This window comes from Variovorax sp. 350MFTsu5.1 (genome assembly GCF_048302515.1).
Classification (GTDB): Bacteria; Pseudomonadota; Gammaproteobacteria; order Burkholderiales; family Burkholderiaceae_C; genus Variovorax; species Variovorax guangxiensis.
The window spans coordinates 57,672-170,986 of sequence record NZ_CP157621.1 but is presented as its reverse complement, the minus strand read 5'-3'; the positions used below and the strand labels follow the sequence as shown (position 1 = coordinate 170,986).

General features: G+C 65.9%; 103 protein-coding genes and 2 pseudogenes (2 of these 105 cut by a window edge). 50 read left to right on the top strand and 55 right to left on the bottom strand.

The features are described 5' to 3' along the window. Positions 1-137, bottom strand: the 5' portion of a protein-coding gene (locus tag ABL843_RS32200; RefSeq protein ID WP_369662554.1) for a hypothetical protein. The gene continues 130 nt to the left of window position 1, outside the view; 137 of the gene's 267 nt are visible here — the first part of the coding sequence; it begins with the start codon at positions 135-137; its stop codon lies beyond the left edge, outside the window. 184 nt (positions 138-321) lie between these two features. On the opposite strand from ABL843_RS32200, the gene ABL843_RS32195 reads away from it, so the two are divergent. Further along, positions 322-1,146, top strand: a complete 825-nt coding sequence (locus tag ABL843_RS32195) for a YihY family inner membrane protein (RefSeq protein WP_418120791.1) — start codon at positions 322-324, stop codon at positions 1,144-1,146. 75 nt (positions 1,147-1,221) lie between these two features. Here ABL843_RS32195 and ABL843_RS32190 read toward each other — a convergent pair whose 3' ends face one another. Further along, positions 1,222-1,962: a hypothetical protein gene (locus ABL843_RS32190; RefSeq protein ID WP_418120790.1), complete on the bottom strand. Its 741-nt coding sequence runs from the start codon at positions 1,960-1,962 to the stop codon at positions 1,222-1,224. A 218-nt stretch (positions 1,963-2,180) separates the two neighbouring features. On the opposite strand from ABL843_RS32190, the pseudogene ABL843_RS32185 reads away from it, so the two are divergent. The 6 genes and pseudogenes from ABL843_RS32185 to ABL843_RS32160 form a co-directional block, all read left to right on the top strand. Further along, positions 2,181-2,270 (top strand): annotated as a pseudogene (locus ABL843_RS32185) (NmrA/HSCARG family protein); the annotation flags it as partial. A gap of 87 nt (positions 2,271-2,357) precedes the next feature. After that, positions 2,358-3,887 carry a Fic family protein gene (locus tag ABL843_RS32180; protein WP_369662551.1) on the top strand — a complete coding sequence of 510 codons (1,530 nt, stop codon included), beginning with the start codon at positions 2,358-2,360 and terminating at the stop codon, positions 3,885-3,887. A 347-nt stretch (positions 3,888-4,234) separates the two neighbouring features. Next, positions 4,235-4,531: a hypothetical protein gene (locus ABL843_RS32175; RefSeq protein ID WP_369662550.1), complete on the top strand. Its 297-nt coding sequence runs from the start codon at positions 4,235-4,237 to the stop codon at positions 4,529-4,531. A 202-nt stretch (positions 4,532-4,733) separates the two neighbouring features. Next, positions 4,734-4,910 (top strand): hypothetical protein, encoded by a 177-nt coding sequence (locus tag ABL843_RS32170; RefSeq protein WP_369662549.1) that lies wholly within the window; start codon positions 4,734-4,736, stop codon positions 4,908-4,910. Positions 4,911-5,071: 161 nt separating this feature from the next. Then, positions 5,072-5,392: a hypothetical protein gene (locus ABL843_RS32165; protein WP_369662548.1), complete on the top strand. Its 321-nt coding sequence runs from the start codon at positions 5,072-5,074 to the stop codon at positions 5,390-5,392. A gap of 144 nt (positions 5,393-5,536) precedes the next feature. Then, entirely contained in the window at positions 5,537-7,228 is a 1,692-nt protein-coding gene (locus tag ABL843_RS32160; protein ID WP_418120863.1) for a cyclic peptide export ABC transporter, read from the top strand. Positions 7,229-7,410: 182 nt separating this feature from the next. Here the strand turns inward: ABL843_RS32160 and ABL843_RS32155 are convergent, their stop codons facing one another. Next, entirely contained in the window at positions 7,411-8,340 is a 930-nt protein-coding gene (locus ABL843_RS32155; RefSeq protein ID WP_369662546.1) for a LysR family transcriptional regulator, read from the bottom strand. 154 nt (positions 8,341-8,494) lie between these two features. Here ABL843_RS32155 and ABL843_RS32150 point away from each other — a divergent pair, with 154 nt between their 5' ends. From ABL843_RS32150 to ABL843_RS32115, 8 genes are read left to right on the top strand one after another with little or no spacing between them, the layout of a single operon-like run. Then, positions 8,495-9,346 (top strand): fumarylacetoacetate hydrolase family protein, encoded by an 852-nt coding sequence (locus ABL843_RS32150; RefSeq protein WP_369662545.1) that lies wholly within the window; start codon positions 8,495-8,497, stop codon positions 9,344-9,346. A 15-nt stretch (positions 9,347-9,361) separates the two neighbouring features. After that, entirely contained in the window at positions 9,362-11,464 is a 2,103-nt protein-coding gene (locus tag ABL843_RS32145; protein ID WP_418120789.1) for a hydantoinase/oxoprolinase family protein, read from the top strand. Continuing rightward, the gene (locus ABL843_RS32140; protein ID WP_369662543.1) at positions 11,461-13,248 is read left to right on the top strand and encodes a hydantoinase B/oxoprolinase family protein; all 1,788 of its coding nucleotides are present in this window, start codon (positions 11,461-11,463) and stop codon (positions 13,246-13,248) included. Before ABL843_RS32145 ends, ABL843_RS32140 begins: the two co-directional genes overlap by 4 nt. An 8-nt stretch (positions 13,249-13,256) precedes the next feature. Then, positions 13,257-13,625, top strand: coding sequence for a hypothetical protein (locus ABL843_RS32135; protein ID WP_418120788.1), 369 nt, complete (start codon positions 13,257-13,259; stop codon positions 13,623-13,625). A gap of 2 nt (positions 13,626-13,627) precedes the next feature. After that, positions 13,628-14,698: a CobW family GTP-binding protein gene (locus ABL843_RS32130; RefSeq protein ID WP_418120787.1), complete on the top strand. Its 1,071-nt coding sequence runs from the start codon at positions 13,628-13,630 to the stop codon at positions 14,696-14,698. Between the two features lie 43 nt (positions 14,699-14,741). After that, the gene (locus ABL843_RS32125) at positions 14,742-16,154 is read left to right on the top strand and encodes an MFS transporter (RefSeq protein WP_418120786.1); all 1,413 of its coding nucleotides are present in this window, start codon (positions 14,742-14,744) and stop codon (positions 16,152-16,154) included. A 32-nt stretch (positions 16,155-16,186) separates the two neighbouring features. Next, entirely contained in the window at positions 16,187-17,143 is a 957-nt protein-coding gene (locus ABL843_RS32120) for a Bug family tripartite tricarboxylate transporter substrate binding protein (RefSeq protein ID WP_418120785.1), read from the top strand. 43 nt (positions 17,144-17,186) lie between these two features. Further along, the gene (locus ABL843_RS32115) at positions 17,187-18,476 is read left to right on the top strand and encodes a porin (RefSeq protein WP_418120784.1); all 1,290 of its coding nucleotides are present in this window, start codon (positions 17,187-17,189) and stop codon (positions 18,474-18,476) included. 124 nt (positions 18,477-18,600) lie between these two features. Here ABL843_RS32115 and ABL843_RS32110 read toward each other — a convergent pair whose 3' ends face one another. The 3 genes from ABL843_RS32110 to ABL843_RS32100 form a co-directional block, all read right to left on the bottom strand. Then, a complete protein-coding gene (locus ABL843_RS32110; protein WP_369662537.1) occupies positions 18,601-20,052 on the bottom strand; it encodes an APC family permease in 1,452 nt (483 codons plus the stop codon). Between the two features lie 41 nt (positions 20,053-20,093). Further along, a complete protein-coding gene (locus ABL843_RS32105; protein WP_369662536.1) occupies positions 20,094-20,471 on the bottom strand; it encodes a nuclear transport factor 2 family protein in 378 nt (125 codons plus the stop codon). Positions 20,472-20,532: 61 nt separating this feature from the next. Next, entirely contained in the window at positions 20,533-21,933 is a 1,401-nt protein-coding gene (locus tag ABL843_RS32100) for a flavin monoamine oxidase family protein (protein ID WP_418120783.1), read from the bottom strand. A gap of 282 nt (positions 21,934-22,215) precedes the next feature. Between ABL843_RS32100 and ABL843_RS32095 the strand changes: the two genes are divergently transcribed. Beyond that, the gene (locus tag ABL843_RS32095) at positions 22,216-23,538 is read left to right on the top strand and encodes an aspartate aminotransferase family protein (protein WP_369662909.1); all 1,323 of its coding nucleotides are present in this window, start codon (positions 22,216-22,218) and stop codon (positions 23,536-23,538) included. A gap of 34 nt (positions 23,539-23,572) precedes the next feature. Here ABL843_RS32095 and ABL843_RS32090 read toward each other — a convergent pair whose 3' ends face one another. Beyond that, positions 23,573-24,313 (bottom strand): IclR family transcriptional regulator, encoded by a 741-nt coding sequence (locus ABL843_RS32090; RefSeq protein ID WP_176666459.1) that lies wholly within the window; start codon positions 24,311-24,313, stop codon positions 23,573-23,575. Positions 24,314-24,471: 158 nt separating this feature from the next. On the opposite strand from ABL843_RS32090, the gene ABL843_RS32085 reads away from it, so the two are divergent. Further along, on the top strand, positions 24,472-25,020 hold the full coding sequence (locus ABL843_RS32085) for a GNAT family N-acetyltransferase (RefSeq protein ID WP_418120782.1): 549 nt from the start codon (positions 24,472-24,474) through the stop codon (positions 25,018-25,020). An 18-nt stretch (positions 25,021-25,038) separates the two neighbouring features. On the opposite strand, the gene ABL843_RS32080 is transcribed toward ABL843_RS32085, so the two are convergent. Beyond that, a complete protein-coding gene (locus tag ABL843_RS32080) occupies positions 25,039-26,511 on the bottom strand; it encodes an APC family permease (protein ID WP_369662533.1) in 1,473 nt (490 codons plus the stop codon). A 154-nt stretch (positions 26,512-26,665) separates the two neighbouring features. Beyond that, complete coding sequence (locus ABL843_RS32075; protein ID WP_369662532.1) at positions 26,666-27,628, bottom strand: helix-turn-helix domain-containing protein; 963 nt, start codon at positions 27,626-27,628, stop codon at positions 26,666-26,668. A 293-nt stretch (positions 27,629-27,921) separates the two neighbouring features. Here ABL843_RS32075 and ABL843_RS32070 point away from each other — a divergent pair, with 293 nt between their 5' ends. From ABL843_RS32070 to ABL843_RS32045, 6 genes are all read left to right on the top strand, one after another. Further along, entirely contained in the window at positions 27,922-29,376 is a 1,455-nt protein-coding gene (locus ABL843_RS32070) for an aldehyde dehydrogenase family protein (protein ID WP_369662531.1), read from the top strand. A gap of 38 nt (positions 29,377-29,414) precedes the next feature. Further along, a complete protein-coding gene (locus ABL843_RS32065; RefSeq protein WP_369662530.1) occupies positions 29,415-30,044 on the top strand; it encodes a cytochrome b in 630 nt (209 codons plus the stop codon). Between the two features lie 271 nt (positions 30,045-30,315). Beyond that, positions 30,316-31,716, top strand: coding sequence for a DUF1329 domain-containing protein (locus ABL843_RS32060; protein WP_369662529.1), 1,401 nt, complete (start codon positions 30,316-30,318; stop codon positions 31,714-31,716). A gap of 46 nt (positions 31,717-31,762) precedes the next feature. Then, positions 31,763-33,427 (top strand): DUF1302 domain-containing protein, encoded by a 1,665-nt coding sequence (locus tag ABL843_RS32055; protein ID WP_184641825.1) that lies wholly within the window; start codon positions 31,763-31,765, stop codon positions 33,425-33,427. A 179-nt stretch (positions 33,428-33,606) separates the two neighbouring features. Continuing rightward, complete coding sequence (locus ABL843_RS32050; protein ID WP_418120862.1) at positions 33,607-35,877, top strand: efflux RND transporter permease subunit; 2,271 nt, start codon at positions 33,607-33,609, stop codon at positions 35,875-35,877. Between the two features lie 20 nt (positions 35,878-35,897). After that, positions 35,898-36,932 (top strand): WD40/YVTN/BNR-like repeat-containing protein, encoded by a 1,035-nt coding sequence (locus ABL843_RS32045; RefSeq protein WP_418120781.1) that lies wholly within the window; start codon positions 35,898-35,900, stop codon positions 36,930-36,932. Between the two features lie 27 nt (positions 36,933-36,959). On the opposite strand, the gene ABL843_RS32040 is transcribed toward ABL843_RS32045, so the two are convergent. From ABL843_RS32040 to ABL843_RS31985, 12 genes are all read right to left on the bottom strand, one after another. Continuing rightward, positions 36,960-37,550, bottom strand: coding sequence for a nitroreductase family protein (locus ABL843_RS32040; RefSeq protein WP_418120780.1), 591 nt, complete (start codon positions 37,548-37,550; stop codon positions 36,960-36,962). A 117-nt stretch (positions 37,551-37,667) separates the two neighbouring features. Then, positions 37,668-39,119 carry an NAD-dependent succinate-semialdehyde dehydrogenase gene (locus tag ABL843_RS32035; RefSeq protein ID WP_418120779.1) on the bottom strand — a complete coding sequence of 484 codons (1,452 nt, stop codon included), beginning with the start codon at positions 39,117-39,119 and terminating at the stop codon, positions 37,668-37,670. A gap of 11 nt (positions 39,120-39,130) precedes the next feature. Beyond that, entirely contained in the window at positions 39,131-40,582 is a 1,452-nt protein-coding gene (locus tag ABL843_RS32030; protein WP_418120778.1) for an NAD-dependent succinate-semialdehyde dehydrogenase, read from the bottom strand. A 63-nt stretch (positions 40,583-40,645) separates the two neighbouring features. Next, a complete protein-coding gene (locus tag ABL843_RS32025) occupies positions 40,646-42,328 on the bottom strand; it encodes a bifunctional 3-(3-hydroxy-phenyl)propionate/3-hydroxycinnamic acid hydroxylase (protein WP_418120777.1) in 1,683 nt (560 codons plus the stop codon). A 47-nt stretch (positions 42,329-42,375) separates the two neighbouring features. Beyond that, complete coding sequence (locus ABL843_RS32020; RefSeq protein ID WP_184641819.1) at positions 42,376-42,672, bottom strand: NIPSNAP family protein; 297 nt, start codon at positions 42,670-42,672, stop codon at positions 42,376-42,378. 27 nt (positions 42,673-42,699) lie between these two features. Further along, the gene (locus ABL843_RS32015; RefSeq protein ID WP_418120776.1) at positions 42,700-43,551 is read right to left on the bottom strand and encodes an alpha/beta fold hydrolase; all 852 of its coding nucleotides are present in this window, start codon (positions 43,549-43,551) and stop codon (positions 42,700-42,702) included. Between the two features lie 20 nt (positions 43,552-43,571). Further along, the gene (locus tag ABL843_RS32010; RefSeq protein ID WP_176666444.1) at positions 43,572-44,174 is read right to left on the bottom strand and encodes an amino acid synthesis family protein; all 603 of its coding nucleotides are present in this window, start codon (positions 44,172-44,174) and stop codon (positions 43,572-43,574) included. A gap of 55 nt (positions 44,175-44,229) precedes the next feature. Further along, positions 44,230-44,748 carry a VOC family protein gene (locus ABL843_RS32005; RefSeq protein WP_418120775.1) on the bottom strand — a complete coding sequence of 173 codons (519 nt, stop codon included), beginning with the start codon at positions 44,746-44,748 and terminating at the stop codon, positions 44,230-44,232. A gap of 16 nt (positions 44,749-44,764) precedes the next feature. Next, positions 44,765-45,802 (bottom strand): WD40/YVTN/BNR-like repeat-containing protein, encoded by a 1,038-nt coding sequence (locus ABL843_RS32000; RefSeq protein ID WP_418120774.1) that lies wholly within the window; start codon positions 45,800-45,802, stop codon positions 44,765-44,767. Positions 45,803-45,827: 25 nt separating this feature from the next. Beyond that, entirely contained in the window at positions 45,828-46,622 is a 795-nt protein-coding gene (locus ABL843_RS31995; protein WP_418120773.1) for an SDR family NAD(P)-dependent oxidoreductase, read from the bottom strand. A gap of 43 nt (positions 46,623-46,665) precedes the next feature. Next, a complete protein-coding gene (locus ABL843_RS31990; RefSeq protein WP_418120772.1) occupies positions 46,666-48,225 on the bottom strand; it encodes an acetolactate synthase large subunit in 1,560 nt (519 codons plus the stop codon). Positions 48,226-48,275: 50 nt separating this feature from the next. Then, complete coding sequence (locus ABL843_RS31985; protein ID WP_418120771.1) at positions 48,276-49,262, bottom strand: Bug family tripartite tricarboxylate transporter substrate binding protein; 987 nt, start codon at positions 49,260-49,262, stop codon at positions 48,276-48,278. Between the two features lie 582 nt (positions 49,263-49,844). On the opposite strand from ABL843_RS31985, the gene gstA (ABL843_RS31980) reads away from it, so the two are divergent. Genes gstA (ABL843_RS31980) through ABL843_RS31960 form a run of 5 tightly spaced genes read left to right on the top strand, consistent with a single transcriptional unit; the run spans position 49,845 to position 54,222 of the window. After that, complete coding sequence (gene gstA, locus ABL843_RS31980; protein WP_369662517.1) at positions 49,845-50,471, top strand: glutathione transferase GstA; 627 nt, start codon at positions 49,845-49,847, stop codon at positions 50,469-50,471. 31 nt (positions 50,472-50,502) lie between these two features. Next, positions 50,503-51,150: a glutathione transferase GstA gene (gene gstA / locus ABL843_RS31975; RefSeq protein WP_369662898.1), complete on the top strand. Its 648-nt coding sequence runs from the start codon at positions 50,503-50,505 to the stop codon at positions 51,148-51,150. A gap of 32 nt (positions 51,151-51,182) precedes the next feature. Beyond that, positions 51,183-52,160, top strand: a complete 978-nt coding sequence (locus ABL843_RS31970) for a Bug family tripartite tricarboxylate transporter substrate binding protein (protein ID WP_369662897.1) — start codon at positions 51,183-51,185, stop codon at positions 52,158-52,160. Positions 52,161-52,195: 35 nt separating this feature from the next. Continuing rightward, positions 52,196-53,179: a Bug family tripartite tricarboxylate transporter substrate binding protein gene (locus ABL843_RS31965; protein ID WP_369662896.1), complete on the top strand. Its 984-nt coding sequence runs from the start codon at positions 52,196-52,198 to the stop codon at positions 53,177-53,179. Positions 53,180-53,217: 38 nt separating this feature from the next. Then, the gene (locus tag ABL843_RS31960; protein WP_369662895.1) at positions 53,218-54,222 is read left to right on the top strand and encodes a Bug family tripartite tricarboxylate transporter substrate binding protein; all 1,005 of its coding nucleotides are present in this window, start codon (positions 53,218-53,220) and stop codon (positions 54,220-54,222) included. Between the two features lie 18 nt (positions 54,223-54,240). Here the strand turns inward: ABL843_RS31960 and ABL843_RS31955 are convergent, their stop codons facing one another. After that, entirely contained in the window at positions 54,241-55,059 is an 819-nt protein-coding gene (locus tag ABL843_RS31955; protein ID WP_369662894.1) for an IclR family transcriptional regulator, read from the bottom strand. A 436-nt stretch (positions 55,060-55,495) separates the two neighbouring features. Here ABL843_RS31955 and ABL843_RS31950 point away from each other — a divergent pair, with 436 nt between their 5' ends. After that, positions 55,496-56,515 (top strand): YihY/virulence factor BrkB family protein, encoded by a 1,020-nt coding sequence (locus ABL843_RS31950; RefSeq protein ID WP_369662893.1) that lies wholly within the window; start codon positions 55,496-55,498, stop codon positions 56,513-56,515. A gap of 240 nt (positions 56,516-56,755) precedes the next feature. Here the strand turns inward: ABL843_RS31950 and ABL843_RS31945 are convergent, their stop codons facing one another. Further along, positions 56,756-56,956, bottom strand: a complete 201-nt coding sequence (locus ABL843_RS31945) for a hypothetical protein (RefSeq protein WP_369662892.1) — start codon at positions 56,954-56,956, stop codon at positions 56,756-56,758. A 74-nt stretch (positions 56,957-57,030) separates the two neighbouring features. After that, entirely contained in the window at positions 57,031-57,270 is a 240-nt protein-coding gene (locus tag ABL843_RS31940; protein WP_369662907.1) for a hypothetical protein, read from the bottom strand. Positions 57,271-58,337: 1,067 nt separating this feature from the next. Between ABL843_RS31940 and ABL843_RS31935 the strand changes: the two genes are divergently transcribed. Beyond that, the gene (locus ABL843_RS31935) at positions 58,338-58,544 is read left to right on the top strand and encodes a hypothetical protein (RefSeq protein WP_369662891.1); all 207 of its coding nucleotides are present in this window, start codon (positions 58,338-58,340) and stop codon (positions 58,542-58,544) included. On the opposite strand, the gene ABL843_RS31930 is transcribed toward ABL843_RS31935, so the two are convergent. The 6 genes from ABL843_RS31930 to ABL843_RS31905 all read right to left on the bottom strand — a co-directional run bounded on the left by ABL843_RS31930 (position 58,545) and on the right by ABL843_RS31905 (position 64,694). After that, positions 58,545-59,720, bottom strand: a complete 1,176-nt coding sequence (locus tag ABL843_RS31930) for a branched-chain amino acid ABC transporter substrate-binding protein (protein WP_369662890.1) — start codon at positions 59,718-59,720, stop codon at positions 58,545-58,547. A gap of 163 nt (positions 59,721-59,883) precedes the next feature. Further along, entirely contained in the window at positions 59,884-61,317 is a 1,434-nt protein-coding gene (locus tag ABL843_RS31925) for an NAD-dependent succinate-semialdehyde dehydrogenase (RefSeq protein ID WP_369662889.1), read from the bottom strand. 82 nt (positions 61,318-61,399) lie between these two features. Further along, positions 61,400-61,945 carry a 3-hydroxyanthranilate 3,4-dioxygenase gene (locus ABL843_RS31920; RefSeq protein ID WP_369662888.1) on the bottom strand — a complete coding sequence of 182 codons (546 nt, stop codon included), beginning with the start codon at positions 61,943-61,945 and terminating at the stop codon, positions 61,400-61,402. Positions 61,946-61,971: 26 nt separating this feature from the next. Further along, positions 61,972-62,775 carry an aspartate dehydrogenase gene (locus tag ABL843_RS31915; RefSeq protein WP_369662887.1) on the bottom strand — a complete coding sequence of 268 codons (804 nt, stop codon included), beginning with the start codon at positions 62,773-62,775 and terminating at the stop codon, positions 61,972-61,974. A gap of 29 nt (positions 62,776-62,804) precedes the next feature. After that, on the bottom strand, positions 62,805-63,767 hold the full coding sequence (locus ABL843_RS31910; RefSeq protein ID WP_369662886.1) for a dihydrodipicolinate synthase family protein: 963 nt from the start codon (positions 63,765-63,767) through the stop codon (positions 62,805-62,807). Between the two features lie 456 nt (positions 63,768-64,223). After that, positions 64,224-64,694, bottom strand: a complete 471-nt coding sequence (locus ABL843_RS31905) for an Lrp/AsnC family transcriptional regulator (protein WP_369662885.1) — start codon at positions 64,692-64,694, stop codon at positions 64,224-64,226. Between the two features lie 109 nt (positions 64,695-64,803). Between ABL843_RS31905 and kynU the strand changes: the two genes are divergently transcribed. From kynU to ABL843_RS31875, 6 genes are read left to right on the top strand one after another with little or no spacing between them, the layout of a single operon-like run. Continuing rightward, positions 64,804-66,057: a kynureninase gene (gene kynU, locus ABL843_RS31900; RefSeq protein ID WP_369662884.1), complete on the top strand. Its 1,254-nt coding sequence runs from the start codon at positions 64,804-64,806 to the stop codon at positions 66,055-66,057. A gap of 51 nt (positions 66,058-66,108) precedes the next feature. After that, positions 66,109-67,506, top strand: a complete 1,398-nt coding sequence (locus ABL843_RS31895) for an FAD-binding oxidoreductase (protein WP_369662883.1) — start codon at positions 66,109-66,111, stop codon at positions 67,504-67,506. Positions 67,507-67,555: 49 nt separating this feature from the next. Further along, positions 67,556-68,545 (top strand): tripartite tricarboxylate transporter substrate-binding protein, encoded by a 990-nt coding sequence (locus ABL843_RS31890; RefSeq protein ID WP_369662882.1) that lies wholly within the window; start codon positions 67,556-67,558, stop codon positions 68,543-68,545. Further along, positions 68,542-69,429, top strand: a complete 888-nt coding sequence (locus tag ABL843_RS31885; RefSeq protein ID WP_369662881.1) for an alpha/beta hydrolase — start codon at positions 68,542-68,544, stop codon at positions 69,427-69,429. Before ABL843_RS31890 ends, ABL843_RS31885 begins: the two co-directional genes overlap by 4 nt. 17 nt (positions 69,430-69,446) lie before the next feature. Further along, positions 69,447-70,385, top strand: a complete 939-nt coding sequence (locus ABL843_RS31880; RefSeq protein ID WP_369662880.1) for a tryptophan 2,3-dioxygenase — start codon at positions 69,447-69,449, stop codon at positions 70,383-70,385. A gap of 33 nt (positions 70,386-70,418) precedes the next feature. Beyond that, on the top strand, positions 70,419-71,339 hold the full coding sequence (locus ABL843_RS31875) for a LysR family transcriptional regulator (protein ID WP_369662906.1): 921 nt from the start codon (positions 70,419-70,421) through the stop codon (positions 71,337-71,339). Positions 71,340-71,690: 351 nt separating this feature from the next. On the opposite strand, the gene ABL843_RS31870 is transcribed toward ABL843_RS31875, so the two are convergent. The 16 genes from ABL843_RS31870 to ABL843_RS31795 are packed head-to-tail and all read right to left on the bottom strand — an operon-like array spanning position 71,691 to position 88,645. Further along, the gene (locus tag ABL843_RS31870) at positions 71,691-72,746 is read right to left on the bottom strand and encodes an NAD-dependent epimerase/dehydratase family protein (protein ID WP_369662879.1); all 1,056 of its coding nucleotides are present in this window, start codon (positions 72,744-72,746) and stop codon (positions 71,691-71,693) included. After that, positions 72,743-73,945 carry a glycine C-acetyltransferase gene (kbl, locus tag ABL843_RS31865; RefSeq protein ID WP_418120770.1) on the bottom strand — a complete coding sequence of 401 codons (1,203 nt, stop codon included), beginning with the start codon at positions 73,943-73,945 and terminating at the stop codon, positions 72,743-72,745. Before kbl ends, ABL843_RS31870 begins: the two co-directional genes overlap by 4 nt. A 19-nt stretch (positions 73,946-73,964) precedes the next feature. Then, positions 73,965-74,918 carry a homoserine kinase gene (locus tag ABL843_RS31860; RefSeq protein WP_369662877.1) on the bottom strand — a complete coding sequence of 318 codons (954 nt, stop codon included), beginning with the start codon at positions 74,916-74,918 and terminating at the stop codon, positions 73,965-73,967. Between the two features lie 7 nt (positions 74,919-74,925). Next, positions 74,926-76,320 carry a threonine synthase gene (thrC, locus tag ABL843_RS31855; protein ID WP_369662905.1) on the bottom strand — a complete coding sequence of 465 codons (1,395 nt, stop codon included), beginning with the start codon at positions 76,318-76,320 and terminating at the stop codon, positions 74,926-74,928. Continuing rightward, complete coding sequence (locus ABL843_RS31850; RefSeq protein ID WP_369662876.1) at positions 76,320-77,495, bottom strand: M20 aminoacylase family protein; 1,176 nt, start codon at positions 77,493-77,495, stop codon at positions 76,320-76,322. The genes thrC and ABL843_RS31850 overlap by 1 nt, the downstream gene beginning before the upstream one ends. 3 nt (positions 77,496-77,498) lie before the next feature. Continuing rightward, complete coding sequence (locus ABL843_RS31845; protein WP_369662875.1) at positions 77,499-78,425, bottom strand: 2-hydroxyacid dehydrogenase; 927 nt, start codon at positions 78,423-78,425, stop codon at positions 77,499-77,501. Positions 78,426-78,427: 2 nt separating this feature from the next. Further along, a complete protein-coding gene (locus ABL843_RS31840; RefSeq protein ID WP_369662874.1) occupies positions 78,428-78,784 on the bottom strand; it encodes a cupin domain-containing protein in 357 nt (118 codons plus the stop codon). A 30-nt stretch (positions 78,785-78,814) separates the two neighbouring features. Next, the gene (locus ABL843_RS31835; protein ID WP_369662873.1) at positions 78,815-80,143 is read right to left on the bottom strand and encodes an NAD(P)/FAD-dependent oxidoreductase; all 1,329 of its coding nucleotides are present in this window, start codon (positions 80,141-80,143) and stop codon (positions 78,815-78,817) included. A gap of 9 nt (positions 80,144-80,152) precedes the next feature. Then, positions 80,153-81,142 (bottom strand): ABC transporter ATP-binding protein, encoded by a 990-nt coding sequence (locus ABL843_RS31830; RefSeq protein WP_369662872.1) that lies wholly within the window; start codon positions 81,140-81,142, stop codon positions 80,153-80,155. Then, the gene (locus ABL843_RS31825; RefSeq protein WP_369662871.1) at positions 81,142-82,203 is read right to left on the bottom strand and encodes an ABC transporter ATP-binding protein; all 1,062 of its coding nucleotides are present in this window, start codon (positions 82,201-82,203) and stop codon (positions 81,142-81,144) included. Before ABL843_RS31825 ends, ABL843_RS31830 begins: the two co-directional genes overlap by 1 nt. An 11-nt stretch (positions 82,204-82,214) precedes the next feature. Beyond that, entirely contained in the window at positions 82,215-83,102 is an 888-nt protein-coding gene (locus ABL843_RS31820) for an ABC transporter permease (RefSeq protein ID WP_369662870.1), read from the bottom strand. Continuing rightward, positions 83,099-84,055, bottom strand: coding sequence for an ABC transporter permease (locus ABL843_RS31815; RefSeq protein WP_369662869.1), 957 nt, complete (start codon positions 84,053-84,055; stop codon positions 83,099-83,101). The genes ABL843_RS31820 and ABL843_RS31815 overlap by 4 nt, the downstream gene beginning before the upstream one ends. A gap of 14 nt (positions 84,056-84,069) precedes the next feature. After that, positions 84,070-85,755, bottom strand: coding sequence for a peptide ABC transporter substrate-binding protein (locus ABL843_RS31810; RefSeq protein WP_369662868.1), 1,686 nt, complete (start codon positions 85,753-85,755; stop codon positions 84,070-84,072). Between the two features lie 30 nt (positions 85,756-85,785). Beyond that, the gene (locus tag ABL843_RS31805) at positions 85,786-86,955 is read right to left on the bottom strand and encodes an NAD(P)/FAD-dependent oxidoreductase (protein WP_369662867.1); all 1,170 of its coding nucleotides are present in this window, start codon (positions 86,953-86,955) and stop codon (positions 85,786-85,788) included. Beyond that, a complete protein-coding gene (locus ABL843_RS31800) occupies positions 86,952-88,337 on the bottom strand; it encodes an NAD(P)/FAD-dependent oxidoreductase (RefSeq protein ID WP_369662866.1) in 1,386 nt (461 codons plus the stop codon). Before ABL843_RS31800 ends, ABL843_RS31805 begins: the two co-directional genes overlap by 4 nt. Beyond that, the gene (locus ABL843_RS31795) at positions 88,319-88,645 is read right to left on the bottom strand and encodes a (2Fe-2S)-binding protein (RefSeq protein WP_369662865.1); all 327 of its coding nucleotides are present in this window, start codon (positions 88,643-88,645) and stop codon (positions 88,319-88,321) included. The genes ABL843_RS31800 and ABL843_RS31795 overlap by 19 nt, the downstream gene beginning before the upstream one ends. A 509-nt stretch (positions 88,646-89,154) precedes the next feature. Here ABL843_RS31795 and ABL843_RS31790 point away from each other — a divergent pair. Beyond that, on the top strand, positions 89,155-90,072 hold the full coding sequence (locus ABL843_RS31790) for a LysR substrate-binding domain-containing protein (RefSeq protein WP_369662864.1): 918 nt from the start codon (positions 89,155-89,157) through the stop codon (positions 90,070-90,072). Here ABL843_RS31790 and ABL843_RS31785 read toward each other — a convergent pair. Further along, complete coding sequence (locus ABL843_RS31785) at positions 90,053-90,904, bottom strand: GNAT family N-acetyltransferase (protein WP_369662863.1); 852 nt, start codon at positions 90,902-90,904, stop codon at positions 90,053-90,055. The genes ABL843_RS31790 and ABL843_RS31785 overlap by 20 nt on opposite strands. A 129-nt stretch (positions 90,905-91,033) precedes the next feature. Here ABL843_RS31785 and ABL843_RS31780 point away from each other — a divergent pair, with 129 nt between their 5' ends. From ABL843_RS31780 to ABL843_RS31755, 6 genes are read left to right on the top strand one after another with little or no spacing between them, the layout of a single operon-like run. Continuing rightward, positions 91,034-92,494, top strand: coding sequence for an aldehyde dehydrogenase family protein (locus ABL843_RS31780; RefSeq protein WP_369662862.1), 1,461 nt, complete (start codon positions 91,034-91,036; stop codon positions 92,492-92,494). A 29-nt stretch (positions 92,495-92,523) separates the two neighbouring features. Beyond that, positions 92,524-93,243, top strand: coding sequence for a cupin domain-containing protein (locus tag ABL843_RS31775; protein WP_369662861.1), 720 nt, complete (start codon positions 92,524-92,526; stop codon positions 93,241-93,243). A 19-nt stretch (positions 93,244-93,262) separates the two neighbouring features. Beyond that, the gene (locus ABL843_RS31770; protein WP_369662860.1) at positions 93,263-94,588 is read left to right on the top strand and encodes an NAD(P)/FAD-dependent oxidoreductase; all 1,326 of its coding nucleotides are present in this window, start codon (positions 93,263-93,265) and stop codon (positions 94,586-94,588) included. Between the two features lie 24 nt (positions 94,589-94,612). Then, positions 94,613-96,061 (top strand): NAD-dependent succinate-semialdehyde dehydrogenase, encoded by a 1,449-nt coding sequence (locus ABL843_RS31765; protein ID WP_369662859.1) that lies wholly within the window; start codon positions 94,613-94,615, stop codon positions 96,059-96,061. A gap of 15 nt (positions 96,062-96,076) precedes the next feature. Continuing rightward, the gene (locus tag ABL843_RS31760; protein WP_369662858.1) at positions 96,077-97,240 is read left to right on the top strand and encodes a DSD1 family PLP-dependent enzyme; all 1,164 of its coding nucleotides are present in this window, start codon (positions 96,077-96,079) and stop codon (positions 97,238-97,240) included. 15 nt (positions 97,241-97,255) lie between these two features. Next, positions 97,256-98,236 carry an ornithine cyclodeaminase family protein gene (locus tag ABL843_RS31755; RefSeq protein ID WP_369662857.1) on the top strand — a complete coding sequence of 327 codons (981 nt, stop codon included), beginning with the start codon at positions 97,256-97,258 and terminating at the stop codon, positions 98,234-98,236. 39 nt (positions 98,237-98,275) lie between these two features. On the opposite strand, the gene ABL843_RS31750 is transcribed toward ABL843_RS31755, so the two are convergent. The 4 genes from ABL843_RS31750 to ltaE are packed head-to-tail and all read right to left on the bottom strand — an operon-like array spanning position 98,276 to position 102,099. Next, positions 98,276-98,947, bottom strand: a complete 672-nt coding sequence (locus tag ABL843_RS31750; protein ID WP_369662856.1) for a 4-hydroxythreonine-4-phosphate dehydrogenase — start codon at positions 98,945-98,947, stop codon at positions 98,276-98,278. Positions 98,948-98,958: 11 nt separating this feature from the next. Further along, positions 98,959-99,957 (bottom strand): 4-hydroxythreonine-4-phosphate dehydrogenase PdxA, encoded by a 999-nt coding sequence (gene pdxA, locus ABL843_RS31745; RefSeq protein WP_369662855.1) that lies wholly within the window; start codon positions 99,955-99,957, stop codon positions 98,959-98,961. Beyond that, positions 99,957-101,060, bottom strand: coding sequence for a four-carbon acid sugar kinase family protein (locus tag ABL843_RS31740; RefSeq protein ID WP_369662854.1), 1,104 nt, complete (start codon positions 101,058-101,060; stop codon positions 99,957-99,959). Before ABL843_RS31740 ends, pdxA begins: the two co-directional genes overlap by 1 nt. Next, positions 101,053-102,099, bottom strand: coding sequence for a low-specificity L-threonine aldolase (gene ltaE, locus ABL843_RS31735; RefSeq protein ID WP_369662853.1), 1,047 nt, complete (start codon positions 102,097-102,099; stop codon positions 101,053-101,055). The genes ABL843_RS31740 and ltaE overlap by 8 nt, the downstream gene beginning before the upstream one ends. Positions 102,100-102,223: 124 nt before the next feature. Here ltaE and ABL843_RS31730 point away from each other — a divergent pair, with 124 nt between their 5' ends. Both ABL843_RS31730 and ABL843_RS31725 read left to right on the top strand, forming a co-directional pair. Continuing rightward, entirely contained in the window at positions 102,224-103,705 is a 1,482-nt protein-coding gene (locus ABL843_RS31730; protein WP_369662852.1) for a PLP-dependent aminotransferase family protein, read from the top strand. Between the two features lie 291 nt (positions 103,706-103,996). Continuing rightward, positions 103,997-104,562, top strand: a pseudogene (locus tag ABL843_RS31725) (efflux RND transporter permease subunit); the annotation flags it as partial. Positions 104,563-104,834: 272 nt separating this feature from the next. On the opposite strand, the gene ABL843_RS31720 reads toward ABL843_RS31725, so the two are convergent. The 4 genes from ABL843_RS31720 to ABL843_RS31705 all read right to left on the bottom strand — a co-directional run bounded on the left by ABL843_RS31720 (position 104,835) and on the right by ABL843_RS31705 (position 108,579). Next, positions 104,835-106,121: a sensor histidine kinase gene (locus ABL843_RS31720; RefSeq protein WP_369662851.1), complete on the bottom strand. Its 1,287-nt coding sequence runs from the start codon at positions 106,119-106,121 to the stop codon at positions 104,835-104,837. Continuing rightward, entirely contained in the window at positions 106,111-106,779 is a 669-nt protein-coding gene (locus tag ABL843_RS31715) for a response regulator transcription factor (protein ID WP_369662850.1), read from the bottom strand. The genes ABL843_RS31720 and ABL843_RS31715 overlap by 11 nt, the downstream gene beginning before the upstream one ends. Before the next feature lie 608 nt (positions 106,780-107,387). Continuing rightward, entirely contained in the window at positions 107,388-108,197 is an 810-nt protein-coding gene (locus tag ABL843_RS31710; protein WP_369662848.1) for a MipA/OmpV family protein, read from the bottom strand. A gap of 91 nt (positions 108,198-108,288) precedes the next feature. Then, on the bottom strand, positions 108,289-108,579 hold the full coding sequence (locus tag ABL843_RS31705) for a hypothetical protein (protein WP_369662847.1): 291 nt from the start codon (positions 108,577-108,579) through the stop codon (positions 108,289-108,291). 196 nt (positions 108,580-108,775) lie between these two features. Here ABL843_RS31705 and ABL843_RS31700 point away from each other — a divergent pair, with 196 nt between their 5' ends. The 5 genes from ABL843_RS31700 to ABL843_RS31680 form a co-directional block, all read left to right on the top strand. Next, positions 108,776-109,381, top strand: a complete 606-nt coding sequence (locus ABL843_RS31700) for a methyltransferase family protein (protein WP_369662846.1) — start codon at positions 108,776-108,778, stop codon at positions 109,379-109,381. Positions 109,382-109,598: 217 nt separating this feature from the next. Continuing rightward, the gene (locus ABL843_RS31695; RefSeq protein ID WP_369662845.1) at positions 109,599-110,066 is read left to right on the top strand and encodes a hypothetical protein; all 468 of its coding nucleotides are present in this window, start codon (positions 109,599-109,601) and stop codon (positions 110,064-110,066) included. Positions 110,067-110,204: 138 nt separating this feature from the next. Then, on the top strand, positions 110,205-110,789 hold the full coding sequence (locus tag ABL843_RS31690) for a phosphatase PAP2 family protein (RefSeq protein WP_369662844.1): 585 nt from the start codon (positions 110,205-110,207) through the stop codon (positions 110,787-110,789). Continuing rightward, entirely contained in the window at positions 110,786-111,853 is a 1,068-nt protein-coding gene (locus tag ABL843_RS31685) for a glycosyltransferase family 2 protein (RefSeq protein ID WP_369662843.1), read from the top strand. Before ABL843_RS31690 ends, ABL843_RS31685 begins: the two co-directional genes overlap by 4 nt. 23 nt (positions 111,854-111,876) lie before the next feature. Beyond that, a protein-coding gene (locus ABL843_RS31680) for an ArnT family glycosyltransferase (protein WP_369662842.1) crosses the window boundary here: on the top strand, positions 111,877-113,315 show its 5' portion. The gene runs 121 nt beyond the window's last position; 1,439 of the gene's 1,560 nt are visible here — the first part of the coding sequence; it begins with the start codon at positions 111,877-111,879; the stop codon falls past the right edge of the window.

Below are 113,315 nucleotides of genomic sequence, written 5' to 3'. Positions count from 1 at the left end.
CACCATGACCAGAAGGGATACAGGACGAGTGTGAGGACCGGGCCGGCCGGCACCACCCAGGCAAGGATGATCAGCAGCCGCAGCACGGGGTGGCGTTGCGCGGGTCGCGTCGGCGAAGGATCGGAAGGGCGCGGCATGGTCCATTCTGTTTGGCCTGCAGCATTTCCGGAAGGGTCGAAAGCCCTCGGATGGCCCGACAACAGCGCCGCCTGGAGCACCTGATGGCCGCTGTTATCGTCTGCCGGTCACAAGCGGCCCCAGCGATGGCCGCTCTTGCCGCCGCGACACCGGTCGACTCCTCCTCTCTTCTCCCAGCGATACATGTTTGCCCTGATCAGCCTGACCATCGACCGCGCCCGGAAGGAGCGCTTGCCCCAGGTCGCCGGAAGCCTTGCGTTCACCACCTTGCTGTCGATCGTGCCCCTGTTCGCGACGAGCTTTGCGCTCTTCACGCGATTCCCGGTCTTCTCGCGGTTCCAGGACGCGCTTCAGGAGTTCTTGCTGAGGAGGCTTCTTCCCACGGACATCGCGCGCACGGTGCTGAAGTACCTGAACCATTTCGCCGCGAATGCAAGCGGCATGACCTGGGTGGGCTCGCTCTTCCTGCTGGGCACCGCCATCGCGATGCTGCTGACGGTGGAGAACGCACTGAACCAGATGTGGAAGGTGCGCAGGAACCGGCCGTTCTTCAAAAGGGTCGGCCTGTACCTGCTGATGCTGGCGATCGGCCCGCCCGCCCTCGGCTTGAGCCTGTGGGCGACGTCGTACCTGCTGGGCATTTCCATGGGCCTGATCGGCGCGCTGCCGCCGTCGCTCGCGTTCGTGCTCGACCTCGGGCCGTTCCTGCTCGGCGTCGTGATGCTGACCAGCATGTTCTACCTCGTGCCGAACACCAAGGTCCGGCTGCGCGATGCCTTCGCGGGCGGCTTGATCGCCAGCATGGTTTTCGAACTCGGCAAGCGGGGCTTCACCGCCTACCTGGTCAAGATCCCGACATACAAGGCCCTGTATGGAGCCTTCGCGGTTCTTCCCATGTTCCTGCTGTGGGTGTACTTCTCGTGGCTGGTCACCCTGCTCGCGGCCATGGTGACGGCCAACCTGGCGCTCAACCGCCGGCAAGCGGCAGGCAAACCTGCCCGGGCGTGAACTCGGCCTCCGGTCGCCCCATCGGCGAGGAAGGCGTCTGCGCGCCGCACCGGCTCCAGTCGCGGCGCAAGGGCCTCAGCCTCCGCCAGGTTCGACAAGCTCCCGCAGATTGACCTTCAGCGGAAGCTCGTAGTCGCGACCGATGAGCTCCGCCCGGAAGGACTTGCGAGGATGGATCGTCAACACCTCGTCCACGATGGACAGCCGGTCGACCAGGCTGGGAGCATCGTCATGGAACCGGACCTGCGCGACCTGGACCTCCAGAGCGCGCGAAGTGGCGCGTTCCTCGATGCGTGCGAACACCCGGCTCGGCGCGGGATGGACCGGAATGTCCTGCTCCACGCGTATGCGGTATTTCTTCGTTTCCCTGGTCCGCAGCGTCACCCGCAGCGCGTTGCCTTTGCTGGCCATCTCTTGCTGCAGCAGGGGCAGCAACTCCACACCCCTTGTTGCCAGCGCCGCGATCGCCCCGAAGGTCGCGCTCTGAACCACTGACAACTGCTCGCCCGGCGGGCGATCGCTGTGGTCGCTGGCCAGTCCGACCATGACAAACCTGTGCCATCGCTCCAGGGCGTAGTCGGTGTGCAGCAGGCTGGCCTCAGGGATGCAGGGCGTGAGGCAGACATACAGGTGGTCGGCATCCCCGAGCGATATGCCGAGTTCCTCGCACTTTCTGCCGATGCGCTGCCCCAGGGCGATCGCGCCCTTCGGGAGCTTGAAGAGCTCGCCCGCGTAGCCCGGCATGGGACAACCGGGCCGCAGGTGCTCGGGACTCTCGAAGTAGCGAACGTCCCGCAGCGGCTTGGCGCGTTTCACAGACTTTTCCATGGTTGCAATGTATCGCGCGGCATCGCGGCGTCCCCGGGACTTCGCGCGAAGGCAGAAGCCACACGAATGCGTTTTTCGCCCATCGATTTCGATCTGAAACTGCAGCCCATGCCCCCTACCCTCGCCACACGCAAGCCGTCGATGAACTCACGGCCGCCGAACTGGAGACGTTCCCTGTCTGGGAGTTCGCCATGGATGAGGAGGGAGTCATCCACGCGGACAAGTTCGCCAACGTGCCGCACCTCACCGGCAAGCACTCTGTCGAGCGGATGATCGAGTCCCTGGACATTCCGGCGTGGCATTGGGCCAAGCGCCGGCGGAATGACAAAATTCTGAGGCCCAAGGCCTAAAATGCAAGAAATCCTGTAACACTTAGGAAAATAATGGCCTACGTGGGTTACGAGTATGTGCGGTCAAGCCTGGACCTGCCCATCTTCGAAGTGCGCCGTCCCGCTTTGGTCAAACCGGTCACGCGCATCATGTCATCGGCGGACGCACTTGGTGTGCCGGCCGCCATGGTGCCGGCCGCCGGCGATCTGGTAGCGCACCTGCTCTTTGCCCTCAAGCATGAGGGAGTGAACCTGCAGGTGCTTGCGGGCGCATCCAAGCACCTCGCCCGCGCCGACCTGGCCGCGGCGCTTGCGGCGACTCCCAATGGACAATACGTGCGAATGCTCTGCAGCACGTGGGAACACTTCACCGGCGACCAGGTGGTGGCCCAGCCGGTCATCACTGCGGGCTATGTTGATTTGTTCGACGAGGGTCGTTACTACACAGGCGGCACCGACCGCGACTCTCGATGGCGAGTCGATTTCAACGGTCTCGGAACCTGGGACTACTGCGTCACAGTGGAGCGCACGCCGGCGATCAAGAACGCGCTGGACTTTGATGTGCTGGGGGCCACTCGTGAATTCGTCGCCTCCCTCAACCGCGAACTCCTTGATCGCACGTTGACCTGGGCGTATCTGCACGAAACCCAAGACAGCTACGCGATAGAGAAAGAGGCGCCGTCGGAAGACAAGGCGCGCGCATTCATCCGCCTGCTGCATCAGGCGCACGAGCCGCGCTCCCTTGACGAGCAATATCTGGTGGAGTTGCAGGCCTCGATCGTCTCCAATCCTTACAACCAGGCGGTTCAGTACCGGACGGAGCAGAACTGGCTGAGCGACGGCGGCCGTGGTGCGCTGGGCGTGACCTTCGTGCCTCCACGGCCTGATGATCTGCCGAAGCTGATGGATGCGTGGTCACGTTTCGCTAACGACACAGCGAAGCATCTGGATCCACTGATGGCCGCCAGCATTGCCTCTTTCGGTTTTGTCTACTTGCACCCATTCATGGATGGCAACGGGCGCCTTTCCCGCTTTCTCTTTCACAAGGTCCTATGCCAGTCCGGTCAATTGCCCGACGGCATGCTCCTCCCAGTTTCCGTGGCCATGAAGCGTCATGAGTCACAGTATCTGAGCGTCCTACAAGACTTCTCGCGTCCGGCGCGCGCGCTGGTCAACGCCAAGGCGGCCGGCGAGGGCGACTTTGAATTCACCTTCAAGTGTGACGACACGATCTTTCGTTTCTGGGATGCCACGCGCTGTGTGGAATTCGGCCTGAGCATGGCGCGCGAAGCACTGGAGGTCGAGTTGCGCAACGAGACGAACTTCATCGTTCATTTCGACGCGGTGCGCAAGCACATTGACGACCAGTACGACCTGCGTGGTTCGACGCTGGCAACGCTTGTATCGATTGCGCTGAACAACGACGGTACGATCTCCAACAAAAAGCGAAAGCGCTACGCGGATGAGGTCGCGCCTGAGATCTTCGATGCAATCGAGGGCAAGGCCCGAGAAGTTCTCACTGAGGCCCTTGACGAATCTGATGGCGCGACAAACGACACCGACCGTGACGGGGTGCCCCGCTAAACGCGGGTCTAGCGGACTTCTTCAAGAGCATCGGCCGCCAGCGCCACGCCAAAGAGCCGACCTCTGTTCCCTTTGCACGGCCCGCCCGTCGAAGCGATCGAGGCAACAACTGCCTTTGCCTGTTGACGCGTATTCACGGATTTCATCGCCGAAGCATTTTCAAAGGTTCCAGCACTCGATATCCGCGATGGATCGCCTCAAGTGCAATGAACCGGACGTTTGGCGCCGCCGCGAACACGCATGTCCTGGCATGAGCTTCTCGGTCGTCTACGCAGCATTGCCTCCAGTCCAAGGCATTCTTCCTGAAGATAGCCACAATGCCTCATCACTCTCACCCGAGTCCAATCATGCAAGTCAGTGCCACCGATGCCAAGAACCGCTTCGGCTACGACCAGGGCCAGGCCGAGCGCGAGCCCGTGCAGGTCACGAAGAACGATCGCGTCGCGGTTGTGATGGTCCCGACTGCCCGTTGCGCCGAACTCGAGCGGACGATGACGCTCGGACAGCGCAACGTCGAGACGGGGCGATTCTCTCCCTGGGAACCTCTCGAACAGCCTTTCAACCGCAACGGTGAGAGTGCGGATCGGGCCGAAGCTGTTCAACGATCAACAGGTGGCCGTGCCCGCGTTGCTTCAGGGTGCTGAACTCGTCCACGAACTTGCGATAGCCGTCCAGCGCCGAGTTCGGGCCGCATTCTGACCCAAGCCGATGTCGCGGTGGGGCCTTGAGCGGAAGTCTAGTTCCATTAAAAAAACACCGCGGCTGCGGAGTGGATTGCCGCCCATAACGGACTCGTAGACCGGGTGCGTGTCTTCGGCGAGGACTGCCGTCCCTGGTGATTGCACGATGGCCCAGTTCGACGTCTATGTCGGCCCGTCCAAGATCCAGCGCGGCGAGAAGCAGATCAACTGGCGGATAAGCGTTCCTTCCCGGGAGGGAGGGAGTAAGCACCGTTCGAAGCGCCGTTCGCCTGCTCACGGCGCAACGTCGCGCTACAGAGCTTTCGAAAAGAAGGCCGCTTGACCAATCCTTGATGCTGCGCCCACCGAACTTCGATGAAGCATCGGCAGCATGGCGGCATGGATCAATTTCAGGGCCCCGGAAACCGCACGCCGTTGCTGCTTCCGCAAACGCAGGTCCGCCCCTCCTGTCACACCTCAAGGACTTCAATGCAAGGACTTTTCATGAAGAACCCGCAACGCAAAAGACTGTGCTCATCCGCAATGGCTGCGCTCTTGCTGCTGGCAGCGGGGTCGGCGACCGCTGGCGTGAGCTGGTCCATCGGCATCGGTTCGCCGAATGTGGTCGTGGCGCCCCGGCCGCCGGCCGTGGTCTATGAACCCGCGCCGACCTACGTGGTCCCGGCGCCGGTGTATCCGGTCGTGCCGCGGGTCGTCGTTGCTCCGCCGGTCATCTATCAGCCGCCGTCCGTCGCCCTGCGCGTCGACCATGACCCCGACCCTTACTACCACCACAGGCACGACGACGACTGCGATGACGACTGACGCTCGCCGGTGAGCTGCGCGGCGCGAGGCGCCGCGCAGCACGCACCTGCCCTGAAGTCATCGTCCAACCGCAGGGTCATCGCTCGCCTGCGCCGCTGCCCGACATGCCCGTTGCATGCGCGGCGGCAGAACTCCATTGCTCCGATGAATGCCTTGCCTGCGGGCCTTTCCCCTTTTGCCACCGACATGTGGCGTCTCCTGAAACCCTTCGCCGGTGTCGCTGCGGTCGCGACGCTCATCGGCAGCGTGGGTGGCCTGGCCACGGCCGCCCTGCTGGAGCAGATCAATTCAGCGCTGCACGGCAGTGCGGCCATTTCCGTTTCCGCCATCGCCGGGCTCGCGGTCCTGGCCGTGTTCGCCGTGGGCGGGCATACGGTGGCAGGCGTTCTCAACAGCGTCACCGGCCAGCGGGTGGTCGCGGCCCTGCGCAAGGACGTCTCCCTGCGGATCATGGGCGCGCCGATCGCTGCCGTCGAGCGCATGAAGAGCCACCGGCTGCAGGCGATCCTCAACGAGGACATCGACACCATCAGCGACTTCACGTCGGAGTTCGCCGGCCATGCTTCGGCCTTCGCGGTCACGGCGGGCTGCGCGATCTACCTGTTCAAGCTCTCGCCCGTTCTCTTCCTCGTCAGCGCGCTCGCGCTGGTCGTGGGCGTCTGGATCAATTTCGCCGCGGCAAGGGCCTGGAGCAGCAACTTCGAGAAGGCCCGGACCGGCGAGGACGAACTGCAGAAGCACTACCGCAGCGTCGTGGAGGGCGCCAAGGAGCTCCGGCTCAACCGGATGCGCCGGGCCCAGGTGCATGGCGTGCGCCTGTCGGGCGCGGCGGATCTCATCGCGCGGCTCAAGGCCCGGGCGCTCGGCCTGTTCTGGGCCGCCGAAGGTACGAATTCGGCCATCTTCTTCCTGGTCGTCGTGTGGATCCTGGCCGCGCGTCCGTCGCTGGGAATCGATGCCCAGGTCGTCAGCGGCTTCATCATCGTGCTGCTCTTCGTCAAGGGACCGATCGAGGAATTGGCCGCCCTGCTGCCTTTCCTGAGCCAGGCCCAGGTGGCTTTCCGCCGGATCGCGCGCCTGTCGGCGGAGTTCCGGAAGGAGCCGCACGCCGTCGATTCCGCACTGCCGGCATTTCTTGCGAGCCACATCGAGCTGCGGCAGGCTCGCTACCGTTTCGAAGCGCGGCAGGAAGGCGCCAAACCCTTCGAGGTGGGGCCGATCGACCTCAGGCTCCGGCGCGGCGAGACGCTGTTCATCGTCGGCGGCAACGGCAGCGGGAAGACGACGCTCGTCAAGCTGCTCCTGGGCCTCTACCAGCCGAGCGAAGGACAGCTTCTGCTCGACGCAGCGCCCGTGAACGACCGCAGCCGCGAAGCCTATCGCGGGCTCTTCTCCGCCATCTTCTCCGACTACCACCTGTTCGATGAACTGGTTGCGCAGGATGCCGAGCACATCCGGGCCGCCGGCGAACTGATGCGCCGCCTGGGAGTCGCGGACAAGGTCCAGCTCGTCGACGGCAAGTTTTCCACGACGGACGTCTCGACGGGCCAGCGCAAGCGCCTCGCGCTCGTGCATGCCTGGCTGGAAGACCGCCCGGTGGTCATGTTCGACGAATGGGCCGCGGACCAGGACCCGGAGTTCCGCAGCGTCTTCTATCGCGAGCTGCTGCCGGAACTCAAGCGCGAGGGCAAGACCCTGATCGTGGTTTCGCATGACGACCGCTACTTCGACGTCGCGGACCGTGTGATCCGAATGAGCGCGGGTCGGGTCGTCGAAGAGTTCGTCCCGCCTGGAAAGCCGAAGTCATCCAGGGCCTTCATGGCGGATGTCCGATAGGCCTGGTTGCGGCTGCATCACTGCAGTCGGAACAGCGATGGCAACTGCGCAAACCGACCGAGCCTCAGAGCCTTTGCTGGACGTGGCAAGGCGAATGCCGCCCCCGCAGACACCCCGACCATTTGTCGTCGAGGCTTGCTCGATGTTCATCCCGAAGGCAACCTGGGCAGGTAGCTGACTACCTATTTGCCTTCAGTCGCCGGTTCGGTAAGTTGGCCGCCCCAAGCTTCAACCAGCTGCTGAACCAACTCCGCGACAACGCGGCTCGCCGGCGAGAGCTTGCCTTGCTTCGGAAAAGCCAACGTCACATGTCGGACCAGGTCGGGCTTCACCAGTTTGCTGGCTTGCAGACGGCCACTCTGCAGCTCGGCGGTCATCGAGTACGGACCGAGCACCGAGTACAGACCCGGCGTCCGGGCCACCAGTTCCTTCTGCACCGTCAATGAGTCCGCTTCGGCGACGGATACGAGCTTGAATCCGAGGCTGCGTGCCGCCTCATCGAGTGCTTCGCGCCAATGACTGGGCCTGCGCGGAAGAACCAACTGCAGTCCGGACAGACGAGAGAAGTTCACGGTGGACTCGCGCGTGATCTCGTCGCCAGGGGCAGAGACCAGGTACGTATGCGCGACGCTCAACAGCTTCTCCTCTCGGCCGCTCGGTCGGTTGAAGCGAAAGAGAACCGCCATATCGACAGCACCGCTGTCCAGCAGCGTATCGAGTTCAGTGCCTTGAGACTCGGTAATGTTGAGACGGATGCCCGGGTGCTCCGAGCGCAGCCGCTCGAACAACCGGGTCACCAGTGGATGTGCGCCTGAAGGAATGATGCCCATCCGGACTTCACCGAGCAGCTTGCCTGACTCCGTGCGCAGTTCCTCTGTAAGGCGTTCCGTTTCCTGCAGCCATGAGCGCAGTCGCACCGCAGCCCTTGCGCCCAGTTCGGTCAGGGTCATACCACGGCCGGTGCGGCGAAAGAGCGGGCCGCCCAGTGCCGCTTCGAACTCGCTGATCTGGCGACTGACATGCGATTGCACCGTCTGGCGGCGTGCTGCCACCTTGCTGAGGCTACCGGCCTCGACCACGTCGAGGAAGAGCCTGACGCTTGCGATGTTCATAGGGATTTCCCTTAATAGCCATGCCTAAATTGGCAATTCTGAAACACCTGAATTCTATCTAGGCGGATGGCTCGCCGATTTCTACATTTGCTCCAGCGCTTCGCAAGAGCAAACGAAATTCCAAACCCGCAGAGATCCATCCCAAGGAGATACCTTGAAACTCGCCAGCTTCAAACACGACGGACGAGCCACCTATGGAGTGGCACAGGCAGACCGCTATCTGCAGCCCCCTGCCGACTTTCTGAACCGCTATCCGGACCTCGCCGCAGTGCTGCGCGCCAACGCACAACGCGAGCTCGAACAGGCCGCAATCAGCAGTGGTATTTCGATTCAGGTCGCTGCGACGCAGGCCCTGCCGGTCCTTCCCACCCCGCAGAAGTTCATCTGCGTCGGCCTGAACTACAAGACCCACGTCGCTGAGACCAAGCGCGACGACAGCGAATATCCCGCCCTGTTCGTGCGCTTCGCGGATTCACTGGCCGCGAACGGGGACGTCGTGCATCGCCCGTCTTTCTCGGAGCGCTTCGATTGGGAGGGCGAGCTCGCCGTCGTCATCGGCAAGGAGGGGCGTGCGATCTCTCAGGCACAAGCCTTCGACCATGTTGCCGGCTACGCGTGCTTCAACGACATCACCGTGCGCGACTGGCAGCGCCACACGCATCAGTGGACGCCGGGCAAGAACTTTCCCGGAACCGGTCCGCTGGGCCCCTGGCTCGTGACCGCCGACGAAGTCCCGGACGTCAACGCGTTGACCCTCGAGACGCGCCTCAACGGCGAAGTCATGCAGAAGGCTTCGCTTGCCGACCTGATCTTCACCATCCCGGTGCTGATCGAATACATCTCGCGCTTCACCCCCCTGTCCCCTGGTGACGTGATTGCCACCGGCACGCCCGGTGGCGTGGGCGACCGCCGCACGCCGCCTGTGTACATGAAGGACGGCGATGTGGTCGAGGTCGAAATCACCGGCCTCGGCATTCTCCAGAACCGCATCGGTACCGCGGCCTGACCGCACGAAATCACCATGGCAAACAAATCCCAGGCGGTGCCTCCCGTCAGCGCCAAGCTGCGCATAGCCGTCGACATCGGCGGCACGTTCACCGACATGGCGGCTTTCGATGAAGTCTCCGGCAAGCTCCTGTTCGGCAAGGCGCTGTCCACGCACGGGCAACTCGTGGACGGCATCCAGCACACGCTGGACAGCGCAGACATCGACGTGCACAACGGCAATCTTTTTCTGCACGGCTCGACCATCGCGATCAACACGCTGCTCGAGCGCAACGGCGCCAAGACAGCGCTGCTGATTACCGAAGGGTTCCGCGACATCTACGAGATCGGCCGCGTCAATCGCCCGGACGCGTACAACCTTTTCTTCAACAAGCACACGCCGCTGGTCAAGCGCTCCTTGCGCTTCGAAGTTGCGGAAAGGCTGCGCGCAGATGGGAGCACGCACAAGCCGCTCGACGAGGCGGCCGTGCGCGAACTCGCGCGAGAAATGCGCGGACAGGGCATCGAGGCGGTGGCCGTGCTGCTGCTGCACTCCTATCGCAACCCCGCGCACGAGCAGCGCGTCAAGCAGATCCTGCAGGAGGAACTGCCGGGCGCGTTCGTGAGTGCCTCGCACGAACTCTCCCAGGAGTACCGGGAGTTCGAACGCGTCTCCACCGTCGTGGCGAATGCCTACGTCGGCCCCCGCGTGTCGGCCTATCTCGGCGAACTGGAGAAGCACCTTGCCAAGGGCGGGTTCGAGGGCGACTTCTACGTCGTGCAGTCCACCGGCGGGCTCTTTCCCAGCGAGCATGCCCGGCGAGACTGCGTGCGCATGCTGGAGTCGGGCCCGGCGGCCGGCGTCATCGGCGCGCAGGCCATCTGCGCCCAGCTCGGCATGGGGGATGCGATCGCCTTCGACATGGGTGGCACGACAGCCAAGGCCGGCGTGATCAGCGAGGGGCGCCCCCTGACGACGGGCTCGGCGTTGATCGGTGGCTACGAACGCGCGCTGCCGATCCAGATCCCGATGATGGACATCCACGAAGTGGGCACCGGCGGCGGCAGCATTGCGCGCGTAGAAACCGGCAGTGCACTGCGCGTCGGCCCCCAGAGCGCCGGCTCGATTCCCGGTCCTGTGGCCTACGGCCGCGGCGGCACCGAACCCACCGTGACCGACGCCAACCTGCTGCTGGGCCGGCTCGACGCCGACCACTTCCTGGGCGGAGAACTCAAACTCGACATGGCCGGCTGCGAACGCCAGATGCGCGAGCGCGTCGCCGGGCCGCTGGGGCTGGATCCGACCGAGGCGGCCGACGGCATCCTTCGCATCGCCGTGACGCAGATGTCGCACGCTGTAAAGGCAGTGACCACCGAGCGCGGTCTTGATGCCGGCAGCTTCACCATGGTGGTCTATGGCGGTGCGGGGCCCCTGCACGCTTCGGCCATTGCGCGCGAGATCGGCATTCGCAAGGTGCTCATCCCCTTCGCTCCCGGCTACTTCTCGGCCTACGGCATGCTGTTTTCCGATCTGCGCTACGACTACGTGCGCTCGGTGTTCCGCAAGCTCAACGACGTGTCGTTCGAAGAGATCGAATCGCTCTACCAGGGGATGGAAGACGAAGGCCGCGCCGCGCTGGCGCAGTCCGGTGTCAAAGCCGACGGGATCGTCATCGAGCGGGCCGCCGACATGCGGTATGTCGGCCAGGAGCACGCAGTGACCGTCGACCTCCCGATGGCCTTCTTCGAGAGCAAGGACCGCTCGGCGATCAAGCGCCAGTTCGACGAACTTCACAAGGTTCGCTACGGCACTTCTGCGCCGAAGGAACCTGCTGACCTGGTGAGCCTGCGCGTCACGGTGCTGGGCACCATGAAGAAGCCGCCAAAGCACAGTGTCGAGGCGGGCTCCGGGCAGCCCGAAAAGGCGGCCCTGCGCGTCGTCAAGCCGGTGTATTTCCGTTCGGGAGGCTGGGCGGATACGCCGGTCTACAAGCGCGACCTGCTGCTCTCGGGCAACGTCGTGGCAGGGCCAGCGCTGATCGAGGAGCACGCCTCCACCACCGTTGTGCAGCCGGGCGATGAATTGCGCGTCGACGAACTGGGCAACCTTCAAATTTCCATTGGGAGCGACAGGACATGAGCAACCCGCACGACAAGCCGATCGACCCGGTCACCGTCGAGATCATCCGCAACGGCCTGTACGCAGTCACCGAGGAGATGAAGACCAACCTCACGCGCACCGCCTACAACCTCATCATCTACGAGGCGCTGGACTTCACGGTCGGCCTTTTCACCAAGGAGGGCGACACCGTCTCGATCGGCCTGGGCCTGCCGATGTTCATCCGCGGCATGTCCGAGACGGTCAAGGCGAAGATCAAGCACTTCGGCTACGAGAACATCCTGCCGGGCGACATCCTCGTCACGAACGACGCGTACACCACGGGCAGCCATCTGAACCACTTCACGTTCACGATGCCGATATTCCACGAGGGCAAGCTGGAGGGCTTTACCTGCTGCATGGCCCACTGGCTGGACGTGGGCGGCACGCTGGGCAACGTGACCACCGATATCTTCAGCGAAGGGATCCAGATCCCCATCCTGAAGTACCAGCGCGAGGGCGTGGTCAACCAGGACCTGATCGACATCATCGCGATGAATGTGCGGCTGGCCGAGCGGGCCCTGGGTGATCTGCGTGCGCAGATCACGGCCATCACCACCGGCGAGCGCCGCTACGTCGAACTTCTGCAGCGCTACGGCGCCGAGGCGGTGAATGGTTCGATCCGCCAGATCATGGATTCATCCGAAGCGGTGGCGCGCAAGAACACGCTGTCGATTCCAGACGGAGTCTATGAGGCCGAGTCGTTCATGGATGACGACGGCCTGGAGATCGGCAAGCGCATTCCGATCCGCGTCAAGGTGACGGTCGCGGGCGACGAGATGACCGTCGACCTGTCGGACGTCAGCAAGCAGGTGCGCGGTTTCTACAACTCCGGCTTCACGACAGGCATCGCTTGTGCGCAGGTGGCCTACAAGTGTCTGACCACGCCCACCGACTACCCGGTCAACGACGGAAGCTTCCGGTCGCTCAAGGTCGTCATGCCGATGGGCACGGTGATCAGTGCCGAGCGGCCATACCCGATGCGGGTGTGGATGACGTTCCCGATGACGGTGATCGACACCATCTTCAAGGCGCTCGCACCAGCCATTCCCGACCGCTCCATTGCCGGCCACCATGCCGACCTGGTGTTCCCCAATATCCACGGCATCTCGCCGGAGGATGGGAGGCTGTTCATCGTGGGCATTGGCCCACTGGGCGGCGGCTGGGGTGCCAAGAGCACCGAGGACGGCGTCTCGGTCACCGTCTGCATCAACGACGGTGACACGCACAACAGCCCGACCGAGCAGCTGGAAGCCAAGTACCCGGTGCTGGTGGAGAAGTACGAGATCCGCAGGGACAGCGCCGGCGCCGGCAAGTACCGTGGCGGGCTGGGCGCCGAGATGGTGGTGCAGGCGCTGTCGCCGTTCACCGTCACCACGCGCATCGACCGGGTGCATTGCAAGCCCTGGGGTTTGGAGGGCGGTGGCGATGCCATGGGCAACGGCCTGGCGGTACGCCACAAGGGCGAGTGGAAGACCGACCACCTGAACGCCAAGATCTTCAATGTGCGGCTGGAGCGCGGAGACGCCTACAAGATGCTGTCGGGCGGTGGCGGCGGTTTCGGTGACCCGTTGGAGCGTGACGTCGACTTGGTGGCCGAGGACGTGCGCGAAGGTTATGTGAGCGCGGAAGTCGCTCGCGAGGTCTACCGTGTGGCGCTGGATTCGCGCGGCGAGGTGGACAGGAACGCCACGCAAGGTCTGCGCCGCGCTCCCGGGAAAGCCGCGAGCATCCCGTCGCCTGCGGTCGCCTGGGACGGTCAGTGATCGCAGTCATGGCCGACGAGGTCTCGCAGCGCGCCGACCGCCTGTTGTCGCTGTGGAGCGAACTGTCGATGCTCCATTTGGCGTTGGGCGGTGCCTGTGCTTGCGGCACAGGCGGCATCAGCCTGCGGCTCGATGACTTCGAACTCGACATCGTCGGCTACCTCGAAGACAACGGCCTGCGGTCAGGCATTGCGGAGGTGATCGATTTCTTCAGTGACCTGCGGAAGGCAGGGATGCCGTCGCAACCGTTGCGCCAGATTCTGGAAGACGCTCGCAACGACCAGCTCTCGGCGGCGGTGGCCGAATGGCTCCTGCCCAAGCTGGAGAAGACCTTGCGCTCCTTCGCAGAGCTGCACGGACCCAAGGCGCGGGGCTGACCATGGGCGGACATTTCTCCTCCTTGCTGGCCGAGCCTGAAGCGCTTGCCGCCCGGGTGCCGGTGACCGTGCTCACGGGTTTCCTCGGCAGCGGCAAGACCACGCTGCTGAACGCGCTGCTGCGTGAGCCCGAGCTCCATGGTGTCGCCGTCATCGTTAACGAATTCGGCGAAGTGGGGATCGACCACGACCTGATCGCGCAAGCCCATGACGACACCGTGCTGCTCGCAAACGGCTGCCTGTGTTGTGCCGTACGGGGTGATCTTGTCGACGCGCTGGGCCGGCTCGTCGCGCGAACGGATCGCCCATTGCGCCATGTGCTGATCGAAACCAGCGGCTTGGCCGACCCCGGTCCGATCATCCGCACGCTGACGGGCGACGCCGGAATCCGCGCGCGATTCGCACTGGGTCGGCTGGTGTGCACCGTCGATGCGGTGCTGGCCATGGGGACGCTGGACCGTCACCCGGAATCGGTTCGGCAGATCGCGGTCGCGGATGACCTGTTCCTCACGAAGACAGATTTGCTGGAAGCCGCAGCACCTCCAACGGCCCTGCTCGAGCGCGTGCTTGGCATCAACGCCGCGGCGCCTTGGCGTACCAGCCGCGAGGAACAGCTGCGTTTGCTCGCTCATCTCGTTCGCACGGCCTCAGGCAGCAATGAGGATGTGAGCGACACGCCTTTCTACAGGCCGGCAGCGCAGGCCGCGCAGCCTGCCACACGGCACAGGGATGGCATCTCGTCGTTCATGGTGGTTCGCGACGTCGCGTTGCCGCGCGCTGCGTTTTCCGCCTGGCTGGACATGGTCATCGCGATGCGCGGGGAGGACCTGCTGCGCGTCAAGGGGCTGGTGCACCTTGCCGACGAGCCCGATCGCCCCATGGTCATCCACGGCGTGCAGCACCTCTTTGCACCGCCGGAATTTCTTGCGGCCTGGCCCAGCCCGGACCGGCGTACGCGGATCGTCTTCATTACCCGTGGCGTCGATGCGGAGTCTCTGGACGAAACGTTGGACGTGATGGTGCGCCGGCATATCCGGCGAGACGGCCCCAGGTTGGCAGGCGCACCGCCCTGATCCGCTGCTCCAACACTCAAACAGAAAAGATTCCGGAGACAAGATGACAGTCGATTCGACCCAGACGGGACAGAGCAGGGGCGCCATTCAACAGGCTGCCGGACTGCTGTTTCGCATCGAGAACGTGCCGTTCAGCCGGTGGCACACCAAGGCCCGCATCATCATGGGCAGCGCCACTTTCTTCGACGCGTTCGATGCGCTCGCACTGGCGTTCGTGCTGCCGGTCCTGATCGGGCTCTGGCATCTGTCGCCGCTGCAGGTGGGCATGCTGATCGCCTCCGGCTACGCGGGGCAGGTCATCGGTGCTCTCCTGTTCGGATGGCTCGCGGAACGCTACGGCCGGGTGCCGAGCGTCACGGCGACCGTGGCCCTCATGTCGGCAATGAGCATCGCATGCGCGACGGCCGGCAGTTTCGACGTGCTGTTTGCGCTGCGCTTCCTGCAGGGCATCGGCGTCGGCGGCGAGGTACCCATCGCGGCCGCCTACATCAACGAACTCTCCCAGGCGAAGGGGCGCGGCCGCTTCTTCATCCTCTATGAACTGATCTTTCCTCTGGGGCTGCTCGCGGCGGCCCAGGTCGGCGCATTCGTTGTGCCTCGCTTCGGCTGGGAATACATGTTTCTCGCCGGCGGCATCCCGGGGCTGCTCATCCTGGTCTTCATGGCGCGTCTGCCGGAATCTCCCCGCTGGCTCACCTCGAAGGGAAGATTTGCCGACGCCGAGCGCGTGATCACCGGCATCGAGGCGAGCACCACGAAGAGGAGCCTGGACATCACGCGAGAGAAGGACCAGGTCGCGGCGCGCGTTGCCGCCCTCGAGACCGGGTTGGCCAACACCCGAAAGGGATCGTGGAAGGAACTGTTCTCACCGCTGTACCGACCGCGCACGCTGGTCGTCTGGGTGCTGTGGGCATCCTCCTACTTTGTGGCCAACGGCATCAACAACTGGTTGCCCACGCTCTACCGCACGGTCTATCACCTGCCGCTTCAGGAGTCGCTGCGCATGGCGTCCCTGACGAATGTTCTCAGTACCTGCGCCGTGTTGGCATGCGCCTTGATGGTCGATCGCGTAGGCCGGCGCCGATGGGCGACCTCCAGCTTCCTGGTCAGTGGCCTGTTGCTGGGCCTCCTCGCCGCGATCGGGGCCGGCAGCCCTTGGTCGGTGGTGGTGCTGGCGTCCACGGCCTACGCGGTGATGGGAACGACCACCGTCCTGCTCTATCTCTACACGCCGGAGATCTACCCGACCCGGATGCGCGCGATCGGAACCGGACTGGCGACATCGTGGTTGCGCGTGGCATCGGCTACCGCTCCCGCCATCGTCGGGATCGTCCTGACTTCCCATGGCATCGCGACGGTCTTCCTGATGTTCGCGCTGGCCAACGTGGCCGGCTTCTTCGCGGCGCAGCGCATGGTCGAGACGGCCAACCGAGCGCTCGAGGAGATCTCGCCGTGACCAACCCAAAACCAAAACGAACTGGAGACGTGATGAAAATCCCAAGCCTGATTGCCCTCGCTGCGATCTTTGCGGCACCCGCGGGCGCGCAGACTGCCAAGTTCCCGGATCGAATGATCCGGATCATTGTTCCCTTTGCCGCAGGCGGCGGGGTCGACTCTACGGCTCGGCTGGTCGCCAACAGGTTGCAAACCCAGCTCGGTGTCTCGGTGATCGTGGAGAACCGCGCCGGCGCGAACGGTGTGCTTGGCGGCAAGGCAGTGCAGACAGCGGCCAACGATGGCTACACGCTGCTGTTCTCGGCGGCCACCCATGTCCTCGCCAAACAGGTGCTGAGCAGCGCACCTTACGACCCGGTCGTCGATTTCGCCCCCGTGGCACGCGTCGCCGAGGCGCCGTTGATGCTGGTGATCGCGCCGCAACTCGAAGTGCAGAAGCTGCCGGAACTGCTCGCCGCCGCGAAGCAGACGACGTGGACGGCCGCGATCCCGGCGGCTGGCGCGCCGAGCCACCTGGCCACGCTTCTGCTGGCCAAGCAGGGCAACGTCACCTTCAGCCTCGTTCCCTACAAGGGCACGCAGCCCGCGCTGGTCGATGTCGCGGGTGGCCATGTGCAGCTGATGCTGGACTCGATGATCTCGGTGCTGCCGCTGGCGAAAGCCGGCCGCGTCAAGCCCGTCGCGATCACCTCGCCGAAACGCAGTCCGCTCGCGCCGGAGGTACCGACAGCGCAAGAAAGCGGGTTGCCCGGCTTGACCTATGCGTCCTGGTACGGCGTCTGGGCGCCGAAGGGCACGGCACCGGAGCGCGTGCAACTTCTCAACAAGGCGATCAACGCCTCGGTCAACGAGCTCACCAGATCCGGCGCATTCGCGGGCCTGGGCATCGACCCCGTGAGCCAGGACGCGGACCAATTCGCTCGGTACATCACAGGGTACGTAACCCAGAGCGCCGACCTCCTGAAAAGCGCGGGCTTCAAGCCCGAGTGACGTCCCTCTTGTTTTTTCCGACCACCAGAAAAAGGAGACATCCATGAAAACCGCCTTCGTGGCAACAGCGCTGCTGTCCTCTGCCGCCGCTGCTTCCGCTCAATCGTCCGTGACGCTTTTTGGCGTTGTGGACGCTGCCATCAGTCACTACACAGCTCGAAGCGAGTTCTACAACGACTCCGGCCGCATCGTGCCGCTCCCCGCAAATGGCAATGCGGTCACCCGAACTCAAACGGTCCTGTCCAACAGCGCCAACTCGAACAGCCGGCTGGGATTGCGCGGAACCGAAGACCTGGGGGGAGGCCTGGCCGCCAGCTTCTGGCTTGAATCTCCACTCGCCAACGATTCGGGCGCTGGCGGACTGACCAGCTTCTCGCGTCGCTCGACAATCAGTCTCTCCGGCGGCTTCGGTGAAGTCCGGCTCGGGCGCGATTTCACGCCGACCTTCTGGAACGATTCGGTGTTCAGTCCGTTCAGCACGATCGGCGTCGGGGCAAACGTCGTATCCACGGTAGGCACGAATCTGGCCATCGCCAGGGGACCGGGTTCCGCTGTCGCGGCTTCCGACAACTACCTGCGCACCAGCAACAGCATCGGCTACTTCCTGCCGCCCAACCTCGGTGGCTTTTACGGCCAGCTGCAATATGCGCTGCACGAGAACGTTGCGCAGAGCGGCTTGCCTGGAAGCCCGACACGAAAAGGGCAGTTTGCCGGCGGGCGTTTCGGCTATGCCTCCGGACCTCTCGATGTCGCTGTGGCCTATGGGCAAAGCACCGCGGCGGATGCCACTGCCGTGAATGCGCTCGGACTCCCCACCGGCGTGGGAGCGAACGAAAAGATCAAGACGTTCAATCTCGGAGCCTCCTACAACTTCGGGGTTGTCAAACTCTTCGGTGAACTGTCGCGGGTCAGGGATCAGTCGACCACGACAGCGCCATCTGGTTTGGGGGCCCTGCTCATCGCCCGCGACGTCGACAAGTACAACGGTGGTCTCGTCGGGGTCACGGTTCCGGTGGGCCCCGGGTTGATCAAAGCAGCCTATTCCCGGGTCAAGTTCGACAACGACCTGGGGCCGCTGGCGACGCCATTCATGCCGCGTCGCGACGCTTACGTCAGCAAGCTCGCGATCGGATTCGAACATAACCTTTCAAAGCGGACCACACTGTATGCAACGGTTGCCTGGATCCGGGCAAAGGATGCGCAGAACAATGCCGCGATCATCGGCGCCGCCACCGGAACTGCGCCCTATCTGTCGACCGGTGCGGCGGGTGGTTCGGGCTACGCACCGAGCCGGTCTACGGGATACGACTTCGGGATCCGGCACGTGTTTTGAGGTGCGCCGACATTTGGGTGCGTTCCACAGTCACACTGGTCGGCTATCGATCGATCTCGAGTTCATCATTCGCATGCTCATCACGCTGATCTATAAGTTCCTTTCGGACCCAGTTGGCATGGCATCACTGCAGCCGGACCAGCGATGACAGCTGCGCAAACCGCTGCGGAGATCGGAAGCGCAGATGGAGCGCATAGATCGCCGCCAGCAATCCGGCTGCCAGCACGCTGAAGGCCAATGCGTAGCTCGGGCCGGCCGGCAGCCCTGACAGGAGCTGGACGTGGGTGATCATCTGCCACAGGAAGAACGTCAGCACGGCCGCGCTGATCACCGGTGCAAGCAGCGATCGCCACCGCGAGACCTTCATCGGATGCTTCCGGAAGAACGCGATGACGGCCAGCGCGGCGAGCACCTGGCAGGTCAACACGCCGATCGCCGACGGGACGCTCGCCCAGGGCAGGGCCTGGAGCATCGGATCCAGGCCCGCCATTGCACACAGCAGAACCAGCATCACCGATATGCACAGCGTTGCGGCGGACGCCACGTGCGGGGATCTGTGCCTGTGGTGCGTGCGGGACAGCCGGCTCCAGACAAGGCCGCAGACGGCGAGCGCGTGCCAGTATCTCGCCAGCACGTTCGTGAAACTCAGGACGGCGGCAAAGAGGCTGGTGATGACCAGCACCGCGCCGATCCTGGCTGCGGTGGGTCCGGCCAGGGTCGAGAACATCGACAGCCACATGCCGCCGGGGTCGCTTGTTGCCACGACCACCGCCTGCGAGAGGCCGAAATGGTTCAGCATCAGCAGGATGGACCCCGCATACAGAATGCCGATGAATGCGATCGACAGGTACATCGCTCGAGGCACCGAGCGTCGAGGGTCTCTGGCTTCCTGCGAGTAGATCGCCGCGGTTTCGAAACCCATGAACGATGCGACGACGAAGATCAGCGAAGGCCCGAACCCGGGGGTGAACACGGCCTGCGGCGAGAACGGCGCGAAGGACAGCGCGTGGCCGGCGAGCAGCAGGTTGAAGACTTCGAGAAGGTCCGCCAACAAGATGGCGCCGACCTCCGACAGCATCAGGATCAGGAGCAGCCGCCCGCTGAACTCGATGCCGCGTACGCAAAGCAGGTGTGCGCCCACGGCGCAGCCCATTGCCCAGGCCCACCAAGGCGCGTCAAGGCCCAGTGAAGCCATCGCCATGTGGACGAAGTGCCCCAGCATCGCATAGCAGGCCAGCAGGATCGCGATGTACGACAACACCGCAATGCATGCGCCCCCGATGCCCGGAATGGTGCCCAGGCCCTTGGTGATGTAGGCGTAGAAGGCTCCGCCGTTCTCCACATGGGGACTCATGGCGCAGAAGCCGACGGCGAAGAGCAGATACGCGGCACAGACGATGGCGTAGGAGCCCGGAAGGCCGATGCCATTGCCCAGCGTGATGCTCACGGGTACACCGCCGCCCATGGAGGTCAGCGGACCATTCGTCGTGATCACCATCAGGAAGATGCCGAACCAACCGATCGCATCCCGCTTGAGGCCCGTGTGTTCCGCTGGCGGACTCGCTGGTTCAGACATCGCATGCTCCTTGCACATAAATCAGGGGTCTGGCCGCCGGCCTAGGAGGTACCGAAATCGCCCATGCCATACATGTCGGCCGCGATGACCCAGGAAGCCCCTTGCCTGCGCCAGGCCGTGAGAGATCGCAATGCGATCACCTCGCCGGCCGGCCCGTCTGCCGGCGGGGAAGTCCACTCCAGCCAGGTGACCGCCGCGCCTTCCGAGAGCTCCATCGTCCGCACGGAGCGAATCGAGAGCTTGGGCGTCATCTTGAGCATTTCCGTGAGCGCTGGCAGCAAGTCGGCACCCACGGTGATGCCGGGAGCGCCCTCGCCGCTGACGCTCGCGTCCGGCGCGAACATCTCCTGCTGCAGCAAACGAGCGTCGCCTTGGCGGCACAAGCTCTGAAGTCTTTCGATGGCCTGTTCCAGTGTCATTGCTTTGTTTTCCTTTGAAAAATGGTGTGTCGGGATCGGGGGGCTCTTGGGACTTTTATCGCTACTGCGATCGCAAGAATTCGAGTGCATCCCTGGCACCTCGAATCCCGTCCTCGATCGCGCCATCGATGAACCCCCTCCAGCCGGTGGCCCAATCGGTGCTGGCGAAGAAGAGCGGCGGCGCCTGGGTCTGGAGCGTTGCCAAAACCCTGGAGGTCTGGTTCGGCGAGAACCAGGTCCAGCCTCCCTTGGCGTACGGGTCGTGCGTCCAATCGTGCGCAACGACCTCCTGCACGTTGATTCCCGGTATGAACTTGCGCAGTTCTGCTTCGACCACGCGGATGTCCTGAAGGTCGACCGCGTCGTCCGGCCCGAAGCCGACCAAAACGGACTTGCCGTCGACCTCACGATCGGCAACCACCATGGTCAGCGGATTGGGATAAGGCGCAAAGCCGACCCACGCGCCGACATTGCGATCGACACGGGCAATGAATTTCGTGCCTGCGCAGACATGTCGTTCGCGATGTGCAGCCAAGCGTGCCTCCGGCAGTTTTGGCACGAAGTCGATGTCGCTCAACACGTTCATAGGAACCGCGGCGATCACCGCCTTGCATCCGACGGAAAAGCTCTTCGCCTGGATCCGGACCTTGCCTTCCACCGTTTCGATGCTGGAGACCGGCTCTCCGAGCGCCAGATCGGCATTCGAATCCTTCAGCAGCGCAAGCGCCAGTGCGGACGTGCCTTTCGCGATCTTGTAGCGTCCCAGGCGCTTGAGCAGCGAGTCCGCCGAGTAGTCGCCCAGCGCCCACCAGCGCAGCTGGTCATACAGGCCGCCTTTTGCGGGATCGGTCGCGGCGTTCATGGAGATGAACGAGAGCAGCAGGTCGCGCTGCCGTCCGGAGACGGGCATGTCCCTGAATCGATCCGCCAGGCTCTGGCCATCGAAGTCCGACAGCAGGTTGGTGGAATCGACATGCGGGTTCGCGAATGCGATCCGGCCGTTCGCTCCATCCACATTGCAGTACGCGCTCAGCGCTGCGTCGAGGTCATTGCCCATCGCTTCCGCGGAGTCCGTCACCAGACCCTCGGCAGTCAGCAGGCTGATCGAATCGGCTGTGCCGCTGACGGACTCGGTGGTGTCCAGCCCGTATCGATGCAGTTCATTCCAAACGTATGGCTGGCCCCAGTGAACCCAGGTGCCGCCGACTTCGAATTTCTGCCCGTCCTGCTCCGCGGTGAAGGTCCGGCCGCCGATTCGATCGCGCGCCTCGATGATGGCCACGCGCAGGCCCCTCAGGCCCAGTTCCCTGGCCGCCGTCAGGCCGGCAAACCCGGCGCCGATCACGACCACGTCGTAGTCGTCGTGCGGCAAGCCTTGTGCAGGAAGTGCCGCAGGCGAAGTCAAACCGCGGCTCAATGGGAGTCCTGGCTTGATGTTGAATCCGTCTGAAGTTTTTTTCACGGGATGAATGGATGGTGTTGTGTCGGGAATGGGCGCAATGATTGCGAATCCCGTCGGGCGCAAGTAGCCGAAATCGGCAAGCGCTGCGGGGCGCGTTGCGGGCCATCGGCAGGGCAGCGGACTTGCCGATTCGGGCTAACGGACTCCGGTGATCGATGCAACCATGACTGCAGCCGGCGTGCTGAACGCGCCTGCACTCAAGCACCCAGAGACTCAACGAGGCATGTTGTGACCGACATCGAATCCATTCTTGAAACCCTGCACTTCCCCGACGCACCGAAGATGGTTGCAGGCCCCTATCCCGGACCGCGCGCGGCCGAAGCCCTGGCGCTGTCTGCGCGCACCGAATCCATGGCGCGCGGCGGCGGCCGCATGCCGGTCGTGATGGACCGCGCCTTCGGCGCCACCTTCAAGGACCCTGACGGCAGCACCTTCATCGACCTGTCGGCCGGCGTGGGCGTGAGCAGCGTGGGCCGCTGCCATCCCAAGGTGCAGAAAGCGATCGTCGAGCAGTCGCAGCAGCTGATGCATGCGATGGAGGTCAACAGCACCCGCCGCACCGAGCTGGCCGCGCGCCTGTCGGCCCTGATGCCCGAAGGGCTGCGCGACGACTGCATCACCTTCTTCGCGCAAAGCGGAAGCGATGCGCTCGAAGCGGCGGTGAAGTTCGCGCGGCGCGTGACGGGCCGCCACCAGATCATCGCCTTCCACGGCGGCTATCACGGTGTGTGGCATGCGTCGAATGCGCTGACCACGGGCACGGCCTACCGCAAGGGTTACGGGCCGTTCATGGGCGGCGTGATCCATGCGCCCTACCCGTACGCCTATCGCTTCCCGTTCGACACCACCCACAAGTCGGCGGAACAGATCGCCGGCGAATACGTGGACTACCTGCTGAACACGCCCTACACGGCCGCCGACGACGTGGCCGCCGTGATCGTGGAGCCGGTGCAGGGCGAAGGCGGGTATGTGCCGCCTTCACCCGAGTTCCTGCAACTGCTGCGCAAGGCGTGCGACCGCAGTGGTACGCTGCTGATCGTGGACGAGGTGCAGTGCGGCGCGGGCCGCACGGGCCGCATGTGGGCGGTGGAGCACACGGGCGTCAAGCCCGACATGCTGACCTTCGGCAAGGGCATTGGCGGCGACGTTCCCATGGCCGGCATCGCCATGCGCAGCGACCTGGCCGCGCGCATTCCCGATGGCTCGGTCCCCAACACCTTCGCGGCGAACTCGCTGTCGGCCGCGGTGGCGCTCACCAACCTCGAGATCCTGCACGACCCCGAACTGGGGCTGATGCCGCGTGCCGAAGCGCTGGGCCAGGAGGTGCAGGAACGGGTGCGCGGCTTCCAGAGCCCGTACGTGGGCGAAGTGCGCGGCAAGGGCCTGATGATCGGTATCGAGCTCGTCGAGGACAACACCACCAAGGAGCCGCTGGCGCCGGAGAAAGTCGGCCGGATCATGGAGTACGTGCTCGGCCACGGCGTGCTGATGGTGCCCTGCGGGCGCTATGGCAACGTGATGCGCGTGATGCCGTCGCTGACCATCTCGAGGCGGCTGCTGCACCGCGCGCTGGATGTCTTCGGCGAGGCGCTGGCCTCGCTGTGAACCGGCCGTGCCGCGCACGGCTTGTCCGCTTCGCCTACTGCTGGGCGATGCGGGCCGTGAGCTCCGACGCGGCGGTGGTCACCAGCGTGCACAGGTAGCTTTCCTGGAAGGCCCTGAAGCGCTCGTTGCGTCCCACCAGGGTCATGCTGCCGAGCACACGCTGCTTCTCGTCGAAGATCGGCGCGGCCACGCCCGTGCGGCCCGGATGCAGTTCGCTTTCGCTGATGCAGTAGCCCTGCTTGCGGATCGCCAGCAGGCCCTTGGAAAAAGACTTCCATTCAAGCCCCTGCTGCTGCCCCTCGGGCGTGCTGGCATGGGCATCGAAGACGCGGCGGATCTGCCTCGGCAGCAGGTAGGCCAGCACCACGCGCGAGGTCGCGCTGTGGAACAGGTCGATGGGGCGGCCGCGGCCTCCGCCCACGGGCCCGGGGTCGGGGCCGCGCCGGATCAGCACGTTGACCACCGAGTCGCCGTACCACTCGCTGATCACGGCATCCAGGCCCGTCTCGGCCACGAGCTTCTCGACGAGATCGCGGCTGCGCACCAGCACCGGGTCGTAGTCGGTCATCTGGTGCTCCAGCGCGATGATGCGCGGCCCCAGCGCATAGCCGCGGGGCAGGCGCACGAGGAGGCCGGCATCGCCGAGTTCGCGCAGGTAGCGGTAGGCACTGGCGGGCGTGTAGCCGAGCTGGTTGCAGATGATCTCGACGTCGATGACCGGCTGGTCGGGCCGGAAGAGATCGAGGACATCGAGCATGCGGCGAAGGCTGTTCATCGTCTGGGAAGGCTGCGGTCGTGAAACAAGAAATCGTACGGGCATGCGAAGGCGTGGTGCCCTTCATTGTCGGGCACCATCCGAGGACCTGATCGGGGCCCGCGGCGGCGCCGGATCCCCGAGGCACAGACACCTGAGACAGGACGCAAGTAAAGACCATGCCGCTTGAGAGACCCATCCACACCCCGAGGCTCGTCCTCCGACGCTTTCGCGAGCAGGACGCGGCGGACCTGTTCGACTACCTGCATGCACCGACCGCGAGCTGCTTCCTGTCGCTCGCGCTCGCGGACCTCGAAGCCGCGCGGGCCGAGGCCCGAAGACGCAGTACCGACGGCGAGCACGTGGCTGTGTGCCTCCAGGAATCGGGGCGGCTCATCGGCGATTTGTTCGCCATGCAGGAGGAAGACACTTTCTCGGTCGGCTGGAACCTCAACCCGCGTTTCGGTGGCAGGGGCTACGCCCAGGAGGCAGCCTCGGCGCTGTTCGCCCATCTCTTCACTGCCCGCGCCGCCCGCCGGCTCTATGCCTACGTGGAGGACCACAACGCTGCCTCCCGGCGGCTGTGCGAGAAGCTGGGCATGCGCGCCGAAGGGCTGTTCCTGGAGTTCATCTCGTTCCAGAACGACGCGCAGGGCGAGCCCATCTACGAGAACACCATGCAGTACGCGATTCTGCACAAGGAATGGCTGCGCGCTTCATCGGCCTGACGGGCGCCACGCCGGCGCTCAGCCGCGGTCCTGGCCCAACGCGGCAAAGCGCTGCGGATCGCGTCTCGCCAGCCGCGATGCGGCCAGCCAGCCGGCCGCCGCGGCCAGGAGCACGGTGACCACCAGGGCCGCGGAAATACCCCGGCTCGCGCCGGTGAGCACATGGAAGTTGCCGACGGCCAGCACCAGCACCACCAGCAAGCCCGCGCACGCCAGCAGCGGCAGCACGCGGATCCGTAGTCGGCCATAACCGTGCGAGTCGGCCCGGAAGAAGCGCACCACCGCCACGGCCGTCGCGATCATCAGCACCAGCAGGCACAGCGTGGCCAGGTTGCTGAGCCAGGCGAACTGGGTCAGTACCGGGTCGGCGCCCAGCAGCGCGAACAGGCCCACCGCGACGGCGCTCAGCACCGTCTGCAGCACCGAGGCCACATGCGGGCTGCGGTGGCGCGCATGCGTCCAGCCCAGGCGAGCGGGCATCAACCCCTCGCGGCCCATCGCGTAGAAATAGCGCGCGCTGGAGTTGTGGAATGCGATGAGCCCCGCATAGATGCTGGCGATGAACATCAGGCGCAGCAGCGCCGTGAGGCCATGGCCCGCATAGGTGTCCGACAGCAGGTACAGCAGGTTGGTCGGATCGGCCAGCCCGGTGATGGTGGTCACCACCCGGTCGCTGCCCGCACCGAGCACCAGGCACCACAGCGAGAAGGAATAGAAGCCCCCCACCAGCAGCAGCGCCGCATAGGTGGCGATCGGAATGCTGCGCTTCGGGTCCCTGGCCTCCTCGCTGTAGATGGTGGTGGCCTCGAAGCCGATGAAGGCCGCGAAGCAGAACAGCAGGCCGATGAAGGGGTTGCCGCTGGTGAAGGCCTCGGGAGTGAAGGAGTGCGCATCGATGCCGTGGGCGCCGCCTTTCGACAGGATCAGCACGTCCAGTGCCAGCACCGCCAGGTATTCGGCCACCACGAAGCCCGCGAGCACCCGCGCCGAGAAGTCGATCTGCCGGTAGCCGAAGACCGCCACGCTGGCCAGGGCGGCGAAGGCGCAGGCCCACCACGGCACCGCCAGGCCGAACTGCGCCTGCAGCGTCTCGGACGCCACCGCGCCCAGCATGCCGTAGAGGCCGAACTGCAGCGTGACGTAGCCGAACACGGCCACCATGGCCGCCGCCCCGCCCGCCCTGCCGCCCAGGCCGCGCGCCACCATCGCATAGAAGCCTCCGGCGCTGGTCACGCAGGTGGCCATGGCGGTGTAGCCGGTCGCGAACATCAGCAGCAGGCCGAGGGCCACCAGCACGAGCACCGGCGTGCCGGCGCCGTTGCCCAGCATCATCCCGATTGGGAAGCCGCCTGCCACCACGCTCAGCGGGCTCGCGGCTGAGATGACCAGCAGCGTGATGAAGCCCGCGCTCAGCGTGCCGCGGCGCAGGCTGGTGGCGTGAGGGGGGCGCGTTTCCTGGGCAGGCGTCATCGCGGGGGTCAGCGTTTCCATGGTGCGTCGCAATGCATGCCGCGCGCGGACGCGTGCAGCGGGGAGAGAGAAAGAAGGCCGTGCACCAGAGTGCTGGCCGCCGAGAGGGGCAGTCTAGGAAGGCATGCGTGCGCAGCGGTATCCCGGATCGGCAATCCGGACGCTTACGCCTTCCTCAGGCGTCATGCCACTTCGCCGCCCGCGGCGTCTGCGACGGCAATTCGCCGAAAAGCTCCTGGTATTCGGCCGCGAAATGGCTCAGGTGGAAGAAGCCCCACTGCCCCGCCGCATCGCCCACGGTCAGGTCACCGGCGCGGCTGCCCATCAGGGCGCGCCGCACCCCGTTCAGGCGCACCGAGCGCAGGTAGCTCAGCGGCGTGGTGTCCGCCACCGCGCGAAAGCTGTTCTGCACCGTGCGCCGGCTGACCTGCAAGCGCTCGCACAGCTCCATCACGCTGGGGGCGCTCATGGTCTCGGCCATGGCCATCCGGTGGCACTTCTCGACGATGAAGTCCTGGGTGGAACTGCCGCTGCGCTGGTGCCGGTCGCAGGCCGGATCCATCACCAGCCGCAGCAGCTCGCCCAGCAGCGCGTGTTCCAGTTCGTCCTGCCGCGCGGGCGTGCCGCTCATCTCATCGTTGACCAGGGCCTCGGAGAATATCGCCAGCAGGCGCTGGCGGCATTCGACGAAGCGCTGCTGCGGCACCTTGATGACGGGCTGGCGCAGCAGCCGGGCGATGTCGTCGGCGAACGGCACCTCCCGGAGCGTGGCGTCGAAGAAGGCTCGGTCGAAGGCGATGGACAGAAGGTCCATCCCGGTGGGCATGTGGCACATGAACTCCTCGCCGCCGCGCAGGAAGTAAAGGCTGCTGCCGTCCGCATCGCGCCCCTGCATCCGGACGGTCCCCGGCATGGAGATGGGGACCGCAAAGCACACGCTGTCGCGGGGTGCTTCGCCCTGCTGCACAACGCGCTTGTTGATGCGCTCGCGAAAAGCGTGGCAGTGTTCGCTGGACAATTGCTGCAGCGAGCTCTCCAGTGCGCCCGACGCGAGCTGGCTGTAGACGAGCTGGCTCCAATGAGCGACTGATGCGGCATGCGCATGCACGTCCTGGAAGTGGTGGATGCTTCGGTTCATGGTGCGGAGTCCTCGATCTGGAAGGGCTGCGTCGATCAACAGATATGCACTTTTCTCAGATAGGGAAAATTCTGCATTTTTCATGCCTGACGCCAGACAGGGGAAACCCGATGGATCCCGCCGCGAAGCTGATCTTCTGCTTGCTTGATTTGTTCACAGCAACAATCGTGCACACATGCCGCAAGCCAACTGCACCCTTGCGGTGCGTCGTTGTCGCGCACCGTTGCTGATTTGGGCTAACGCCGCACGGCGCCCTCCCGGACACTGCGGCCGCTCGAACATCCGCAGACACCATGACCCAGAACCTCAAGCATTTCATCGAAGGCGCCCACGCCGAAGCCTCTGACGGCGCACGCATGCGCCTTGTCAGCCCCGTGGACGAACATGAATACGGCAGCGCCGCGCGCGGCACCGCCGAAGACGTCGACCGCGCCGTGGCTGCGGCCCATGCCCAGCTCGAAGGCGGCGCCTGGAGCCGGCTGCACGCGGGCCAGCGCGCCCAGCTGCTGCTTCGCCTTGCCGACCTGGTCGAGCGCGACACGGCCCTGCTTGCCGACATGGACGCCAACGCCATCGGCCGCTCGCCGATGGAGCCGCGCATGATGGACGTGCCCAACGCCGTCGCCAACCTGCGCGCGGCCGCCGGCTGGACCAACCAGCTCGAAGGCCGCACGGTGCCCACCGGGGGCTACATGGGCACGCCCACGCTGTCGTACACGCTGCGCGAGCCGGTAGGCGTGGTCGGGGCCATCGTGCCGTGGAACTCGCCGCTGATGATCACCGTGTGGAAGCTCGCCGCCCTGCTCGCCGCCGGATGCACCGTGGTGGTCAAGCCCGCCGAGGAAACGCCCCAGTCCGCCCTGCACCTCGCGCGGCTGGCACAGGAAGCGGGCTTTCCCGATGGCGTCATCAACGTGGTGACCGGCTTCGGCGACGTGGTGGGCCGCGCGCTGTGCGAGCACCCGCTGGTCGCCAAGATCAGCTTCACCGGCAGCCCCGAGGCCGGCCGCGCCATCCAGCGCATCGCCGCGCCGCTGTTCAAGCGCGTCACGCTGGAGCTCGGCGGCAAGAGCCCGCAGATCGTGTTCGACGATGCCTCGTTCGACGACGCGCTGCGCGGCTGCGCCATGGGACTTTTCGTCAACCAGGGGCAGGTGTGCGCCGCGGGCTCGCGCATCCTGGTGCAGCGCAGCCTCGCGAAGCCTTTCGCGCAGGCGCTGGCCGAGGCCGCCCGCGCGGTCACTGTCGGCGACCCGCGCCAGGCCGGCGTGCAGATGGGGCCGGTGGCCAAGAAGGCGCAGTTCGAACGCGTCAACCGCTACATCCAGCTCGGCCAGGACGAAGGCGCGGTGCTGCTGGCCGGCGGCGTCTCCCGGCCTAAGAAGGGCTGGTTCGTGCAGCCCACCATCTTCGCCGAGGCCACCAACCGGATGACCATCGCCCGCGAGGAGATCTTCGGGCCGGTGGGCACCGTGATTCCCTTCGACACCGAGGAGGAAGCCATCGCGCTGGCCAACGATTCGTCCTACGGGCTGGCGGCCACTGTGTGGACCACGCAGCTCGCGCGGGCGCACCGCGTGGCCGCGCGCGTCAAGGCCGGTGCCGTGGGCGTCAACTGCTGGAGTCCGCTGGACGCCAACCTGCCCTGGGGCGGCCTCAAGACCAGCGGCATCGGCCGCGAGGGCGGGCTGCCCGGCGCGCTGGCGTACACCGAGGAGAAGGTCGTCACCGTCCTGCTGCCGGCCTGAGGCCCGGCCTCACAATGCACCAGACAAGGAATCCTGACATGGGTTGGCGCAACACGATCGACGCCTGGGGCCGGGCCTCGATGCTCTTTCACTGGGCCACGGCCGCGGCCTTCATCACTGCCTACGTGGTCGTGTACTACGTGATCTGGTTCGTCGATCCGCAGACCAGCATCAAGCCGGCGCTTTTTGGCACCACACCCAATGCCGAACGGGTCGTGCCGCTGCTCAACATCCATTGGGTGCTGGGCCTGTCCATCGGCTTTCTCACGCTGCCCAGGCTCGTGTGGCGCATCGCCGGCGGCGTGCCGCGGCATGTCGCCGGCTCGCGCCTGGAGCGCTGGTCGGCCGACGCGGCGCACTGGGCGCTCTACGCCATCCTGATCCTGATGCCGCTGTCGGGCTACATGACGACCTACGACCCGACCGACTTCGGGCTGTTCGTGATCCTGGCCTGCCGCGACACCGCCTTCGCAGCCGCAATTCGCGGCGCATTCGACCTTTCCGTGGCGCAGCTGGAAGATGCGGCCTGGGCGGTGCACAGCTTCATCGGTGCCTGGCTGGCCTGGCCGCTGGTGGTGCTGCACGTCGGGGCCGCGCTGCTGCACCACTTCGTGCGCAAGGACGCCGTGCTGCGGCGCATGCTGCCGCTGCGTCGCAGCACCGGCTGATCCACCCCCTCCGCTACCCGACCCGCACCACGACACACCGCATTGCGGTGCGTTGCGTTGCGGCGTGGTGCGGCGTCGTGCAGCCACGCCGGGAGCGGCGCGATCGCGTGGCCGCAAGCAGATGCCGATCTCGGATAACGGCCAGCGCCGCCTCCCTTCGATAGTCCAAAGACCCCACTGCCGGTTGGTAAAGCGGGCATCGGCGCAGCCCGGTCACGGTCCGGGCGATCCGGATCCACACACCTCGCCTCTTCATCTTTCAGGAGTTCCCATGACCCAGCACTGTGCAAGAACCCTTCGCCCTTTCGCCCTGGCGGCGGCCATCGCCGCCGGCCTGCTCTGCCCCGGTTTCTCCGCCATGGCCGCGCCCGACGCGGCCCAGCTCGACAAGCTCACGCCCTCGGGCGCCCAGCGCGAAGGCAACGCCGACGGCAGCATTCCCGCCTGGCAGGGCGCGGAGCCGCCGCTGGCCGGCTGGGAGTGGGGCAAGCTGCGGCGCGACTTCTGGAAGCACAAGGACGAGAAGCCGCTGTTCACCATCGATGCGGCCAACGTCGACAAGTACGCCGACAAGCTCTCGGCCGGCCAGGTCGCCATGCTCAAGCAGCGCAAGGACTACCGCATGGACGTCTATCCGTCGCACCGCACCTGCGGCGTGCCGGACTTCGTGGCCGCCAACACGCGCAAGAACGTGGGCACCGCCCGTCTCAACGACGACGGCTGGAGCCTGAAGGAGGCGACGGTGCCGGGCTATCCATTCCCCCTGCCCTCCAATGGCGTGGAGGCGATGTGGAACTCCAAGATGCGCTACCGCGGCGTGGGCGTCGACTACAAGGGCACCATCACCGCCGTCTCGCCGCGCCGCGGCAGCACGGAGTGGATCCGCGCCGACTCGGAGCAGACGGTGTTCATTCCCTCGGGCGCCAAGGGCTCGCAGCAGCTGTCCTCGCTGCCGCCGGTGGAGTTCTATGTGTACTTCGGCTACACCTCGCCCGCCGCGCTGGCCGGGCAGGCCCTGGCGATCACCCAGTACATGAATCAGGCCGAGAACGAGACCTTCTACTACTTCCCCGGCCAGCGCCGCGTGCGCCGCATGCCGACCTACTCGCACGACTCCCCGCAGATCGGCATGGAGAACCAGTACACGCTGGACGAACCGCAGGTCTTCAACGGCGCGCTCGACCGCTTCGACTGGAAGCTGGTGGGCAAGAAGGAGATCTACGTTCCCTACAACGCCTTCGGCGCCTATGACTTCAAGGCCAAGTTCGAGGACGTGGCGCGCGACGACTTCATCGCACAGTCGCATCGCCGCTACGAGCTGCACCGCGTGTGGGTGGTGGAGGCCACCGTCAAGGCCGGCATGCGCCATTCGGCGCCCAAGCGCACCGTCTACCTCGACGAGGACAGCTGGGCGCCGCTGCTGATGGACGACTTCGACGGGCAGAACAAGCTCGCCAAGATGCGCGAGGGCTTCCTCATCCCGGTGTACGAGACGGGCTCCTGCGACGCGATGGCCATGGTGCAGAACAACCTGGCCGAGGGCCGCTACGTCTTCGACACGCACACCGTGGGCGTCGGCAAGGACATCCGCTGGTTCACCGAGCCGACCGGCCCGCGCATGCGTTCGGGCTTCTACACGGCCGACAACCTGCGCGCCATCAGCGAGCGCTGAGCGTCGCGCTTCGAACGACGACAACAAGCCCCGAGGAGAAGAACCGATGAACTTCACCGCCCGCCCCTCCAGCACCCTCGCCCGGCTGAGCGCCGTGCCCGCCGCCTGCCTGCTCGCCGCGACGGGGGCCGCTCATGCCTTCACCTTCGAGACCGACAACGTTCGAGGGAGCTTCGATTCCACCATCACCATCGGCACCGGCATCCGCGTCAAGGACCCCTCCTGCACGCTCGTCATCCAGGGTGCGGTGGGCGTCGGCGCACCCGCCGGCTGCCTGGCACCCACCTCGTCGATGGGCGACCAAGGCAACTTGAACTACCGCAAGGGCGATGCCTTCACCACCTACGTCAAGGGCAGCCACGAGCTGCTCCTGAAGATGCCCGATGACATCACCTTCCTCGGGCGGGTGAACTGGGTCCGCGACCTCACGGCCACCCACACCACCGGCTACACCAGCGCCGCCGCGACGCAGTACCTGCCCGACGGCCTGGCCAGCGACGCGCGCAGCGACCTGCGCTTCAAGGCCCGGCTGCTGGACTTCTGGGTGAGCAAGACCTTCCAGCTCGGCGGCGAAACGGCGCGCGTGCGTGTGGGCAACCAGGTGATCAGCTGGGGGGAAAGCCTCTTCCTGCCCGGCGGCATCAACGCGACCAACGCGCTGGACATCATGCGGCTGTCGCAGCCCGGCACGCAGCTGAAGGAGGCGGTGCTGCCCGCGCCCATCGCCAGCTTCGCCACGGGCCTGGGCCACGGCCTCAACTTCGAGGCCTACGTGCAGGCGCGCTGGAACGGCAACTACATGGCACCCACCGGCTCCTACTGGTCTGTGGCCAACGGCATGGGCAAGGGCCACGACGCCTACGGCCTGATCGAGACGAAGCCGAAGAACGGCGGCCAGTGGGGCACCGCCCTGAAGTGGCAACCCGAGGGCACGCAGCTGAACCTGGGTGCCTACGTGATGAACTACAACGACAAGTCGTTGAACTTCAGCACCAATGCGGGCGGCACCGGCCGCGCGGGCTGGGCCTACCCGGAGAACCGCCGCCTCTACGGCCTGAGCGCCAACATGCCGGTGGGCGACTGGTCGGTGGGCACCGAGCTGTCGTACCGTCCGCGCGATGCCGTGGCACTGAACCCGGCGGCGAGCGGCTGCTCGTTCAACCACGGCAACTGCTGGGTCGACGAGAAGAAGCTGCAGTGGCACCTGACCGGCATGCTCAGCCTCACGCCGAGCAATGCAGGCGGCGTGCTGCGCGCCCTCGGCGCGGACACCGCGACGCTGATGGCCGAGGCCGTGGTGGTGCGCTATCCCAACCTCAAGAAGTACTACGGGTCCGATCCGATCGCTGCCGGTGCATGGGGCTGGGGCCAGGAGTTCAGCGCCGCGGGCACGCCGCAGCCGGTGGGCTCGAAGACGGCGTGGGGCTACAACTTGGACTTCAGCTGGGTCTACGACGGCTCGCTGATTCCAGGCTGGCAGGTGATTCCCGAGGTGTACTACTTCCAGGCCGTGAAGGGGCGCACGCCCAACGGCGCGGGCCAGCTGATGGAGGGCGCCAAGTCCGTCAACCTGGTCGTGACCTTCGTGCAGAACCCGGCGAAGTGGCAGGCCTCGATCAACTACGCGGCCTTCTTCGGCGGCAAGCGCGTGTTCGACCAGCCCTATCGCGACCGCAACTTCGTGGGCCTCACCCTGTCGCGCAACTTCTGACCCGGCGCGCCGTGCACCGCCCGCGCGGCGGTGGCGGCGCCGCCTGCTGAAAGCAATCCGTGTCCGATTCCAACCACGCCCCTGCCTCTGCGCTGCAGCGAACCGTGCAGCGCCTCGAGGCCTTCTGCTTCTCCCATCGTCGAGGCATCCTGATCGCGCTGGCTTTATTCACGCTGGCTATGGCGTGGTTCGCGGCGCAGCTGCGCATGGACGCCGGTTTCGACAAGCAGATGCCCTCGGGCCACGAGTACATCCAGACCTTCCAGGCCTACCGCGAGGACGTGCTGGGCGCCAATCGGCTCAACGTGGTGGTCAGGGCCCGCCACGGCACCATCTGGACTGCGCCGGCCCTCAAGCGCCTGTATGAGGTGACCCAGGCCGTCACCTACCTGCCAGGCATCGAGCGGCTGGGCGTGCAGTCGATGTGGACGCCCAACAGCTTCGTCAACGAGATCACCGAGGAAGGGTTCCGCGCCGATCCCCTGATAGACGCCACCATCACGCCCGATCGGCTCACGCCGGAGATCATTGCCGGCATCCAGCGCGCGGCCGCGCAGGGCGGCTTCATTGGCACGCTGGTCTCGCGCGACCAGACCAGCGCGATGGTCACGGCCGAGCTGGCCGAGTACGACGCGCAGGGCCGCAAGCTGGACTACGTGGCCTACAACCACCTGCTCGAAGAAAAGATCCGCGCTCGCTTCGAGGACGGCGACTTCGAGGTCCAGATCATCGGCTTCGCCAAGCAGATCGGCGACATCGCCGACGGCGCGCAGTCGGTGCTCAAGTTCTGCCTGGTCGCGCTGCTGCTCACCGCCGGCGCGGTGTATTGGTACTGCCGCTCGGTGCGCTTCACGCTGCTGCCCATCGCCTGCTCGCTTGCCTCGCTGGTGTGGCAGTTCGGCACGCTGCGGCTGCTCGGCTTCGGGCTCGATCCGCTCGCGGTGCTGGTGCCCTTCCTGGTGTTCGCCATCGGCGTGTCGCACGGCGTGCAGCAGATCAACTACATCGTGCGGCGCATCTCGCAGGGCCATACGACCTACGAGGCCTGCCGCGACAGCTTCGGCGGCCTGCTGATTCCCGGCACGCTGGCGCTGGTGACGGCCTTCGTGTCCTTCGTCACGCTGCTGATGATTCCGATCCCCATGGTGCGCGAGCTGGCCATCGCGGCCTCGCTGGGCGTGGCCTACAAGATCGTGACCAACCTCGTCATGCTGCCGGTGGCCGCCTCCTTCTTCGAGGTGAGCCGCGACTTCGCCGACCAGGCCCTGCTGCAGCGCGAGCGCCGCTCGGGCTGGCTGCGCGTGCTGGCCCGGCTCGCCCAGCCGCGCGCGGCGGCTGTGATGCTGCTGGTCACCGCGGTGGTGTTCGGCGCCGCCGTGTGGCAAAGCCGCGACCGCGTGGTCGGCACCCTGCAGCCCGGCGCGCCGGAGCTGCGCGAGGACGCCCGCTTCAACCGCGACGCCGCGTCCATCGCAGGCAATTTCGATACGGGCCTGGACTGGCTGACGGTGGTCTTCGAGGCACCGCCAGAGAGTTGCGGCAACGTGAACATCGGGCTCTACCAGGACCGCTTCGTCTGGGCGATGCAGCCCGTGGAGGGTGTGCTCTCGATCTCGTCTTACGCCGGACAGCTGCGGCTGTACAACGAGGGCTACAACGAAGGCAACCCCAAGATGGCCGTGGTGCCCATCGACTCGGCCAACTACGCCGCCCTTTCCACCGAGATCGCTCGCATCCGCGGCACCATGCGCAAGGACTGCAGCATGACGGCGGTGAACCTCTTCCTGACCGACCACAAGGCCACCACCATCCAGCGCGTGATCGACGCGGTGAAAGCCTTCCGCGACGGCCACCCCATGCCCGGCGTGAACATCCGCCTGGCCGCCGGCAATGCCGGGGTACTGGCGGCCATCGACGACGAGGTCGAGAAGAGCGAGCTGCCGATGATGCTGTACGTGTACGCGGCGATCGTGGTGCTGGTGTTCCTGGTTTACCGCGACCTGCGCGCCGTGGCGGCCTGCTGCCTGCCGCTCACGGTGGGCACCTTCATCGGCTACTGGTTCATGAAGGAGCTGCAGATCGGCCTCACGGTGGCGACCCTGCCGGTGATGGTGCTGGCGGTGGGCATCGGCGTGGACTACGCCTTCTACATCTACAACCGCCTGCTCATGCACATGGCCGCGGGCCAGACCATCGTCAAGTCCATCGAGCACGCGATCCTGGAAGTGGGCACCGCCACCATCTTCACCGCCATCACGCTGGCCGTGGGCGTGGCGACCTGGTCGTTCTCGCAGCTGAAGTTCCAGGCCGACATGGGCAAGCTGCTGGCCTTCATGTTCATGGTGAACATGGTCATGGCGATGACCGCCCTGCCCGCCATGGCGGTATGGCTCGAAAGGCTCTTCCCGCGCCGCAAGCCCGTGCGAGCGACCGGACTGCAGCAGCACTGACATCCATCTGACGATCGACGATGAAACCGACCTCCCTTCTTGCGCGCTCGGCATTGGCCGGCGCCCTCATTTCACTGTCGCTGGCCTGCGCGGCACAGGCACCTCACGCAAAAGAAGCCACTGCCGCCACCGATGGCACCCCCGTGCTGGTTCCCGCGGTTCGCGCCGCGCATGCCACCCGCGCCACGATGCTCGCCAGCACCCGCGCGGGCGAGCGCATCGTCGCCGTGGGCGACCACGGCGTGGTGCTGCTGTCGGACGACGGCGGCCGCAGCCACCGACAGGCGCGCCAGGTGCCGGTGGACGTGGCGCTGACCTCGGTCTCCTTCATCGACGCCCGGCAGGGCTGGGCCGCAGGCCACTGGGGCGTGATCCTGCACACCACGGACGGCGGCGAGAGCTGGCAGGTGCAGCGCAGCGATGCGGCGCAGGACCGGCCGCTGTTCGCGGTGCACTTCTTCGACGAGAAGCAAGGCGTGGCCGTGGGCCTGTGGTCGCTGGTGCTGCGCACCGACGATGGCGGCGCCCACTGGCAGCCCGTTGAACTGGCCCCGCCGCAAGGCGGCAAGCGCGCCGACCTCAACCTCTTCGGGCTGTTCGCCGACGCGCGCGGCCGGTTGTTCGCGCCGGCGGAGCGCGGCATGGTGCTGCGCTCCGACGACAGGGGCCGCACCTGGAGTTACATGCCGACCGGCTATGCGGGTTCGTTCTGGAGCGGCATCGCGGGACCTGGCGGCACCTTGCTGGTGGCAGGGCTGCGCGGCTCGATGTACCGCAGCGTCGACGACGGCAGCAGCTGGCAGCGCGTGGACACGCACACGGAGTCGTCCATCACCGCGCTCGCCGGCGCCGGCGCCGGCAAGAAGATCGTCGCTGTCGGCCTCGACGGACTGGTGCTGAGCAGCGAAGACGGCGGCGCGAGCTTCGCCGCCAGCACGCGCGAAGACCGCCTGCCCCTGACCAGCGTGGTGCTGGACGGACAGGGCCGCGCGACGATGTATTCGCGCCAGGGCGTGGTGGCAGCCACCAGCACGAAGGATCCGTCGGCGCGCTGAGCGCCCCGGATCCGGCAAGCAGGCAGGCTACTGGCGGAACACGCCTTCGGCCGCCGTCTCGGCGAGCAGCCGGCGGTCGTTGGGCGTCTCGAGCTTGCGCACGCCCTCGGGCAGCACGGCCGGATCGCCCTTTTTGCCGACGGCCACGACCGTCTCGATGGCGTAGCCCTGCGGCAGCTGGATGGCCGTGCGCAGCTTCTCGGCGTCGAAGCCGGCCATCGCATGGGCCGACCAGCCCGACAGCGTGGCCTGGAACGCGAGGCTGGCCCAGGCGGCGCCCGCATCGAAGGAATGCCACTGGTTGGGGGCCGCCTCGGTGCGCCCCGGGAACAGGGCCTCGCGCTGCGAGACCACGACCACCAGCGCGGCGGCGCGCTTCGTCCACATCTGGTTGAACTCGACGAGGCTGTCGAAGATGGGCTGCCAGGCGGGCGTGTCGCGGCGCGCGTAGATGAAGCGCCAGGGCTGCACGTTGTACGCCGAGGGCGCCCAGCGGGCCGCTTCGAGCAGGCTCATGAGCGCGGGCTCGGCGATGGTCTCTTCGGCGAAGGCGCGCGGCGACCACCGGTTGGTGAACAGCGGATCGATGGGGTGGGCGGATTGGCGGGGATTGCTCATTGAAGACTCCAGGGGGACGACAAAGGAAGATGCGGCACGGCGGTGCCGCGCAGGGACGCGCCGCGAAGACGCCGCGCGGGAAAACGAAGGCGCAGGAGAAGGCGCTTCAGCCGCGCATCAGGCGATGCCGGCCATGTTGATGTACTTGATGACCAGGTAGTCCTCGATGCCGTGGCGCGAGCCCTCGCGGCCGAGGCCCGACTGCTTGACGCCGCCGAAGGGCGCGACCTCGTTGCTGATGAGGCCGGTGTTGACGCCGACCATGCCGTACTCCAGCTGCTCGGCCACGCGCCACACGCGGCCCAGGTCGCGGGCATAGAAGTAGCTCGCCAGGCCGAACTCGGTGTCGTTGGCCATGCGCACGACCTCGGCTTCGTCGCTGAAGCGGAACAGCGGCGCAAGCGGGCCGAAGGTTTCTTCGCGCGCCACCGTCATCGCCTGCGTCACGCCGGTCAGCACGGTGGGCTCGAAGAAGCTGCCTCCCAGCGGATGGCGGCGGCCGCCGCTGAGCACCTGCGCGCCCTTCGCCACCGCATCGGCCAGATGCTCCTGCACCTTGCGCACGGCGGCCTCGTCGATCAGCGGGCCGATGCGCACGCCCTCCTGGTCGCCGGGGCCCACCTTGAGCGCGCGCAGCGCCTCGGCCAGCTTCTGCGCGAAGGCATCGTAGACGCCTTCGTGCACGTAAAGCCGGTTGGCGCACACACAGGTCTGCCCCGCGTTGCGGAACTTGGAGACCAGCGCGCCTTCGACTGCCGCGTCGAGGTCCGCGTCGTCGAAGACGATGAAAGGCGCGTTCCCGCCCAGCTCCATCGACACCTTCTTGACCGTGGCCGCCGTCTGCTGCATCAGCAGCCGTCCCACCTCGGTGGAGCCGGTGAAGCTGAGCTTGCGCACCACGGGGTTGGTGGCCAGCTCGGTGCCGATGTCGCCGGCCGAGCCGGTCAGCACCGACAGCACGCCCGCGGGCACGCCGGCACGCTCGGCCAGCAGCGCCAGCGCCAGGGCCGTGAGCGGCGTCTGGCTCGCAGGCTTGACCACCATCGTGCAGCCGGCTGCGAGCGCGGGGCCGGCCTTGCGCGTGATCATGGCCGCGGGAAAGTTCCAGGGCGTGATGGCCGCGCACACGCCCACCGGCTCGCGCACGACCACGATGCGCTGCGACGCCACGGGCGAAGGGATGGTCTCGCCATACACGCGCTTGGCTTCCTCGCCGAACCACTGGATGAACGAAGCCGCATAGGCGATCTCGCCGCGCGCCTCCGCCAGGGGCTTGCCCTGCTCCGCCGTCATGATGCGGGCGAGGTCTTCCTGGTTCTGCAGGATGAGCGCGTGCCAGCGCGCGAGGATGGCCGAGCGCTCGTGCGCGGTGCGGCGGCGCCACTGCGGCCAGGCGGCCTCTGCCGCCTCGATGGCGCGCCGCGTGGCGGCGGCGTCCAGCCGGGGCACGTGGGCGATCAGCGCGCCGGTGGCGGGGTTGGTGACGGCGATGGTCCGCTCGGCGGAAATCCATTCGCCTGCCACCAGGCATTGCGCGCGCAGCAGCGAGGGGTCGTCGAGTTTCAGCATGGGGTTCCGATTCAGATCTGGGTGATGAGCTTGGTACTGAGAAAACTGTCGAAGGACTCGGTGCCGCCTTCGCTGCCGAAGCCGCTGTCCTTCACGCCACCGAAGGGCAGCTCCGGATGCGCCATGCCCGAGTGGTTGATGTTCACCATGCCGGCCTCCAGGCCGTCGCCCACGCGGGTCGCGGTCTGCAGCGAACGGGTGAACACGTAGCTCGCCAGGCCGAAGGGCAACGCATTGGCCTGCTGCAACGCCTCGTCGACCGTGTCGAAGCGCGACAGCGCGGCGACGGGGCCGAAGGGCTCTTCGTGCATCACGCGAGCATCGGGAGGGACGTTGGTCAGCAGCGTCGGCGCGTGGAAATGGCCTTTGGCTCCAATATGCGCGCCAATCCGCCCGTCGACGCGCCCGCCGCCCGCCAGCAGCTCGGCGCCGCGCGCGCGGGCGTCGTCCACCAGCGCCTGCACCGCCTGGAAGCGGCGCTCGTGGATCAGCGGGCCCATCTGGACGCCATCCTCCAGGCCGTGGCCCACCTTCACCGCACCGAGCGCATCGGCGAAGGCGGCCGCGAAGCGGTCGTGGACGCCCGACTGCACATGGAAGCGCGTCGGCGACACGCACACCTGGCCTGCGTTGCGCGTCTTCAGCCGCGCCAGCAAGGCCACGGCGGCGTCGACGTCGGCATCGTCGAAGACCAGCACCGGCGCATGGCCGCCCAGCTCCATCGTCATGCGCTTCATGTGCTGGCCGGCCAGCGCGGCCAGTTGCCGGCCCACCGGCACCGAGCCGGTGAACGAGACCACGCGCACCAGCGGCGACTCGATGAGCTGGCGCGAGATGTCCGCCGGCACGCCCCACAGCAGATTGAACACGCCCGGTGGCAGGCCAGCATCGTGAAAGAGCCGCGCCATGGCCACCAGCGCGCTGGGCGATTCCTCCGGCCCCTTGAGCACGATGGGGCAGCCCGCGGCGATGGCCGCCGCGGCCTTCTTCATCGCTTGCCCGAAGGGAAAGTTCCAGGGACTGAAGGCGGCGCACACACCGACCGGCTCGCGCACCACCAGCTGCCGCACGCCGGGCTGGCGCGCGGGCACCACGCGGCCGTAGACGCGGCGGCCCTCCTCCGCATGCCACTCGACGTGCTCGGCGGCGTTCAGCACCTCGGCCACGGCATCGGCCAGCGGCCTGCCGTTGTCCTGCGTCATGGCGCGGCCGATCTCCGGCGCGCGCTCGCGCGCCAGCGCGGCCACGCGGCGCAGCAGATCCGAGCGTTCGAGCGGCGACACGCGCCGCCAGCCCGTGAAGGCCGCATGGGCGGCCTGCACGGCGGCCTCCACGTCCTCGGCCTCGGCCCACGGCAGCAAACCCAGCGGCTGCTGCGTGGCGGGATCGTGCACGGACTGCGTGCGCCGGCCCTGCGCGTCGATGAAGCGGCCGGCGATGTAGAGCGAGAGTTCTGGGTACATGGTGGGAGGGCCCGCGGCGCGGGTATTGGGGCGCCGGTATTGGGGCGCGGTTCGCGCGAGGCTTCAGGCCGCCAGGGCCTCGGCCTGCACGAGGGATTGATGGGCTGCAGCCTGTGGTTGCGCCGTATCGGCTGGGGCCAGCACGGCTTCGCAGAAGCTGCCCAGTTCGGCCGCGGCATCGGCCCGGCGGCCGACGGCGGCGATGAAGCGGTCGGGACGGATCAGCACCCAGTCCACGTCCTTGCCGTGGAACCAGAAATGCAGCGTGTTCTCCAGGTCCTCGATCACCGTGCCCGTGAGCTGCCCCGGCATCGGCGAGCCGGCCTCGTTGCCCATGCTGCGCGAGCGCACGGCCACATAGTGGTCGCAGCCCAGCCGGGCGAGTTGCGCGTGCAGCGCGGCGGGCGCGCCGGCCAGCGCATCGCAGCGCCAGCTCAGCAGCGCGAAGCGCGCGCCGACCACGTCGTCGAGCTTGCGCGGCAGGCCGCGCTCTCGCTCCACGTTGGGCTGGATGAACATGCGGCCCACCAGCGCATCGCGCCCGGCCACGCCGCTGTTGCGCACGATGCCCTTCGCGAAGCGCGGCATGGGCTTGAACTTCATCTGCAGCACGTAGTCGCGCACCTTCGGAATGTTCCGGATCGCCATGAAGAAGCGATCGCGCGCCCAGGCCAGCAGCGGGTTGCGCTGCGACAGCACGGCGCCGAAGGTGTCGGCCAGGTCGATCATGGCCTTGGCATGGGCATGGCGCTCGTCGTGGTAGCTGGCCAGCAGCTCGGGCCGCAGCCGGCCCTGGAGGATCCAGGCGAGCTTCCAGCCCAGGTTGAAGGCGTCGCGCAGGCCGGCGTTGAGGCCCTGGCCGATCCACGGCGGCGTGATGTGCGCGGCATCGCCGGCCAGGCAGACGCGGCCCGCGACGAAGCTGCCCGCCACGCGCGAGTTGTGGGTGTACACGCGCGCCCGGATCACGTTCAGCGCCGCCGGGTCGGCCACATGCCGGCCCAGCAGCTCGCGCACCTTGTCGGGCGCGAGCATCTGCTCGCCGTCCTCGCCGGGAAAGAGCATGAACTCCCAGCGCCGCAGCCCGTAGGGCAGGCGCAGGCAGACGTAGGGACGCCCGGGTTCGCAGTGCAGCGCGGTGTAGGGCGCGTCGAGCGGATCCTGGTCGCATTCGATCACCACCCACTTGGCCGGGTGCGTGCGCCCCTCGTAGGACAGCCCCAGCATCTCGCGCACGGTGCTGCGCCCGCCGTCGCAGGCCACCGCGTAGGCGGCGCGCACCTGCTGCTCGGCGCCGGCCTCGTCGCGCAGGGTGGCGGTCACGCCCGCCTCGTCCTGCACCAGGCCCACCAGCTCCAGGCCGAGGCGCAGCTGCACATGCTCGAAGCGCGCCAGGCCGCGGCGCAGCGTCTTCTCGCCCAGCGGCTGCGAGAACAGGTTGCGGCGGAACCAGCCGAACTCGCGCGTGCTCGGCAGGATCTCGGCGAAGCACTGCTTGCGCGCGGTGTACATGCGCATGGGCACGTTCTGGATCATGTCGCGCAGCATCTCCTCGGCCACGCCGGTGGCCTGGAAGGCGCGCAGGGCCTCGTCGTCCAGGCCCACGGCGCGCGGGAAGTCGAACACCGCCGTGCTGCGCTCGACCACCAGGGTCTGCACGCCGTAGGTGCCCAGCAGGTTGGCCAGCGTCACGCCGACAGGGCCGGCGCCGATGATGAGGACGGGGGCTTCCATGGAAGCGCTCATGAAAACTCCTTGGGACTTGGACGGGAACGGCGGCCTGTGCGAGTGCCTCAGGCGGCCGAGAGCAGCCGGCTCTCCTGGCGCACCAGCAGATGACGCACCTGCTTGCGGAACTCCGCGAAGGCCGGGTCGGCCATCAGCGCGGCGCGGCGGCGCGCGCGTTCGTCGAGGCTATCGAAGGCCCAGTGGAAGACCAGCTGGTTGATGTCGCCGCTTTCCGGCGTCATCAGTGCGACCAGTTGCCCGAGCGTGCGGGTCTGCAGCGCGCGGCCGCACTCGTTGTAGATGCGCAGGTAGTCGCGCACGCCGCCGGGCACGAGGGTGTAGGTTCTGAGTTCGTGGATCATGGATGGGACTGGCCTGCGGCGGCCGCATCAGGCCGCGTCAGGCCGCTTCAGGAAGGTGGTGACGGCCTCGGCGAAAAGCGCCGGCTGGTCGTCGTGGACGTAGTGGCCCGCATCGGGAATCTCGCGCGTGGAGATGCGCGGATTGAGCGTGCGCATGTGCTCGGCCATGGCCGGCTGCAAGTAGTCGGAGCGGCCGCCGCGCACCACGAGGGTCTCGCACTGCAGCTGCCTCACGTATGCGGCAAGGTCCACCTGACGGGTGGGATCCGGGTTCAGGCGCGTGGCGGCGATGCCCGCATGGTCGTAGCGCCAGGTGAAGCCGCCGCCGGTCATGGGCTTGAGCATGCTGTGCAGCCGCTGCTGGCGCGCTTCCTCCGTCACCGTAGGGCGCAGCGCGCGCATGAACGCGGCGGCTTCGTCCCAGGAAGCAAAGGCGGTGGGCGTGCTCGCCAGTTCCCTGCGGATGCGGGTGGCACCGTCGCTGGCGTCGAAGGCACCGGGGCCGGCGTCCTCGATCACCAGGCGGTGGATCTGGCGGGCATGCCGCGCGGCATACACGATGGCGTTGATGCCGCCCATCGAATGGCCGAGCAGGTCGAAGCGCTGCAAGCCCAACTGCGCCACCAGCGCCTCGACGTCGGCGACATAGGTGTCGGTGTAGTAGTCGTGCCCCGGGTCCCAGTCGGTCTCGCCGCGGCCGCGCTGGTCGAAGGCGATGACGCGGAACCCGGGCTGCAGTGCGGCAGCCACGCCCGCGAAGGTCTCGGCATAGCCGCGGATGCCGTGCAGCATCAGCACCGGCCAGGCATCGGGCTCGCCCCATTCGGTGACATGGAAGCCCAGGCCATCGTGGCTCAGGCGGTAATCGCGGCGCTGCATGTGCGTTGCTCCGGCGGCGCTCAGACGAGGCCGTCCTCGCCCTTGATCTCCGAGGCCTTCAGGCCGCCCAGTCGCGCGTTGAGCCGCCCGCGCGTGGCGAAGGCCCAGATCAGCACCACCTCGTCGCGGTTGGGGCCGTCGCCGAACATGGCCGAGACGGTGTCGTAGTGCGAGCGCACGTACAGCGCGTCCTTGTGCGCCAGCGGAATGTCGATGACGGTGCCGGGCCCACCGCGCTTGCCGGTGGAAGGCACCCACGACTTGCCGCCGCCCACGCCCTCGCGCACCGGGTTGGCGGCGGGGTTGGTCAGCAGCGCGTTGCCATGCTCGTATTCGCCGTCGATGCCCACCAGGCAGGCCTTGCCGTAGCTCTCGATGGCCTGCCCGCCCGCGGCCTCGCGGATGCGGCGGCCGAACTCCTTGCCCAGCTCGGGCGAAGGCGCGATCCAGGACGACAGGTCTTCGACGTAGCGGCCCGCGAACGGGTTGCGCAGGCAGGCGGCAATGACGATCTTGCGCAACGGCTCGCCGTCGGCAGGTGCACCGGTCTCTCCGGCCAGGGTGTCCTCGATCTGGAGGTACCACTTGCGGATGTGGAAGGCGCTGAGGTCGGGGGTGCTCATGGTGATCGTGTCCAGGAATGGGAGTGGATGGGATGGATGTGCAGCGAGCCGCCGCTCACAGCGGCTGCAGGTCCAAGGCGTTGCTCGGCGCGTTGTATTCGCCCAGCAGGCGCTTGGCTTCCTCGTCGTCATGGACGAGCTCGAGGAAGAATTCGAAGCGGTGGCCGTCGGGGTCGTGGAAGTACAGGCCGTAGCCCACCTTGTGGTCGGTGGTCTTGACCACCTCGACGTTCTTGCGCAGCAACATGCCGTAGAGCCGGCGCAGATCGTCCAGGCCGCCCTCGATCTCCAGGCCGTAGTGCTGCATGTTCACGGTGCCACGGGTGGCGGCCTCGGGCTCGTCCACCTGGATGAGCGCGATGTCGTGGTGCTTCTGCCCGAAGGAAAGGAACACCCAGCGCGCCCCGCGCGCCGTGACCTGCATGCCCAGCACCTCTTCGTACCAGGGGGCGGAGGCGAAGGGGTCCTTCACGAACAGCGCCAGGTGCGTGCGGCGGATGCGCGGGCGAACCTCTTCGCCAGTGCTGCCGGTGTTGCCGGTGCCGTCGGTGGAAGCGGGGTCGCGGGTGTTCATGGCCGGCCTCCGTGCTTCAGTGGATGGACTGCGGATGCGCGTGCACCGGTGCCACGAAGGGCGTCCAGGCCACCGAGGTGATCTCGCTGAAGTCGCGCCACTCCTTGAACCAGCTGCGCCCGCCGTTGGTGGAGCGCAGCAGGTGGCCGTACTTGGTGCCCGCAAAGAGCAGCCCTCGGTTGCTCGCATGCGCGCCGAAGGCCCACACGGTGGAGTTGGGCGCGGTGTTCAGCAGCGTCGGCACCCAGGTCTCGCCGCGGTCGGCGGAGCGATAAATGCGCGTGCGCGAACCCGGCGTGCCGTCGCCGAGGGCCAGCAGCAGTTCGCGGCCTTCAGGATCCAGCGGCTGCACCGTGCGGGTGTAGTACAGGCCGTCGAAGCGGTCCTTGGAGGGATGGCAGACGAAGCTCTGGGCATCGTCGATGCTCTCGCACACCGAGTTGACGGTGACCACGATGTGCTTGGCCGGCGCATCCTGCGTGGCGGGCAGTACCGAGATGGCGTGGATGTCGGAGTTGTTGATGCCGCGCCCGGGCGTGTCAATGCGCTCCCAGCTGTCGCCCGCATTGCGCGTGCGCCAGGCGCCGCCTTCCTCCACACCGAACCAGGCCTCGCCCGCGCGCTGCGGGTGGAAGGCGATGGTGAGGATGCGCGGGCGGTGCACGCCCGAGCAGAACTCAGGCAGCTCCACGTCCAGCAGCTGCCAGCTCAGGCCGCCGTTGCGCGAGCGGTACATGCGCGAGCGCGAAGGCGCGCCGGTGCCGGCGAACACCAGCTGCGGGTCCAGCGGGCTGAAAGCCAGGGCCCACACGGTCTGGCCATCGGCCGGCGAGGCCATGCGCTGGAAGTGCGCGCCGCCGTCGGTCGACAGGCAGATGCCCGCGTCGGCGCCCGCCAGCACGCGGCTGGGGTCCGACGGGTCCACGGCCAGTGCGCGCACCGTGCCGTCGAATTCGATGGCCTCCTTCAGGCCCAGGCGGTGCCAGGTGGCGCCGTCGTCCACGCTGCGCAGGATGCCCTGCCCTGCCGTGCCCACGAGAATGGTTCCGTTCATGTCTGCGACTCCTTGGATGGATGGCTCAGAGAAAGATGCCGCGCGTGATGCCGCCATCGACCGCGATGGATTCGCCGGTGATGGCCGCCGCGCGGTCCGAAGCGAGGAAGAGCACCGCGTCGGCGATCTCGCCCACCTGCAGCACGCGGCGGATCGGCGTGGCCTTGGCGTAGTTCGCCTCGACCTGTGCGGGCGTGAGCCCCTGCAGCCTGGCTTCCTTGGCGTAGAGCTCGTGGATGTGCGGCGTCTCCACCACGCCGGGATGGATCACGTTGACCGTGATGCCCGAGGGGCCGAGCTGGTCCGACAGTGTCTTGGTCATGTGCGCCACGGCCACGTTGCGCATGCCCGAGAGCTGCTTGCTGCCCCGGCCGGTGAGTCCACCGATGTTGATGATGCGGCCCCAGCCACCCTTTCGCATGTGCGCCGCGCAGGCCTTCGCGAAGCGCATGTAGCCGACCACCTTGATGTCGATGTCCTGCAGCAGCCCTTCGGGGTCGGCGTTCTCGATCTCGCTGCGCACCAGCCCGCCCGGATGGGCCGCGCCGTTGACCAGGATGTCGATGCGGCCGAAATGTGCCGCCGCCTTGTCGACGGCGGCCTGCACCTGCGCGGTGTCGCTCACGTCGGCGGGGGCGGCCAGCACCTCCACGCCGGTCTTCGCGGTGATTTCGCGCGCGGCTTCCTCCAGCGCACCCTGGCTGCGCGCCACGATGGCCACGCGCACGCCCTCGGCCGCGAAGGCTTGCGCCACGGCCCGGCCGATGCCCAGGCTGCCGCCCGTCACCACGGCCACTTTGCCCTTGAGTCTGAGATCCATGTTCGATTGCTCCTTGGATGGGAAAGGCGCCTGCCTGTACGGCTCAGAGCGCCATTTCGATGAGGGCCGGCCCGCGGCGCCCGAAGGCCTCGCGCAGCTGGACCGAGAGTTCTTCGGCGGTGGCGGCCCGCGTGGCCGGCACGCCATAGGACTGCGCCAGGCCCACCCAGTCGATGCGCGGCGAGTCGAGCGCGGTGAGCGCCTCGGCGCGCGCGCCCAGCGCGGCGCCGCCGCGGCGCAGTTCGTTGCGCAGGATGGCGTACTGGTGGTTGGCGGCAATGAGCACGACCACGTCGAGCTGCTCGTGCGCCATGGTCCACAGCGACTGGATCGTGTACTGGGTGCTGCCGTCCGACAGCAGCCCCACCACCCGCCGCCCGGGGCAGGCGATGGCCGCGCCCACCGCCACGGGCAGGCCCTGGCCGATGGCGCCGCCGGTGTTGGTCAGCGTCGTGTGCGGCGCCGCCGCGGACGATGCCGCATAGAAGGGATAGCCACAGGTGCCGCCTTCGACGGAGACGATGGCGCCGTCGGGCAGCGTGCGCGTGAGCACCGCGCCGATGGCCGCGGGCGTGAGCGCGCCGGTGGGCTCCGCCGGCAGCGGATGCACGGGCGCCTCGAAGGCCGGAGCTTGCAGCGCATCGGCCAACTGCTCCAGCGCCTCGGCCACCGGATGGCCGGGCTCGCCCAGGCTCAGCAGGCGATCGGCTTCGACCATCAGGCTGGGATGGCCCGCGTAGCCGAAGTAGGTGACCGGCGGCAGTGCGCCGGCCAGCACCACCAGGTCGGCGGGGTCGAGCACGGCGCGCGCCGGCTCGGGAAAGTAAGGCAGCCGGTCGAACGCCGGCAGGCCCTGGCCGCGTTCCGCGCGGGCCGGGAAGGTTTCGGCATAGGCGGTGGCGCCGAGCGCTGCGCACAGCCGCGCGGCGGCGTGCTGCGCGCGCACGCCCAGGCCACCGAGTTCGCCACCGCCGCCCAGCAGGAAGACGATGCGGCGCGCCGAACGCAGGCGTTGCGCGCAGGCGGCGATGTCGACGGGCGCGGTTGACGCCGCGGCCTGCGCCGGGGCGTCGGCTGCGGCCGTCGCGCCCTGCAGCGGATCGGCCTGGTAGTCCGCCGGAAAGATCAGCGTCGCACCCTGCCCGCCGTTGGCCAGCGACTGGCGCACGGACTCTGCCGCGGCACGCGGCGCATCGGCCGTGCTGGCGATGCGGTGCACCCAGCCCGAGACCGGCCGCGCCAGCGACTCGATGTCCGAGCTCAGCGGCGCATCGAAGGGCAGGTGCCAGCTGGTGTGGTCGCCGATCAGGTTGACGATCGGCGTGCGCGCGCGCCGCGCGTTGTGCAGGTTGGCGATGCCGTTGGCGAAGCCCGGGCCGAGGTGCAGCAGCGTGGCGGCGGGCCGCCCGAGCATGCGGCCATAGCCGTCGGCCGCGCCGGTGCAGACGTTCTCCTGCAGGCCGATCACGCAGCGGATCGAATCCTGGCCTTCCAGCGCGCGCACCAGGTCCAGCTCCGTCGTGCCGGGGTTGGCGAAGCAGGTGTCCACCCCTTCGCCGGAAAGCGCCGCCCACAGGGCCTGCGCGCCAGTCTGCTCAGTCATCGCCGATGTCCTCTCGTTGCTTCTCTCTGTTGGGAATGCCGCGACCGGCGTCACTGCACCTTGATGCCGCGCTCGCGCACGAGGCGGCCGATGCGGTCGTTGTCCACGGCGATGCGTGCGTCCAGTTCCGCTGGCGTGGAGGCGCCGGCGCCCAGGCCGCGCTCGGCTGCCCAGCGCTTGAGCTCGGGCTGCGCCAGCACCTTGGTGAGTGCCGCGTTCATGCGCGCCAGGATCTCGGGCGGCACGCCGCTCTTCGCGTGGAAGGAGTAGGAGGTGGACAGCAGCATGTCCGAGCCGCCCGCCTCCACGATGGTGGGCACGTTCGGCACGATGGCCTGACGCGTGGGCGCGCCCACGGCCAGCAGCTTGAAGCTGCCCTTCTGCACATAGGGCAGCATGGCCTCCACGCCGCCGGAGGTGACTTCCACCTGGCCGCCCAGCATGGCCGGGATCACCTCCGCCAGCGCCTTGTAGGGCACGTGCAGGAACTTGACCCCGGTGCCCGATTCGAGCAGCTCCATGTTCAGGTGCATCACGCTGCCCACGCCGCCCGTGCCGAAGGTGACCTTGCCCGGGTTGGCCTTGGCATAGGCGATGAAGGACTTGAAGTCGTTGGCCGGCAGCTGCGCGCTGGTGACCAGGTAGAGGTTCACGTCGGCGATGTTGCTGACGGAAACGAGGTCCTTCTTCGGGTCGTAGGGCGGCTGGTAGAGCAGCGGGTTGACGGTGAGCGTGAGCCGGTCGACCAGCAGATAGGTGTAGCCGTCGGCTGGCGCCTTCACCACCTCGGCGGTGCCGATGATGCCGTTGGCCCCAGCCTTGTTCTCCACCACGACCGAGGCCTTCAGCTCCTTGGAGAGCCCCTCGCCCACGAGCCGCGCCATGACGTCGGGACCCGTGCCCGGCGGGTAGGGCACTTCGATGCGGATCGGCCGCGAGGGCCAGCTGCCCTGGGCCGAAGCCAGCGGCGACACCAGTCCGCATGCCGCCGCCAAGGCGACGGCACCACAGACCTGCAGAACGGACTTTCTTTTCATTGCGCGATTCCTAGGCACCCCTGCGAAGACGGGGCCGACACCAGGAACCAGAGGGGATGCACCTGGGCGGCAATGGACGACTGACGACACCGAACACTCATCGGCCACCGAATCATATGCTGTTTTGTCGAATAAGCGAAATTCAGCAAATAAAACGCCTGTTAGTGGTTTCCCTTAGGATCAACTTTCGTCCATGTGACGCCCGAGCAAGCAATCGGCGTTCCAGAAAGTTTTAGCAACGTTGAGGCGGCTATTTACTGCATAGTGATAAGTTGCGATTCATGACAGTCGCCAAGGAGAGGAAGAGGGCCTTGAGATCGTCGAAGTAGCACCAAAGCCAACATTTGCCAGCGATCCGAGTAGTTCTACCGACGCGCTCGGGCCGAGTCGAATGGCATATTTATCGCATAGAAATAATTTGATTACCATGTTTTCGACCCTATGCAACAGAACGGGGCGCCGTTGCACCAGAACGCTGCGCAAGCGGCGGGCCGGCACCGCAAGAGCGCCCGCATCGGCGTTCGCCTCGGGCCTGCCGACGCGCAGGCCTGCCTCTCCATCCCCAGAAAGCGCCTTCCCGCCATGAAGCTCTATCTCACTCCCAGGACCTGCGCGCTGGCCGTCGACATCGTGGCGCGCGAGATCGGCCTCGCGCTCGAGCTCGTCTGGGTCGACGTGCGGGCCAAGAAGCTCAAGGACGGCGGCGACCTCCACCGCATCAACCCCAAGGGCCAGGTGCCGGCGCTCGAGACGGACGACGGCCAGCTCCTCACCGAGGGCGGCGTGATCATTCAGTACCTGTGCGACCGACACGGGGCGGACCACCTGCTGCCTCGCAGCCTCGACATGGAGCGATACCGCGTGCTGGAGTGGATGAGCTTCATGAGCTCGGAGCTGCACAAGACCTTCACGCCACTGTTTCGTGCCAGCACGCCGCCGGCCTACCGCGACATCGCCATCGAGAACCTGCTGCGCCGCTTCGCCTGGCTCGACCGGGTGCTGGCCACCCGGGGCTTCCTGCATGCGCAGCGCTTCACCGCGGCGGACGCCTGCTGCTTCACCATCGTCATGTGGGCCGAGCTGCACGCCATCGACCTGGCGCAGTGGCCGCACCTGCATGGCTACCTGCAGCGCATCGCGGCGCGCCCCAGCGTGCAGGCGGCGCTGGCCGCCGAGCGCGACGAGCTCGCCACCCAAGCCGCGGCCTGAGCCGCCGGCACCCCCTCGATCCGGAGAACCCATGAAGCTCTATCACGAAGTCCGCGGCTGCTCGCTCGCGGTGGACATCGTCGCGCGCGAACTGCAGCTGCCCCTCGCCCTCGAATGGGTCGACATGAAGACCAAGCGGCTGGCCGACGGCCGCGACTATTTCAGCGTCAACTCCAAGGGCACGGTGCCCACGCTGGAGATGCCGGACGGCCAGCACCTGAGCGAGGGCTGCATCGTCATGCAGTACCTGGCCGACCAGTGCCCCGGCAACACGCTCCTGCCCGCGTCGGGACTGCCGCGCTACCGCGTGCTGGAGTGGATGAGCTTCATCGCGGCCGATCTGCACAAGGGCGGCTTCATGCCGCTGTTCAAGGCTGTCACGCCGCCCGAGTACAAGGCCATCGCGCGCGGCATCGTCGAGGCCAAGCTGCAGTGGATCGACGAGCAGCTGGCAGGCCGCGCCCACCTCACCGGCGACACCTTCACGATCGCCGACGCGCACTGCTACACGATCGCCATGTGGACGCGCGCGCATGCCATCGACACGTGGCGCTGGCCCCACCTGGAGGCCTACCTGGCGCGCTGCGGCGCCCGGCCCAGCGTGCGCGCGGCCGAGGCCGCCGCGGCCGCGCAGGGCGAACGCGAGCGTGCGGCAGCGGCAGCCGCAGTCGCGCACTGAGCCCGTCTTCGCCACCCTCGCAAGGAACGACCATGCCCATGCTCCGACGCCTCCTGCTGCCCTGCCTGGCGGCCCTCGCCGGCCTGCTGCCGGCACTGGCCTGCGCCCAGGCCTCTCCCTCGGCCCCCATCCACCTGGTGGTCGCCTTTCCGCCCGGCGGCGGCACCGACGGCGCGGCGCGGCTGATCGCCGAGAAGCTGGCGCCGGAACTCGGGCAGTCGGTCGTGGTGGACAACCGCGCGGGTGCCGGCGGCACCATCGGCGCGCAGTCGGTGGCACGCGCCAGGCCCGACGGCCAGACGCTCCTCTTCGGCACGGGCGCCGAACTGCTGATCAACCCGGTCACGCGCAAGACCGCACCCTACGATCTCCTGAAAGACTTCGTCCCCATCACCGAGGTGGGCACCGTGAGCTTCGTGCTGGCCGTGCCCGCGGGCTCGCCGGTGCGGGACGTGCGCGAACTCATCGCCACCGCCAAAGCGCAGCCTGGCAAGCTCAACTATTCGTCCTTCGGCATGGGCGCGACCAACCACCTGATCGGCGAGCTTTTCCTGAAAGCCACCGGCACGCGGGCCGCGCATGTGCCCTTCCAGGGCAGCCAGCAGGCCATGACCTCGCTGCTGGCCGGCGACGTGGACTTCACCTTCGACACCACCGCCGTGGTGCTGCCGCAGGTCAAGGCCGGCAAGCTGCGCGCCCTGGCCACGCCGTCTCCCAGCCGACTGCCGGGCCTGCCCGATGTGCCCACGCTGCAGGAACTGGGCTACGGCGGGCTGGTGGCCGAAGGCTGGATGGGCGTGTTTGCGCCCGCGGGCACGCCGCCGGCCGCGGTGTCGACCCTGGCCGCCGCGCTGGACAAGGTGATCCGCACGCCCGACATGGCATCGCGCCTCGCTGCGCGCGGTGTGGCGGTGACGGCGGCCGACGGCCCGCAGTTCCGCACCAGGCTGCAGGCCGAACTGGACAAGTGGCGTCGCGTGGCCCGCGAGGCCAACGTGTCGCTGGACTGAGGCCGCCATTGCGCATCTTCCCAAGGAGCCCTGCCATGCCGATCCTTTTCTCCATCCGTCGCCGCGCCGCCCTCTCCCTCCTGGCCGCTGCATGCCTGCTCGGCGGCACTGTCGCCCGTGCCGACGCCTGGCCCTCGCGCCCGATCACGCTCATCGTCTCCTTCGAGCCGGGCGGCTCCACCGACATCTCGGCGCGTGCCGTCGCGCAGGCACTGTCGGTGGAGCTCAAGCAGCCCGTGGTGGTCGAGAACCGCGCGGGCGCGGGCGGGCGCATCGGCACCAAGGCGGCGGCCATGGCCAGGCCGGACGGCTACACCCTGCTGTGGGGCAGCGGCAGCAGCCTGACCGCGGCACCGGCGATCTACCCCAACCAGGAGCACGTCGCCACGCTGGTGCCGGTGAGCCTGGGCGCCACGCAGGCCTTTGTCTTCGCCACGAATCCGGGCCTGGGCGTGCGCACGGTGCAGGAATTCGTGGCGCTCGCAAAGCGCGAGCCGGGCAAGCTCAACTTCGCCTCGGCCGGCGCGGGCTCCAGCAACCACCTGCTGGGCGAGATCTTTCTGGCCGCCACCGGCGCGCCCGTGGTGCACGTGCCCTACAAGGGCGCCATCATGGCCAAGGACGCGGTGATCCGCGGCGAGGCGCAGTTGATGGACGAAGTCACCTCGCCCCTGATCGGCGCCCTGCGCGCCGGCCAGCTGGTGCCGCTGTTCATGACCGGCGAGCGGCGCGACCCGGCCTTTCCCGACATTCCCACCGCCGCAGAGGCCGGCCTGCCCGAGATGACGATCCAGGGCTTCTTCGGCCTGCTGGCGCCCGCCGGCACGCCGCCGGAGATTGTGGCGCGGCTCAACGCGGCCATGCGGGCCGCACTCACTTCCGAGCCTGTGACCAAAACATTCGGCAACCTGGGCTTCACGACCGTCTACAGCACGCCCGGGCAGATGGCGGCCCGCATCGCCGAGGGCCGCACAACCTATGACCGCATCGTCAAAGCGCGGCAGATCCGCGTCGACTGACGCACAGCCCTCTTCTTCTCCAGTTTTCCCGCCACACCATGACTTCAGCTTCGTTCCATCGCGAACTTCTCGTCCATCGCCGCAAGGTTCTCGGCACACTCGCCGCGCTGGTCGCCTGCGGCAGCGGCCCGGCATGCGCCGCCACCTGGCCGGAACGGCCGATCAACCTCGTGGTGCCTTTCGCAGCCGGCGGCGGCACCGACACGGTGGCCCGCCTCATCGGCCAGAAGCTGCAGGGCGCACTGGGCGGCACGGTCGTGATCGACAACAAGCCTGGCGCCAATGGCCTGATCGCCGCACGCACTGTGCTGCAGCCGCCGGCCGACGGGCACATGCTGATGTTCGGCAGCAACTCCACGCATGTGATCGCCGCGCTCGCCTCGAAGCAGCAGGTGGCGCCCGGCAAGAGCATGCAGGAGGCCTTCACCATCGTCAGCGTGATGGCCAATGCGCCGCTGGTGCTGGCCGTGCGCGCCGACAGCCCGGCCAGGGACTTGCGCGCCTTCCTGCAGCAGGCCAAGGCCGGCAAGCTCAGCTACGGCAGCTTCGGGGCGGGCTCCTCGGCCCACGTGATGGGCGAGGTGCTGGCCGGATCGGCCGGCGTCGAGCTGCTGCACGTGCCCTACAAGGGCTCGTCGCCCGCCATCACCGACCTGATGGGCGGCCAGGTGGATGCGGTGTTCCTCACCGTCGCCGCCGTCGAGGCCATGGTGGCGGCCGGCTCGGTGTGCCCGCTGGCGGTGACCGGCCTGCGCCGCGTGAGTTCGCTGCCCGCGGTGCCCACTTTCGAGGAGCTGGGCGTGCGCGACATGGGCAACGCCGGCTGGTTCGCGGTGTTCGCTCCCACGGGTACGCCGGCCCCGGTCGTGGCCAGGCTGGCGGCGGCGCTGCAGTCCATCGCGGGCGATGCGCAGGTGCAGTCGCGCATGGTGGCGCTGGGCCTAGAGCCGGTGGTGAGCACGCCTGCACAGGCGTTAGAGACCTGGCGCCGCTCGCTGGCCGCGGCCGCGCCCATCGTCAAGAAGGCCAACATCGTCTTCTGAACGAGCTGGCTGGCGCGTCTACAGGTGCCCGTCGGCCGACAGGCGCACGCTGATCATGTGCGCGGTGCGCTTGACCAGCTCGGCGATCGCCTCCGCATCGAAAAGCGCCAGCCGCGCATCGCTGCCCAGCGCGGTGACGCTGGCGACCACGAGCCGGCCGCGCCCGAAGATCGGCGCAGAGACGCCGGTCTTGCCCTCGTTGAGTTCGCCCGAGGTCCGGCAGTAGCCCTCGCGGCGGATGCGCTGGGCTTCTTCGTAGAACGCATCCCACGGAGGGGTGTCGGCCGCCTCGCCGGCCATTTCCTGGTGCAGCTTGCGCAGCCGCGCGGCCGGCAGGAAGGCCACCAGGGCCTTCGCGCTCGCGCCGCGCGACACCGGCACCGGCCGCCCGCGGCCATAGCGCAGGTGCGGCAGCGGGTCGTTGAACTCGGTGTGCACCGTGATGATGGAGTGGCCATAGAGCTTGGACAGGAACACATCCAGGCCCGTCTGCTCGGCCAGTTCGCGCATGGGCGGTGCGGCCGCGCGGATCACCGGGTCGGACTCGCGGATACAACGGTCCAACTCGATGATGCGCGGACCCAGCGTGATGCTGCGGTCCAGCCGCACCAGCAGGCCCACCTTCGACAGCTCCTGGATGTAGCGGTAGGCCGTGCTCTTGGGCACCTTGAGGCGGGTGGCGATCTCTTCGACCGTGAGCGAGGGGCTGGCCGTGGAGAAGAGCCCCAGCGTGCCAAGCAGGCGCGAGAGACTCGACTCAGGCGCGCCGCGCGATCCCCCATCGAGCTCGTCGGCCGCCGCCGGCGCGCCTGCATCGGCACGCGCCCCGCGTTCCATATTTTCCATCCGGCGCGCCCCGCGCCCGCCCTCTTGCTTCATCGAACTGATCTTAGTGGATGCGATTCGTGGGAAACAAGTAAGGTTGCGCGAGCAGGTCGGGAACGCATACCACACCGATGTCCGCCAGTGCTGCGCCGATCAACACGCTCGCCTCGTTCGCGTCCATCCGTCCGCCAATGGGAACGTTGTACGGCCGGCCGTCCACTGCCCGACGCCCACTGCCGCCGCTTTCCTACTGAACGGCCGCCTGAACTGCGCATCATGCCGCCATGGACCGATTTCAGCGCCACGCGCCATACACAGCGAAGGGCACCGGATGACACGAGCGCGTCTCTCAGCACCCGATGCTTCAGGCAGCCACCCTCGCAAAGTCCGCCTCCTGCCTCTGTGCAAGGAGGCGATCAGTGCATGGATCGACGATCTGGCGCCCAGCATGGGAGCGGCGATCGCGTACTACACGATGTTTTCGATGGCGCCGCTGCTGGTCATCGTCATCGCGGTGGCAGGCGCGCTGTTCGGCACGGAGGCCGTGCAGGGCCAGATCGCCGCACAGCTCTCGGGCCTGGTGGGCGAGGAAGGCGCACTCGCGGTGCAAGGCCTGATCCGAAGTGCCAGCGAGCCCTCCCGAGGGCTGATCGCCGGGGCAATCAGCATCGCCGTGCTCGTGGTGGGCGCAACGACGGTTTTTGCGGAGCTCCAAAGTGCGCTCGATCGCATCTGGCACGTGCCGGAGCGCGCGAAGCCTCACGGCTTATGGGGCGTCCTGCGCGCGCGCGTGCTGTCGTTCGGACTGATCCTGGGTCTGGCCTTCCTGCTGATGGTTTCCCTCGTGGTGAGTGCCGCCCTGGCCGCGCTCGGCACCTGGAGCGCGACCCTGGTGCCGGGATGGGAGGTGATGCTGCAGGGCCTCAACCTGCTCGTGTCGCTCGGCATCCTGACGGTCCTTTTCGCGATGATCTTCAAGTTCATGCCAAGCGCCCCCATCGCGTGGCGGGATGTCTGGACCGGCGCGGCCGTCACGGCGGTGCTGTTCGAGATCGGCAAGGTGCTGATCGGTCTGTATCTCGGCAAGAGCGGTGTCAACGAATCATTTGCAGCGGCAGGCTCCCTCGTCGTCCTGCTGGCCTGGGTCTATTACGCGGCGCAGATCTTTTTGCTCGGCGCCGAGTTCACCAAGGTCTACGCCCATGCGCACGGTTCTGTGGCGGCGGCCAAGGCGCAAGCCGCCACCCAGGAAACAGCGCACAAGGCCGAAGCAGGAACGGACGACGTAGAAGGAGCACCCAGGGGCCTGCGCAAGCCTTCTGAGGCGCACGCGGCTCTGGAGCGCAAGGACCTGATCGTGGCGCTCGCTGGGCGGCTTGTCGTGGCGGCGGGTTTCGCGATGCTTCACTCGCTGCTCAACGGCAAGCGCCGCGCTCGACCCGACCGGCATCGGCGAGGCCGGAGCTGAACTCGGCGCTGCTTGCTTTCGAGGACTGGACCTGAAGGGAGATATCGCTCAGGCTGGGTCGCTGGGACGGGCGAATCTGCTCGGATGAGCATCGGGCCGGCAATGCGCTCCGCAAGGGGCCAGGGGCCACGCATGAGCAAGACCGTCGGGCCGGCACCACCCCGCACGGCGGCGAACATGGTTCCTCCGTGGAATAGGTCCTTGCCGGCAATGCACGTGGCCGGCCCGGCAACCATGCAGCTACTTCAAAGTGGACGGACCCGCGGTGTCCTGCGGCAGCGTCGCGGCGCCTCGGGCAGGGACATCGCCGGGTGCTTTTTTCGGCGCGTGCATGCCATAGGCGAAGAGCAAGCTGACAGCGCTGACCACGGCTGCCGCGAGCAGCGCGGCCAGGAGGCGGCGGCCGATGCGCACCTTCGTGTCCCGATGTCTGCGGTGCATGTGGGTTCCTAGTGCGTCATTCACAGTGCTCGCCCGGCAGTTCAACAAGCCGCAGCATGAGAGATGTGGAACGCCTACCCCGAAGGCTCTGTCTTGAGCAGCCCCCGCATGTTGAGGGCCGCCAGGCAGACCTGCAGCGCGATCAGTGCATAAGCAGAGCGGTGCCAGCCCCACGCCGTCCACAGCACATTGCTGAGCAAGAACACCCAGAACCCCCAGTTTCTGCGCCGCCTCGTATCGGATGCAACCAGCCAGGCCGCAGCGAGTGACGCCAGAAAAGCCGGCCACTGAATCAGATCCAGCATGTTGTCCATGACGATTGTTCTCATCGCAATTTTTGGACCGAACGCAACGACGCCGATCATCGGGGCCCTCACCCTCGGGAAGGACTTCGCGACAAGGTAGGCAGACTGCACGCCGCAGCTCGTCGGCTGGTCCCTCTCACGGTTGTAGGAGGAACCGCGAGGCGCGGGCCGGCCCGGCGGCCCTGCTGGCGGTGGTCGCTGAAGGCGCTCGCGCGGGTTCGCAAACGACCGCCCCTGTTTCTGCAGCCCCGCCCGGGCATCGCCCATGAGAGGCAGCACCGGGACGAGACAAACCCGTGGCCAGGACTTTAAAGCTGACCTTGACCACCGTCGGCGAAGACGGCTTCCCGAGCGTCTCGGACTACGACGTCAAGTGCCGTTGAATCCGCACCACCTTGGCGGGACCTCATCGAACCCAAGGAACGCGCTGACTGCGACGCTATTTTTGCGCGCCTGTAGTGCCAGCCTGCGCGCCGTGGTGGCCTGCCGCAACGAAGGAAGCTACGCGGAGCGCACTGCGGCTTCCTGAAAGCTTGCTCAAGGCAATGGCGCGCTGGATGCGCGATCGATCGGCGGCAGCGTGCCCCCGAGGCGGACGACAAGGGCCCGCTCGCGTGTTGCCCGTCTGGCCGGCAACCCGCAGGGCTGAACGAGGAGACAACCTCGATCATGCGGGTGGATGGTGCAAGGCGACACCGGCCCCGTAGCCGGACGCTCGACCCGCGCCCCGCACCATGCCCTGGTTCGTATCGACCTTGATCATGTACGGCTGGCCCAGGCCCTGAGCGCCATCCGCCAGACCGGGGCCACGCGAAACCAGTGACGACCGGCGATATCACCGGGCGACGGGCCGCATCAAAGCAGTGACCGCCGATCCGATCGGCCGGTCAGGCGTTCACCGATGCATCTTGCGCGGGTCGCAGTGCGAACCCTGCGCCGCGACGGCGAGTCATTGCGCGAAGAAGATCACGCCGTGATGGAAATGGAAGTCAAAAGCGCTTCATGGGCGGCCTATTTCTACAGCCAGCCGCCCTGGAGGTCCAATGCCCCCCTCCTCACCTCCACCGGACCTCCGCATGGCCGACATCCATTTCCCGAAATCCGTGGCCGTTGCGAGGACGGTAAAGCGCTGGCTCGGCGCCGCCATCGCATGCGCCGATGTCCTGGTGCTGATCGTGGAAGGAATGCAGCTTGCCCGGTCGGGCTTCGCCACTGGTGCGGCGCTCACCAGCGTGTGCATCGGCGTTGGCCACTGCACTCGGCACCGTGCCCGACCCATCTAATCATCGAACCACGGCTATCTGCGAGCGGATTCCGCCCTTGTACGTGAACAAGGTCAGCGCGCCGTTCCTGATGTCCCCCTTTTCGTCGAAGGCGATGGTTCCGGTCAACCCCTCGTATTTCACCTTGCTCAGTTCAGGCAGGTAAACGGAAGGCTCCGCCGAGCCGGCCTTGACCATCGCATCGGCCAACACGCCTATCGCGTCATAGACATACGGTGCGTAGATCTGCACGTCTACACCGTTCTTTTCCTTGAATCTGGTTCTGAACTCCTCCAGTGCTTGCTTGGCGCCGTCATCGACGCCCCCTGCCACGGCGCACACAACCGCCCCCTCGCCCGTGGCATCCCCGGCGAGCTTCGGAAGTTCGGTGCTGCACATTCCGTCGCCGCCCATGAATTTCGCGTCAATTCCGAGCTGCCTGGCCTGCTTGAGCATCGGGCCACCGACGGCGTCCATGCCGCCGAAGAACAGCACGTCGGGCTTGGCAGCCTTCAGCTTGGTCAAGATGGCGTTGAAGTCGGTCGACTTGTCGGTGGTGAACTCGTGGCCCACGATGGTCGCGCCAGCGGCTTTGGCCGACTTCTCGAACTCCTCGGCGACGCCCTGGCCGTAGGCGGTGCGGTCGTCGATCACGGCGATGTTCTTGCCCTTGAGCGTTTCGACGGCGTACTTGCCCAGGGTGCTGCCGAGTTGCATGTCGTCAGCCACGACGCGGAAAGCGGTCTTGAAGCCCTGGCGGGTGTACTTCGGGTTGGTGGCCGAAGGCGAGATCTGCGGAATACCGGCGTCGCTGTACAGCCTGGAGGCGGGAATGGTAGTGCCCGAATTCATGTGGCCGACCACGCCTTTGACGTTTTCGTCGATCAGCTTCTGGGCCACCGCGGTGCCCTGCTTCGGATCGCCAGCGTCGTCTTCGGGAACCAGCTCGAACCTGGCGACCTTGTCGCCGATCTTGAGCTTCTTTGCATTCAGGTCTTCGATCGCCATCCTGGCACCGAGCTCGTTGTCCTTGCCGAGGTGGGCGATGGGACCGCTGGTCGGGCCGGCGTGTCCGATCCTGACGATCAGCACGCCTGCGTCCGGAGCCGTTGCTGCGGATGCCGCGGCTTCTTCTTTCTTGCCGCAAGCAGCCAGGGTGAGTGCGGCCAACGCGGGCGCAATCCATTTAATTTGCATAAAAGCTCCAGAGCATGGTGGGGAAAAAAGTCGAAAACTGTTGTGCGATTCGGCGTTCAGGCCGCACAAGCTTCTCGCCGCTAACCAGCGGCACCCTCGTGTTTGCCTGGCGTCGTTGACGAAGGAGCCGATTGAAAGACGCTGCTCAAGCGCAGCAGCCGTATCAGAGCGCCATCTTGTGAGACACGGTCTTCACAACGGTGTAGTGCAGAAGACCTTCCGCGCCGCCTTCACGGCCGAATCCGCTGGCCTTGACCCCGCCAAAAGGCGTTTCGGCAACTGATGCTTCCAAGGTATTGAAGGAGAGATTTCCCGTCTCGATTCCGTCGATCATCCGGTCCACGTTGGCCGCGGAATGCGTGAGCCCGTAAGCGGCAAGGCCGAACGGCAGCGAGTTCGCCTTTGCAATGGCCTCATCGAGGGTGGAGACCCTGTTGATGATGGCGATCGGCCCGAAGGGCTCCTCCTGCATGACCTTCGCGTCGTCAGGAACGTCCGCCAGGACCGTTGGCGCGAAGAAGTACCCCTTGTCTCCGATCCGGTGCCCCCCGGTAAGGGTTCTCGCGCCTCTGGCAGCCGCATCTTCCGAAAACGCCGTCAGTGCTTCGATTCGCCGGCCGCTGGCTACGGGCCCCATCTCGGTTCTCTCCTCGATGCTGTTGCCAACCACGATTGCCGCCGCGTGCTCGACGAAAGCATCGGCGAAACGATCGAAGACTCTCTCGTGGACGAAGAAGCGCGTTGGCGAAGTGCACACCTGCCCCGCGTTGCGCATCTTCCTCGTGGCCGACAGCACGCCGGCCTTGTGGGGGTCCACGTCGTCGCAAACGATCACCGGTGCATGGCCGCCCAGTTCCATGAGCACCGGCTTGCCGTGCTGTGCGGCGAGCCCAGTGAGGTGCCGGCCGACGGCCGTCGAACCCGTGAAGGCAACCATCCGCACCTGGTCATGCGGGATCAGATAACTCGAAATCTCGGCCGGAATGCCGAACACCAGGTTCAGGACACCGGGCGGAAGCCCAGCATCATGGAAGGCGCGTGCAATGTGCACAGCACCGCCCGGGGTTTCTTCGGCCGCCTTCAGGATGATCGAGCAACCCGAAGCCAGGGCGCCTGCCACCTTTCGAGCAGGTTGGCTCATCGGAAAATTCCATGGCGAAAAGGCTGCGACCGTCCCGATGGGCTGATGCACCGTCATGTACCGGATCCCCGGCTCGCTTGGAATGACGCGGCCATACATGCGCTGCGCCTCGCCGGCATCCCATTCAAAGAATTCGCAGCCACGGATCACTTCCATGCGCGCCTGCCTGATCGGCTTGCCTAGCTCCGAGCTGATGGTGTAGGCGATCTCCTCATTGCGCTCACGCAGGAGCGCACTGGCGCGCATCATGATTTCAGCGCGTTTGCGCGGTGCGGTACGGCTCCACGTCTTCAAGCCTTTTGCCGCGGCTTCGAGCGCATCGTCGAGGTCCGATTGCCGCGCAACGGGCAACGTACCGATGGTGGATTCGTTCGAGGGGTTGATGACCGGCATCGTATCGGACGCGCAGCGCCATTGTCCGTCTATGTACAGTTTCAGATCGGGATAAGTAGGCATGGTGTGCTCGGCAGATGGAAGGCCCGCAGCTGCCGAATGAATGAGTGTTGAATGGATGAACGATGAAGCCGAAGCGCGGCGCTCAAGCGCCGCGCGCCGTGTGCCACGCTTGCCAATCCCGTCCCGGATGCACCGCGCCGCACGAAGGGCAGCGCCTTTGCTCCGGCGCCGCGCCGTAAAAGCTTTCATAGACGCGCGGCAGGTCGTTGACGATGCTCTGAAGCTGGATTTCGGTGCGGTTCACCAGGTGACCGCATTCCGCGCAGTACCACTCGAAGGCATCGATGGTGCCCGGCGGCCTGGTGCGCTCGATCACCGTGCACAGGCTGTTGGGCTCGGGACGCTGAGGCGAGTGGCGAACATGGGCGGGCAGGAGGAAGATGTCGCCCTCGTGCAGGTCGATGCGTTCGAACTTGCCGCGGTCTGCCACCAGCAGGTGTGCATTGCCTTTGAACTGGTGAAAGTATTCCTCGAAAGGATCGTCGTGGAAGTCCGTGCGCTGATTGGGGCCACCGACCACGGTCACGATCAGGTCCGTGTCTTTCCAGATCTGCTGGTTTCCGACCGGAGGCTTGAGAAGGTGCTGGTTCTCGGCAATCCACTTGGGGAAATTAATGGGTTTCAACATGGAGTCTCCATAGGAACAAAGGGCGCTCAGATCGCCATGGCGGCACTACGGTTCAGGATGGTCCTGAGCACGCTGTGCGCCGTCATGACGGAGGTGCGTGCGTTGCCGGCGTCGGGTTGACCGGCGATTCGAGTGACCATGCTCCCGCCCGCCGACGCCGCCTCGATCTCATGCACGTTGACGGACGCACCCGGGTCTGCGATCAATTCGACTTGCGTTGCGTCCAGGCCCAGACCGGCTAGCGCCACGGTGGCTGCAACATTTGCGTTTCGGGGGTAGAGGGCGGCGGCTTCGCGCGCGCTGCCTTGAAAAAAAGCCGTCGGGCTGGCAAGCGAAGCGAGGTCCACGCTTCTTTCCGCCACACTGCCAGCCCACGCCTGCGACGGCTTGGACGCGCGATAAACCACGCGCGTGAGCCCTGCCGTGCGCGCCGCGCCGAGCCAGTCGATGCCACCGATTGCGCCCGGCGGCACGAGGATCTGGCGGCCCGCAGCGGCGGCCGCATCGCGCAACCGTTGTTCTCGCGAGGCATCCGCGAGGGCGCCGCTCGAGACCAGCACCAGATCGATGCCTGCATGCAGGACGGGGGCTGCGTATGTGTCCACCGCCTGATGGCCCGCGCATTCGACGACCATGTCGAGACCGAAGTCCAGCATGGTTTCCAGGTCCTTCGTCACCGCGAGCGATGAACTTTGGGCATGCGGTTGAACGGATGCGGGCGTGGAGACGAGGATGGCGGTCACTTCCACTGAAGCTTTCGCATGCGACAGCAGAAGCTGATGCAGCGCGCGACCGATGGCGCCATAGCCGATCAAACCAATGCGCTGCATTCAATGCCCCTTTTCTTCCATGGTCCGGCTCAGGCCTGCTTGAGACCGCTGCGGGCGAACGCTTCGCGTGCTGCAGCCTTCTGCCCTTCGGTCAAGTTCAGCAGAGGCCGGCGCACCGGGCCTCCGACCTGGCCCAGCAACTCCAGCCAATACTTCGTGTACGCCTGGGGTGTGCCGCTCGGGCGTGCCGAACGAAAAGCGGTGCGTGCGGGTTCCAGGCTGTCGCGTATCGCACGAGCCTCGGCCAGCTTGCCGTCGAATGCGAGTTGTGTGTAGGCATTGATGCGCTGGTCGACTGCGGTCTGCAGCAGGAAGGGCGGGGTGGAGCACAGGTACAGCTGCCAGCCGAGTTCGACGATGTTTTCGAGCCACTCCTCTTCCGAGGCCGTGCTGACGAGGATCCTGTCGCCGGCCAGCCGTGTCAGTTCACGGTACAGCGCGCGATCGACGCTGTACTTGATGGCAACGATGTTGGGCAGCTCGGCGATGCGCGCGCACAGCTCGGGGCTCATCACATAGCCGCAATCCGGGTGATTCCACAAGGCGATGCCGATGTCCAGCTGCTCGCTGAGGTAGCGGTAGTACTCGTAGACCGTTTCTTCGACGTCCTGGTGGAAGTGCAGGACGGGGCTGTGCACGACGATGTAGTCAGCGCCGATGTCCTGGGAATGGCGAGCCAGGGCAAGCACAACGTCCAGATTGACATCCGAGCAGGAAGTCACGATGCCGCAATGGCCCGCAGCTTCCTCGACGGCGATCTCGAAGCTTCGTTTGCGCTCTGCCAGCGACATGGAGAAGAACTCTCCCTGCTTGCCAGTGACGAACAGTCCACCCAGCCGCAGCGTGTGCACCCAATGGCGCAGATTGCGGCGGAATCCCCCTTCATCGAACGACAGGTTTTCGCGGAACGGCGTGACGGTCGCGGCCCAGACGCCACGGAAATGTTCGCGGGCATAGGCCTTGGCATCTTGCTTGCGGTACTTGCGGTTCATGGAGCTGCTTTCTTGAAAAGGGTTGGTGCCTATCGCACCGGATGTGTTGCGTCGGCACAGAGCGCATCGGGACGAAGTCGACCGGCGGCATGGGAATTTGCCCCGCCAGGCGGCGGAGCCGGGGCCACGCGCTGCTTCCTTTTTCCTGCTCCGGACCCTTGGTTGCGATGGGTCGGATTTGGCCGTCTTGCAGGCGCCAGAACAAGCGAAATACTTTGAAGGATTGCTCAGCGTTTCTGCAAAGTCGCCAAGGTTTGTCTCGCCTCACGCGTCGCATTCACCGTGATGTCGGGCGAGACGGGTGGATGCTGTCTCGATGCGTGCCCGATGCATGGCGCATGACGCGGGCGAGACCAGCCGCCGGCGTCGCCATGCCCGCCGGTCGTCGCGCGCTGCCGCGAGGGCAGGCCCCTCAGTAACGAGCCGCTCCCATCCCGGCCCGCATCGGCAATTTCCTTATTCGGGAATCGGAACGCCGATCGCCGCTTTCACTTCCTGCATGGCGAAGCTGCTGCGCAGCATCTTCACGCCCGGCAGTCGCCTCAGCTTGTGCTGCATCAGCGTCGAGTAGCGCTCCAGATCCTGTGCGACGACAAGCAGGATGAAGTCCTCCGGACCGGACACGCCGTAGCACGCAATCACCTCCGGGATGTCTTTCACGCTTTGCTCGAACAGCATCGAGTGCGCTTCGTCCTGGCTGTCGATGCTGATCGTCACGAACACAAGCACTCCCCACCCAAGCGCTCGCCGGTCCAGCCTTGCCTGATAGCCCGCGATGACCCCTGCTTCTTCCAGCCGCCGGACGCGCCGCCAGCTCGGTGATTGCGAAAGATGAGTGAGCTCCGCCAGCTCCGTGCTGGTCAGGCGGCCGTTCAACTGAAGCTCCCGCAGCACCAGGCGGTCGATTCGATCCAGCTCTATTTGCATGATTTATCCAATCGTGAAGAGATATTTGGGTTGATTAGTCGCGAGAGGCGGCATTAAGGCGCCACAAAGCCTAACAAATGCGCATCGTGCTGCATACACTTTCTTTCTCATGAACACCCCTGAACCTACGAAATCGATCCCTTTGACACGAGAGTTCTGCCTCGGGTTGGACAGCGAAGACCCGTTGTCCGCGCACCGTGCACGCTTTCAGTTGCCGCAAGGCGTGATCTACCTGGACGGCAATTCGCTGGGAGCCCTTCCCAAGACCGTTCCGCAGAGGCTCCGTGAGGCCGTGGAGGTGGAGTGGGGGGATGGATTGATCCGCTCGTGGAACGACGCTGACTGGTATCCCGCCCCGCAACGCGTGGGCTCCCGGATCGCGCGTCTGATCGGCGCCGGAGCCCGCGAAGTCATCGCTGCCGACTCGACATCCGTGAACCTGTTCAAGGTCTTGTGTGCGGCTCTACGGATGAGGCCGGGGCGCAAGGTCATCCTGGGAGAGAAGGACAACTTTCCTACCGACGCATACATCGCCAGCGGCGTGAGCAGCCTGATGGGCGCGCAGTTTCGTGCGGTCGAGGCTTCGGATGTCCTCGACGCCATCGACGAGACAGTCGCCATTGTTTCGCTCACCCACGTGAACTACCGCACGGGGCGTCTCTATGACATGGCGGCGATCACCGCGCGCGCCCACGAGGTCGGCGCGCTGGTGGTATGGGACCTGTGCCATACGGCCGGAGCGATGCCTTGCGACCTGAATGGCTGCGGTGCCGACTTCGCGGTCGGCTGCGGCTACAAGTACCTCAATGGTGGCCCGGGCGCTCCGGCGTTCGTCTTTGTCGCCGAACGCCATCAGGAGGCTTTGGATCAGCCGCTGTCGGGTTGGCACGGCCACGCGAAGCCTTTCGAATTTGTCCAGCAGTATCAGCCGGCGACGGGCATCGACCGGATGCTCGTCGGCACGGCGCCTCAACTGGGGCTGATCGCGCTGGAGGAAGCCCTGCATGCCTTCGACGACGTCGACATGGCCGCACTGCGCCGCAAGAGCGAACGGATGACCGAGCTCTTCATCGAGCTTGTAGACCAGGAGCTGGACGGTTTCACCGTGGCGACGCCGCGCGAAGCGGCGCTGCGCGGCAGCCAAGTGTCGCTGGCGCACGAACACGGCTACGCGATCATGCAGGTCCTCATCGAGCGAGGCGTCATCGGCGACTTCCGTGCACCGAACATCCTGCGCTTCGGATTTGCGGTGCTCTATCTGCGTTTTGCCGACGTGTGGGACGCCGTGGCGCAGATCAAGGATGTGATGGCTACAGGCGCGTGGAAGAGCGACCGGTACATGGTGCGCAAGGCGGTCACCTGAACTTGCGCCATCCGTCTCTCGTGTGTTCTTTCCATGTCCTGCGTTGCAGCGATGAACAATGACTTTCCAGCTCGGCTGGTCGATCTCCTGGGAGCGTCGGCCGTCAGAGTCGGCGACGCCGTTCCGCCGCATCACGCGACGGATTGGAGCGGCATGGCACCGGTGAAGCCCCTTGCACTCGTCATGCCATCCAGCACCGAAGAGGTCGCCGGCGTCCTGCGGCTGTGCCATCGTTTCCGCACACCCGTGGTGCCGCAGGGAGGGCTCACCGGCCTGGCCGGCGGTGCGAGGCCCGTCGGCAACGGCATTGCGCTTTCGCTGGTGCGGATGAACGCCATAGGCCCCATCGACAAGCAGGAGTCCTGCGTGGAGGTTCAAGCGGGCGCGACGCTTCAGGCCGTACAGGAGGCAGCGCAGGCCGAGGGGCTCTCGTTCGGGATCGATCTGGGTGCGCGCGGCTCCTGCCAGATCGGCGGCAACCTGTCGACCAACGGCGGTGGCATGGGCGTCATCCAGTCCGGAATGATGCGCGAACAGATGCTGGGCCTGGAGGTCGTGATGGCCGATGGCCGCATCCTGAACATGCTGCGGCCCATGTTGAAGAACAACACCGGCTACGACCTCAAGCAACTCTTCGTGGGCGCCGAGGGAACTCTCGGCGTGATCACGCGCGCCTTGCTCAAGCTCCGTCCCGAGGTGCATTCCAGGACGACCGCTTTTCTCGCGCTCCCTGACTACAACAGCGCGATCGTGTCATTGAGACGGCTGCAGACCAGCTTTCCGGGCGCCGTCGCGGCGTTCGAGCTGATGTGGGAAGACTTCCATCGGCTCTCCATCGCCTGGAACGCCATGGCGCCTCCCTTTCCCGAGCGCTACCCTCTGTTCGCCTTGATCGACATCGATGGCCATGAGGACGCTTCGACGACCGCGCAACTGGAAAGCGTCCTGGCTTCGCTGATGGAAGCAGGTGCGGTTGCGGATGCCGTCATTGCCCAGACCAGCGCGCAATCGCGCGCGCTCTGGCGCGGCCGCGAGATTCCGGCCGAGTTCCATTCGCGGATGCATCCGATCAGCTTCGACATCAGCCTGCCGGTGTCGAAGCTCGGCGATTTTGCGGAGAACTGCGTGGCAGCAATGTCCCAACGGTGGCCTGGCCATCGAACGGTGCGCTTCGGCCATCTGGGCGATGGCAACTTGCATCTGACGACGGATGCGAGATCGATCGACGCCCCTCCCGAAGAAGCCGAACGCATGGTGGAGCACTTCGTTTTCGATCTCGTGGCGCAGATGGGAGGCAGCGTGTCCGCGGAGCATGGGATCGGGCTGTTGAAAAAGCCATACCTCCGCTTCAGCCGCACCGAGAGCGAGATCGCCGCGATGCGTTCGGTAAAGGCGGCATTCGATCCACTGAATCTGCTCAATCCCGGAAAGATCTTCGATCTGTCCTGAGCCCCTTGCCTTTGTCCCTGTTCGACCTAAACCCACCGAGAAAAATCAGATGAAATTTGCGGCCCGGCTTGTCCAGCAACTGAGCGTATCGGCATTGATTGCATTCGCGCTTTCGCCGACTTCGACATTTGCGCAGAACGATTCCCCCATCCGGATACTGGTGGGTTTCTCTCCGGGCGGGAGTACCGACATGATTGCCCGTCACCTGGCCCTTGGCCTTCAGCGGGAGCTGGGGCGGCCCGTGGTCGTCGACAACAAGCCGGGCGCGGGCGGACAGATCGCGGCCCAGGCGCTCAAGCAAGCGAAACCCGACGGCCTCACGATCTTCCTGTCCAACAGCCACGCCATTTCGATGATTCCGCTGACAGTACGGCAGCCCGGCTACGACCCCGCCAAGGATTTTTCTCCTGTGGCGCTCGTTGCGCTCATCCCAGACGTGCTTGTCGTAAGTACCAGGGGCGTGCCGGGTTCGACGCCGAGCCTCAAGGATTTCGCTGCCTGGGCCAAGGCCAATCCCGGCAAGGGCAACGTCGGCGTTCCGGCCCCCGCCAGCGCGCCGGACTTCGCGGTATCGATGATTTCCGCCGAGATCTCGGCGCAGCTCGTATCGGTGCCTTACCGCGGCGAAGCGCCGTTGATCCAGGACTTGATCGCAGGCCAGATTCCGGCGGGCATTGGCTCCATCGCCGCGACGCTGCCGGCCGCAAAGGAAGGCAAGATCCGGATCGTCGCGATCAACGGGATGGCGCGCTCGCCGAGCTTGCCCGACGTGCCGACCTACGGCGAACTCGGCATCGCTGGATACGAGACAGTCGGATTCACCGCGCTGTACGCACCTGCGGGAACATCCGACGCACTGGTGAAAGCCTATGCTGCCGCAGCTTCGAAGGTCGTGGGCTCGAAGGATTTCTCCGAGAAGATGACCGCCCTCGGTGCCACCGCGGTGCAGGGTGCGTCCGAAGACGTAAAGAAGCTGATGCACGCCGCCGACACCAGCTTTGCATCGATGGTCAAACGCACGGGGTTCCAACCACAATGAGTACGGACATCGAATACCCCATGACCTTGGCTGACCGGGAGCGGGAATACTCCCCCAGCTCTTGCATCGGAGGCAACTACCAACCGTTCCTGGACGAATACCAGGCCCGTAGCGAAGAGGCCCTGCAACGGCATGCGGTGGTACTGAATCTCTCCTATGGCGAGAAGGCATCGAATCGGCTTGACTTCTTTCCTGCGCCTGCAGCAGCGATCTTGCCGCCGTTGCTGGTGTTCATTCACGGGGGCTACTGGCAGGAGCTGACGAAGGCGTCCTCGCTTTTCCCCGCGAATGGTTGCGTGCCCGAAGGCATCGCTTTCGCTGCCATCGACTACACGCTGGCCCCGGAAGCCAGCGTGCTGGACATCGTCAGGGAGTGCAGGGCCGCCCTGCGCTGGCTGCATGCGCAAGGCGCCGCACTCGGCTTCGACCCACAGCGCATCGTGATCGCTGGCAGCTCGGCGGGTGCCCATCTCGCGGCCATGTGCTGCCTTCGAGGTTGGTCGAGCGACCCAGACCTCCCGCCTGGATTGCCGCAGGCGGCGGTGCTGGTCTCGGGCATCTACGTGCTCGAACCGCTCATCGGCACATCGATCGACGCGGCCTTGTCGCTGACTCCCGATGAAGCAGCACTCGTCAGTCCTGGATTGCTGCCGTTGGACGGATTTCCGCCCGCGTTGGTGTGCTGGGGCGAATTCGAGACAAACGAGTTCAAGCGTCAAAGTACGGAGTTCGCGTCGCGCATTGACAGAGCACGATCGGGTCCTGGCACTGGCGTCAGCGCCTTCGAAGTGCCGTCGCGCAATCACTTCGACGTCATCCTGGATCTAGCCCAACGCGACACGCCGCTCGGCGACGCTGCCCTGGCGTTGCTCGCCCGCCCCTGAATCATTGGAGAAAAACGATGCCCGCTTATCGCCCTCAATTCCCACACATCGTCGACATCAGCGGCGTCAATGCCTCCGCTGAAGCGCGGCCGATGCCCATGACGACGGACACCAGCCGGGCCGAAACCGCCCAGTCGACCGGGGGCGCACCCCTCGTCGACTTCGCTGGCAAGAGCAACCCCTACGTCGACTACCAGAGTATCGATCTGCTGCTGTCCCTGCAGCATCCCCGCAGCCCCGGCTATGACGAGACATGTTTCTTCATCATGGGACAGGTCAAGGAGTTGTTGTTCAAGGCCTTGCATTTCGAGCTGTACAACGCGCAGCTGCAACTGACGAAGGATTGCGTGGACAACGCCTGCGAGATCCTGGTGCGGGCCAAGGCATATGCGCAGTACATCACCAGTTCGTGGGACGTGCTTTCGACCATCTCACCCGCGGGATTCAATGAGTTTCGCGACTACCTTGGCACGGCGTCGGGCCAGCTTTCGTTCATGTACCGACACGTCGAGTTCGTGCTGGGCAACAAGAGCGCGAGGCTTGCAAGCGCCTTCAAGAACATGCCCCATGTCTGGCCCGGCATTCACGCCGCCTTGCACTCGCGCAGCCTCTACGACGAAGCCATCGCGCTTCTTTCCAGGCGTGGTCACGCGATCAACCAGGCGGCGCTCGAGAGGGATTGGTCGCAACCCTACAGCGTGAATGCTTCCGTCGAACAAGCCTGGAGCAAGGTTTACGAAGACCCCGCCCCCGGCAACGACCTTTATCGGCTCGCAGAAGCACTGGTTGCGTTGAGCGACCAGATCAGCCAGTACCGCTGGAGGCATTTCGTTTCGGTCCAGCGGCTGATTGGATTCAAGGCGGGAACGGGCGGCTCTGCTGGCGTGGGCTGGCTCCAGCACGTCACGGAGCATCGCCATTTTCCCGAGCTGTGGTCGATTCGCACGGATTTCTGACGGATAGCGGGTGCGAACAAGGTGAGCGTGCGCATGCCGTCTTTTCCGCAGTCGGCAGTGACCATCCGGCAATTGCGCGCATTTGTCGCGGTTGCCCACGAGGGCAGCATTACGCGCGCGGCGCAACGCCTGTATCTCACGCCTTCGGCCCTGTCCATGTTGATCAGTGCGCTGGAAGGCGAACTCGCTGTTCGTCTGTTTGACCGGACGACACGCAAGATCGCACTCACGGAGGCAGGCCAGGAGTTGTTGCCATCGATTGAACGCGTATTCGAGAGTCTCGAGAGCGCGTTCGAGGGCCTTCGTGGTTTCGTCGACCGGCGCGCGCATCGTTTCGCCGTCGCGACCTCCCCTCTGCTTGCATCCACGCTGGTTCCATACCTCCTGGCGAGTTTCAAGAAGCGTTTCCCGCAGGTCAGGGTGGAGATACTCGATCTACCGGTGGACAGCGTTGCAGCCGCAGTGCGTAGCGGGCAGGCAGCCTTCGGCATATGCACTTCAGATCTGAACGCGCAGGATCTTTCGACCACGGCTCTTTGCCAGGATCGCTTGATGCTCGCTTGCCCGGTAGGTCACGCGCTCGCCTCACTGCGTGAAGTGCGATGGTCCGATCTGTGCGATGAACCTCTTGTGCTGCTACGCCAAGGCAGCGGACTGCGCGTACTCGTCGAGCAGGGTTTCGCCGAAATCGGAGAAACGTTCAAGCCCGTCTATGAAGTAGCGCAGGTAACCACCGCCATCGGACTTGTGCAGGCCGGCCTCGGCATATCGATACTTCCGTCCTTCGTACTGTCGTGCGCGTTGCCAGCCAATGTCGTGTGGATCCCCTTGGTGGATCCGGTGATAAAGCGGGCCGTTGTAGCGATTTGCAGGGCCGGGCAAAGCCTGCCCGAATCCAGCGAAGCATTCTTGGCGTACTCCTGCCATGAATCAAAAAAGATATTCAGCTCGTGACGGGGAAAAGTACTGGCTTGGTTCTGGCAACCCGGAAGGCCATCGAGCTGGAGAAGAGATGTTCGATCTGGTGTGACTTTGCTGATGAGAACGGCCAGCCGGTGCGCTGTACTACCGGCTCGCCGCGCAGCGGCAGATGGTGCCCGAGGGCTCAGCTACTGCTGAGGCCATCGACTACAGCTTCAAGCGCCGACGTGCGCCACGCGCTACATCGATGACGGCGGTCCGCCAACGGACGACATAACTGGGCGGAAACTAGACCAAGCCGATTGCCATCGACAGATCCATCTAGTTGCTCGCAGGATCGCGTCGGCGGCCCAGCGCGCCGCGGACATCATGACCTTGATCAAGTCAGCGAAGTTCAACGGACCCGATCTCTACGTCTACATCCCGAGATGTGCGAGCCAGCTTGCCCCCACCCCGCCAGCCTTTTAGCTCCGCCTTGCTCAAGGTCCCCCGCCCAAAGGTTCGAGAGAGATTCTTCAACATCTCGTTCACCAATTGCGAGAGGTCATATCGGTGCCGCCACCCCCAATCGGACCGCGCGCACCGGTCATCGATGGAGTTGGGCCAACTGCTGGCAATGGCTTGGCGAAAATCTGGCTCGTACACGATCTCGAAGTCAGGCAGGTGCTTGCGAATCTCCGCCGCGATTTCCCTGGGCGTGAAGCTCAAGCCTGCAAGGTTGTAGCTGCCGCGTTCCGTAATATCGGTTGTGGGAGCTTCCATCAGTTCCAGAGTCGCGCGCACCGCGTCGTCCATGTACAGCATGGGCAGGTACTCATCAGGCTCCAGGAAGCAGGTGTAGCGCTCGCTCTTCAAGGCGGCATGGAAGATGTCGATCGCGTAATCCGTCGTACCCCCTCCGGGGCTCGTCTTCCAGGAGATGAGTCCCGGGTAGCGCAAGCTTCGCACATCGACCCCATGCTTCTCGAAGTACCAACGGCACCAGCCTTCGCCGGCAAGCTTCGATATGCCATAGACCGTGCCGGGCTCCATCACCGTTGTCTGCGGCGTGCCGTCTTCCGGAGTCGTTGGGCCGAATGCCGCAATCGAGCTCGGCCAGAACACCTTGTCCAGCTTGTAGTGGCGGGCCGCTTCCAGGACGTTCAACAGGCCATCCATATTCAGCTTCCATGCCCACGCCGGCCGCGTCTCTCCGCTCGCCGACAGAGCTGCCGCCAGATGGTAAATCTGGGTAACGCGATGCTTTTCGATCAGCCCGGCAAGGCGCCGGGTGTCGGTTACGTCAAGCGTTTCGTACCGCAGGCTTTGATGTCGGCCACTCTCGAGCCGATCGCTCACGATCACGTTCTCCGCGCCATGGCGCTCGGCGAGCGCGACGGCAAGCTCCGTCCCCAACTGGCCATTGGCACCGACGACGAGAATGCGAGGCGCATCGCTCATGCGATCACCCCCGTGTCCCTACCTGCTTGCTCGAACGCGCACAGGGCTTCATCCAGTTGGCCCCGCGTGTGCTGCGCACTGATCTGCACGCGGATGCGGGCTTGGTCCTTCGGGACGACGGGGTAGAAGAAGCCCGTCACGTAGACGCCCAACTCCAGCAGCCGCCGTGCAAAACGCTGCGACAGCTCTGCGTCGTAAAGCATCACGGGCACGATGGGGTGCTCGCCCGGCTTCACCTCGAAGTCCCGCGCGACGAGACCTGCACGGAAATAGCGCGTGTTGTCTTCCAGCTGGTCACGCAGGGTCGTGTTCGCCTCCAGCACATCGAGCACCTTGAGCGTGGCGCCGACGATGGCCGGAGCCAGGCTGTTGGAAAACAGATAGGGACGCGAGCGTTGCCGAAGCAACTGCACCACTTCCCGCTTCGCGCTCGCGAATCCTCCTGACGCGCCGCCCAGTGCCTTGCCAAGCGTGCCCGTAATGATGTCGACCTTGCCAAAGACGCCGCGGTACTCGTGGCTACCGCGCCCCCTCTTGCCTAGGAAACCGGTGGCGTGCGAATCGTCCACCCCTAGCAATGCACCGAATTCGTCGCAGATCGCGCGCATCTCGTTCAGGCGAGCAATGGTCCCGTCCATCGAGAAGACCCCGTCGGTGAACACGAGCTTGTGCCGCGCCCCGGCCTCGTCCGCTGCCTCCAGCTGCACGCGCAGGTCCTTCATGTCGTCGTGCCGGTAGCGGTAGCGCTTGGCCTTGCACAGGCGGATGCCGTCGATGATCGAGGCATGGTTCAGTTCGTCGCTGATGACCGCATCCTCCGGACCCAGCAGCGGCTCGAACAATCCACCGTTCGCGTCGAAGGCTGATCCGTACAGGATGGTGTCCTCCATGCCCAGAAAAGTGGAGAGGCGCGCCTCCAGCGCCTGGTGCAGATCCTGGGTTCCACAGATGAACCGGGCACCGCTCATGCCAAAGCCGCGTGCGTCGAGTGCCGCGTGGGCGGCCTGCAGGACGTCGGCGTGTGACGACAGACCGAGGTAGTTGTTGGCGCAGAGATTGATCAACGCCGGCGCACCGGCAGTGGAAATTCGACTGCCTTGCGGTGACGTGATGGCGCGTTCGACCTTCAGCAGGCCGGCCGTCTGGATCTGTTCAAGTTCCTGCCGCAACGCGGCGTAGTAGTCTTTGGTGGTTCCCATGAGATCGTCCTTGTTGGGTCTAGAGAATCGCTTCGGCGTCGCTCGTGCAGTGACGCAGAACATGTTCGAATTGCCGCGGGTCGTGCGCCTTCAAGACTGCGGCTGGCCGCGGCAGATGCAGATCGCGCAGGCGTGACAACCAGAACCGAAGCGCGGCGGCGCGCCGCATCGCGAGCAGAAGGCCACGCTCCGGCGGCTGTAGCGGCCGCACTGCTTCGTAGGCCGACAGCAAAGCGGCTTCATGCGCTGCATTGCCTTGCCCGCTATCCAGGTCAACGCACCAGTCGTTGAGGCATACGCCGATGTCGTACAGCCACGTGTCGCAGCCGGCGAAATAGAAGTCGAGAACGCCCGTGAGCCGCTCCCCCTCGAACAAGACGTTGTCGCGAAACAAGTCACCGTGGATGGGGCCACGGGGCAGAGCCGCGTAGTCATCCGATGCCGCGATGCGCTTCTGGCAATCCATTTCACGCGTAAGTAGCGCTCGCTGACCATCGTCGAGGTACGGCATGACCAGGGGGGCGGTTTCGCTCCACCAAAGCAAGCCTCGCAGATTGGGCTGGTAACGTTCGTAGCCCCTGCCAGCCAAGTGCATTCGGGCGAGCACCGCTCCGACGGCACTGCAGTGCGCGACGGAAGGTTTCAGTTCACTCCTGCCATGCAATCTGGTCACGATCGCGGCGGGCTTGCCCTTCAGGCGATGCAGGATGCGTCCTTCGCGGTCCGGCAACGGGTCGGGCACAGGAATTCCCTGTCCCGCCAGGTGTTGCATGAGGTGCAGGTAGAAGGGCAGCTCCTCGTCTGCCAGTCGCTCGAACAGCGTCAACACATGAGGGCCCGCATCCGTCGCCACGAAGTAGTTCGTGTTCTCGATGCCCCCGGAACAAGCGAGAAGGGCCCGCAATTCACCCTGCTCGAACTTGCGCAGGAACATTGCGACCTCGTCGAATGAAACTTCGGTAAAGACAGCCATGGGACGATCAGGCCACGCGGGCAGCGATGTAGGCCTTTACCTGCTCAACCTCGGCCGGAAGCACCGTGACGCGGCGCGGCAGCTCCTCGATAGCTTCGAACTTGGCCGGTCGATCCGGGGCGCGTCCCAGCGCCTCCGCGACCGTGGCCGCAAATTTGATCGGCAGCGCGGTCTCCAGCACGACCATGGGCGTCCCCTTGCGCACATGCTCACGCGCCACCTTGAGACCGTCGGCCGTGTGCGGATCAACCATCGCGCCGAAGCGATGAAAAGTATCGCGGATGGTCGAGACACGGTCTGCATGCGTGCTCTTGCCCGACACGAAGCCGAACTTGGGATCAACCGCGAGTTCGAAGCGACCCTGGCTCGCCAGCTGTTCGCCAAACAGGCGCTTCACCTTCGCCGCGTCGCGCCCGACCAGGTCGAACACGAAGCGCTCGAAGTTGCTGGCCTTGCTGATGTCCATCGACGGGCTGGAGGTCTCGTGCGTGTCGACGGCGCCGCGCACGCGGTACACGCCGGTGCGGAAGAACTCGTCGAGCACGTCGTTCTCGTTGGTGGCGACCACCAGCGTGTGGATCGGCAGGCCCATCATGCGCGCCACGTGGCCCGCGCAGACGTTGCCGAAGTTGCCCGAGGGCACAGTGAAGCTCACCGGCTTGTCGTTGGCCGCCGTGGCCTGGAAGTAGCCCGCGAAGTAATAGACGACCTGCGCCAGCAGCCGCGCCCAGTTGATCGAGTTGACCGTGCCGATGCGGTACTTGCGCTTGAAGGCCAGGTCGTTCGACACTGCCTTGACGATGTCCTGGCAGTCGTCGAACACGCCGGTGATGGCGATGTTGTGGATGTTCGCGTCCTGCAGGCTGAACATCTGCGCCTGCTGGAACGGGCTCATGCGGCCGTCGGGCGAGGTCATGAAGACGCGCACGCCCTTCTTGCCGCGCATGGCGTACTCGGCCGCGCTGCCGGTGTCGCCGCTGGTGGCGCCCAGGATGTTGAGCTTGGCGCCGCGGCGGGCCAGTTCGTACTCGAACAGGTTGCCCAGCAGCTGCATCGCCATGTCCTTGAAGGCCAGCGTGGGGCCGTTGGACAGGGCTTCGAGGTACACGCCGTCTTCGAGCTCGCGCAGCGGCACGATCTCGTCGGTGCCGAACACTTCGGCCGTGTAGGTCTTCGCGCAGATCGCCTTCAGGTCGGCCGGCGGAATGTCGTCGATGTACAGCGAGAGGATCTCGAAGGCCAGCTCGGCGTACGGCAGCTTGCGCCACTTGGCGAGCGTGGCGGTGTCGACCTGCGGGTATTGCTCGGGCAGGTAGAGGCCGCCGTCGGGCGCGAGGCCTTCGAGCAGGATTTCGCAGAAGCGCTTGCGGTCGGGGTGGCCCCGGGTGGATAGGTAGAGCATCATTTCTGGGAAGGAGTGGACGTGTCCTGCAGCGCCAGCTGCGCAACGGTCACAAACCAGCGCACACCGAAGGCCAGCACGTCGTCGTTGAAGTCGTAGGAGGGGTGGTGCAAGGGCGCAGGGTTCGTGCCCGCGCCTTGGCCAAGCCAGAGATAGGCACCCGGCCGTTGCTGCAGCATGAACGCGAAGTCTTCCGAGGTGAAGGCGGGTGCTCCAGCCGTCTGCGCTTCCAGGCCGGCGCGGCGTGCCGCTTCGAGCGCGAGCTGCGCGTGCGCCGGGCTATTGATGGTGGCCGGGTAGTAGCGCGTGTACTCTACGTCGACAGTGGTGCCGCTCGCGCGCGCAACACCTGCGGCGATGTCGCGCAGGGCCTGCTCGATCATGTCCTGCACCGCCCCGTTGAAGCTGCGCACCGTGCCTGTCAGCTCCACCGCTGCCGGCAGAACGTTGTGCGACTGGCCGCCACTGATGCGGGTGACCGAGAGCACCGCGTTCTCGGTGGGCGGCACACGCCGTGACACGATGGTGTGTAGCTGGGCCACCAGCGTGCTGGCGGCCAGCACCACATCAGGTGTGTGGTGCGGCTGCGCCGCATGCCCGCCACGCCCACGCACCACGATATCGAAACGATCCGCTGCGGCCATGATGGGGCCGGACCGCGTCGCCGCCGCGCCCAACGGGAGGTCCGGCCAGTTGTGCACGGCGAACACGGCTTCGCAGGGGAAGCGCTCGAACAGACCTTCTAGCACCATCTCGCGCGCACCGCCTCGTCCTTCTTCGGCCGGCTGGAAGATGAAGGCGACGCAGCCCTCGAATGCTTCATCGCGAGCGAGTTGCCGGGCTGCGCCGAGCAGCATCGCTGTGTGGCCGTCGTGCCCGCACCCGTGGTGACGGCCGGGGAAGCGACTGACATGCGGCCGCTCACCTTGCTCCACAAGGGGCAGAGCGTCCATGTCTGCACGCAGGCCGACCATCCGTGGCGAGCTTCCTCGGCGCAGAACGCCGACCACGCCCGTTCCACCGATGCCCTCATGCACCTCCAGCCCCGCCTCACGCAGCACCGCTGCGACGATGCCAGAGGTTCGGCGCTCTTCGAACGCCAGCTCGGGATGAGCGTGCAGATCGCGTCGCAGCGCAATCAGATCGGGCAGAAGATCGTCAATGCTTGCACTCACGGCTCAATACCCCCTGTCGCGGCTCACAAGACCGACCAACGGCTCGCCTGCTTGATGGCGCCGTATGTTCTCCAGTACGAGATCAACCGCTGTTTCCGGCTGGGTCATGCTGGCGATATGCGGCGTCAACAGAATGCGCGGATGTGACCAGAACCGGTGGTTCGCAGGCAGCGGCTCGGGTGCCGTGACATCGACCACGGCGGAAGAAATCCACCCGCTGTCGAGCGCGTCCAGCAAGGCTTGGTGGTCAAGCTGTGCGCCACGCCCCACATGCACCAGAGATGCACCACAGGGCAAAGCATTGAGCAGCGTCGCATCGAGAATGTTGCGCGTCTCGCTCGTCAGCGGCAGCAAGCAGACCAGGATGTCCGTGGCAGCCAGCATCCCCAATAGCTCGCCCTCACCCGCGTAGCAAGTCACGCCTTCGAACTCATGGCGCGTCCGGCTCCAGCCCGCAAGCTGGAATCCAAAACTTCGAAGCTGCGTGAGGACCGCCCGACCCAACACTCCCATGCCAAGAACGCTCACCCGTCGCTTGGCGGCAGGATGGACGCGGTGCGCGGCCCATTTTTCTTGCCGCTGCTGCTCGATGTAGGCTGGCAGGTCCCGGTGCAAAGCCAGCACCGCCATGGTGGCGTACTCCACCATGCCCGCCACCACGCCAGGCTCGGCGAGGCGCACCACAGGCAGGGCCGGCGGCACCTTGCTCAGGTCGAACTGGTCCACGCCGGCACCCGTGGAGAACACCAGTTCCACGTTGGGGAACTGCCGCTCGAAGCCTTCTGGCAGCGTCCACGCTGCGAGATAGCGCACGCGTTCGGGCGGGCCCATGTCGGGCCAGATGTGAAACGGAATCTCGGGCGCTTTGGCGGCGAACAGGCGTGCCCATTCCGCCCCGCGCACGGGGTCGGCCTTGTAGACGAAGGCCATGGCTACTTGTTGTAGACGACCCAGATCTTGCGGGTCGTTTCGATGCAATGCCAGATGCCCGTGAATTCGGGTCTCATGACGAAGGAATCTCCCGCGCGCACCCGCACGGGCTCCTTTCCGTCCTCTGTCACTTCCGACAGGCCCGAGAGGATGTAGCAGAACTCCCAGGTACCACCTTTGATGGATCGGTAGGTACCAGGCGTGGTTTCCCAGACGCCAGCGCGGACTTTTTCGTCGTTGGAACGGTCCACGTCCCAGTTCTTGAACTTGGCAGTGCCTGCGAGGACGCGTTCCGACAAAGGTCCGCCCTCGCGGGCCGTACCCAGATCGTCGAACTTGAAGAAGGTGAGATTGTTCATGAAGATGGTTTCCGTACTTATCGAAGCTGCTCAGATAGCGCCGACCTTGACCTTCGAGCCGTCGCCAAAGCGCGAGTAGCGGAAAGGCGTGGGATCCACAGGAGGCGCGTCGCCCGTGACCATGCTCGCTGCCAGTTGCCCTGCCCCAGGCCCCAGACCGAAGCCATGGCCGCTGAAGCCGGCGGCGAGCACGAAGCCCTGGATGCGGTCCACAGGCGAGATGACGGGCACCGCGTCCGGCGTGCTGTCGATGTACGCCCCCCAGGCCTGGGACACCGTGATCCCAGGCAGCGCCGGGTAGAGCCGCTTGAAGCTGTCCAAGAGGTAGTTGATCGCCTTCTGGTCGGGCACTGGGTCCAGCACACGGATTTGCTCGAACGGCGATTTCTCGTCGAACTCCCAGCGGTTGAGTGCCTCGGGTCCACGGAAGAAGGAACTCCCTACGCCGATCTCCACCGCTTTGAGCCGCTTGACGAACATGGGCATGAAGTCACGCGCGTACCGCAGACCCTGGGGTGTTAGCTCCAGCGTCCCTTTTCCGCTGATGGCGACGATGTAGCCGCCATCGGGGCGGCGCGTCAGCGTGCACTCCGGGGTCGCCAGCGCTGGTGCAAGACCTTCAATGGGCGGTGTGCGCAGCACGGACGCACGGACACTCGCCTGCGGGAAGGAGATGCCGTGCCGGCGGCAGAACCCAGAGGCCCAAGCACCCCCAGCGCACACGACGGCGCCCGTCCTGACCAAGCCTTTCTCGGTGAACACGCCGCTTATCGCGCCATTGGAAATGTCAAGCCCGCGGGCCGCGCAGTCCTGATGGATCGTGGCACCGAAAGCACGGGCTCCTTCTGCGATGCCAGGTGCCGCCAGGGCCGGATCCGCAGTGCCATCGTCCATGGAGTGCACACCGCCCAGCCACTTGCGAGTGCTGCTGCCTCGCATCACGCTTTCGGCCTCTTTGGCGTCGAGCATGCGTGTGCGCACACCAAAAGGACGTCCATGCTGCGCTCCCCAGGCTTCCCAGGTGGCGAGCTGCTTCGGGTCGTCACTCGCGTAGTACAGGCCGCAACGCTGGAAGCCGAGGTCACGCCCGATGTCGCGTGCCATCTCATCCCACAAACGCATCGAGAGACCCGAAAGCGGCAGCTCGCGCGCATCGCGGTTTTGCTGGCGGCACCAACCCCAGTTGCGGCTGGACTGCTCACCGCCGATATAGCCTTTTTCCAGGATGACCACAGAAAGGCCACGCTGGGCCAGGAAATACGCCGTAGAGACACCGACGATGCCACCGCCGATGATCACTGCATCGGCTTGCTCGGGCAACTTGTCGTCGCTGCGAACGCGAAGGATAGAAGGAGACATGGATTGGCGTCAGATGTCGTCGCGGATGCACGCGGTCGCGTGGTTCCGCTCAACAAACCTAAGTTCAGGAACGGCGTTCGCGCAAGCAGGCTGGGCATGCGGGCATCGCGTGCGAAAGGAGCAACCCGAGGGCGGCGCCAGCGGACTGGGGATGTCGCCCTTGAGCAGCTCGCGCGGGCGCCGCTGCTGCGGGTCGATGTTCGGAACCGCCGCCATCAAGGCGCGCGTGTAGGGATGCCGAGGATCGTTCAGCAACGATTCGGCGTCGCCGATTTCCACCAGCCGGCCTAAATACATCACCGCGATGCGATCGGAAATGTGGCCCACGACAGCGAGGTCGTGGCTGATGAACAGCATGGTAAGACCCAAGCGCTGCTTCAGCTCCAGCAGCAGGTTGATCACCTGCGCCTGCACCGAAACGTCGAGCGCGGACACCGGCTCGTCAGCCACCAACAGCTGCGGCTCGGTCATCAGCGCGCGAGCGATGCCGATGCGCTGTCGCTGGCCGCCCGAGAACTCGTGCGGATAGCGGGCGCGATGCGCGGGGTTGAGTCCCACTGTCTTCAATATGGCGTCGATCCTGTCGCGGCGCTCCTGCACGGTGAGCTCCGGCATGTGGATCTGCAGCGGCGCCGACAGCAACTCCTCCACCGTGTGCTTCGGATTCAGCGACGAGTACGGATCCTGAAAGACCATCTGCATCGCGCGCCGCAGGGGCCGCATCTGGCGGCGCGTGAGGCCCACCAGGGGCTTGCCGTCGAATCGGACCTGACCCGCCGTTGGCGCATCGAGGTTCAGGATCGCGCGGCCGATGGTGCTCTTGCCGGAGCCGCTTTCGCCCACCAGGCTCAACACCTCGCCCCGGCGGATGTCAAAGTTCACGCCGTCGACGGCCTTCACGGTCTGAGCTGGCTTGCCCAGCCAGCCCCCGCCGATCGAGTACCACTTGCGCATGCCTTCGACCTGCAATAGGGCGGCAGCGGTATGTTCTTGCTGCATCACACGGCTCCTTGAATTTCAGGCCAACGCACGCACCGGACCAGGTGGCCAGGCCCGACGCCCTCGAGGTCCGGCACTGCGACATCGCAGCGTCCCGGCTCGAAATGGCTGCAGCGCGGCCCGAAGGTGCAGCCCGGCGGGTGGGACGTCGGGTCAGGGACGTTGCCCGGGATTGCGAACAGCGGGGTCTTGCGGGCGCGATTCGAGTGCAGCCGTGGAACAGACTGGATCAGTCCGCGACTGTAGGGGTGGCGCGGCTGTGCGAACAGCGACACCACGTCCGTCGTTTCCACGATGCGGCCCGCGTACATCACCATCACCCGGTCTGCGATCTCGGCAACCGTCCCGAGGTTGTGCGTGATGTAGATCATCGCCATGCCGTTGTCGGACTGCAGCTTCTGCAGCAGCTCCAGGATCTGCGCCTGGATGGTCACGTCCAGCGCCGTGGTAGGTTCGTCGGCGATCAGCAGGGACGGTTCGCATGCAATCGCCATGGCGATCATCACGCGCTGGCGCATGCCGCCGGACAGTTCATGCGGGTAATTCGCGAGCCGGCGCCTGGGATCGGAAATACCGACCTGGTTCAGGAGTTCAGCGGCGCGCTCCGTGGCGGCGCGGCCTTTCATCCCCAGGTGAAGGTGCAGGCTCTCGCATATTTGCGCCCCGACGGTGTGCACCGGGTTGAGCGAGGTCATCGGCTCTTGAAAAATCACCGAGGCGGCGCCTCCGCGCACCTGCCGCATCACACGCTCGGGCGTACCCACGAGCTCGTAGGTTTTGCCATCGCGCGCCGCCAGACGGGCAGAACCGCTGATGGCGCAGTGCGGCGCAGGTGGGGTGAGGCCGAGCAGGCCCAGGCAGGTCACGCTCTTGCCCGAACTGGTTTCTCCCACCAACGCCAGGTTCTCGCCCCGGCGCAAAGTAAAGCTCACATCGCGCACGGCCCGCACGGGTCCGCCAGGTGCGCGGAACGTCACGTTCAGGTCACGCACTTCCAGAATGTTGTCCACTTCCGCGCTTTCGGCAGCGGGCACGAAGTGCAATGGCTCGAGATGGTCCATGGCAAGCATCCTTAACGATCCAGTTTGGCGTCCAGCGCATCGCGCAGGCCGTCACCAATGAAGTTGAAGCTGGTCACCGTGAGCGTGATGGCGACCCCCGGTACGATGGCCAACCACGGCGCATTCGTCAGATAGCTTTGCGCGTTCTCGAGCATGTTTCCCCAGCTCGGCGTCGGGGGGTGGATGCCGAAGCCGAGAAAGCTGATGTAGGACTCCGCCAAGATCGCGTTGGCGATGTTCAGCGTTGCGGCAACGACGATGGGTCCCACTGCGTTCGGCAGGAGCTCGCGGAACATGATCCTCAAGTCGCTGGCGCCAAGCGACTCTGCCGCAACCGCGAAGTCGCGTGAACGCAGAGAGCGGACCTGCCCCTCGACCACGCGCGCCACCTCCATCCAACTGGCCGCAGCGATAAGTACCACAATGGAAATGACCGAGGGCTCTATCAGCGCCGCGACCGCCAGCAGCAGGAAAATCGTCGGAAAGCACAGCATGGAATCCACGAAGCGCATCAGTACGGTGCCAATTGCGCCGCGATAGAAACCCGCCACCAGCCCCACCAGTACGCCAATCACCATGGACAGCAACGTGGCGGCGAAGCCCACCGACAGGGAGATGCGTCCTGCGTACATCAGGCGCGCCAGGATGTCGCGGCCAAGGGGATCCGTGCCGAGGATATGGACGCCCGCAAAGGGAGCAACCAGGCGGTTCCGGATGTCGGTGTCCGTGGCGTTGAACTGCGTCAGATAAGGTCCGACGAAGCTCAGCAGCGTCATGAGTCCGATCACCACCAGTCCCAGCATGGCAAGACGGTGCCGCATGAAGCGGCGGATCGCAGGATGCCGTTCGCTGAAGGACCGACGAACGAGCGGGAGGGATGTTGTATGTACGGCGCTCATTGAACACCAACCTTGATGCGGGGATCCGCAACGGAATAGAGCAGGTCGGCTAGCAGGCTGCCCAGCAGCACCATGCATGCAGTGAACATGAGCATGCCCATCACCACTGGATAGTCCCGGTTGCCCACACTGTCCAGGAACAGCCTTCCCATGCCGGGCCAGGTGAAAACGGTTTCGGTCACAAGGGCGCCGCTCAGCAGCGTGGACACGTGCAGGCCGGTGATGGTGATCATGGGCAACAAGGCGTTGCGTAGGGCGTGGTGGATGAGAATGCGCACCGGAGCGACGCCCTTGGAGCGGGCCGTGCGGATGTAGTCCTGATTGATCACATCCAGCATCGAGGAACGCATGTATCGGCTCCACACTGCCGTCGACACCAATGCCAGCACGATGCAGGGCAACACCAGGTGCTGCATGCGATCGAGCACAGAACCATCGCCGATGGTTTCCCGTCCGCCGGCCGGCAGCCATCCCAGGTTCACGGAGAAGACGTAGATCACCGCCAACCCGAACCAAAAGGTGGGAATCGATAGGGCCACCATGGCGCCGATGGTGGCGAGGTGGTCGAAGAATGAATACCGCCTTACGGCACCGAGGATGCCGATCATTCCACCGATAAACATCGCCAACAGCGTGGAAGAGATCATCAGCTCGAGCGTGGGGCCGACATGCATGCCGATCTTCGTCAAGACCGGCAGGTCGTCACGATACGACCGGCCCCAGTCGCCTCTTAGCAGATTGCCGGCCCAGTCAAGGTACTGGAGAGGCAGCGGCCGGTCCAGGCCGTACTGGGCCATGAGCCGTTCAATGTCCTCCGGCCCCAGGGTCCCGGTGGCCAGAAACTGCGACAGTGGCCCACCGGGCGCCAGGTGAAGGATCGCGAAAGCGATCATTGAAACCAGCCACAGCAGCAGCAGTGCCTGCAGCAAGCGGCTCAGGAGATATCGGCTCATGACGGCACCCGCTTTCAGGCAGTCCAGCGCCAGCTGGCTGCGTTCCAGGCATTGGACAGCGCGTTCACGTTGCCCGCATACCCGTCCAGCCCCGCTTTCGTGCCTTCAACCTCCACAAGGTTGAACAACGGCAGAAAAGGCAGGTCGTCCATGATCAGTTCCTGGACCTTGGCGTAGATCTCCTTGCGCTTGGCCAGGTTGTATTCCTGGCGGCCTCGGGCAAGCAGCGTGTCCACCCCAGCGTTCTTGTAGAGACTCACGTTCGAGCCCGACTTGGTTTCCTTGGGAATGGCTCCCGAACCGAAGCGATGGGTGACATCCGGATCCGAGGCGATGGTGTAGGTCGGCGCTGTCATCAGGCTGTCGAACTCGGAGTTTCGCCAGAAGTCGGCCCACAGCACCGCCGCCACCATGTTCTTGATCAGCATCTCGACGCCGATCTTCTTGAAGTCGTCAGCGATGAGCTGCTGCGTCTGCTCGCGCAGCTGGTTGCCCGTGACGGTCGAGTTCGTGAAAGACAGCCGCACGCCATTCTTCACGCGGATGCCATCGGCACCCTTCACCCAGCCAAGTTGGTCAAGCGTCGCAGCAGCCTTCTTGGGGTCGTACTCGAACTTGGGCAGACTGGCGTTATAGGCCCAGTGGCCAGGGACCAGGAAGCTGTTGGCGGGCTTTGGCAGGCCGTAGTAGACGATGTCGCAGATCGACTGGCGGTCGATGGCCATGTTCAGTGCCTTCCGCACGGCCTTGTCCGCCAGCGCGGGGTGAGCCAGATTGAGCGTCAGGTTCTCAACCGCGGAGCGCGCCGCAGGATAGACACGGCGACCGCGCAGCGCCGAGGCTTCCTTGTAAAAATTGGCCGGTATGCCCGCCAGACCGACGAAGTCGATCTCTCCCGTCTTGAACTGCGTGTACATCGCGTTCAGGTCCGGCACATACTTGAAGATCAACCGATTGACGACGGGCACCGTCCCGAAGTAGCCGGGATTCGCCTCGAGCATCACGTAGTCGCCGGTCTTGCGGCTCACGAAGCGATAAGGGCCGGTGCCCACAGGTGCGGCCGCGAACTTCGGAGAGTTGGGATCGGGGTCCTGCGACAGGACGTGCGCCGGGACGATGAAGGTCCAGCTCAGCGTGGAGGTGAGCGGCGCATAGGGCTCCTTCAGTTTCCACGTGATCACATGAGTGCCCTCCACGGCAACGCTCGCGATCATGTCGAAGGCCGTTCGGTTACGGGCGCGGAAGGCCGGGTTCTTCATCAGGCCGATCGAATAGCGCACATCCTCCGCCGTCAACGGTTTGCCGTCATGCCACTTCACGTCGTTGCGCAGTTCCACGCGCCAGCTCAGGCCGTCGGCCGAAATGCCGCCGTTCTCCAAGGTCGGAACCGACTTGGCCAACACGGGCACGAAGTTGCCTCGAGCGTCGATCAGCCATAGAGGGCTGAACAGGTTCCACCAGACGCCCTGATCCACTTCGTTGGACGTCATCAGCGGATGCAGGACGGTGACTTCCTGCGAGAAGCCAAGAATGGCTTGGCCCGTCGGCTTCGTAGCCGGCGCCGCAGCGCGTGCACTCACAGCTAAACCAAGCGACCCGGCCGCAAAGGCCGCCGCACCGGCGAACATGGCGTCGCGCCGTGTCAGATTGCCCAGGCCTGGGTGGCTGGTGGGGCTTGAATTATTTTTGTGGTCAGTCATGGTTGTCTCCTGTGCTGGTTTGCAGGGTGGTTACACGGTGGCGAGACTCGCCTGCGGCGCGCCGATGGTTTCGCCGAAGCGGCGGACGCTGTAGGGAGTCAAGTCGATACTGGTCGTACCGCGGTCGATGAGTTCTGCCATCACGTCCCCGACACCGGGTCCGGTCTGGAAGCCGTGGCCGCAGAAGCCGAAGGCGTAATACAGGCCGCTCACGCTCTGGCTGGGTCCCATGACCGGCAGGTCGTCCGGGAAATAGCTTTCCACGCCGCTCCAGGTGCGAAGTACGTGAAGGTTGGCGAGCGCCGGAGCGATGCGCCTCAGATGCGGCAGCTGCAGCAAAGTGTTGCCGGGCCTGGGCTGCGCGCGGCGCTCGTCAAGATAGGCGTCGTTGCGCACGCTGCCGCCGAACACGATGTTGCCCCGCTTGACCTGGCGGAAGTACATGTCGTCAGCAGGGTTGGAACTCTTGACGCCGACCACCGGCAAGATCCCGTAGGGCACGGGTTCGGTCACGCCCATCGTGGGACCGCGTTGCACCAGCGGCACCGGCTCTCCGAAGCACGCGCTGAATTTGCCGGCCCAGGCTCCCGCGCAGACCAACGCCACAGGCGCAGTGACGCGGGTTCCATCCTTGACCGTGACATGAAAGTCAAGTGCGCCCTTCTGCAGGTCCAGAACCTCGCAATTTTCCAGCACGGTGGCGCCCGCCTTGCGCGCCGCGCGACCGAACGCCGGTGCCGCCAGGCGGGGGTTGGCATGGCCGTCGTTCGGAGACAGCGAGCCGCCGACCACGTCTGGCCCAAGGAAAGGAAACCGCTTGTGAACTTCGGAGTGACCGAGGATCTGCAGATCGAGGCCCCAAGGCCGCGCATCAGCGGCATACTTTTCGATGGCGGCCATGCCGTCCGCGTCGTACACCACGCGCACGTGACCGGTGACAGTGAACTCGGCGTCGTGGCCGATCAACTCCGGCAATCGTCCCCAGAGTTCGCGCGAACGGTGCGCCAAAGGCAGCTGCGGCAGATACCGCCCCTGCCGACGCACGTTGCCGAAGTTCACACCGCTGGCCTGCTGGCCCACCAGGCCACGCTCCAGCAACACGACGGAGAGGCCTCGCCGGCGCAGGAAGAAGGCGCCGGCCGCACCGACGATGCCACCGCCGATGATCACGACGTCAGCGGCGAAATGCCTGCTGTTCATTCGGCACCTCCGACGGCCAGCGCCGACACGGAAAGCGGCTTCACCGGGCCCTGGCCGCGGATGCGCCCGACCTGCTCTAGAGGAATTCCGGCGGCATGCGCCACGATCTCCGCAGCCGCGTGGCCGCAGTATCGGCCCTGACAACGCCCCATCCCCACGCGGCACAACGCTTTGGCGCGGTTGATCTCGCAGGCCCCGAGTTCGCTGACTGCTGTGCGCAACTCGCCCGCCGTGACGACTTCACAGCGACAGACGACGGTGCTGTCCGGCAATGCGGCCGCCGCGCGGTGCGGCCAGGGAAACGCCTGCAGCAGGCCCAGCCGGAAGCGCTCCATCTTGTCGAGGGCTGCGCGCAGTTGCACCACTTCCGCACGATCAGAGCGCTCAATGCCGAGGTCTGCGAGGCAGGTCAGCGCCGCCAGACGGCCCGCGGCTTCCGCACCATCCGCACCGGAGAGACGCACGCCGTCTCCCGCGAGGTACATGCCCTTGACGCTGCTGCGGCCGTCCTGGTCGACGCGAGGCAGCCATTGGCGCGACGCGGCATCGAACCGGAACTCGCATCTGGCGATGTCCGCAAGCTGGGCTTCGGAGCGCAGGTGATAGCCCAGCGCGACGGCGTCGCATTCGAATGCATGTTCGCGTCCACGTCTGTCGCGTACGCGCATGCCAGTCACACCGCGTTGAGGCGAACCGCCGATCTCGACCGGCGTGACGCCGGTCATCACGTGCACGCCCGCCCTCCGCAGCGAGGCCACGAGCCTCAAGCCGTTGAGCAGCACGCTAGGCCGCGCGGCAAGCCTAGGCAGCGCTCGCAGGCGCAGTACCGAAGCCGATGTGTCCAGGACCGCTTCCACCTGCGCGCCCGCGGCCACGTACTGAGCGGCGACGAGATACAGGAGCGGCCCAGTGCCCATGAACACCACGCGCCGGCCGATCGCGCAGGCCTGCGACTTGAGCGAAATCTGCGCGGCACCCAGGCTATAGCAGCCCGCCAAGTCCCAACCCGGCATCGGCATCAGCCTGTCCGTAGCGCCGCTGCAGACGATCAACGCGTCGAAGGGCAGGACTTCAGCTTCACCATTGCGAACGACATGCAACGCATGAGGCTCGATGTGCCAGGCCAACGTCTCGGCGCGCCATTCGATCCGGTGCTGCAGTTGCTCGAAGCTGCGATGCAAGGCTTGCGCCTTGTCGGCTTCCGTTCCGTACAGCTTGGCGTAAGGACGCTTGAACCCATCCGGTTGCCGGCGGTAGATCTGCCCGCCGTCACGGCGGCTCTCGTCCACGACGACCGGCCGGACTCCGCGCTCGACCAGCGCTTGCGCCGCGCGGACCCCCGCAGGGCCGGCGCCGACGATGACTATGCGAGCCTGGCCCATTCGACCTCCTGTGCGGAAGTGAGGATGCGCATGCCGTCACGGGCAGGCGTACTGCAGGAGCGTAGGCGTTGCCCCTGCTCGTCCCGCACCCAACAATCCTGGCACGCGCCCATCAAACAGAAGCCGGAGCGCACGACGTCTGAAAACTCGGAATGGCGCAAGTGGCTCGTGCTGGACAGAAGCGCCACGAGCAGCGTGTCGCCCTCGAGAGCATGTACGGGTCGGCCATCGATCCAGACCTGAATTGCACGTCTCTCGGTTTCGCCGAGTCGCACGAAGCGGCGTTCTGGCGGATTCTTGCTGTCCATTCGTTGCCTCGTTGCGTCACATGAAGGATTGGCCGTCTTCAGTCAGTATCGAAGGGACACTGCATGCGGTCAAATACAAGTTTTAGGTCACTTGATGCACTTCGGATATGTACTTTCGGGTGCCACATGGCACTGTCGCTTCCACTCACAGTGGGAGTTCATTGCAGGGGTGCCAACTCCCGGTCGACCGTCACGAAAGCGCAAAAGCGTTCCTCGCGGATGCAACCACTCGAACCCGGTCCTTGCCGTCACACGGGGAGTCCTATCAGCAGTGACTCAGGAACATGGACTGGAAGTTCCGGCCCGCCGTTGGACGACTTGGAATTGATCGTTGTCGCGACCTGTGCGCTGCGCTCATTCGGCAACTTCGCCCTGTTGACCGGCGGCAGGGCATTGACCATGCAGTGCCGTCATCGAGAGACTCCTTCAAAGTGCTGGATTCCCTCGGTGTCGACACGCGATTTCATGCAGCCAGACAGAAGTTCCGTCGAACTTCATACACTACCGACATGAACCTCCGCCAGATCGAATGCTTCCGCGCCGTCATGCACACAGGCTCGATGACGCTTGCCGCCACGCAGTTGCACACCTCGCAACCCAACGTGAGCAGGGCCGTCGCGCTGCTGCAGCGCGAAACGCAGATGAAGCTGTTCGAGCGCGTCGGACTGCGGGTTCTTCCCACGCCCGAAGCGCACGCATTGCTCAAGGAAGTGGACCGCGTCTACGTGGGCTTGGAATCCATCGGCGCGGCGGCGGAGCGCATCCGCACGCTGGGCGTGGATGGCCTGCGGATCGCCGTGACGCCGGCCTTGGCCATCAACCCTGTGCCACGCATCCTGCAAGTGTTTCGCGGCATGCGACCGCACGTGCCCATCGTGGTCACCACAGCGGACTCCGCAACCATCTGCAAAGGTGTGTCGTCGCGCTACTACGACCTGGGGCTGGCGCCCTACGTAGCGCTACCGCAGGAAGTCGACAGCGAGCTCGTCCTTTCGCAGCGTGCCGTCTGCATCGTGCCGAAGGGGCACCGGCTGGCGCGCCGCCGCAAGGTCAATCCGGGGGACTTGGCTGGGGAGTCTTTCATCTCGGCTTCGCCCCCTGACGTCGCACGTGCGGAGATTGACAAGGCCTTCGTTCCCGAGGTCCGCAAGCTCGAGATCGAGACGACGCTGGCCACCACGATGTGTGCCATGGTGGCTCGCGGGTTGGGCGTCAGCATCGTGAATCCGGCAGTTCTCACCGATCTCGGTCTCGCGGGCGTGCATGCGCTGGAGTTCGAACCAGCCATCCACTTCGATTGCTACCTGATACGGGCCCATCAGCAGCCGGAGCAAGCGCTGGTTGCCGACTTCGTCGAGGCGCTGCGGATCGTGGTGCGCGGCAGCGAGAACGCCGCGCGCAAGAGGGTCAGCCGATCGCCTGGGTAAACACAACCCAGCCGCCGCGCGCCGGTCCCCGCTCGAAGACACGGCCGCGGACCATGACGGTGCCGCCGCCGACGCACGGCAGCCCTTGCGTCTGCAGCCACTGCGACAAGCCATCATCGGCGTGTACGTCGACACGCAGAAACCCGTCGACGTGCCGACAGCAGTCCGATATCAGCAGGCTCGCGGCTTCGAGGTCCGGAGCGGCCACGGGGCCGATCGCCTGACCGCGACCGTAACGCCGCAAAACTGCGAAACCTGCGGTCTGGCCGCCTCGTTCCAGGACCACGGTCCTGTCTTCCGCAAACGCGCGCCGAAGTAGTTCGGTGCGGAGCATGCCTGTGGCCCGAGCGTCGAGGGTGATGAGAGATTCGATGTCATCTTCCTCGAGTGGCCGCAGGTGATCGCCCTCCCGCCGGTGCGGCTGCGGTGAACGCTCGAGCATGCCCTGGTGTTGGCAAACCTCGCCCATAGCGACGAAACCCAGCCGCTCATAGAGGCCGCGTCCTGCTTGCGTCGCGTGCAGCAGCACATGGCGCGCACCCAAGCGGTCGAGCAGGGCCTGCATCATGCGGTTGCCAATGCGCTGACCCTGCAGTTCGGGAGCGACGATCACGAGTCCGATGGTGGCGTAGTCCGCGCCCCACTGCCATGACAGCGCTGTGCCCAGCACCTTCCCATCGCGTTCGGCGACCACACCTTCACCCAGGGACAGCGCGAACTGCCAGTCCTCGGGCCGGTGCGGCCACTTCAGATCGCTGGACAAGACGTGCGCCAATCGCACGTCGCCGGGCCTGAATGGGCGTAGGTTGATGGTGCTGATGCCTTGCTTCATACCTCTAGTCCTTTCCTGGGAGCCTGAAGTATGCGGTTGGAGGACTCAGATCATTCATATCAAACTAGCATGAACACGGGCAATATTGGAATTTGACTGCATGAACTGCCGTTTCGATACTGCGCCGTCATGACACGAACGGACTCTTTAATCGTCGAACGCCTCGACGGCCGGTTGGACCGGGTTTTCATCGGAGGCGAGTGGGTCAGGCCCCATGGGCAGGCGCGTTCCATCGTGATCGACCCATCCACGGAAGAACCCCTGACGGACATGGTGCTGGGCGACGCACGGGACGTGGCCGATGCGGTCGCGGCCGCGCGGCGCGCTTTCCCCACGTGGTCGGTCCGTCCGGTCCACGAACGGGCTGCGTTGTTGGACCGCATTCACAGCCTCATCCTGGAGCGCGCCGAGACATTCGCGCAAGCGATCTCGCTGGAGATGGGTGCCGCCATCGCCTTCGCACGCAGCACGCAGGTCCCCGTCGCGGCAGAGCACATTCGCGTCGCCCGGGACAACGCGACGAGCTACCCCTTCCTCTCGCAGCGCGGTGACTTGGCCATCCAGCGCGAGGCCATCGGCGTGTGCGGCCTGATCACGCCCTGGAACTGGCCGCTCTATCAGATCACCGCGAAGGTGGGCCCCGCGCTGGCCGCGGGATGCACGGTCGTGCTCAAGCCCAGCGAGCTGTCGCCGCTGAGCGCCCTGCTCTTCGCCGAGTTGATGCACGACGCAGGCGTACCTCCTGGGGTGTTCAACCTGGTCAACGGCACGGGGCCCGAAGTCGGCGCAGCGTTGTCGGCGCATCCGGACGTGGACATGATCTCCATCACAGGCTCGACCCGCGCGGGGGTGCTGGTTGCTCAGGCGGCGGCGCCGACCGTCAAACGCGTTGCACAGGAGCTCGGAGGCAAATCGCCTAACGTGTTCTTGCCGGATGCGGACTTGGCGCGGGCCGTTCCCCTTGGCGTTGCAGCCGGCATGCGCAACGTCGGCCAGTCGTGCAGCGCTCCCACACGCATGATCGTCCCCCGCGAGCGGCTCCAGGAAGTCGAACGGCTCGCGGCGGAAACGGCGGCGAGTTTCGTGGTGGGCGATCCACGCTCCGCGCAGACCACGCATGGCCCGGTGGCCAATCGCGCCCAATTCAACCGGGTGCAGGAAATGATCGCGACAGGCATCGCCGAAGGCGCGCGGCTCGTTTGCGGAGGGGCCGGCCGCCCGGACGATCTGCGCCGCGGCTTTTACTGCCGGCCCACAGTGTTCTCCTCGGTCGGTGCCCAGATGCAGATCGCGCAGGAAGAAATATTCGGGCCAGTGCTTGTCGTGCTCCCTTACGACAGCGTCGACGAGGCCGTGGAGATCGCGAACTGCACCGTCTACGGCCTCGGCGCTCACGTGCAGGGCAAGGACATCGTGGCGGCACGCGCCGTGGCCCAGCGCATTCGTTCCGGCCAAGTGCACATCAACCATCCGGCCTGGAGCCCCCATGCGCCTTTCGGTGGCTACAAGCACTCCGGCAACGGACGCGAGTACGGCATCGAAGGCCTGGAGGAGTACCTCGAAACCAAGGCCATTCTCGGCTTTCACTAAAAACAGCGCACAACGCGCAGGAGCAATCAATGACCGTAGCCCTCGTGCTGCATCGCGCCAACGGCGCACCCGTTTCCACGTCGTTCCGACGGGCCGCCTTCGGCAAGGATGATCCCTTCACGCGCCATCGCGAGATCGCCTGGGAAGGACCCGACGCCATGGCCGTCGGTCGCACCAGCTTCATCGGCGAACTCGAGGTCGTCAGCTTTCCCCACGTCGAGACGCTAGTTGTCGTCGAGGGCGAACTGACGCTCACGGCAGCAGGTGCTGCGCCGCTGGTGCTCGGGCCCCACACGGGCGCAGTCATCGGATGCGGCACCTCGCTGCACATCCAAGCCAGCTCGCGGGTGCAGATGTCCTTCTGCGCGGCAGCCTGCGACAAACCGACGCGCAGCGGCATCGCGCGGCTACGCGCCGACGCCGATTTCAAACCGTCGCGATCGCTGCCACCGGAGGTACTGTTCGGCTCGGCGCCGGAATGCCGCAGCGACAACGTCTTCACCGAAGATGCTGCCCGATTCACGTCGGGCACCTGGGATTCCACGCCCTACCACCGCATCGTGCGACCGCACGGCTCCAACGAGTTCATGCACCTGGTGGCCGGCAGCGTGCGATTCGCAGCGCCGGATGGCAGCGTGCTGTCCCTCGCCACTGGCGACACGTTCTTCGTCCCCCTGGGCGCATCCATCGGCTGGGAAAGCCACGAGCGCGTGGCGAAGTTCTACGCCACCCAGACCCCTCAGGCCTGACCATCGTGCCGGCTTGATCATGTCCCCTCCCCTGCAATACATCGAGACGCCACAAACGCCGCCACTCTCGGCGGACGCCGTCGTCATCGGCGGCGGCATCGTCGGCGTTTTCGCGGCCTACTACCTGGCACAGCGCGGCTTTTCGGTGACCCTGGTCGAGAAAGGCCGTGTCGGCGCTGAGCAATCCAGCCGCAACTGGGGCTGGTGCCGCCAGCAGAACCGCGACGCACGCGAACTGCCGATGGCCAGCAAGAGCCTCGACCTCTGGGACCGATTCGCCGCCGAGACCGGCGAGGACACCGGCTTTCGCCGCTGCGGCCTGCTCTACCTCAGCAACGACGACGCGGAACTTGCGCATTGGGCGAGCTGGCGTGATTTCGCGAAGGGTGCGGGCGTCAACTCCATCATGCTCAATGGCCGGCAGGCCGCCCAGCGCGGACAAGCGACGGGACGCGAGTGGAAAGGCGGCGTCTTCTCTCCCAGCGATGGCACGGCCGATCCGGCCAAGGCGGCCCCCGCCGTGGCCCGGGCGTTCATGAAACTGGGCGGCAAGGTGCTCCAGCAGTGCGCCGCGCGCGGCATCGAGCTGGAGGGCGGCCGCGTCAGCGCCGTGGTGACCGAAGCCGGAGTGATCCGAACCCGAACGGTAGTGATGGCCGGCGGGGCCTGGGCTTCGTCGTTCTGCCGCCAACTCGGCATCCGTTTTCCGCAGGCTTCGGTCCGACAAACCATTCTCAGCGTGTCGCCAGTGGACGGCGCCTTGCCCGATGCCCTCTTCACCAAAGACGTGTCGGTGACGCGCCGCAACGACGGACGCTATGCGCTGGCCATCAGCGGCCGCGCGCGGGTGGACGTGACGCCGCAGTTCATGCGGTTCGCCACCCATTTCGTCCCGATGTTCGCCAAGCGCTGGCGCAGCATGATCCCCGGCGGCCTGGAAGGCATCCGCGGCGGGCACGAGACGCTCAAGCGGTGGCGTCTGGACGCACCCACCCCCATGGAGCGGGTGCGCATCCTCGACCCCAAACCCGATCTGCCCACCGTCAGGAAGACGCATCGCCGCGCGGTCGAACTGCTGCCGCAACTTCGGCCGGCCCAGGTCACGCACACGTGGGCAGGCTTCGTCGACTGCACGCCGGACGGCGTTCCGGCCATCGGCGAGGTAGCGTCCGTGCCGGGGTTCATCCTGGCTGCGGGTTTTTCCGGGCACGGCTTCGGCATCGGCCCAGGGGCGGGCCACCTGATCGCGGACCTGGCCACGGGCGCCGCGCCGATCGTTGATCCCCGTCCCTATCACCCCAGCCGGTTTAGCGACTCGTCCTGGGGCAAGGTCGCCGACTTCTAGGTGACGCACAACCACTGACCTGACATGAAAACACTGAACCACATCCATGGCCAATGGCAGCCTGCCACGAACGGCCGCGTGTTCGACGTGCGCAACCCGGCCGACGAGAGCCTCGTCGCGCAGGTGCCCGACAGCGGCGTGGAGGACGCCTCGCGCGCGGTCGATGCCGCTGTGGCTGCACTCGCGAGCTGGAAGTCGAAGGCTGCGCAGGAGCGTGCCCAAGTGCTGAAGCGCTGGCACGCACTCATCGTGCAGAACACAGAAGCCATTGCAGCCTTGATCTCGCGCGAGCAGGGCAAGCCGCTGGCGGAAGGCCGTGGTGAAGTCGCCTACAGCGCAGGTTACGTCGAGTGGTACGCCGAGGAAGCCGTGCGCGCCAATGGTGAGATGATCCCGGCCCCGGTGGCGAGCAAGCGCTTCTTCGTCCTGAAGGAAGCAGTCGGCGTGGTGGCCGTGGTGACGCCCTGGAACTTCCCGGCCGCCATGATCGCCCGCAAGATCGCGCCCGCGTTGGCCGCCGGCTGCACCGTCGTAGCCAAGCCTGCCGAGGACACGCCGCTCACATCGCTGCTGCTGGTCGAGCTGGCCGAACAGGCCGGTGTTCCGCCGGGCGTGCTCAACATCGTGACCGCTTCGCGCGAGCGCACCCCAGAAGTGGTGGGCGTATGGCTGGCCGACGGCCGCGTACGAAAGATCAGTTTCACCGGTAGCACGCAGGTGGGCAAGCTGCTGGCGCGCGAATCGGCGGGCACGCTCAAGAAGCTCTCGCTGGAGCTAGGCGGGAATGCGCCCTTCATCGTCTTTGAGGACGCCGACGTGGCTGCCGCTGTCGAAGGCGTGATGGCCGCGAAATTCCGCAACGGCGGGCAGACCTGCGTGAGCCCCAACCGCGTCTACGTGCACGACGCGGTGCACGATCGCTTCGTGGACAAGCTTGCCGCCCGCGTCGGCGCGCTCAAGGTGGGCCCCGCCACCTCGCCCGAGGCACAGATCGGCCCGATGATCAATGGCCGCGCGGTCGAGAAGATCGAGCGGCATGTAAAAGATGCCGTGGCCAAAGGCGCCAAGGCGGTGGTCGGCGGCCATCGCGTGCGCAGCGAGATCGCGCAGGGACCGAATTACTACGCGCCGACCGTGCTGATCGATGCCACGCGAGACATGGAACTGTCGTGCGAAGAGACGTTCGGCCCTGTGGTGCCTGTGTTCCGCTTCGGGAGCGAGGCCGAAGTGATTGCGCTGGCCAACGATACGCCGTTCGGCTTGGCGGGCTACTTCTATTCCAATGACGTGCGCCGCATCTGGCGCGTGGCGTCGGCACTGGAGACCGGCATCGTCGGCATCAACGAAGGCGCGATCTCGGCGCCGAGCGCTCCTTTCGGAGGTGTCAAGGAATCGGGTTACGGACGCGAAGGCTCCCATTGGGGCCTGGAAGACTACATGCACACCAAGTACCTGTGCCAAGGCAACCTGTGAACGCAGCAAGCTGAAATGGAATACACCCGCACTGATATGGCAGTAGCCACGTTGAACGATTTGCCGACGCCCTGCCTGGTGCTCGACGCGGACCGCATGGAGCGCAACATTGCCCGCTTGCGCCAGCGGCTGGATGGACTGGGCGTGGCGCTGCGCCCGCACCTGAAGACCGCCAAGTCGGTGGAGGTCGCGCGGCGCGTGATGAGATCGCCAGCGGGCCCGGCCACCGTGTCGACCCTCAAGGAAGTGGAGCAATTCGTGGCCGCCGGCGTGCGGGACATCATCTACGCAGTGAGCATCGTGCCCACGAAGCTCCCACAGGTGCTGGCGCTGCGCGCCAAGGGTGCCGACGTGGCTGTCGTGCTCGACACGGTGGAGCAGGCGCAAGCGGTGGCGCGGGCCTCGCGCGAGACGGGAGCACGCATACCCGCCCTCATCGAGATCGACTGCGATGGCCATCGCTCGGGTGTGCGTCCCGACGATAGGCAGCGCCTGATCGACATCGGACGCGCCCTGGCGGATGGCGCGGAACTGCGCGGCGTGCTGACCCATGCGGGCGGCAGCTATGCCGCGCGAGGCGCGGCCCTGCGGCAATGCGCGGAAGACGAGCGGCGCAGCGTGGTCGATGCAGCTGCGATCCTCCACGAAGCGGGCCTAGCCTGCCCCGTGCGCAGCGTGGGCTCGACACCGACCGCGCACAACGCGGCGGATCTCGCCGGCGTCACCGAGGTGCGGGCTGGCGTGTTTGTGTTCTTCGACCTGGTTATGGCGGGCGTGGGTGTCTGCGGCGTCGACGATATCGCCCTCTCGGTACTGGCGACCGTCATCGGCCACCAGCGCGAAAAGGGCTGGATTCTCACGGACGCCGGTTGGATGGCCATGTCGCAGGACCGGGGCACGCGCAAGCAGGAAATCGACCAGGGCTACGGCATCGTCTGCGACATCGCCGGCCAGCCGCATGCCGACTTGATCGTGGCCGATGCCAACCAGGAACACGGGATCATCACGGTGCGGCCCGGATCGGGCGGCGTGCTGCCCGACCTTGCCATCGGCGACCGCGTTCGTGTCCTGCCGAATCACGCCTGCGCCACAGCCGCGCAGCATGGGCACTATCACGTGGTACGGGGCAGTTCCAGCAAGGTGGAAGCACAGTGGCCGCGGTTTGGTGGCTGGCAATAGCGGCGGCGGGCGAGGATGAATTCCCATCCTTCCGAAGCGACCCTCCTCCTGCTGGACAAGGGCGCAGTTGAACAGCTGCTCACGCCCGCCGAGGTCACACAGGCGGTGCGTGAGGCCTTCGTGCTGCACGGGCGGCATGAAGGGCGCGTCTTTCCGCTGGTGCGCGAGAAGCTCTCCACCGGCGGCGTGTTTGGTATCAAATCCGGCGACGTGCCCTCGCAGGGCTTGCTCGGCTTCAAAGCTGCTGGTTTCTGGCCGCACAACCGCGAGCTGGGCGGCGAGCCGCACCAGGCGACCATTCTGCTGTTCGATCCGGCCACGGGCCGGCCTCGGTGCGTGATCGACGGCAATGCCATCACCACGGTACGTACCGGCGCAGCGGGCGGACTGGGGCTGGAACAACTCGCCCGCCAGGACAGCACGCGCCTCACGGTTTTCGGCACGGGGGTGCAGGCGCGCTCGCAATTGCGCTTCGCCTTGCGTGTACTGCCCCGCATTGCCACTGTTTGGTATGTGTCCGTCGACCGGAAGGCCGACCCCGCCTTCGAGGCCCTGTTTGCGGACCAGTGCGACATGCACTGCGCCCAAGATGCCGACCGTGCCGTGACCGAGAGCGATGTCGTCATCACCGCGACGCCGGGCGGAGGGCCACTTTTCGACGCCAGCGCGGTACGCCCAGGAACTCACCTGAACTGCGTAGGCGCCGATACTGCGGGCAAGCGCGAACTGCCGCCGGGCGTCCTGGAGCGCGCACGGCTGGTGGTCGATGACCGCGAGCAGGCATCGCAGCTGGGCGAGATGCAGTGGGCGCGTGAAACCGCCTGCGTGGAGCTTGGCTCCCTGCTGCTGGGCGAAACGCCGTTCTCGCGCGCGGCCAGTGACATCACGGTGTTCGACATGACGGGTCTGGCGCTACAGGATCTGACGGTGGCGCGCCTCATCTACGAGCGCGCGTGCGCTCAGGCGCTGGGGCACCGGATCGTCTGGCCTTGGTGAATGCATGCGCGGCAGCTCGGGGCTGCCGCGCATGCTGCGTCACGCCGTGACGCCTTCCAGCTTCAGGATGTTCTCGATCTGCTGGGGAACAGGTTCGCGCAGGAAGTCTCCGTCGAAGACGGCGCTGCCCACGGTGAAGCCCCACACGCCGCAGCGACGCATGGTCTGCACGCGTTCGTTGCCGTCGATGCTGCCCGCCGCCAGGACCGGGACCTTGACCGATTGAACGACTCGCGCAGTCAATTGCTCCACATCGCCGGCAAAGCGGTAGGCCAGCAGATCCAACCCATGCACGCCCGGCAGCGAAGCCAGGCGCTTGGCATCCTCCACGATCTCGTCGATCGTTCCTACCAGCCGCGTGGGATGGCCTTCGGTACGGCCCGCGAAGGGGAAGTACTGGATGTCGGTGCCCTGAAGGATGCGAACCGCTTCTTCCGCGTTGCGGCCGCCAAGCAGGTAGTCCACACCGATCTCCCGGGCTGCCTCCACGGAACGCATTTCCGCTTCGCGGCTGGTGCTCACAACTTCCAGCATCACCTTCTTGCCGTCCCGCTTCATGGCGGCGGCCAGGGACACCAGTTCCGCCACGGGCAGGCCGATGTCCTTGAATCCGACATAGCGAAGCGGAGTGCGCGCCAGGTCTGCGTAAATCTTGGCGGCGTCGGGGACCGTGCGGTCCTCCTTGGTGAGCATGAAGACGAAGTGGGACATGGTGATTTCCTTCAAATGGTTGCCGCAGAGGAACTGCGGGCGAGTTGGTGCGCGGTGGCAAGCGCGGTCTTGAGGCTGGATGGATCGGCGATGCCCTGACCGGCGATGTCGAACGCGGTGCCGTGGTCCGGGCTGGTCCGCACGAAGGGAAGGCCCACCGTGACGTTCACGCCGTCCTCCACGCCCAGAAGCTTCACGGGGATCAATCCCTGGTCGTGGTACTGGGCGACCACGATGTCGAAGCGGCCTTTGCGGGCCTGCATGAACACCGTGTCGCCGGGAAGCGGACCGACCGCGTTGATGCCTTCCTGCCGGGCCTGGGCCACCGCCGGCGCGATCAACTCCATGTCTTCGCTGCCGAACAGCCCGCCCTCGCCCGCATGGGGGTTCAGGCCGGCCACCGCAATGCGCGGTTGGGCGATGTCCATGCTCTGCAGGCTCCGATGGGCCAGACGGATGACCTGCAGTTCGCGCTCGACACTGAGCTTGCGAACCGCGTCCAGGATCGAGCAGTGCACCGTCACCAGCAGGGTGCGCAGGTATGGGTTGGCCAGCATCATTCCGTAGTCGCTGGTACCTGAGAGATCGGCCAGCATTTCGGTATGGCCGGGGTAAGGTACGCCTGCGGCAGCGAGCGCTTCCTTGTGAATCGGCGCCGTGCAGATGGCGCTCACGCGTCCGTCGTTGGCCCATTCGATGGACTGGCGGATAGCGCCAAAAGCTGCTGCCCCGGCCGCCGCGCTGATTTCGCCGTGTTGCAGGTCCGCGGGCAATCCACTCAGACTGACCACCTGCATTCGCCGGGCGGCGGGTGCGTATTCCTCAGGGGCGAAGATGGGCTCCACCACCAGCGAGGAACCCCAGCGCGCCGCGGCGCTCTTCATGATGCCCAGGTCTCCGACGACGAAGGCGGGATACTGTTCCATGAACTCGGTGTCGGCGAAGGTCTTGACGACGATCTCAGGGCCGATGCCCGCGGCGTCGCCGAAAGTGACCACGATGGGCTTCATCAGATTGCTCCTTCCAAAGATTTGAGGCAACGCTTGAAGACGTCGTCGTCCCCAAAACCTCCTGCCTTCGTGACCAACGGAAACTCCCCTTCGGGTGTCCGCATCAGGCACAAAGGAATACCCGGCTGCACTTCACGCAGCACCACGATCTCGAATGCTTGCAGACGGCGAGCGATGTGCTTGGCCGTTTCGCCTCCCGTGACGGCAAGGCCGTCGCAGCGACCAGCGAGCACCGCATCGCAGACCCTGTCAACGAGATCGGCCGTCAGCGCCGCTGACGCACCCCGCTCATCCGGGGTGGCCCAGACAAGGGCGCCGCAGGCTTCGGCGTGACGCAGCTGAGCGCGTGACCTGGGATTGAAGCTGCCAACCACGATGCCGGGGCACTGCGCGCCCTTCCAGGCCGGCGCGACCTGCTGCCGGTCGGGCAATGCAACGGCCAGTGCGCGCAGCAGTCCGGTTGAGCCGGCCCAAAGAAGATCTCTTCTTTGGCTGGTGGCAACAATCAGCTCTTCCAGATCGGCTTCGGTGGATGCGTCCACCACCACCGCATCGACCCTGTCCAGAAGGCTGATGGCCTCGGCCGCATCACGGGCAACGTGCAGTCGCTGACCTGCGGCAGCGAACAAGCCGGGCACGCTGCTGACTCGCACCGGTAACTGAGGGTCACGGGAAAAGTCAGTCTCCGCGACAGGAACCCCGTCGACCCACACCTCGCCGTTGACCGTGGTACGGCCGGCGGCAGGGAAAGCCGGCGCTACCAGCAGCTTCCCGCGCCCACTGGCCCGCCATGCGGCGATCACTTCGCAGGCAACGGGGCCCCTCAGCGTGGAATCGAACTGTTTGACCAGGATGTCCGCGTCACGCCACTGGCGCGCCCAGGCCGCGACCCGCCCCCCCGCGCTGGCGTCGTCCAGCGTACGACTGTCGGTGTCAGTGCTCCAGACCTCTGGAAGCACCGGAACGGCAAGCCGTTCTCCAAGTACCACGCGAGTGCGCCATCCCCGCTGCGCGAACGCGGGCAGCGCATCCGTTGCGCTGGTGAAATCATCGGCGATTACCCGGATTTGTCTTATCCCGGCGAGATGCTGCGCGTCAGGCATGGAAGAACCTCCGCACCGCCGCAATACAGCGGTCGATGCCTTGGGCATCGACACCGAGATGGGTGACGAAGCGCAAGCGATACAGCCCCCATGCCAGCACGCCTTCGCGCTTGAGCGCTTCCAGCAGTTCGTCCGACTTGTCGCGCGCCGGACCGTGAAGGTCGACGAATAGGATGTTCGTGTCAGGCTCCTCGACTTGCAGGCCCTCGATGCCACGCAAGCCTTCGGCCAGCCGCCTCGCGAGCGCGTGGTCCTCCGAGAGCCTGTCGATATGGTGGTCCAGTGCATGCGAAACCGCGGCCGCCAGGAAGCCCGCCTGTCGCATCGCGCCGCCCGCCATCTTGCGGGTGCGCCGTGCACGAGCGATCAGTTCCCGTGAACCACAGAGAGCCGAACCTACCGGCGCGCCCAGCCCCTTGCTGAAACACACCGAAACCGTGTCGAAGTACCGCGCAATCTTCCTGGCCTCCGCCTTGGCGTCACCGCCTGTGCGGCGCGCCTGCTCCACGGCCGCATTGAACAAGCGCGCGCCGTCGAGATGCGTCGCAAGTCCCTTGCTGCGCGCCAGGGCGGTGGCTTCCGCGATGTAGTCCAGCGGGATCACCTTTCCCATCATCGTGTTCTCGAGCGCCAGCAGCTTGCTGCGCGCGAAGTGCTGGTCGTCCGGCTTGACCGCCTCCGCGATGTCGGCCAGCGCGAGCGTCTTGTCAGGCTGGTGCGCAATTGGCTGGGGCTGCACGCCGCCAAACACGGCCGCATTGCCGCCCTCCCAGCGATAGCAGTGCTGTAGCTGGCCTGCGATGAATTCGTCGCCACGCTGGCAATGCGCCAGCACGGCGCACAGGTTGCTCTGCGTGCCGGTCGGCACGAAAAGCGCCGCCTCGAAACCGAGCAGTGAGGCGATTTTTTCCTGCAGCGCGTTCACGCTGGGGTCCTCGCCGAACACATCGTCACCCAGCGGTGCGGCCATCATCGCCTCGCGCATGGCATGCGTCGGTTGCGTAACGGTGTCGCTGCGGAGGTCTACTAAGGGGTTCATTTCGCCTGCTCCGAGAAGTTGCGCAGCATGGCGTTGCCACACTCCGTGGGGATGGATTCCAAATGCCTCATGCGTAGCCTTCTTCTTGGTTGCTCCGAGTCAGGTCCGCGACGGTCCGATCTGCATGCTCGAAAGTTTGCGTGCTCATTGGTTGCTTGTTAAGCTCCAATTTCTTCCTAAATTGAGCAACCAATTGATGCCGAACATCGCGGCTTCCGTGCTCCCGACACTGGAGATGTCCAACACATCCCAAGCTCGGAATACCCAATTGGCTTTGGCGCTTTCGCAAGCGATACGCGATGGGCGCCTGCCTCCCGGCTCTAGGCTGCCTCCGACGCGGGATGCCGCAAGTCAGCTTGGACTGGGTCGCAACACGGTGGTGGACGCTTACGCCGACCTCACGGCGGAGGGATTGCTCGAAAGCCGTGGACGGCTCGGCACCTTTGTGGCGCGGCAAGCCAAGGCTGTCCTGCAGCCAGCAACCTCGCTTCCTCGCATCGTGCGGCGCTTGCCCTCAACGTCCACCACGCCCGGTGCGGTGTCGCAGGACTGGCGATTGGGTCAGAGCGGCACTCAACTGCTCCCCTTGGATGTGTGGCGTTCAGCGTGCCGCGAGGCCGGGCGGAATCTTCCGCCGTCGGGGTATGGGGATCCTCAAGGTCTGTTCACACTGCGTGAAGCGATCGCTGCATGGCTGCGCAGGCACCGCGGTACGCGACACGAAGCGACGCAGATCGTGATCACTCAGGGCACTGGAAGCGCGGTGGAGTTGCTTGCGCGGACGCTCGTGCGGCCGGGAGACCTTTGCGCCGTGGAAAGCCCCGGCTATTCGCGCGCGCTGGACGCGTTTGAGTTAGCGGGCGGCACCATCGTGCGCGTGCCTATCGACGAGCAAGGCGCGATCGTCAAGGAGGCTTTCGCGAACACCGCTCCCAGCGTTTTTCATCTGACGCCCGCGAATCAATACCCGCTGGGCGGGCGCCTTTCAGGGTTGCGCCGCGCGGAGCTTGCAGCTCTTGCTTCGAAGGCGGGAACGCTTGTCATCGAGAACGAGTACGACCACGAATTCATCTACGAAGGACAGAACCACGCTCCGCTGGCCGCGACCCTTGCTGGTCAAACCGTTTTGGTCAGCACGTTCGCCAAATCCATCAGCCCAGCATTGAGGATCGGATTCATCGCCGCCCCACAGCGCGTGGCAGATGCGCTGGCGTCATCTATCGCCGCACAAGGCTTGCACGCGAGCTGGCCCGTGCAGGCGTCGCTGCAGTGGATGCTGGCCTCTGGAGAGCTTCAACGACATCTGCGCCGCGTCAGGCGTCACCACGCCACCCAACGTGATCGTCTACTTGCCGCCATTCGCCAATCATGTCCTGAACTGCAAGTGCGCGGCACTGAGGGCGGACTGCATTTCTTATTGACGCTCGGGCGTAAGGAGTTGGATCGGAAGCTAGCCAAGGAGCTGAAAGCGCGAGGGGTCGTGCTGCAAACAGTCACCGACTTCGGCGGCGAAACCGCCGAGGTCCTGATAGGCTACGGCCATATGGAAAGGACGGAGACTCAAGCGGCAGCCGATCTGCTTCGCGGTGCGTGCGCGGCCATCTGACGATAGTTGCCGAGCATTCGAACAGATCAACCTCCCATGGGTTCGGCTGGTCAGAGGGACTCATCGCATCGGTGCGAACCACCACAGGATCTAGCGCCGCCAAGCGGCGCTGTTGATGTGAATCTCCGGCACGTGGTCGGCGCGATGTCGCCGGGGATAAGTTTTGCTTCGTCGGGACGATCCGCCATTGCGGCTCCTGACTCGTTAAGCGACGCAGCATGCGGACCAGGTCGGTGCTTAAGCGGCCCGGTCCATGTACGGGTTCGTCGGCCGATGGCGGGATCTGAATCCCAGCTTCCGCCCGGCGTCATGCGCAGTGAACTCGGCGAAGCCGAGGAGATGAAGGAGCTCGCGGCTGGCTTCGGAATGGCGATGCTGACTGGCGTGCTGTGCATCTACATGGTTTGGCGCTGCTGCTCAAGGACTTTGTACAACCGGGAACGGTCCAGGCGGCTCTGGTGCTTTCCGTACCAGGAGCGATGCTCGCGCTATGGGTCACCGGCTCCGCGCTGTCAATGCCTTCCATGATCGGCCTGATCATGTTGACGGGGATCGCGACGAAGAACTCGATCCTGCTCGTGGACTACATCATCCTTGCACGACGTGACCGCGGCATGGATCGCACGGAGGCCATTCTCGATGCCTGCCGCAAGCGCTCGCGCCCCATCGTCATGACCACGACGGCCATGGGCGGCGGCATGATTCCGGTGGTCTTGGGACTGGGGGGTGATCAGAGCTTTCGCGTTCCCATGGCCGTCGTCGTCATCGGCGGGTTGATGACCTCGACCTTCCTGAGCCTGCTCGTGATTCCGGCCGTATATAGCTTCCTGGAAGATGACATGCAATGGTTGCGGCGGCGCTTCACGCCCGCTCAAAGGCGCTCGATTAGTTGGGGCAGGCTTCGCCATGAGAGCTCACGCTGCGGCCACTACGCCGACAGGCCGCAAAGCGCAGGCAGATCGCGCTCAATGCGCTGCCCGGATTTTCGCTGTCCTGTGGAAAACTTCCCCGCGGTGGCTTGCTCATCTGTCCAGCCTGACCACGATCGGAGACCAATCTCGCAGGGTTATGCAACAACGCCCCCATCGGCCCCAGGTTCAGGTGTGACTGCTGTCACACCCTTTCGCACTCAATCCCCGTGCGTGAACGCGATGCGCATCGTGTGCGCTGCATCGCCCTGTTCGCGCGTGTACGTCCATTGCTGCCGCTCGCAGAAGCGAGCAACGATCTGCAAGCCGTAGCCGGTGGACGACGGCACATCGCGATCGACATCGTTGAAGATCTCCAGCGCACCGTGCCGCAGCGATATCCGGATATGCGTCGCCGCATAGGCCACCGCATTGCGCAGCAGGTTGTCGACCAGCACGGTGAGCAGCTCGGGCGGCGCCGACACGGTCGCCTCGCCGTCCCCGTCGAGCGCCACCGTCAGCCGGCGTTGCCGGATCACCGGCGCGAGATACGCCAGCGCACGCTCGACGTCCGCCTGCAGCCGCAGCTGCCGGCTCTGGAGCGTGCCTTCCGACGCCTCGCGGCCGAGCGCGAGAAAGGTCGCGACCAGGGCCTCCATCTCTTCCGCGCTCTGCGCCATGCGCGACAGGGCCCGCTCGCGCACCGCCGGATCGCTGGTCACGCGCAGCAGCGAAAGGTTGTTCTTGAACACCGCCACCGGCGTGCGCAATTCATGGCTTGCGAAGCGCGTGAACTCCCGCTCGCGCTGCAGGAAGCCGCTGAGCCGGTCGACCAGGCCGGTAAAGCCGCGGCTCAGCGCACCGATCTCGTCCGCGCGCTGGATGCCCGAGAACACGGCAGGCCCTTCACCGTGCGCATCGATTTCCTCTGTCAGCGTGACCAGCGGCTGCGCCAGCTGGCGCGCCAGCACCTTGCCGGTGAACCCGCCCAGCGCCGTCACCGCGCCGCCGATCAGCAGCAGCGCGACGAGCAGGTACGGTTCGAGCTGGTCGATGTCGAGCAGGCCGTCGCCGTCGACGATGACGTAGAGCGCATCCTGGCCACCGTCCAGCGATGCGACGCCGACCATCGAGCCGTCGGCGTCGACGTCCAAGCGCCGGTGGATGCCCGGCGCATGGTCGCGCGCCCAGGCCGGCAGGTTAGGCGACGCGCGCACGTAGAGGCGGGCCACATCCTCGGCCAAGGTCGGGCGGGCCGTGCCGTGCGACTCCCTGGTGAGGACCTGCAGGCGCTCCAGGTTGCTCGCCCGCGGCAGGCCGGCCGCCGGCTGTTGCGCCAGATCCTTCATCGCCCACTCGAGGACCGCACCCACGTAGCGCCGCAACAGAAACTCTTCGGTTGCTTGCGCGACCACGTAAACCAGCAATCCGTAGAGCAGGCTCGTGACCGCGGCGAAACTCACGAAAACGCGCGAGAGCCGGCGTTGAAAATGCAGATTACGGGACAAACCGCCACCCCCTGCCATGCACGGTTTCGATCAACGGCTTCTCGCCAGGTGCAGACAGCGCGCTGCGCAGGCGATAGATGTGGGTGCGCAGCGGATCGCTGTCGGGCACGTCTTCACCCCATATTTCCTTCTCCAGCAAGCTGCGGTCCACCACGTCGGGCGCGCGCGCCACCAGGATCTTGAGCACCCGCAGCTGGAGCTCGTGCAGCTTGATGCGGCGTCCGTTGCGCGCGGCCGTGCCGGCGCCGTGGTCGATCACCAGGTCGCCGATCGTCTGCGTCGACACCTGCGGCCGCCGCCCGCGCGCGGTGACCGCCTGGATGCGACACAGCAGCTCTTCCATCTCGAAGGGCTTGACGAGGTAGTCGTCCCCGCCGCGCGCAAAGCCGGCCTTCTTGTCCTCCAGCGTATCGCGCGCTGTCAGGAAGATGACGGGCGTGTCGTCGCGGTGGCCACGGCGCAGTCGCTCGCACACCTGCAGGCCGTCGATGCCAGGCACCGCGACATCCAGGATGTAGGCATCGAAGGTCGCGGCCTGCGCGATGTCGAGGAAGGCCTGGCCGTGAAAGGCCAGGTCGACCTCGCAGCCCTGCACCTCCAGGTAGTCGGACAGGGTGCCCGCCAGGGCCGGGTTGTCTTCCAGCAAAAGAACTCTCATGAAACACTTTCCTCGGTGCGAATGCGCGATGCGCCCGGACTTTGCAGCCAATCGCAGCCCCTGGCAACGCAGACCCGACCGCACGGGAATGGGCCTGCACTGCGGCACCACGAGGTAGCTGGGCGGGCTGGGCCGGCGTGGCTCGTGACTTCGGCCGGCGCGCTGCCCCCGTTGGAGGCCGGTGCCACGCCGCCAGGCCTGCAGGGGCCCGCCGGAGCGTGCGTGAAATTCACCATGCCGGCCTGCTCGCTGCCCGCCGCTCGGTCATCGAACGCGGCATGTCGGGCCAGGACACCAGCAACATCGCAATCGCCGCATCGCGATTGGCCGCATCGCGATTCGCCGGATCGGCCAGCCGGCCGGCCGCGCGGCCATCACCTTGAACGCGGTGCCCGTCGCGCCGGGGCCCTTGAACACACCCGGCGCGAAGGGAACTACGGGGGCGATCACCGGTGCCGCAGGTGCGGGTGCAGCGGCCGGTGCGGGGACCGACGCAGGCGCGGTGACAGGAGCGAACGCCTGCGTGATGCCGCCGCCGGATCCGCAACCCGCCAGCAGCGCCGCCGCCAGGATGCCGGCGCATGGCTTGAACGACGACGGCATGTCGATCAGAACCTGTAGAGGTAGCCGAGCTTGACGCTGCTGGTGCTGGAGCGGTCGACCAGCGGGCTGTTCTTGATGCCCTTGCCGAGCGAGGTGACGCTCACGTCGAGGAAAACGCTCTGCGCCTTCGGCACGATGTCGTAGGTCATGCGCAGGCCGAGCTCGGCCTGTGTGACGGCGCTGCCGGCGTAGGCCGGCCGGTTGAACGCCGCTTCTTCGCGGCGCACGCCGTAGTAGTAGTCCACATACTTCTTGTCGTACCGCACCACGCCAGCGCGGGGCGTGAGGCTGAAGGTGCTGGTCACCGGGAAGTCGCGCTCGACGGACAGCTTGAGCGTCTGGCCCTTACTCTGGCTCGAGGCACGCAGCCATTCGGCCGAGAAGGTCGCGACGTCGGTGCGCCAGAGCGCGGCCACGCCCAGCCAACCGGAAGACTTTCTTTCCGCCATGCCCCGAAGGACCACGGCGTCCGTGGCCTTGTAGCCGTCCGAGACACCATAGGCCGCGCGCAACCGCAGCGACAGTCCGTTGACGGCATAGAGCTTGAGGTCGGCGCGCGGACCGGCGATGCTGAGCCAGTTGTTCTCGACCGCAAGGATCGGCAGCGCGCCGGTGTCGTTGCCGAACTTGGCATACGGCTTGGTGTTGGCCATGAAACCGAGACCGAGGCCGAACCGGGTTTCCTTCGGCCCTGTCTGCTCGCCCAGCAGGTCGGCCCATGCCGAGGGCAAGGCCATCAGTGATGCCAATGCAACCACGCCGTGAACGAGGCGCGGAACGGGCCGCAAGGCAACGGTGGAACTGAAAACGCTCATGAATACTCCGGTGGGTAAAAAAGAGGACGCCTCGTGGAATCGAACGTGGGCCCGAGGTGGCAGATCCGCGTCCAGGCATGGGTTGAAAGAATCAGGGGGTGCGTCGGCTCAACCCGGCCTGGGTTTCGTCGACGCGGGCAAGTGCCTGTGCGAGCGCAGGGCTGCCGGCCAGTGCCGCATCGACCAACGCATCGACGGCGGGATCCTGCAGGGCGCGCCACCTGTGTTCGTCGGGTGCATTGCCTGAGCCCTCGGCGGCCCCGATCGGCCAGGGAAACGGCGCGTTCAGTGCGGGTGGCGGATGCGCCGGCTGCGGCGCGCAGCCGATCGGCGCGAAGGTACTGGCGATGGGCAGGCGCCACCGGGTACGGGGAAGGTTCATGAGGTCAGGGCACGGCTTGGCAGTAGAAGGGGCCGCGATCGTAGGAAGCCTGGCGTGAAGCAAATGTCAACGCACAAACCCCCAGGGGCATCAGCGCGGCACGTTGATCTTTCGTTCACGACCGTATGCCTAGCATCCCGGCCACTTCCTCCTTCCACCCCCTTCCACCCCCTTCCAGCCTCTTCCAGCCCACGCCATGCCCCTTGCCGTCTTCATCGCCCGTCACCACAGCGCCATCTCGCGGCTCTTCTGGCTGCTCGCACTGGTGGCGTTGCTCCTGACCGAGCGCGTGTTCGCCGACCGGCTGATGGGCAACGTGCTGCTGACGATCGGCCTCATGCTGATCGGCTTCGCGATCGTCGGAAGACTCTGGTGCGCGCTCTACATCGGCGGCCGCAAGAACGACGAACTGGTGAGCGAAGGGCCCTACTCGATGACCCGCAACCCGCAGTATTTCTTTTCGCTGCTGGGCTTCCTGGGCCTGGGTCTGTCCACCCGCAGCGTGAGCTTCGCGCTGTCCGCGGGGCTGTTCTTTGCGGCGGTGTATCCCTGCGTGATCGCCAGCGAGGAAGCCTTTCTGCGCAACAAGTTCGGCGCCGCGTTCGAGGCATACTGCGAACGCACGCCCCGCTTCTTTCCCTCGATCGTTCTCTACCGTGAACCCGACGCCTGCGAGGTGCGGCCGCGGCATTTCCATCGCACGGCCGGCGATGTCGTCTGGTTCGTGTGGCTCGTGGGCGTGGTCGCGCTGGCCGATGCGCTGGGCACCCGCCTGGTGACGCCGATGTTCGTGCTCTTCTGAGACGTGCGCGGCGCCATGAGCATCCGTCCTCCGTCCCTCGCCCCGACCGGACAGCACGCCGGCCTGCAGCTGAACATCAGTGTCCCCCGCAACCTTCAAGAGCGGCTGCTGCACGCCTTGCATGCGCGAATCCACGCAGGGGTGAAGGCGCTGCCAATGGCATCAGAGCTGCGGTACGTCAACGACGGCAGCAGCGACGCGATGGTGCCGGGCGGGCATGGCCCGGGTCGTGCTGTTGCCTTCCATTGCGGCGCACTACCGTTGCGACGGCCCGCGGGACGAGCCGATGCTCAGGCTGCACGTCGCCAGCGAAGCCGTGCGGTTCAAAGCCGGCGATCGCGCCGACCATGCCTGCGGCCGCGAGACCATCGGGTTCGCGCAGACTTCGGCGAGCATCGACCATCCCGACGCATTCAGCCTCGCGCTGAACAGCCTCATGGCCATGGGGCTGGCGATGCTGCCACTGGTGCTTGCAATGGCGCGGCTGGTCGTGCCGATCGTGCCGATCCTGCGCGCGACCGTGGAGCACCGACGCACGGCGGCGCTGCGCCTGTCGCGATGCGCTGGAGGCGACTGCCACCGACCACGGCACCACCTTCCGCCAACTGAGAAGCGAGCGAACGACGCCGCGCGCGTCGCACCGGCTCGCTGCGCGATCCCGCACGACAACGCCATGGCCTCGTGACGCGTCCCGTCGCAGCCGCAGCCTGGCGGTCCTTCCTCATCGAAAGGTCTTGACCATGTCCAGTTCCCGCAGGTGCGCATGCCGCACCGGGTGCCCTCCTGCGCCCGTCTTTTCGTTCCTCCGTTGCGGAACAGCGCCATGGATGCGCTGAACCTCACGCTCTTTCACTGGCTCGCCGCCGGCAGCCGTCCCACGCCGTGGGTGCTTTCCATCGCCTCGGCCTTCGCGCTCTGGGCCAGCTGGCCGGGCGCACTCATCGTCGCGGTCGCGCTGTGGCGGCATCGCGGCGACCGCGCCTACCTGTGCATGGTGGCCGCTGCGGCAGGATTCACGTCGCTGTTGTCGCACGCCATCGCCGCGTCGCTCGATGTGCCCCGCCCCTTCGTGCTGGGGTTGGCGCCGGTCTACATCGCGCATTCCGCGCGCGGCTCGCTGCCGAGCACGCATGCGGCGGTGATGTTCATGGTGGCGTTTGGCTTCATGCTGAGCCCCAGCTTGCGCAAGCCCGGCGTGCCGCTTCTGGCGCTGGCGGCCATCACCGGATGGGCTCGCGTGTATGTCGGGGTTCATTTCCCGCTCGACATCGCCGCGGGTCTGGTGCTCGGCGCCGCGGTGGCCGGCATCGCTGCCGTCGGTCGCCGGCTCTTTCGCCTCCTCACGCTGCGGGCGGCCCCCGGTTCGCTCACGCATCAGGCGTCGGGTTCGTCATGGAGGCATTCATGATCTCGCCCACGAAGACCGAAGCCGCAGGCGTCGCGGCCGCCAGGGCCATCGGGGACACCGACGCCCCGAAGGCACCTTCGCAGGCACGGTCGCAGGCACGTGCGCCATTGGAGCTGCAGACGCCTGGCATCTCCTGCGTCATTCCCTGCTTCAATGAAGGCGCCAACCTTCGGCACCTGCTGCCCCGCCTCGAGGAAATCCTCTGGGCCACCAAGCTGCGCTGGGAAATCATCGTGGTGGACGACGGCAGCACCGACGACACCGCGGAGGTCGCACGCGCCTGGTGCGAGCTCTCGGGTTTTCGCTGCATCTCGCTGTCGCGCAACTTCGGCAAGGAAGCCGCGCTCACCGCAGGCCTGGCGGCCGCTGCCGGCGATGCGGTGGTGCTGCTCGACGGCGATCTGCAGCACTCGCCCGATCTCATCCACAAGATGATCGCCCAATGGACGGCAGGCGCCGAAGTGGTGTACGCGGTGCGACAGGAGCGCGGCGACGAAAGCCGCTTCAAGCAACTGGGCAGCAAGCTCTTCTATCGCCTCCTCGACACCTCGGACCGCTTTGCCGTTCCCAAGGACGCGGGCGACTTCCGCCTGATGGACCGCAAGGTGGTCGATGCGCTCCTGAGCCTGCCCGAGCGCAGCCGCTTCATGAAGGGCCTGTATGCCTGGGTTGGCTTTCGCGCGGTGGCGATGCCGTATACGCCAGCGCCGCGCGCGCAGGGCACGAGCACCTTCAACGCACAGCGCCTGGTGCGCCTGGCCATCGACGGCCTCACGGCCTTCACCACCTGGCCACTGCGCTTGGTCAGCGTGGTCGGATTGCTGTTTTCCTTGTCCGCCTTCTGCTACGGCCTCTACGTGAGCATCGACTACCTGCTGTTCGGCAACCCGGTCTCCGGCTGGACCACCATCGTCGTGAGCCTGATGTTCTTCATCGGCGTGCAGATGATCTCCACCGGCATCGTCGGCGAGTACATCGCGCGCATCTACGAGGAAGTCAAGGGCCGACCGCTGTACGTCGTGAGCCGCGAGCACGGGAGCGGCCTGCGCGCCGGCAAGCCATGAAGCGCGCGAGTTCCGCGAATTGGATGTCACCCCGGCCGCTGTGGCTCCTCCTCGCGCTCTTCGCATGGCTGCTGGCCACCGCGTGGGTGCGCCCCCTGATGGCACCCGATGAGGGCCGCTACGGCGGCGTTGCGCTGGCGATGCTGCGCTCCGGCGACTGGCTGGTGCCACGGCTGGACGGCCTGCCCTTCTTTCACAAGCCGCCGCTGTTCTACTGGATCGGCGCCGCTGCGATGTCGGTGACGGGGCCGGTGGAATGGGCGGCACGGTTGCCTTCGGTGTTGGGTGCAGTCGCCGGTGCAACGGCGCTGTACCTTTTCCTTCGCCGCTGGTCGGCGGCGCATGTCGCGCTGCTGTCCACCGTGGTGCTGGCGACCATGCCTTTTTTCTTCCTGGGCGCGCAGTTCGCCAACCTGGACATGCTGGTGGCCGGGTGTATCGCGTGCACGGTGCTGCTCGCGGCGGGCGCGGCATTGAGCAGGGAGCGCGAGGAACCATGGCGCATGCTGCTGGCGGGCGCCTATCTGTTCGCGGCGGCCGGCCTGCTGGCCAAGGGCCTCATCGGCCTGGTGTTGCCCGCGATGGTGATCGTGATCTGGAGCAGCGCGACACGCCGGCTGCCGCTGGCACTGCGGCTCGCGTTGTGGCTGCCCGGCTGGGCCGTGCTGCTCGCCGTGGCCGGCCCCTGGTTCCTGACCATGCAGATGAAGTACCCCGATTTCTTCGACTACTTCGTCATCAAGCAGCATTTCCGGCGCTTTGCGTCGTCGGGCTTCAACAACGAAAACGGCTTCTGGTTCTACCTGCCGGTGCTGGCGGGGCTCACGCTGCCGTGGTTCGGCTGGCTGCTGGTGCCGCGCGGCAAGGACGACGATGCGCATTCCGGGAACAGCGACGTCGATCGGCTCATGTGGATCTGGCTCGCGGTGATCGTCGTGTTCTTCTCGATGCCGCGCTCCAAGCTCGTGGGCTACGTGCTGCCGGCGCTGCCGCCGCTCGCGTACCTGATCACGCGGCGCGTGTCCGCCGGCCGCTCGCCCGATGCGTTGCGGACCCCGCTGCGCGCGACCGCGCTCGCGTCCGCCGCGGTGTGCGTGACCTGCGTGGTGGCCATGGCCATCTATTCCGTGCCGCCGGGCACACGGCTGCGGCTGCCGACCGGCATGTCGATCGCGCCCGGAGAGCGGGTGCTGATGCTCGAGCGCTACTTCTACGAGATTCCCTTCTACTGGAACTTGCGCGAACCGGTGCTCGTGTCCGACGACTGGCAGGCCGCGGCCCGCGACACGCGCGACAACTGGCGCAAGGAGTTCTCCGACGCGGGCCGCTTCGAGCCCGCGCGCACGGCGGCAACGTTGTTGGATCGAAGCAGGCTCTCCCCCTGGCTCTGCGTGCCGCGCCCCACCTGGATCGTCGGGCCGAACACCGCGCATCTCACGAATGCCTGGCTGGCTCGCGCCCA

Bases quoted from the DNA above. Each gene is read 5' to 3' on its own strand.
- gstA (WP_369662517.1), top strand. From the start codon at position 49,845: ATGAAGCTCTATCTCACTCCCAGGACCTGCGCGCTGGCCGTCGACATC.
- ABL843_RS32075 (WP_369662532.1), bottom strand. From the start codon at position 27,628: ATGAACCGAAGCATCCACCACTTCCAGGACGTGCATGCGCATGCCGCA.
- ABL843_RS31705 (WP_369662847.1), bottom strand. From the start codon at position 108,579: ATGAACCTTCCCCGTACCCGGTGGCGCCTGCCCATCGCCAGTACCTTC.
- ABL843_RS31795 (WP_369662865.1), bottom strand. From the start codon at position 88,645: ATGGACAGCAAGAATCCGCCAGAACGCCGCTTCGTGCGACTCGGCGAA.
- ABL843_RS32120 (WP_418120785.1), top strand. From the start codon at position 16,187: ATGAAAATCCCAAGCCTGATTGCCCTCGCTGCGATCTTTGCGGCACCC.
- ABL843_RS32195 (WP_418120791.1), top strand. From the start codon at position 322: ATGTTTGCCCTGATCAGCCTGACCATCGACCGCGCCCGGAAGGAGCGC.
- ABL843_RS32110 (WP_369662537.1), bottom strand. From the start codon at position 20,052: ATGTCTGAACCAGCGAGTCCGCCAGCGGAACACACGGGCCTCAAGCGG.
- ABL843_RS31825 (WP_369662871.1), bottom strand. From the start codon at position 82,203: ATGGACCATCTCGAGCCATTGCACTTCGTGCCCGCTGCCGAAAGCGCG.
- ABL843_RS32030 (WP_418120778.1), bottom strand. From the start codon at position 40,582: ATGTACCCAGAACTCTCGCTCTACATCGCCGGCCGCTTCATCGACGCG.
- ABL843_RS31960 (WP_369662895.1), top strand. From the start codon at position 53,218: ATGACTTCAGCTTCGTTCCATCGCGAACTTCTCGTCCATCGCCGCAAG.
- ABL843_RS31775 (WP_369662861.1), top strand. From the start codon at position 92,524: ATGACCGTAGCCCTCGTGCTGCATCGCGCCAACGGCGCACCCGTTTCC.
- ABL843_RS32085 (WP_418120782.1), top strand. From the start codon at position 24,472: ATGCCGCTTGAGAGACCCATCCACACCCCGAGGCTCGTCCTCCGACGC.
- ABL843_RS31925 (WP_369662889.1), bottom strand. From the start codon at position 61,317: ATGCCTACTTATCCCGATCTGAAACTGTACATAGACGGACAATGGCGC.
- ABL843_RS32035 (WP_418120779.1), bottom strand. From the start codon at position 39,119: ATGCTGAAACTCGACGACCCCTCGCTGCTGCGCGCGCAATGCCTGGTG.
- ABL843_RS31770 (WP_369662860.1), top strand. From the start codon at position 93,263: ATGTCCCCTCCCCTGCAATACATCGAGACGCCACAAACGCCGCCACTC.
- ABL843_RS31920 (WP_369662888.1), bottom strand. From the start codon at position 61,945: ATGTTGAAACCCATTAATTTCCCCAAGTGGATTGCCGAGAACCAGCAC.
- ABL843_RS32065 (WP_369662530.1), top strand. From the start codon at position 29,415: ATGGGTTGGCGCAACACGATCGACGCCTGGGGCCGGGCCTCGATGCTC.
- ABL843_RS31970 (WP_369662897.1), top strand. From the start codon at position 51,183: ATGCCCATGCTCCGACGCCTCCTGCTGCCCTGCCTGGCGGCCCTCGCC.
- ABL843_RS31750 (WP_369662856.1), bottom strand. From the start codon at position 98,947: ATGTCCCACTTCGTCTTCATGCTCACCAAGGAGGACCGCACGGTCCCC.
- ABL843_RS31870 (WP_369662879.1), bottom strand. From the start codon at position 72,746: ATGAGCGATGCGCCTCGCATTCTCGTCGTCGGTGCCAATGGCCAGTTG.
- ABL843_RS31810 (WP_369662868.1), bottom strand. From the start codon at position 85,755: ATGACTGACCACAAAAATAATTCAAGCCCCACCAGCCACCCAGGCCTG.
- ABL843_RS32130 (WP_418120787.1), top strand. From the start codon at position 13,628: ATGGGCGGACATTTCTCCTCCTTGCTGGCCGAGCCTGAAGCGCTTGCC.
- ABL843_RS31805 (WP_369662867.1), bottom strand. From the start codon at position 86,955: ATGAACAGCAGGCATTTCGCCGCTGACGTCGTGATCATCGGCGGTGGC.
- ABL843_RS31985 (WP_418120771.1), bottom strand. From the start codon at position 49,262: ATGAAAAGAAAGTCCGTTCTGCAGGTCTGTGGTGCCGTCGCCTTGGCG.
- ABL843_RS31765 (WP_369662859.1), top strand. From the start codon at position 94,613: ATGAAAACACTGAACCACATCCATGGCCAATGGCAGCCTGCCACGAAC.
- ABL843_RS31730 (WP_369662852.1), top strand. From the start codon at position 102,224: ATGCTCGAAAGTTTGCGTGCTCATTGGTTGCTTGTTAAGCTCCAATTT.
- ABL843_RS31860 (WP_369662877.1), bottom strand. From the start codon at position 74,918: ATGGCTGTCTTTACCGAAGTTTCATTCGACGAGGTCGCAATGTTCCTG.
- ABL843_RS32145 (WP_418120789.1), top strand. From the start codon at position 9,362: ATGGCAAACAAATCCCAGGCGGTGCCTCCCGTCAGCGCCAAGCTGCGC.
- ABL843_RS32160 (WP_418120863.1), top strand. From the start codon at position 5,537: ATGAATGCCTTGCCTGCGGGCCTTTCCCCTTTTGCCACCGACATGTGG.
- ltaE (WP_369662853.1), bottom strand. From the start codon at position 102,099: ATGAACCCCTTAGTAGACCTCCGCAGCGACACCGTTACGCAACCGACG.
- ABL843_RS31950 (WP_369662893.1), top strand. From the start codon at position 55,496: ATGGGAGCGGCGATCGCGTACTACACGATGTTTTCGATGGCGCCGCTG.
- ABL843_RS31995 (WP_418120773.1), bottom strand. From the start codon at position 46,622: ATGGATCTCAGACTCAAGGGCAAAGTGGCCGTGGTGACGGGCGGCAGC.
- kbl (WP_418120770.1), bottom strand. From the start codon at position 73,945: ATGGGAACCACCAAAGACTACTACGCCGCGTTGCGGCAGGAACTTGAA.
- ABL843_RS32170 (WP_369662549.1), top strand. From the start codon at position 4,734: ATGGCCCAGTTCGACGTCTATGTCGGCCCGTCCAAGATCCAGCGCGGC.
- ABL843_RS32045 (WP_418120781.1), top strand. From the start codon at position 35,898: ATGAAACCGACCTCCCTTCTTGCGCGCTCGGCATTGGCCGGCGCCCTC.
- ABL843_RS32125 (WP_418120786.1), top strand. From the start codon at position 14,742: ATGACAGTCGATTCGACCCAGACGGGACAGAGCAGGGGCGCCATTCAA.
- ABL843_RS31820 (WP_369662870.1), bottom strand. From the start codon at position 83,102: ATGAGCGCCGTACATACAACATCCCTCCCGCTCGTTCGTCGGTCCTTC.
- ABL843_RS31965 (WP_369662896.1), top strand. From the start codon at position 52,196: ATGCCGATCCTTTTCTCCATCCGTCGCCGCGCCGCCCTCTCCCTCCTG.
- ABL843_RS32060 (WP_369662529.1), top strand. From the start codon at position 30,316: ATGACCCAGCACTGTGCAAGAACCCTTCGCCCTTTCGCCCTGGCGGCG.
- ABL843_RS31840 (WP_369662874.1), bottom strand. From the start codon at position 78,784: ATGAACAATCTCACCTTCTTCAAGTTCGACGATCTGGGTACGGCCCGC.
- ABL843_RS31800 (WP_369662866.1), bottom strand. From the start codon at position 88,337: ATGGGCCAGGCTCGCATAGTCATCGTCGGCGCCGGCCCTGCGGGGGTC.
- ABL843_RS32050 (WP_418120862.1), top strand. From the start codon at position 33,607: ATGGCGTGGTTCGCGGCGCAGCTGCGCATGGACGCCGGTTTCGACAAG.
- ABL843_RS31790 (WP_369662864.1), top strand. From the start codon at position 89,155: ATGAACCTCCGCCAGATCGAATGCTTCCGCGCCGTCATGCACACAGGC.
- ABL843_RS31710 (WP_369662848.1), bottom strand. From the start codon at position 108,197: ATGAGCGTTTTCAGTTCCACCGTTGCCTTGCGGCCCGTTCCGCGCCTC.
- ABL843_RS31890 (WP_369662882.1), top strand. From the start codon at position 67,556: ATGAAATTTGCGGCCCGGCTTGTCCAGCAACTGAGCGTATCGGCATTG.
- ABL843_RS32070 (WP_369662531.1), top strand. From the start codon at position 27,922: ATGACCCAGAACCTCAAGCATTTCATCGAAGGCGCCCACGCCGAAGCC.
- ABL843_RS31880 (WP_369662880.1), top strand. From the start codon at position 69,447: ATGCCCGCTTATCGCCCTCAATTCCCACACATCGTCGACATCAGCGGC.
- ABL843_RS31715 (WP_369662850.1), bottom strand. From the start codon at position 106,779: ATGAGAGTTCTTTTGCTGGAAGACAACCCGGCCCTGGCGGGCACCCTG.
- ABL843_RS31835 (WP_369662873.1), bottom strand. From the start codon at position 80,143: ATGTCTCCTTCTATCCTTCGCGTTCGCAGCGACGACAAGTTGCCCGAG.
- ABL843_RS31955 (WP_369662894.1), bottom strand. From the start codon at position 55,059: ATGGAACGCGGGGCGCGTGCCGATGCAGGCGCGCCGGCGGCGGCCGAC.
- ABL843_RS32090 (WP_176666459.1), bottom strand. From the start codon at position 24,313: ATGAACAGCCTTCGCCGCATGCTCGATGTCCTCGATCTCTTCCGGCCC.
- ABL843_RS31700 (WP_369662846.1), top strand. From the start codon at position 108,776: ATGCCCCTTGCCGTCTTCATCGCCCGTCACCACAGCGCCATCTCGCGG.
- pdxA (WP_369662855.1), bottom strand. From the start codon at position 99,957: ATGAAGCCCATCGTGGTCACTTTCGGCGACGCCGCGGGCATCGGCCCT.
- gstA (WP_369662898.1), top strand. From the start codon at position 50,503: ATGAAGCTCTATCACGAAGTCCGCGGCTGCTCGCTCGCGGTGGACATC.
- ABL843_RS31845 (WP_369662875.1), bottom strand. From the start codon at position 78,425: ATGGCCTTCGTCTACAAGGCCGACCCCGTGCGCGGGGCGGAATGGGCA.
- ABL843_RS32105 (WP_369662536.1), bottom strand. From the start codon at position 20,471: ATGACACTGGAACAGGCCATCGAAAGACTTCAGAGCTTGTGCCGCCAA.
- ABL843_RS32000 (WP_418120774.1), bottom strand. From the start codon at position 45,802: ATGAACGGAACCATTCTCGTGGGCACGGCAGGGCAGGGCATCCTGCGC.
- ABL843_RS31690 (WP_369662844.1), top strand. From the start codon at position 110,205: ATGGATGCGCTGAACCTCACGCTCTTTCACTGGCTCGCCGCCGGCAGC.
- ABL843_RS32135 (WP_418120788.1), top strand. From the start codon at position 13,257: ATGGCCGACGAGGTCTCGCAGCGCGCCGACCGCCTGTTGTCGCTGTGG.
- ABL843_RS31895 (WP_369662883.1), top strand. From the start codon at position 66,109: ATGAACAATGACTTTCCAGCTCGGCTGGTCGATCTCCTGGGAGCGTCG.
- ABL843_RS31875 (WP_369662906.1), top strand. From the start codon at position 70,419: ATGCCGTCTTTTCCGCAGTCGGCAGTGACCATCCGGCAATTGCGCGCA.
- ABL843_RS31780 (WP_369662862.1), top strand. From the start codon at position 91,034: ATGACACGAACGGACTCTTTAATCGTCGAACGCCTCGACGGCCGGTTG.
- ABL843_RS31885 (WP_369662881.1), top strand. From the start codon at position 68,542: ATGAGTACGGACATCGAATACCCCATGACCTTGGCTGACCGGGAGCGG.
- thrC (WP_369662905.1), bottom strand. From the start codon at position 76,320: ATGCTCTACCTATCCACCCGGGGCCACCCCGACCGCAAGCGCTTCTGC.
- ABL843_RS31910 (WP_369662886.1), bottom strand. From the start codon at position 63,767: ATGAACCGCAAGTACCGCAAGCAAGATGCCAAGGCCTATGCCCGCGAA.
- ABL843_RS31685 (WP_369662843.1), top strand. From the start codon at position 110,786: ATGATCTCGCCCACGAAGACCGAAGCCGCAGGCGTCGCGGCCGCCAGG.
- ABL843_RS32005 (WP_418120775.1), bottom strand. From the start codon at position 44,748: ATGAACACCCGCGACCCCGCTTCCACCGACGGCACCGGCAACACCGGC.
- ABL843_RS32175 (WP_369662550.1), top strand. From the start codon at position 4,235: ATGCAAGTCAGTGCCACCGATGCCAAGAACCGCTTCGGCTACGACCAG.
- ABL843_RS32165 (WP_369662548.1), top strand. From the start codon at position 5,072: ATGAAGAACCCGCAACGCAAAAGACTGTGCTCATCCGCAATGGCTGCG.
- ABL843_RS31945 (WP_369662892.1), bottom strand. From the start codon at position 56,956: ATGCACCGCAGACATCGGGACACGAAGGTGCGCATCGGCCGCCGCCTC.
- ABL843_RS32015 (WP_418120776.1), bottom strand. From the start codon at position 43,551: ATGCAGCGCCGCGATTACCGCCTGAGCCACGATGGCCTGGGCTTCCAT.
- ABL843_RS31785 (WP_369662863.1), bottom strand. From the start codon at position 90,904: ATGAAGCAAGGCATCAGCACCATCAACCTACGCCCATTCAGGCCCGGC.
- ABL843_RS31760 (WP_369662858.1), top strand. From the start codon at position 96,077: ATGGAATACACCCGCACTGATATGGCAGTAGCCACGTTGAACGATTTG.
- ABL843_RS32040 (WP_418120780.1), bottom strand. From the start codon at position 37,550: ATGAGCAATCCCCGCCAATCCGCCCACCCCATCGATCCGCTGTTCACC.
- ABL843_RS31930 (WP_369662890.1), bottom strand. From the start codon at position 59,720: ATGCAAATTAAATGGATTGCGCCCGCGTTGGCCGCACTCACCCTGGCT.
- ABL843_RS31755 (WP_369662857.1), top strand. From the start codon at position 97,256: ATGAATTCCCATCCTTCCGAAGCGACCCTCCTCCTGCTGGACAAGGGC.
- ABL843_RS32115 (WP_418120784.1), top strand. From the start codon at position 17,187: ATGAAAACCGCCTTCGTGGCAACAGCGCTGCTGTCCTCTGCCGCCGCT.
- ABL843_RS32080 (WP_369662533.1), bottom strand. From the start codon at position 26,511: ATGGAAACGCTGACCCCCGCGATGACGCCTGCCCAGGAAACGCGCCCC.
- ABL843_RS31990 (WP_418120772.1), bottom strand. From the start codon at position 48,225: ATGACTGAGCAGACTGGCGCGCAGGCCCTGTGGGCGGCGCTTTCCGGC.
- ABL843_RS32155 (WP_369662546.1), bottom strand. From the start codon at position 8,340: ATGAACATCGCAAGCGTCAGGCTCTTCCTCGACGTGGTCGAGGCCGGT.
- ABL843_RS32180 (WP_369662551.1), top strand. From the start codon at position 2,358: ATGGCCTACGTGGGTTACGAGTATGTGCGGTCAAGCCTGGACCTGCCC.
- ABL843_RS32025 (WP_418120777.1), bottom strand. From the start codon at position 42,328: ATGAGCGCTTCCATGGAAGCCCCCGTCCTCATCATCGGCGCCGGCCCT.
- ABL843_RS31740 (WP_369662854.1), bottom strand. From the start codon at position 101,060: ATGCCTGACGCGCAGCATCTCGCCGGGATAAGACAAATCCGGGTAATC.
- ABL843_RS32140 (WP_369662543.1), top strand. From the start codon at position 11,461: ATGAGCAACCCGCACGACAAGCCGATCGACCCGGTCACCGTCGAGATC.
- ABL843_RS31905 (WP_369662885.1), bottom strand. From the start codon at position 64,694: ATGCAAATAGAGCTGGATCGAATCGACCGCCTGGTGCTGCGGGAGCTT.
- ABL843_RS32095 (WP_369662909.1), top strand. From the start codon at position 22,216: ATGGTTGCAGGCCCCTATCCCGGACCGCGCGCGGCCGAAGCCCTGGCG.
- kynU (WP_369662884.1), top strand. From the start codon at position 64,804: ATGAACACCCCTGAACCTACGAAATCGATCCCTTTGACACGAGAGTTC.
- ABL843_RS31915 (WP_369662887.1), bottom strand. From the start codon at position 62,775: ATGCAGCGCATTGGTTTGATCGGCTATGGCGCCATCGGTCGCGCGCTG.
- ABL843_RS32020 (WP_184641819.1), bottom strand. From the start codon at position 42,672: ATGATCCACGAACTCAGAACCTACACCCTCGTGCCCGGCGGCGTGCGC.
- ABL843_RS31830 (WP_369662872.1), bottom strand. From the start codon at position 81,142: ATGCAGCAAGAACATACCGCTGCCGCCCTATTGCAGGTCGAAGGCATG.
- ABL843_RS31940 (WP_369662907.1), bottom strand. From the start codon at position 57,270: ATGGACAACATGCTGGATCTGATTCAGTGGCCGGCTTTTCTGGCGTCA.
- ABL843_RS31935 (WP_369662891.1), top strand. From the start codon at position 58,338: ATGGCCGACATCCATTTCCCGAAATCCGTGGCCGTTGCGAGGACGGTA.
- ABL843_RS31815 (WP_369662869.1), bottom strand. From the start codon at position 84,055: ATGAGCCGATATCTCCTGAGCCGCTTGCTGCAGGCACTGCTGCTGCTG.
- ABL843_RS32055 (WP_184641825.1), top strand. From the start codon at position 31,763: ATGAACTTCACCGCCCGCCCCTCCAGCACCCTCGCCCGGCTGAGCGCC.
- ABL843_RS32010 (WP_176666444.1), bottom strand. From the start codon at position 44,174: ATGAGCACCCCCGACCTCAGCGCCTTCCACATCCGCAAGTGGTACCTC.
- ABL843_RS31695 (WP_369662845.1), top strand. From the start codon at position 109,599: ATGGCCCGGGTCGTGCTGTTGCCTTCCATTGCGGCGCACTACCGTTGC.